The organism is Hydrogenobaculum acidophilum, from assembly GCF_054656715.1.
Genome location: NZ_BAAHXP010000004.1, coordinates 1 through 113,672 on the forward strand (window position 1 = coordinate 1; position 113,672 = coordinate 113,672).

Annotated in this window: 124 protein-coding genes, 1 tRNA gene and 1 other RNA gene (1 of these 126 running past the window's edge); 64 read left to right on the forward strand and 62 right to left on the reverse strand. The window is 35.0% G+C overall.

All coding sequences use genetic code 11. From position 1 onward, the window contains the following. The 4 genes from ACYQZV_RS03180 to ACYQZV_RS03195 all read right to left on the reverse strand — a co-directional run. Positions 1-383: AAA family ATPase (locus ACYQZV_RS03180; protein ID WP_459893117.1), on the reverse strand; the 383-nt coding region annotated here is incomplete at its 3' end. A 28-nt stretch (positions 384-411) separates the two neighbouring features. After that, entirely contained in the window at positions 412-771 is a 360-nt protein-coding gene (locus ACYQZV_RS03185; protein WP_459893119.1) for a hypothetical protein, read from the reverse strand. A 43-nt stretch (positions 772-814) separates the two neighbouring features. Next, positions 815-2,179, reverse strand: a complete 1,365-nt coding sequence (locus tag ACYQZV_RS03190) for a porin (protein ID WP_459893121.1) — start codon at positions 2,177-2,179, stop codon at positions 815-817. A 110-nt stretch (positions 2,180-2,289) separates the two neighbouring features. Further along, a complete protein-coding gene (locus tag ACYQZV_RS03195) occupies positions 2,290-2,730 on the reverse strand; it encodes a CCDC90 family protein (RefSeq protein ID WP_459893123.1) in 441 nt (146 codons plus the stop codon). 121 nt (positions 2,731-2,851) lie between these two features. On the opposite strand from ACYQZV_RS03195, the gene ACYQZV_RS03200 reads away from it, so the two are divergent. From ACYQZV_RS03200 to miaB, 15 genes are read left to right on the forward strand one after another with little or no spacing between them, the layout of a single operon-like run. Next, entirely contained in the window at positions 2,852-3,154 is a 303-nt protein-coding gene (locus ACYQZV_RS03200) for a hypothetical protein (RefSeq protein ID WP_459893125.1), read from the forward strand. A 47-nt stretch (positions 3,155-3,201) separates the two neighbouring features. Beyond that, on the forward strand, positions 3,202-5,556 hold the full coding sequence (locus tag ACYQZV_RS03205; RefSeq protein ID WP_459893127.1) for a TonB-dependent receptor: 2,355 nt from the start codon (positions 3,202-3,204) through the stop codon (positions 5,554-5,556). 12 nt (positions 5,557-5,568) lie between these two features. Next, positions 5,569-6,174, forward strand: coding sequence for a C40 family peptidase (locus ACYQZV_RS03210; protein ID WP_459893129.1), 606 nt, complete (start codon positions 5,569-5,571; stop codon positions 6,172-6,174). Between the two features lie 32 nt (positions 6,175-6,206). Further along, positions 6,207-6,821 (forward strand): MotA/TolQ/ExbB proton channel family protein, encoded by a 615-nt coding sequence (locus tag ACYQZV_RS03215; RefSeq protein ID WP_459893131.1) that lies wholly within the window; start codon positions 6,207-6,209, stop codon positions 6,819-6,821. Further along, complete coding sequence (locus ACYQZV_RS03220) at positions 6,818-7,219, forward strand: ExbD/TolR family protein (protein ID WP_459893133.1); 402 nt, start codon at positions 6,818-6,820, stop codon at positions 7,217-7,219. The genes ACYQZV_RS03215 and ACYQZV_RS03220 overlap by 4 nt, the downstream gene beginning before the upstream one ends. Then, positions 7,216-7,926, forward strand: coding sequence for an energy transducer TonB (locus tag ACYQZV_RS03225; protein ID WP_459893135.1), 711 nt, complete (start codon positions 7,216-7,218; stop codon positions 7,924-7,926). Before ACYQZV_RS03220 ends, ACYQZV_RS03225 begins: the two co-directional genes overlap by 4 nt. Positions 7,927-7,931: 5 nt before the next feature. Continuing rightward, positions 7,932-8,540, forward strand: a complete 609-nt coding sequence (rdgB, locus tag ACYQZV_RS03230; RefSeq protein ID WP_459893137.1) for an RdgB/HAM1 family non-canonical purine NTP pyrophosphatase — start codon at positions 7,932-7,934, stop codon at positions 8,538-8,540. A gap of 7 nt (positions 8,541-8,547) precedes the next feature. Then, a complete protein-coding gene (locus ACYQZV_RS03235) occupies positions 8,548-8,721 on the forward strand; it encodes a hypothetical protein (RefSeq protein WP_459893139.1) in 174 nt (57 codons plus the stop codon). Beyond that, complete coding sequence (locus ACYQZV_RS03240; protein ID WP_459893141.1) at positions 8,714-9,652, forward strand: NAD(P)/FAD-dependent oxidoreductase; 939 nt, start codon at positions 8,714-8,716, stop codon at positions 9,650-9,652. The genes ACYQZV_RS03235 and ACYQZV_RS03240 overlap by 8 nt, the downstream gene beginning before the upstream one ends. Beyond that, positions 9,649-10,920, forward strand: a complete 1,272-nt coding sequence (locus ACYQZV_RS03245) for a bifunctional diguanylate cyclase/phosphodiesterase (protein WP_459893143.1) — start codon at positions 9,649-9,651, stop codon at positions 10,918-10,920. Before ACYQZV_RS03240 ends, ACYQZV_RS03245 begins: the two co-directional genes overlap by 4 nt. Next, entirely contained in the window at positions 10,920-11,543 is a 624-nt protein-coding gene (locus tag ACYQZV_RS03250) for a riboflavin synthase (protein ID WP_459893145.1), read from the forward strand. Before ACYQZV_RS03245 ends, ACYQZV_RS03250 begins: the two co-directional genes overlap by 1 nt. A gap of 7 nt (positions 11,544-11,550) precedes the next feature. Then, positions 11,551-12,174, forward strand: coding sequence for a TetR/AcrR family transcriptional regulator (locus ACYQZV_RS03255; protein ID WP_459893147.1), 624 nt, complete (start codon positions 11,551-11,553; stop codon positions 12,172-12,174). Then, positions 12,171-13,424: a TolC family protein gene (locus tag ACYQZV_RS03260; RefSeq protein WP_459893149.1), complete on the forward strand. Its 1,254-nt coding sequence runs from the start codon at positions 12,171-12,173 to the stop codon at positions 13,422-13,424. The genes ACYQZV_RS03255 and ACYQZV_RS03260 overlap by 4 nt, the downstream gene beginning before the upstream one ends. After that, positions 13,411-14,550 (forward strand): HlyD family secretion protein, encoded by a 1,140-nt coding sequence (locus ACYQZV_RS03265; protein ID WP_459893150.1) that lies wholly within the window; start codon positions 13,411-13,413, stop codon positions 14,548-14,550. The genes ACYQZV_RS03260 and ACYQZV_RS03265 overlap by 14 nt, the downstream gene beginning before the upstream one ends. Positions 14,551-14,597: 47 nt before the next feature. Then, positions 14,598-15,905, forward strand: coding sequence for a tRNA (N6-isopentenyl adenosine(37)-C2)-methylthiotransferase MiaB (gene miaB, locus ACYQZV_RS03270; protein ID WP_459893152.1), 1,308 nt, complete (start codon positions 14,598-14,600; stop codon positions 15,903-15,905). Here the strand turns inward: miaB and ACYQZV_RS03275 are convergent. From ACYQZV_RS03275 to ACYQZV_RS03305, 7 genes are read right to left on the reverse strand one after another with little or no spacing between them, the layout of a single operon-like run. Further along, on the reverse strand, positions 15,876-16,709 hold the full coding sequence (locus ACYQZV_RS03275) for a CinA family protein (protein WP_459893154.1): 834 nt from the start codon (positions 16,707-16,709) through the stop codon (positions 15,876-15,878). The two genes, miaB and ACYQZV_RS03275, sit on opposite strands and share 30 nt — an antisense overlap. Then, positions 16,706-18,463, reverse strand: a complete 1,758-nt coding sequence (locus tag ACYQZV_RS03280; protein WP_459893156.1) for a peptidoglycan D,D-transpeptidase FtsI family protein — start codon at positions 18,461-18,463, stop codon at positions 16,706-16,708. The genes ACYQZV_RS03275 and ACYQZV_RS03280 overlap by 4 nt, the downstream gene beginning before the upstream one ends. Then, positions 18,460-18,702 carry a hypothetical protein gene (locus tag ACYQZV_RS03285; RefSeq protein WP_459893158.1) on the reverse strand — a complete coding sequence of 81 codons (243 nt, stop codon included), beginning with the start codon at positions 18,700-18,702 and terminating at the stop codon, positions 18,460-18,462. Before ACYQZV_RS03285 ends, ACYQZV_RS03280 begins: the two co-directional genes overlap by 4 nt. Then, on the reverse strand, positions 18,683-19,573 hold the full coding sequence (gene rsmH / locus ACYQZV_RS03290) for a 16S rRNA (cytosine(1402)-N(4))-methyltransferase RsmH (protein WP_459893160.1): 891 nt from the start codon (positions 19,571-19,573) through the stop codon (positions 18,683-18,685). The genes ACYQZV_RS03285 and rsmH overlap by 20 nt, the downstream gene beginning before the upstream one ends. Continuing rightward, entirely contained in the window at positions 19,566-20,495 is a 930-nt protein-coding gene (locus ACYQZV_RS03295; RefSeq protein WP_459893162.1) for a histone deacetylase family protein, read from the reverse strand. The genes rsmH and ACYQZV_RS03295 overlap by 8 nt, the downstream gene beginning before the upstream one ends. Next, on the reverse strand, positions 20,492-21,259 hold the full coding sequence (rph, locus tag ACYQZV_RS03300; RefSeq protein ID WP_459893164.1) for a ribonuclease PH: 768 nt from the start codon (positions 21,257-21,259) through the stop codon (positions 20,492-20,494). Before rph ends, ACYQZV_RS03295 begins: the two co-directional genes overlap by 4 nt. Positions 21,260-21,266: 7 nt before the next feature. Next, positions 21,267-21,869 (reverse strand): alpha/beta hydrolase, encoded by a 603-nt coding sequence (locus ACYQZV_RS03305; RefSeq protein WP_459893167.1) that lies wholly within the window; start codon positions 21,867-21,869, stop codon positions 21,267-21,269. Positions 21,870-22,041: 172 nt separating this feature from the next. Between ACYQZV_RS03305 and groES the strand changes: the two genes are divergently transcribed. Then, the gene (gene groES / locus ACYQZV_RS03310) at positions 22,042-22,332 is read left to right on the forward strand and encodes a co-chaperone GroES (protein WP_459893169.1); all 291 of its coding nucleotides are present in this window, start codon (positions 22,042-22,044) and stop codon (positions 22,330-22,332) included. 35 nt (positions 22,333-22,367) lie between these two features. Continuing rightward, the gene (gene groL / locus ACYQZV_RS03315) at positions 22,368-23,999 is read left to right on the forward strand and encodes a chaperonin GroEL (RefSeq protein ID WP_459893171.1); all 1,632 of its coding nucleotides are present in this window, start codon (positions 22,368-22,370) and stop codon (positions 23,997-23,999) included. Between the two features lie 8 nt (positions 24,000-24,007). On the opposite strand, the gene ACYQZV_RS03320 is transcribed toward groL, so the two are convergent. Both ACYQZV_RS03320 and ACYQZV_RS03325 read right to left on the reverse strand, forming a co-directional pair. Then, positions 24,008-25,360, reverse strand: coding sequence for an ArnT family glycosyltransferase (locus ACYQZV_RS03320; RefSeq protein ID WP_459893174.1), 1,353 nt, complete (start codon positions 25,358-25,360; stop codon positions 24,008-24,010). A 19-nt stretch (positions 25,361-25,379) separates the two neighbouring features. Then, positions 25,380-26,633, reverse strand: a complete 1,254-nt coding sequence (locus ACYQZV_RS03325; protein WP_459893177.1) for a deoxyguanosinetriphosphate triphosphohydrolase family protein — start codon at positions 26,631-26,633, stop codon at positions 25,380-25,382. A 49-nt stretch (positions 26,634-26,682) separates the two neighbouring features. On the opposite strand from ACYQZV_RS03325, the gene hisIE reads away from it, so the two are divergent. The 3 genes from hisIE (at position 26,683) to ACYQZV_RS03340 (ending at position 28,737) form a co-directional block, all read left to right on the forward strand. Beyond that, positions 26,683-27,312, forward strand: a complete 630-nt coding sequence (gene hisIE / locus ACYQZV_RS03330) for a bifunctional phosphoribosyl-AMP cyclohydrolase/phosphoribosyl-ATP diphosphatase HisIE (RefSeq protein WP_459893179.1) — start codon at positions 26,683-26,685, stop codon at positions 27,310-27,312. Between the two features lie 53 nt (positions 27,313-27,365). After that, positions 27,366-27,716 (forward strand): HesB/IscA family protein, encoded by a 351-nt coding sequence (locus tag ACYQZV_RS03335; RefSeq protein ID WP_459893181.1) that lies wholly within the window; start codon positions 27,366-27,368, stop codon positions 27,714-27,716. Between the two features lie 163 nt (positions 27,717-27,879). Continuing rightward, complete coding sequence (locus tag ACYQZV_RS03340) at positions 27,880-28,737, forward strand: hypothetical protein (RefSeq protein ID WP_459893183.1); 858 nt, start codon at positions 27,880-27,882, stop codon at positions 28,735-28,737. Here ACYQZV_RS03340 and ACYQZV_RS03345 read toward each other — a convergent pair. Further along, positions 28,734-29,642: an SAM-dependent methyltransferase gene (locus tag ACYQZV_RS03345; RefSeq protein ID WP_459893185.1), complete on the reverse strand. Its 909-nt coding sequence runs from the start codon at positions 29,640-29,642 to the stop codon at positions 28,734-28,736. The two genes, ACYQZV_RS03340 and ACYQZV_RS03345, sit on opposite strands and share 4 nt — an antisense overlap. Positions 29,643-29,658: 16 nt before the next feature. Here ACYQZV_RS03345 and rimI point away from each other — a divergent pair, with 16 nt between their 5' ends. Beyond that, a complete protein-coding gene (gene rimI / locus ACYQZV_RS03350; RefSeq protein ID WP_459893187.1) occupies positions 29,659-30,096 on the forward strand; it encodes a ribosomal protein S18-alanine N-acetyltransferase in 438 nt (145 codons plus the stop codon). On the opposite strand, the gene ACYQZV_RS03355 is transcribed toward rimI, so the two are convergent. The 5 genes from ACYQZV_RS03355 to ACYQZV_RS03375 are packed head-to-tail and all read right to left on the reverse strand — an operon-like array spanning position 30,088 to position 33,021. Next, positions 30,088-30,249, reverse strand: a complete 162-nt coding sequence (locus tag ACYQZV_RS03355) for a hypothetical protein (RefSeq protein ID WP_459893189.1) — start codon at positions 30,247-30,249, stop codon at positions 30,088-30,090. The two genes, rimI and ACYQZV_RS03355, sit on opposite strands and share 9 nt — an antisense overlap. Positions 30,250-30,292: 43 nt before the next feature. After that, positions 30,293-30,724 carry a flagellar export chaperone FliS gene (locus tag ACYQZV_RS03360; protein ID WP_459893191.1) on the reverse strand — a complete coding sequence of 144 codons (432 nt, stop codon included), beginning with the start codon at positions 30,722-30,724 and terminating at the stop codon, positions 30,293-30,295. Positions 30,725-30,736: 12 nt separating this feature from the next. After that, the gene (gene fliD, locus ACYQZV_RS03365; protein WP_459893193.1) at positions 30,737-32,122 is read right to left on the reverse strand and encodes a flagellar filament capping protein FliD; all 1,386 of its coding nucleotides are present in this window, start codon (positions 32,120-32,122) and stop codon (positions 30,737-30,739) included. A gap of 1 nt (position 32,123) precedes the next feature. After that, positions 32,124-32,525 (reverse strand): flagellar protein FlaG, encoded by a 402-nt coding sequence (locus ACYQZV_RS03370; RefSeq protein ID WP_459893195.1) that lies wholly within the window; start codon positions 32,523-32,525, stop codon positions 32,124-32,126. Positions 32,526-32,568: 43 nt separating this feature from the next. Then, on the reverse strand, positions 32,569-33,021 hold the full coding sequence (locus tag ACYQZV_RS03375; RefSeq protein ID WP_459893198.1) for a RusA family crossover junction endodeoxyribonuclease: 453 nt from the start codon (positions 33,019-33,021) through the stop codon (positions 32,569-32,571). Positions 33,022-33,037: 16 nt separating this feature from the next. Here ACYQZV_RS03375 and pheT point away from each other — a divergent pair, with 16 nt between their 5' ends. The 18 genes from pheT (at position 33,038) to ACYQZV_RS03465 (ending at position 49,756) form a co-directional block, all read left to right on the forward strand. After that, the gene (pheT, locus tag ACYQZV_RS03380) at positions 33,038-35,305 is read left to right on the forward strand and encodes a phenylalanine--tRNA ligase subunit beta (protein ID WP_459893200.1); all 2,268 of its coding nucleotides are present in this window, start codon (positions 33,038-33,040) and stop codon (positions 35,303-35,305) included. Positions 35,306-35,308: 3 nt separating this feature from the next. Continuing rightward, positions 35,309-35,475: non-coding RNA, 6S RNA (ssrS, locus tag ACYQZV_RS03385), on the forward strand. Positions 35,476-35,521: 46 nt separating this feature from the next. Next, positions 35,522-36,079: a 5-formyltetrahydrofolate cyclo-ligase gene (locus tag ACYQZV_RS03390; protein ID WP_459893202.1), complete on the forward strand. Its 558-nt coding sequence runs from the start codon at positions 35,522-35,524 to the stop codon at positions 36,077-36,079. Beyond that, complete coding sequence (gene rny / locus ACYQZV_RS03395; RefSeq protein ID WP_459893204.1) at positions 36,061-37,788, forward strand: ribonuclease Y; 1,728 nt, start codon at positions 36,061-36,063, stop codon at positions 37,786-37,788. The genes ACYQZV_RS03390 and rny overlap by 19 nt, the downstream gene beginning before the upstream one ends. 54 nt (positions 37,789-37,842) lie before the next feature. Next, complete coding sequence (gene hemN / locus ACYQZV_RS03400; RefSeq protein WP_459893206.1) at positions 37,843-39,216, forward strand: oxygen-independent coproporphyrinogen III oxidase; 1,374 nt, start codon at positions 37,843-37,845, stop codon at positions 39,214-39,216. 42 nt (positions 39,217-39,258) lie between these two features. Then, entirely contained in the window at positions 39,259-39,912 is a 654-nt protein-coding gene (gene atpB, locus ACYQZV_RS03405) for a F0F1 ATP synthase subunit A (RefSeq protein WP_459893208.1), read from the forward strand. Position 39,913: 1 nt separating this feature from the next. Beyond that, complete coding sequence (locus tag ACYQZV_RS03410) at positions 39,914-40,321, forward strand: hypothetical protein (protein ID WP_459893210.1); 408 nt, start codon at positions 39,914-39,916, stop codon at positions 40,319-40,321. Positions 40,322-40,330: 9 nt separating this feature from the next. After that, on the forward strand, positions 40,331-40,678 hold the full coding sequence (gene atpE, locus ACYQZV_RS03415; protein ID WP_459893212.1) for an ATP synthase F0 subunit C: 348 nt from the start codon (positions 40,331-40,333) through the stop codon (positions 40,676-40,678). A gap of 67 nt (positions 40,679-40,745) precedes the next feature. Beyond that, positions 40,746-40,886 (forward strand): 50S ribosomal protein L34, encoded by a 141-nt coding sequence (gene rpmH / locus ACYQZV_RS03420; RefSeq protein WP_459893214.1) that lies wholly within the window; start codon positions 40,746-40,748, stop codon positions 40,884-40,886. Then, complete coding sequence (gene yidD / locus ACYQZV_RS03425) at positions 40,883-41,089, forward strand: membrane protein insertion efficiency factor YidD (RefSeq protein WP_459893216.1); 207 nt, start codon at positions 40,883-40,885, stop codon at positions 41,087-41,089. The genes rpmH and yidD overlap by 4 nt, the downstream gene beginning before the upstream one ends. Beyond that, positions 41,089-42,636, forward strand: coding sequence for a membrane protein insertase YidC (gene yidC / locus ACYQZV_RS03430; RefSeq protein ID WP_459893218.1), 1,548 nt, complete (start codon positions 41,089-41,091; stop codon positions 42,634-42,636). Before yidD ends, yidC begins: the two co-directional genes overlap by 1 nt. 21 nt (positions 42,637-42,657) lie before the next feature. After that, positions 42,658-43,968: a peptidylprolyl isomerase gene (locus tag ACYQZV_RS03435; RefSeq protein WP_459893219.1), complete on the forward strand. Its 1,311-nt coding sequence runs from the start codon at positions 42,658-42,660 to the stop codon at positions 43,966-43,968. 17 nt (positions 43,969-43,985) lie between these two features. Further along, positions 43,986-44,954, forward strand: a complete 969-nt coding sequence (locus tag ACYQZV_RS03440; RefSeq protein ID WP_459893221.1) for a 3-dehydroquinate synthase II — start codon at positions 43,986-43,988, stop codon at positions 44,952-44,954. After that, entirely contained in the window at positions 44,951-45,607 is a 657-nt protein-coding gene (gene rpe, locus ACYQZV_RS03445) for a ribulose-phosphate 3-epimerase (protein WP_459893222.1), read from the forward strand. The genes ACYQZV_RS03440 and rpe overlap by 4 nt, the downstream gene beginning before the upstream one ends. Further along, the gene (locus ACYQZV_RS03450; protein WP_459893224.1) at positions 45,600-46,697 is read left to right on the forward strand and encodes a pyridoxal phosphate-dependent aminotransferase; all 1,098 of its coding nucleotides are present in this window, start codon (positions 45,600-45,602) and stop codon (positions 46,695-46,697) included. The genes rpe and ACYQZV_RS03450 overlap by 8 nt, the downstream gene beginning before the upstream one ends. A 35-nt stretch (positions 46,698-46,732) precedes the next feature. Next, positions 46,733-47,575: a polyamine aminopropyltransferase gene (gene speE, locus ACYQZV_RS03455; protein ID WP_459893226.1), complete on the forward strand. Its 843-nt coding sequence runs from the start codon at positions 46,733-46,735 to the stop codon at positions 47,573-47,575. A gap of 16 nt (positions 47,576-47,591) precedes the next feature. Next, positions 47,592-49,112, forward strand: a complete 1,521-nt coding sequence (locus tag ACYQZV_RS03460) for a glycosyltransferase family protein (RefSeq protein WP_459893228.1) — start codon at positions 47,592-47,594, stop codon at positions 49,110-49,112. Next, the gene (locus ACYQZV_RS03465) at positions 49,109-49,756 is read left to right on the forward strand and encodes an endonuclease III domain-containing protein (protein WP_459893230.1); all 648 of its coding nucleotides are present in this window, start codon (positions 49,109-49,111) and stop codon (positions 49,754-49,756) included. Before ACYQZV_RS03460 ends, ACYQZV_RS03465 begins: the two co-directional genes overlap by 4 nt. Here ACYQZV_RS03465 and ACYQZV_RS03470 read toward each other — a convergent pair. Together ACYQZV_RS03470 and ACYQZV_RS03475 are read right to left on the reverse strand one after the other, a co-directional pair. Next, entirely contained in the window at positions 49,719-51,197 is a 1,479-nt protein-coding gene (locus ACYQZV_RS03470) for a sodium:solute symporter family protein (RefSeq protein ID WP_459893232.1), read from the reverse strand. The two genes, ACYQZV_RS03465 and ACYQZV_RS03470, sit on opposite strands and share 38 nt — an antisense overlap. Then, on the reverse strand, positions 51,190-51,366 hold the full coding sequence (locus tag ACYQZV_RS03475; protein ID WP_459893234.1) for a DUF3311 domain-containing protein: 177 nt from the start codon (positions 51,364-51,366) through the stop codon (positions 51,190-51,192). Before ACYQZV_RS03475 ends, ACYQZV_RS03470 begins: the two co-directional genes overlap by 8 nt. Positions 51,367-51,445: 79 nt before the next feature. Between ACYQZV_RS03475 and hisD the strand changes: the two genes are divergently transcribed. From hisD to ACYQZV_RS03500, 5 genes are read left to right on the forward strand one after another with little or no spacing between them, the layout of a single operon-like run. Beyond that, positions 51,446-52,726, forward strand: coding sequence for a histidinol dehydrogenase (gene hisD / locus ACYQZV_RS03480; protein ID WP_459893236.1), 1,281 nt, complete (start codon positions 51,446-51,448; stop codon positions 52,724-52,726). Next, the gene (locus tag ACYQZV_RS03485) at positions 52,723-53,265 is read left to right on the forward strand and encodes a hypothetical protein (protein ID WP_459893238.1); all 543 of its coding nucleotides are present in this window, start codon (positions 52,723-52,725) and stop codon (positions 53,263-53,265) included. The genes hisD and ACYQZV_RS03485 overlap by 4 nt, the downstream gene beginning before the upstream one ends. Further along, the gene (locus ACYQZV_RS03490) at positions 53,262-54,098 is read left to right on the forward strand and encodes a bifunctional 5,10-methylenetetrahydrofolate dehydrogenase/5,10-methenyltetrahydrofolate cyclohydrolase (RefSeq protein WP_459893240.1); all 837 of its coding nucleotides are present in this window, start codon (positions 53,262-53,264) and stop codon (positions 54,096-54,098) included. The genes ACYQZV_RS03485 and ACYQZV_RS03490 overlap by 4 nt, the downstream gene beginning before the upstream one ends. Then, positions 54,095-56,197, forward strand: a complete 2,103-nt coding sequence (gene ligA, locus ACYQZV_RS03495) for an NAD-dependent DNA ligase LigA (RefSeq protein ID WP_459893242.1) — start codon at positions 54,095-54,097, stop codon at positions 56,195-56,197. The genes ACYQZV_RS03490 and ligA overlap by 4 nt, the downstream gene beginning before the upstream one ends. Before the next feature lie 12 nt (positions 56,198-56,209). After that, positions 56,210-56,872 (forward strand): hypothetical protein, encoded by a 663-nt coding sequence (locus tag ACYQZV_RS03500; protein WP_459893244.1) that lies wholly within the window; start codon positions 56,210-56,212, stop codon positions 56,870-56,872. Between the two features lie 2 nt (positions 56,873-56,874). Here the strand turns inward: ACYQZV_RS03500 and ACYQZV_RS03505 are convergent, their stop codons facing one another. The 4 genes from ACYQZV_RS03505 to ACYQZV_RS03520 all read right to left on the reverse strand — a co-directional run bounded on the left by ACYQZV_RS03505 (position 56,875) and on the right by ACYQZV_RS03520 (position 59,704). Then, positions 56,875-57,282, reverse strand: coding sequence for a DsrE family protein (locus ACYQZV_RS03505; protein ID WP_459893246.1), 408 nt, complete (start codon positions 57,280-57,282; stop codon positions 56,875-56,877). A 44-nt stretch (positions 57,283-57,326) separates the two neighbouring features. After that, positions 57,327-57,911 carry a DUF3501 family protein gene (locus ACYQZV_RS03510; RefSeq protein ID WP_459893248.1) on the reverse strand — a complete coding sequence of 195 codons (585 nt, stop codon included), beginning with the start codon at positions 57,909-57,911 and terminating at the stop codon, positions 57,327-57,329. Beyond that, a complete protein-coding gene (locus ACYQZV_RS03515) occupies positions 57,908-59,197 on the reverse strand; it encodes a heterodisulfide reductase-related iron-sulfur binding cluster (protein ID WP_459893250.1) in 1,290 nt (429 codons plus the stop codon). Before ACYQZV_RS03515 ends, ACYQZV_RS03510 begins: the two co-directional genes overlap by 4 nt. A 75-nt stretch (positions 59,198-59,272) precedes the next feature. Continuing rightward, the gene (locus tag ACYQZV_RS03520) at positions 59,273-59,704 is read right to left on the reverse strand and encodes a rubrerythrin family protein (protein WP_459893252.1); all 432 of its coding nucleotides are present in this window, start codon (positions 59,702-59,704) and stop codon (positions 59,273-59,275) included. 152 nt (positions 59,705-59,856) lie between these two features. Between ACYQZV_RS03520 and ACYQZV_RS03525 the strand changes: the two genes are divergently transcribed. The 6 genes from ACYQZV_RS03525 to ACYQZV_RS03550 are packed head-to-tail and all read left to right on the forward strand — an operon-like array spanning position 59,857 to position 62,970. After that, positions 59,857-60,255, forward strand: coding sequence for a nuclear transport factor 2 family protein (locus ACYQZV_RS03525; protein ID WP_459893254.1), 399 nt, complete (start codon positions 59,857-59,859; stop codon positions 60,253-60,255). Next, positions 60,256-61,062: a hypothetical protein gene (locus tag ACYQZV_RS03530; protein ID WP_459893256.1), complete on the forward strand. Its 807-nt coding sequence runs from the start codon at positions 60,256-60,258 to the stop codon at positions 61,060-61,062. Next, positions 61,049-61,474 carry a type II secretion system major pseudopilin GspG gene (gspG, locus tag ACYQZV_RS03535; protein WP_459893258.1) on the forward strand — a complete coding sequence of 142 codons (426 nt, stop codon included), beginning with the start codon at positions 61,049-61,051 and terminating at the stop codon, positions 61,472-61,474. The genes ACYQZV_RS03530 and gspG overlap by 14 nt, the downstream gene beginning before the upstream one ends. Continuing rightward, complete coding sequence (locus ACYQZV_RS03540; RefSeq protein WP_459893260.1) at positions 61,446-61,778, forward strand: PulJ/GspJ family protein; 333 nt, start codon at positions 61,446-61,448, stop codon at positions 61,776-61,778. The genes gspG and ACYQZV_RS03540 overlap by 29 nt, the downstream gene beginning before the upstream one ends. Next, positions 61,775-62,245 carry a prepilin-type N-terminal cleavage/methylation domain-containing protein gene (locus ACYQZV_RS03545; RefSeq protein WP_459893262.1) on the forward strand — a complete coding sequence of 157 codons (471 nt, stop codon included), beginning with the start codon at positions 61,775-61,777 and terminating at the stop codon, positions 62,243-62,245. The genes ACYQZV_RS03540 and ACYQZV_RS03545 overlap by 4 nt, the downstream gene beginning before the upstream one ends. Positions 62,246-62,280: 35 nt before the next feature. Next, a complete protein-coding gene (locus ACYQZV_RS03550) occupies positions 62,281-62,970 on the forward strand; it encodes a hypothetical protein (protein WP_459893264.1) in 690 nt (229 codons plus the stop codon). On the opposite strand, the gene ACYQZV_RS03555 is transcribed toward ACYQZV_RS03550, so the two are convergent. Then, on the reverse strand, positions 62,967-64,190 hold the full coding sequence (locus ACYQZV_RS03555; protein ID WP_459893266.1) for an N-acetylmuramoyl-L-alanine amidase family protein: 1,224 nt from the start codon (positions 64,188-64,190) through the stop codon (positions 62,967-62,969). The genes ACYQZV_RS03550 and ACYQZV_RS03555 overlap by 4 nt on opposite strands. After that, positions 64,141-65,850: an ATP-binding protein gene (locus ACYQZV_RS03560; RefSeq protein WP_459893268.1), complete on the reverse strand. Its 1,710-nt coding sequence runs from the start codon at positions 65,848-65,850 to the stop codon at positions 64,141-64,143. Before ACYQZV_RS03560 ends, ACYQZV_RS03555 begins: the two co-directional genes overlap by 50 nt. A 23-nt stretch (positions 65,851-65,873) precedes the next feature. On the opposite strand from ACYQZV_RS03560, the gene ACYQZV_RS03565 reads away from it, so the two are divergent. The 10 genes from ACYQZV_RS03565 to ACYQZV_RS03610 all read left to right on the forward strand — a co-directional run bounded on the left by ACYQZV_RS03565 (position 65,874) and on the right by ACYQZV_RS03610 (position 80,501). After that, complete coding sequence (locus tag ACYQZV_RS03565) at positions 65,874-67,580, forward strand: GspE/PulE family protein (RefSeq protein ID WP_459893271.1); 1,707 nt, start codon at positions 65,874-65,876, stop codon at positions 67,578-67,580. A 6-nt stretch (positions 67,581-67,586) separates the two neighbouring features. After that, positions 67,587-70,637 (forward strand): glycosyltransferase family 9 protein, encoded by a 3,051-nt coding sequence (locus tag ACYQZV_RS03570; protein WP_459893273.1) that lies wholly within the window; start codon positions 67,587-67,589, stop codon positions 70,635-70,637. 71 nt (positions 70,638-70,708) lie between these two features. Then, complete coding sequence (locus ACYQZV_RS03575) at positions 70,709-71,932, forward strand: hypothetical protein (RefSeq protein WP_459893275.1); 1,224 nt, start codon at positions 70,709-70,711, stop codon at positions 71,930-71,932. 63 nt (positions 71,933-71,995) lie between these two features. Beyond that, positions 71,996-72,733, forward strand: coding sequence for a hypothetical protein (locus tag ACYQZV_RS03580; protein WP_459893277.1), 738 nt, complete (start codon positions 71,996-71,998; stop codon positions 72,731-72,733). 71 nt (positions 72,734-72,804) lie between these two features. Beyond that, complete coding sequence (locus tag ACYQZV_RS03585; RefSeq protein WP_459893279.1) at positions 72,805-73,743, forward strand: polyprenyl synthetase family protein; 939 nt, start codon at positions 72,805-72,807, stop codon at positions 73,741-73,743. Then, complete coding sequence (locus ACYQZV_RS03590) at positions 73,743-74,969, forward strand: hemolysin family protein (protein ID WP_459893281.1); 1,227 nt, start codon at positions 73,743-73,745, stop codon at positions 74,967-74,969. The genes ACYQZV_RS03585 and ACYQZV_RS03590 overlap by 1 nt, the downstream gene beginning before the upstream one ends. A 54-nt stretch (positions 74,970-75,023) precedes the next feature. After that, positions 75,024-75,215: a YgaP family membrane protein gene (locus ACYQZV_RS03595; RefSeq protein ID WP_459893283.1), complete on the forward strand. Its 192-nt coding sequence runs from the start codon at positions 75,024-75,026 to the stop codon at positions 75,213-75,215. Positions 75,216-75,422: 207 nt separating this feature from the next. Then, complete coding sequence (gene dsrO, locus ACYQZV_RS03600; RefSeq protein WP_459893285.1) at positions 75,423-76,262, forward strand: sulfate reduction electron transfer complex DsrMKJOP subunit DsrO; 840 nt, start codon at positions 75,423-75,425, stop codon at positions 76,260-76,262. Then, positions 76,252-77,436 carry an NrfD/PsrC family molybdoenzyme membrane anchor subunit gene (gene nrfD, locus ACYQZV_RS03605; RefSeq protein ID WP_459893287.1) on the forward strand — a complete coding sequence of 395 codons (1,185 nt, stop codon included), beginning with the start codon at positions 76,252-76,254 and terminating at the stop codon, positions 77,434-77,436. The genes dsrO and nrfD overlap by 11 nt, the downstream gene beginning before the upstream one ends. Further along, positions 77,433-80,501, forward strand: a complete 3,069-nt coding sequence (locus tag ACYQZV_RS03610; protein WP_459893289.1) for a molybdopterin-dependent oxidoreductase — start codon at positions 77,433-77,435, stop codon at positions 80,499-80,501. The genes nrfD and ACYQZV_RS03610 overlap by 4 nt, the downstream gene beginning before the upstream one ends. A 37-nt stretch (positions 80,502-80,538) precedes the next feature. Here ACYQZV_RS03610 and ACYQZV_RS03615 read toward each other — a convergent pair whose 3' ends face one another. From ACYQZV_RS03615 to fabZ, 15 genes are all read right to left on the reverse strand, one after another. Beyond that, positions 80,539-81,225 carry a polysaccharide deacetylase family protein gene (locus ACYQZV_RS03615; protein ID WP_459893291.1) on the reverse strand — a complete coding sequence of 229 codons (687 nt, stop codon included), beginning with the start codon at positions 81,223-81,225 and terminating at the stop codon, positions 80,539-80,541. 14 nt (positions 81,226-81,239) lie between these two features. After that, positions 81,240-81,980, reverse strand: coding sequence for a sulfite exporter TauE/SafE family protein (locus ACYQZV_RS03620; protein WP_459893294.1), 741 nt, complete (start codon positions 81,978-81,980; stop codon positions 81,240-81,242). Then, positions 81,977-83,836 (reverse strand): APC family permease, encoded by a 1,860-nt coding sequence (locus ACYQZV_RS03625; RefSeq protein ID WP_459893298.1) that lies wholly within the window; start codon positions 83,834-83,836, stop codon positions 81,977-81,979. Before ACYQZV_RS03625 ends, ACYQZV_RS03620 begins: the two co-directional genes overlap by 4 nt. 14 nt (positions 83,837-83,850) lie before the next feature. Then, entirely contained in the window at positions 83,851-84,030 is a 180-nt protein-coding gene (locus tag ACYQZV_RS03630; RefSeq protein ID WP_459893300.1) for a polysaccharide biosynthesis protein, read from the reverse strand. Further along, positions 84,027-84,788, reverse strand: a complete 762-nt coding sequence (locus ACYQZV_RS03635) for an MBL fold metallo-hydrolase (RefSeq protein ID WP_459893378.1) — start codon at positions 84,786-84,788, stop codon at positions 84,027-84,029. Before ACYQZV_RS03635 ends, ACYQZV_RS03630 begins: the two co-directional genes overlap by 4 nt. 18 nt (positions 84,789-84,806) lie before the next feature. After that, positions 84,807-85,019 carry a ferredoxin gene (locus ACYQZV_RS03640; RefSeq protein WP_459893302.1) on the reverse strand — a complete coding sequence of 71 codons (213 nt, stop codon included), beginning with the start codon at positions 85,017-85,019 and terminating at the stop codon, positions 84,807-84,809. A gap of 69 nt (positions 85,020-85,088) precedes the next feature. Then, positions 85,089-85,964, reverse strand: coding sequence for a succinate--CoA ligase subunit alpha (gene sucD, locus ACYQZV_RS03645; protein ID WP_459893304.1), 876 nt, complete (start codon positions 85,962-85,964; stop codon positions 85,089-85,091). A gap of 15 nt (positions 85,965-85,979) precedes the next feature. Further along, positions 85,980-87,128, reverse strand: coding sequence for an ADP-forming succinate--CoA ligase subunit beta (sucC, locus tag ACYQZV_RS03650; protein ID WP_459893307.1), 1,149 nt, complete (start codon positions 87,126-87,128; stop codon positions 85,980-85,982). Between the two features lie 195 nt (positions 87,129-87,323). Next, entirely contained in the window at positions 87,324-87,539 is a 216-nt protein-coding gene (locus tag ACYQZV_RS03655) for a cold-shock protein (RefSeq protein ID WP_012513969.1), read from the reverse strand. A 122-nt stretch (positions 87,540-87,661) separates the two neighbouring features. Further along, positions 87,662-88,486 (reverse strand): tRNA pseudouridine(55) synthase TruB, encoded by an 825-nt coding sequence (gene truB, locus ACYQZV_RS03660; protein WP_459893309.1) that lies wholly within the window; start codon positions 88,484-88,486, stop codon positions 87,662-87,664. Continuing rightward, positions 88,487-89,422, reverse strand: a complete 936-nt coding sequence (locus ACYQZV_RS03665) for a sigma-70 family RNA polymerase sigma factor (RefSeq protein ID WP_459893311.1) — start codon at positions 89,420-89,422, stop codon at positions 88,487-88,489. A gap of 3 nt (positions 89,423-89,425) precedes the next feature. Continuing rightward, a complete protein-coding gene (locus ACYQZV_RS03670) occupies positions 89,426-90,853 on the reverse strand; it encodes a Do family serine endopeptidase (RefSeq protein ID WP_459893313.1) in 1,428 nt (475 codons plus the stop codon). A 4-nt stretch (positions 90,854-90,857) separates the two neighbouring features. Further along, the gene (locus ACYQZV_RS03675) at positions 90,858-91,466 is read right to left on the reverse strand and encodes a methyltransferase domain-containing protein (RefSeq protein ID WP_459893315.1); all 609 of its coding nucleotides are present in this window, start codon (positions 91,464-91,466) and stop codon (positions 90,858-90,860) included. Further along, the gene (locus tag ACYQZV_RS03680) at positions 91,459-92,448 is read right to left on the reverse strand and encodes a lipoate--protein ligase family protein (protein WP_459893317.1); all 990 of its coding nucleotides are present in this window, start codon (positions 92,446-92,448) and stop codon (positions 91,459-91,461) included. Before ACYQZV_RS03680 ends, ACYQZV_RS03675 begins: the two co-directional genes overlap by 8 nt. Before the next feature lie 38 nt (positions 92,449-92,486). Next, entirely contained in the window at positions 92,487-92,933 is a 447-nt protein-coding gene (gene fabZ, locus ACYQZV_RS03685) for a 3-hydroxyacyl-ACP dehydratase FabZ (protein ID WP_459893319.1), read from the reverse strand. Between the two features lie 142 nt (positions 92,934-93,075). Between fabZ and ACYQZV_RS03690 the strand changes: the two genes are divergently transcribed. Further along, complete coding sequence (locus ACYQZV_RS03690; protein WP_459893321.1) at positions 93,076-94,263, forward strand: phosphoglycerate kinase; 1,188 nt, start codon at positions 93,076-93,078, stop codon at positions 94,261-94,263. Next, positions 94,260-95,768, forward strand: a complete 1,509-nt coding sequence (locus tag ACYQZV_RS03695; RefSeq protein ID WP_459893323.1) for an NAD(P)H-hydrate dehydratase — start codon at positions 94,260-94,262, stop codon at positions 95,766-95,768. Before ACYQZV_RS03690 ends, ACYQZV_RS03695 begins: the two co-directional genes overlap by 4 nt. On the opposite strand, the gene ACYQZV_RS03700 is transcribed toward ACYQZV_RS03695, so the two are convergent. The 4 genes from ACYQZV_RS03700 to ACYQZV_RS03715 form a co-directional block, all read right to left on the reverse strand. Next, positions 95,722-96,201: a hypothetical protein gene (locus tag ACYQZV_RS03700; protein WP_459893325.1), complete on the reverse strand. Its 480-nt coding sequence runs from the start codon at positions 96,199-96,201 to the stop codon at positions 95,722-95,724. The two genes, ACYQZV_RS03695 and ACYQZV_RS03700, sit on opposite strands and share 47 nt — an antisense overlap. Then, positions 96,198-96,836: an NAD(P)H-dependent oxidoreductase gene (locus ACYQZV_RS03705; protein ID WP_459893327.1), complete on the reverse strand. Its 639-nt coding sequence runs from the start codon at positions 96,834-96,836 to the stop codon at positions 96,198-96,200. Before ACYQZV_RS03705 ends, ACYQZV_RS03700 begins: the two co-directional genes overlap by 4 nt. A gap of 32 nt (positions 96,837-96,868) precedes the next feature. Next, positions 96,869-96,952: transfer RNA gene (locus ACYQZV_RS03710), tRNA-Leu, on the reverse strand. 89 nt (positions 96,953-97,041) lie between these two features. Continuing rightward, on the reverse strand, positions 97,042-97,479 hold the full coding sequence (locus ACYQZV_RS03715) for an Hsp20/alpha crystallin family protein (protein ID WP_459893329.1): 438 nt from the start codon (positions 97,477-97,479) through the stop codon (positions 97,042-97,044). Positions 97,480-97,646: 167 nt separating this feature from the next. On the opposite strand from ACYQZV_RS03715, the gene ACYQZV_RS03720 reads away from it, so the two are divergent. Continuing rightward, positions 97,647-98,102 (forward strand): YqaA family protein, encoded by a 456-nt coding sequence (locus ACYQZV_RS03720; protein WP_459893331.1) that lies wholly within the window; start codon positions 97,647-97,649, stop codon positions 98,100-98,102. Here ACYQZV_RS03720 and ACYQZV_RS03725 read toward each other — a convergent pair. The 12 genes from ACYQZV_RS03725 to ACYQZV_RS03780 form a co-directional block, all read right to left on the reverse strand. Then, positions 98,099-98,344, reverse strand: coding sequence for a hypothetical protein (locus ACYQZV_RS03725; RefSeq protein ID WP_459893333.1), 246 nt, complete (start codon positions 98,342-98,344; stop codon positions 98,099-98,101). The genes ACYQZV_RS03720 and ACYQZV_RS03725 overlap by 4 nt on opposite strands. A gap of 3 nt (positions 98,345-98,347) precedes the next feature. Next, positions 98,348-99,412: an ATPase, T2SS/T4P/T4SS family gene (locus ACYQZV_RS03730; RefSeq protein ID WP_459893335.1), complete on the reverse strand. Its 1,065-nt coding sequence runs from the start codon at positions 99,410-99,412 to the stop codon at positions 98,348-98,350. 172 nt (positions 99,413-99,584) lie between these two features. Continuing rightward, positions 99,585-100,196, reverse strand: coding sequence for a hypothetical protein (locus ACYQZV_RS03735; protein WP_459893337.1), 612 nt, complete (start codon positions 100,194-100,196; stop codon positions 99,585-99,587). 9 nt (positions 100,197-100,205) lie between these two features. After that, on the reverse strand, positions 100,206-101,294 hold the full coding sequence (locus ACYQZV_RS03740; protein WP_459893339.1) for a hypothetical protein: 1,089 nt from the start codon (positions 101,292-101,294) through the stop codon (positions 100,206-100,208). Continuing rightward, complete coding sequence (locus tag ACYQZV_RS03745) at positions 101,294-102,091, reverse strand: hypothetical protein (protein WP_459893341.1); 798 nt, start codon at positions 102,089-102,091, stop codon at positions 101,294-101,296. The genes ACYQZV_RS03740 and ACYQZV_RS03745 overlap by 1 nt, the downstream gene beginning before the upstream one ends. Positions 102,092-102,136: 45 nt before the next feature. Further along, a complete protein-coding gene (locus tag ACYQZV_RS03750) occupies positions 102,137-103,117 on the reverse strand; it encodes a hypothetical protein (RefSeq protein WP_459893343.1) in 981 nt (326 codons plus the stop codon). Between the two features lie 6 nt (positions 103,118-103,123). Further along, the gene (locus tag ACYQZV_RS03755) at positions 103,124-104,197 is read right to left on the reverse strand and encodes a hypothetical protein (RefSeq protein ID WP_459893344.1); all 1,074 of its coding nucleotides are present in this window, start codon (positions 104,195-104,197) and stop codon (positions 103,124-103,126) included. Position 104,198: 1 nt separating this feature from the next. Beyond that, on the reverse strand, positions 104,199-104,942 hold the full coding sequence (locus ACYQZV_RS03760; protein WP_459893346.1) for a hypothetical protein: 744 nt from the start codon (positions 104,940-104,942) through the stop codon (positions 104,199-104,201). Further along, positions 104,939-106,405, reverse strand: coding sequence for a type II secretion system protein GspD (locus ACYQZV_RS03765; RefSeq protein ID WP_459893348.1), 1,467 nt, complete (start codon positions 106,403-106,405; stop codon positions 104,939-104,941). The genes ACYQZV_RS03760 and ACYQZV_RS03765 overlap by 4 nt, the downstream gene beginning before the upstream one ends. Next, entirely contained in the window at positions 106,402-107,028 is a 627-nt protein-coding gene (locus ACYQZV_RS03770) for a coiled-coil domain-containing protein (RefSeq protein WP_459893350.1), read from the reverse strand. The genes ACYQZV_RS03765 and ACYQZV_RS03770 overlap by 4 nt, the downstream gene beginning before the upstream one ends. Continuing rightward, positions 107,016-107,378: a hypothetical protein gene (locus ACYQZV_RS03775; protein WP_459893351.1), complete on the reverse strand. Its 363-nt coding sequence runs from the start codon at positions 107,376-107,378 to the stop codon at positions 107,016-107,018. The genes ACYQZV_RS03770 and ACYQZV_RS03775 overlap by 13 nt, the downstream gene beginning before the upstream one ends. After that, positions 107,366-108,019: a hypothetical protein gene (locus ACYQZV_RS03780; RefSeq protein WP_459893353.1), complete on the reverse strand. Its 654-nt coding sequence runs from the start codon at positions 108,017-108,019 to the stop codon at positions 107,366-107,368. The genes ACYQZV_RS03775 and ACYQZV_RS03780 overlap by 13 nt, the downstream gene beginning before the upstream one ends. A gap of 88 nt (positions 108,020-108,107) precedes the next feature. On the opposite strand from ACYQZV_RS03780, the gene ACYQZV_RS03785 reads away from it, so the two are divergent. After that, complete coding sequence (locus ACYQZV_RS03785) at positions 108,108-108,722, forward strand: type II secretion system protein (RefSeq protein ID WP_459893356.1); 615 nt, start codon at positions 108,108-108,110, stop codon at positions 108,720-108,722. Between the two features lie 4 nt (positions 108,723-108,726). Here the strand turns inward: ACYQZV_RS03785 and ACYQZV_RS03790 are convergent, their stop codons facing one another. The 4 genes in view from ACYQZV_RS03790 to kdpA are tightly spaced (each overlapping or abutting the next) and all read right to left on the reverse strand, a layout consistent with a single transcriptional unit that may run on beyond the window. Continuing rightward, positions 108,727-110,658 (reverse strand): DUF4118 domain-containing protein, encoded by a 1,932-nt coding sequence (locus tag ACYQZV_RS03790; protein ID WP_459893358.1) that lies wholly within the window; start codon positions 110,656-110,658, stop codon positions 108,727-108,729. Next, positions 110,622-111,218 (reverse strand): potassium-transporting ATPase subunit KdpC, encoded by a 597-nt coding sequence (gene kdpC, locus ACYQZV_RS03795; RefSeq protein WP_459893360.1) that lies wholly within the window; start codon positions 111,216-111,218, stop codon positions 110,622-110,624. The genes ACYQZV_RS03790 and kdpC overlap by 37 nt, the downstream gene beginning before the upstream one ends. Further along, positions 111,215-113,269: a potassium-transporting ATPase subunit KdpB gene (kdpB, locus tag ACYQZV_RS03800; protein WP_459893362.1), complete on the reverse strand. Its 2,055-nt coding sequence runs from the start codon at positions 113,267-113,269 to the stop codon at positions 111,215-111,217. The genes kdpC and kdpB overlap by 4 nt, the downstream gene beginning before the upstream one ends. Next, positions 113,266-113,672, reverse strand: partial view of a potassium-transporting ATPase subunit KdpA gene (gene kdpA / locus ACYQZV_RS03805; RefSeq protein ID WP_459893364.1) — the end only. It continues 1,324 nt past the right edge of the window; 407 of the gene's 1,731 nt are visible here — the last part of the coding sequence; the start codon falls outside the window, past its right edge; the stop codon is at positions 113,266-113,268. The genes kdpB and kdpA overlap by 4 nt, the downstream gene beginning before the upstream one ends.

Here is a 113,672-nt window from a genome sequence, read left to right on the forward strand (position 1 = left end):
AGTTCTTGGAATTTTAAACCTATTAGTTCTTCTTCTAGCTTTATGCCGTAGCTATCGGCTATTCTTTTTAAAAAAGAGTTGATAGATTTTATAAGATTTTCCTCTGTATCAGGATAAGCCTGACTTAAATCAAACTTTACAATAGGATACTTTTTATTCCAATCCCAATTGTCGTATAGATATAGACCTTTAAATAGCTCTTTTTTGCCAGAAAACGCTTCTTTTAGAGTGTCGAGAAAAAGAGATTTACCAAAACGCCTTGGACGAGATAAAAAATAGTATTTACTAGTTAGTTTTGGTATAAAATGCGTTTTATCCACATAATAAAAACCACCTTCTATAATGTCTCTGAATGTTTGTATACCTATAGGCAAAAGTTTCATATTATTGATTATAACACTTAGTTTGATATTAGAATGCGCTTAACAATAATTTGTTTGCTTCAAGATAAGAATCTATGAAATCCCTATGCTTTTTAAATACGTATTTTACAAGCCTGTAATTTTCTATATAATCAAAAAAAGGAATCTTGCTACGAGATATAGTTATATAACAAAGGACTTTTGCCATATCTTTCAAAGCTTCTTCATCTGTGGTATTTATATATTTGGTAGATACAAGTATTTTATAAAATAAATCAGCATAATAATAGAGATTTTTAACGCTTTCTGTAGTAATTATGATTTTAGATTTTCTAAAATTACTGTATTTTAATATAGCTTCATCTTTTGTACAATATGCATCTTCTAATTTCTTTTCAAACTTGTTCATATTGATAAAACCCCGCCAAAAGCGGGGCATGACTTATAATCTCTTAGAACTCGGTTTGAAGAGCAAGTGTCCAGTCGGTGAAGTCTTTGAGTTGATTGCTACCAGTATATAGATTCTTTAAAGTGCTGTTTGGATCTACAATATCAGCACCAAGGGACATTTTAGCAGCTTCACCAGCTATGTAGTAGTTTACAAATATGCTATATCTGTTGATTTTGCCATCACCTAGATAGGTATTGCCATTGTAAAGCAAGTTCTTCACACTTGATTCTTCCCATCTGAAAGCCAATTCTGGTTTACCAAGACCTACCACTTGGTCGTAGAGAGCTGCAAGTTGTACATAGTAGCCATCAGATTTTACTTTAGCAGCGGAATTTACTTGCTCTAAATCTTTCTTTTCAGCCCAGCCAAGTTGAACTTCCGGTACAAAATCACCAAACTTTTGTTGCCAGTTTGCATCTATAGTGTAGTATTTCGGTGTGAGAGAGGAGTTTGTGCCACAAAGAGAGTTGTCAGCTGGAACGCCATTAGTTGTAGTATTAGTAGTAGTATTAGTATAAGATGTACAATCTAACTTTTGTTGCTCATAACCAAGACCTATGGTGAGGTTGTTTAGAGCACCTAAGAATGTATCTTGGTCCACGAAACCAGAAGAGTTTTTGTATCCAAGCATTGTAGGAGTAAATTCAAGTCTTATACCGTATTTGAGATTACCTTTTGCGTTCATGCCAGCTTGATAGTCGTATGCACCGTTTGCTGCAAAGAGGTAATATTTTAACATAGTATCTGCTACATTACCCCATATGGCTATGCCAGCATCTCTATTGGCATCAGCTATATCGCCACCTAGAGTTATTGGCTGGAATGGATCAAGAAGGTTTGCAAATGTATAGTTGTTATTGGTAGTTCCTACACCTGTACCTACTATATTACCCCAAACTGTATTAAACCCATATCCATAACCTGTAGGTATTACATAGGTATACTCATCGGTGTTGGAAAGTCTTGATACTGGGTCTCTAAATAGACCAGCCATGAGTTGAAGTTCTGGCATAAATTTGAAGTTGATAAAAGCATCAGATACCCTAGTGTAATTTGTCCCTTCATGTCCTCTAGCAGTGCCATCTACACTAACACCAGAAACATTATGGTCTGCGAAATCCAAATCTGCGCCAAATTGAACTATTGGATTGATTTGACCGGAGAAGTATACACGAGCGTTGTTTACGGAAAAGTTATTGGAAGAGTGTTGACCTTCTGTTACTTTTCCATCGTTTTGAGCCCAGATTTGAAGCTCGAGACCTACGTTTGCAAACTCATTGTCGTTTGCTTTTAATACTATAGCATTGGCTCCTTGCCACGCAGCAGCTCCTAAGACTGCCATTGCCAGCAAAAGTTTCTTTTTCATAGCTTTGTCCTCCTTTTAAAGGTTTCTTAAAATAATTTAAGCACATTATCGTCTTTTTGTCAAGTCTTTTTAATCTTAAAACATAAGTTTTGATATGTTTCATATCATATTTATTTAAAAATAGAGAGTATTATCTTTCCTATAAAAGCCAAAGTGTTTTGATTTAAAAACACTATAAGCACCCCCAAAAAGAATATCCACATTTTCATAACCTTTATCTCACCTTTTATCTCCTGTCTTAAAGAGTTTATCTCACCTTTTAGTTCTTCTCTAACCGAGTTTATCTCTCCCTTTAACTCTTGTCTTACCGTCTCTATTTCTTGTCTTACCGTCTCTATCTCTTGTCTTACCAACAATACATCTTCTTTTGTGGCAAGCTCTTTTCTAAGCTCATCTCTTAGCTCTAGCTTTCTTTTTTTAGTTTCTTCTAACACTCTATCTTCCAAATACTCTGTGGTATCTTCTAAGACTTCTACAATCTCTAAAGCTGTTTCTTTTCCAAACTTTTCTGTAAGCTTTTCATATAAAGATACCGGAATATTTGTGCTCATGTTTTACTCTCCATAAAAATAATATAACTCATTTGGTCAAAAAGACTTATGCTTTTTTCGCTTTAAAATGTTTTATGATTTTAACGAAAAATTAAAATCCATATTATAATATTTGTTTGAGATGATTTTGTTTTCCAAGGTAGCTGATTATATAAGAAGGAAAAGACTTATCGTTGCTTTGGTATGTGCTTTTTCTTTTTTGTTTGCTTCAAATGTAGCTATAGTCCACGAGCATAAAGATGATAAAATTCACGATGATTGTCCTATATGCATATTTAAAATATCTAACAACATAGAAAGTTCAGGTAAGCCTCTTCCAAGTATTCCAAAGGCTCAGTTGCCAAAGCCTATATACGTAAAACCCTTTTTCAAAACTTTTGTAATATCTGTAAAACCTCGCTCTCGCTCACCTCCTTTGGTTTAGGATATTTGGCTTTTAACAAACCTAAACTTTTAAAAAGGAGGTAATTTATGAAAAAAGTTATTTTTGCGTTAGGATGTTTGATAGCCCAAGCTTACGCTTTTAATTATCAAGGGGTAGTGAAGGATACTCTTGGAAAACCTGTAGAAGGTGTTGTTTTAGAGCTTTTAAACAGCAACGGCAAAGTCCTTTATAAGACTAAATCCGATAAAAACGGCATTTTTCATATAAATACAAATCTCAAAGTTTTTGCTTTAAAAGCTATAAAAAAGGGTTATAAACCAAGTGTGAAGATAGTATCCTCAAAGTCTCCAATAGATATATCTATAGCACCCAAAAAGTTAAGTATAGAGTATGTGTATAAAAAATCCTACGAAGCCCCCACCATCAAAAACGGGGCTCTAAGCCAAAAGCTTACCAGCAATTTTATAAAAACGCTTCCTCTTAGCGCTTATCAAAGTGTAAACAGCGTGGTCCTTTATACATCTCCTGGTGTCGTTCAAGATACTTCTGGACAAATTCACGTAAGAGGAGACCATGCCAACATCCAATACAGGATAAACGGCTCTTATCTTCCGATAGATTTGGCTGGGTTTTCTTCTGTGGTACCCACAAGGGCCATAGAGTCTATGAACTTTATTACTGGTGTAGTCCCGCCAGAGTATGGTCTTCACACTGCTGGTATATTAAATATTATCACCAAACAAGGTTTTCAAAAGGGAGGTTCAGTGGGTGCTATATTTGGCACAGATGCCACTGCTGGAGCTCATTTTGACGATGAAGATACTTTAGGCAAATTTAGTTATTTTGTATCGGCTCAGTATCTTCAAAACCATGACGGACTTCAAGCTCCCACAAAGCATCCAATACATGATAGATCTCAAACCCAAGATTACTTTGCATACTTTTCATACCTTTTAAATCCTGAAAACAGGCTTTCCTTGGTGTTAGGCTCTGTGTATGCTCAATATCAAATTCCAGACCAAGACAACGCAGATGCTCTTTGTAATTATGCATCGCCAACAGGAAACTGTTATAACGTAGCTTTAAATGGTACTATCTATACCCCTTCAAACTATCCCCCTACAATAGTAAACGACAACCAACATGAGGATTACAACTTTATCATAGGCGCTTTGGATGGAAACTATGGGCAAAATACAAAATACCACTTTGATGTATTTGGTACTTATTCAAAGATTCACTACATACCAGACCTAATAGGAGACCTTATTTACACAGGTCAGGCTACCGATTCAAAGTATCAAGATACCTCTGGCGGTATGCAAGCTGATATATCTCATAAGATGGTAAATCACGAGATAAAAACCGGTATATTCTTTCAAGACGAGAGGTCTATAGGAAACTTTATTACATATGCATTTCCAGCAGATTCACAACTAAATCAAACCTCTACTATGCCAAATGTGTACCCTTACTCAAACGCAAAAACGGGCTATACGTTTAGCTATTACATACAAGACAATTGGCACATAATAAAAAAGCTTAACTTTATATATGGGCTTAGGTTTGACTACATAGACCAGTTTGTAAAAACAGACCAGCTTAGTCCAAGAGCGTCGCTTATTTATCACTATTCAAAGTCTACGGCTTTTCATGTAAGCTATGGAAGATTTTTCACGCCAGCCCCAATGCTTTTGGTAACAAAAACAAACGCTTCAGTACTTCAAGGTACTACAGCAGACAGTATAGCAGCCAGCGGATTATCACCAGACCAAATAGGATATTTTGTGCTTCCTCAAAGAAGTAGCTATTACGATGTGGGGGCATCTCATAGGTTTGAGGATGGAACTTCTTTGATGTTGGATGCTTACTTTGAAGAAATTCACGACGTGCTTGACGACGGGCAGTTTGGAAACGCAAGGGTGTTAACGCCCTTTAACTACAAGCACGGCAAAGAATACGGTATAAACCTAAATATATCTAAAATGAAAAAACGCTACGGGGCTTATCTAAACTTTGCTTACTCTGTAGCAAGGGCAGAGGATGCTATAGACCAGCAGTACAATTTTACAGCACAGCAACTTCAATATCTTCAAAACAACTATATATATATGGACCACGACCAAACTTACACGGCATCTTTTGGTGGGTACTATAAACCTTTTAAAGACATAACTGTTTATGCCGATAATATATATGGGTCTGGACTTGCCAGCGGTGATTATCCGCCAAACACTACTCATAGACCCTCTTACTTCCAGACCAACGTTGGAATTACGAAAGATTTTTATACTAAAGCATTCGGTCATACCAATGTTAACGTTTATGTGGTAAACTTATTTAACAACGTTTACGAGCTTAGGGACGAAGGTATAGGGGTTTTTGGACCTCAATATGCCCAAAGGCGTACTTTTTATGTAAGTATAGATAAGACATTTTAAAGGAGGCAGCTTATGAGAAAGATTTTGATAGCTCTTGGTATGTTGGCTTTTGGTATGAGTGTAAGCTTGGGAGACCCTATAAAACGTATAATAAACGAATACAACAATCCTTATGTGTCAAAAAGAGGCGATATAATAGGTGAGTACATAAGACAAAATATAGCTTATGCTGATGCGGGGGTCAGCCCCGTTTCCTACACTTACAAACCTTATAGCCATTCGTACTCCTACGAAGGGGTAAACAGAAATTTTGTGGAAAGGTTGAAAGAGGTGGCGTTTCAATATCTAGGTATACCTTATAGGTTTGGTGGCAATTCAAGGGAGGGTATGGATTGTTCGGCTTTTACACAAGATGTATTTAGACAACTTGGTATAGATTTGCCAAGGACTGCCAGAGAACAAGCTAGACTTGGGAAACTTGTAAGACATCATCTGAAACCCGGTGATTTGCTGTTTTTCTCTACATATGCTCCTTACCCATCCCATGTTGGTATATATATTGGAAATGGAAAGATGATAGAAGCATCTTCTGTTTATGGAAGGGTCGTCGTGGACGATGTAGCCAACGACCCGTATCTAATAAAGCATTTTTTGTATGCTAAAAGGATATTGCCCTAAGTCTGTTTTGTTTTAGCTTTTAAGGAGAAAATATGTTTAGTTTTGGTATAGCGGTAGTTGTATTGTTTTTTCTTGGTGTGTTAGCGCTTTCTATCATAATAGAAAGATTTATGAATCTTTTAAAGAATGCCAGCATTCCCAAAGATGTTCACGATGCTATTGAGTCTTATGACTTTGATCTTGATGGTTTTTCTAAGCTTTTAGAATCAAAACCGGATTCAAACGTATATATAAAATTTTTCAAAACGATACTAAAAGCCTCAGGCAAAGTAAAAGATACACCTATTTGGTGGATAGAATCCATAGCTCAGGATGAGGCGATGCATCTATCCTCTAAGCTATCACGGGGTATGTGGCTTTTGGACACGTCTATAACGGCTGCCCCTTTGATAGGGCTTCTTGGGACTGTGGTGGGTATGATAAAGGCTTTTGGTATTATAGGCTCAAGCGGATTGGTGGCTCCAAAGGAAGTGACTGGGGGCGTAGCAGAAGCTCTTTTTTCTACAGCGATGGGGCTTTTGGTGGCGATAGTGGCTCTTTTCGGATACAACTATCTTTCTAAAGCTATAACCTTTACTTTAGATGAAATGGAACGCCTTGGTACCAAGCTTATAGCTCACATCAAAATGGCAAAAGGTGAAGCATGAAACTAAAAAGACCAAGAGAACCTAAGAAAGCAAGGATAGTTATAATACCGCTTATAGACGTGATGTTTTTTCTTTTGGTTACCTTTATGCTTGCTTCTTTATCGATGGTTAATATAAACTCTATAAAGGTAAACCTTCCAAAAGGTCGCGCCTCTTCTTTTCCACAAAACAACAAACTCATCACCATAAGCATATCAAAAGACCAAACCATATATGTAGACAAAGCACCAGTTAGCTTAGATGATTTGGGAGCTTATCTTAAAACCCATTTTAACAAAAATCAATACGTTATGATAGCCTCAGATAAAGAAGCCCCAAGCGGTATTATGGTAAAGGCTATGTTAAAAGCCCAAAATGCAGGCTTTTTTCATCTTCTTATAGCGGTTAAATCAAAATGAGTCTTTATAAGGATTATGTATTTTCTTTTTTCTTATCTTTGGCTTTTTGGTTAATCCTTATCTTTGTTTTTAGCTTATCTTTAAAAACTCCTAAACCTCATTATTCTACGATACTTATATTAAAAGCCCCAAAAGTTGTTGAAAATGAAAAAACTCAAATACCAAAACCTATTAAACAAACTATGCCAAAACCAAAAACCACAACGCCTTCTAAACCCTCTAGAAAACCTTTGCAACAATATGCTAAGTCAATTTCTAAGCCACAAAATCAGGCACATCCCACGCCAAATACAACTCTTCAAAACACTAAAAATGTTGAAAATAAACCTATCGTAAGCCAAAACTCTCTAAGTTTACCTTCAAAAGCTCCTTCCAATGTGCCGTCTTTACCTTCTAAACCACAAAAAGGCAACGGCTCTTCTGATTATTTTAAAAATGCTTATACACCCCCAAGGGCTATTTATAAACCTAAACCACATATTCCTCAAAGCCTTCTTCCAGATGTGAGAGAAATCCTTCTAAGAGTTAGATTTTATATAAAAAAAGACGGGTCTGCCAAAGCTGTTTTGTTAAACCCTACGCCAAACCCAAGCTTAAACGCTATTCTTCAAAAAGAACTCTCAAGTTGGAAATTTTTCCCAGCCACCAAAGATCAAAAACCAGTGAATTCAACCCTTGATATGGAGATAAAAATTAGAATAGAATAAAAGCTATGGAACTGATGATTTGCACTTCCAACAAAAAGAAGTTTGAAGAGATATCTTCTATGTTAAAAGCCTTAAACATAGAGTTTGTAAAACCTCCTTACGAGCTTCATGTAGAAGAGACCGCCAACACGTTTTTATCAAACGCATATTTAAAGGCAAAGGCTTACTTTGAGACGTTTGGAATACCAGCTTTGGCTGATGATTCCGGTCTTGTGGTAGAGGCTCTTGGTGGTAGACCCGGTGTTTATTCTGCAAGGTTTTACAAAGAGGAGTTTGGTTCTTATGTCTTAAAAGAAGAAGATTACAATCTTCCAAAAGATGACTTAAACAACCTAAAAGTTTTAAGGCTTTTAGAAAACGAAGAAAATAGAAGGGCAAAGTTTGTAAGCGCTATGGTGGTGATGATGTCAGATTCTCAGGGTATATTTGGAGAGGGAGAATTAAAGGGTTATATAGCAAAAGAGCCTTCAGGAAGCTTAGGCTTTGGATACGACCCGATCTTTATACCAGAAGGGTATAATGTTAGTCTTGCTAGCATAGAGCATAAAAACGAGATATCCCATAGAAAAAAAGCTTTGAATGCTTTGTTTGATATGTTAAAAAGGGTGTTATAATATAGATGTGAATACATTTTTTTTAGGTGTTATAGCTATATGTATGGTGGTGATTACTATATTTTGGATAGTAATAGCAAGTTCTGTACTTCTTCTTTTAAAAAGGTTAAAAGATATGACTTATCTTGCTAGCTTGTTGGTAAGCCTTGCGAATTATATAAGGAGAGATAAAGATGGATAGAAAGCTTGTTATATTAGGGGGTGGTCCAGCTGGAGTAGCAGCTTCTATATACGCTGCTAGAAAAAAGATGGATTTTGTCCTTGTTACAAAGGATGTAGGCGGTCAAATACTAACCTCAGGGGATATAGAAAACTACATGGGGTTTAAAAATATAGATGGTATTAGCTTTGTTCAAAGGCTTGTAGAGCAACTTGAATACCTAGAGGTATTGCCTTTGTATGCTGAAGCCGTAGATTTTAGAGTTATAAAAGAGCGTGAATTTTCTATATCCCTTTCAAATGGCACGACGATAAAAACAGAAAACATCTTGATATGTACGGGAGCAGATCACAAAAAACTAGGTGTAAAGGGAGAGGAAGAGGGTATAGGCAAGGGTGTATCTTATTGCTATACATGTGATGCACCTTTTTATAAAGGTAAAAAAGTGATAGTGGTAGGCGGTGGAAACTCTGGTTTTGAAGCGGCAGAGCAACTCACAAACTATGCCTCTTCTATAACTATAGTAGAATACACTGATAGATTTAGAGCGGATGAGTCTTTACAAGCCAAAGTTTTAAAAAATGAAAAGGTTAAAGCTCTCACAAACCATAGAGTATTGGAAATTCATGTGGATAAAAAAATAGGTGTAGTGGGCGTTAGGTTAGAGGATATGAAAAATCAAAAAATCTATGATATGGAGATAGACGGCGTTTTTGTAGAAATAGGCACAAAACCAAACACTGAACTTTTTATAAACAGCGGTATCAAGCTAAACAAATGGGGCGAGATAGTTATAGACCAAAACAACAGGACATCGTTGCTTGGGGCTTATGCGGCTGGAGATTGCACCAACATCTTTGCCAAGCAGATAATAACGGCTGCTGGAGAGGGTGCCAAAGCCCTTCTTGGCATATATCATGATATCATATACGGGGTGAGCTCTTTGGTATGAAAAAAGATAGGATGCCACTTAGCTTACTGGCGCTTTATAAAGAAACTTTTATAAGCTCTATTGGGTGCTTGGAGGAGATAGGAAGGAAGCTTGTAGCTTATAGCGAACGAGAAAATAAACATCTTTCTCTACTTATCTTGGATATTGATAATCTAAGAGGTATAAATAGAAAATTTGGTTATGAAAAGGGCAACGAAGTACTTATAACGCTAGCAGATAGTATGGAAGAAAGTTTGAGAAAAAGTGATGTGGCAGGTAAATATGAAGGTGGTAGTTTTCTCGTTATATTGCCAAACACCGACATATCTGGTGCTCTTAAGGTAGAAGAACGTATACGTAAGACTTTTGAAGATAAGATAAAAGAAAAAGATTTTAAAGATGAGAATATTACTTTTAGCGTATCTATAGCATCTTTTCCAGAGCATGGTGATACGTTTGACGATTTATTAAACAACGCTTTTGCATGCCTAAAAAAAGATTTTACAACTAACTTACAACCAAATTTTCATAGTTCTAACAAAGTTGTTATATGTAATCTAATTAAGAAAAACAAATTCACCATAGGAATATCAGATTTGGTAAAAGCGATGGAAGAGAGAAGACTTTTCCCAGTTTTCCAAAAAGTTCTAGATTTTAAAGCAAAAAACGTATACGGCTATGAGGTTCTTATGAGGATGATATCAGAATCTGGAGAGATAATACCCGCTTATGTATTTATAGACCTTGTTTACTCTTCTAACATTATATACGCTTTTGAGGAGTATGTTATAGATATGGCCATAAAAAAAATAAAAAATTTAGATATAACTCCACGACCAAAGCTTTTTATAAATATGCCGCTTAGAATTGTAAATATTTTTAAGAAAAACAAAAAACGTATGAAGCATCTTTTAGAAGACATGGTAAATTCTCAAGATGTGGTGTTTGAAATATCGGAGAGAAAAGAGAAAGAACCTTTAGAATCAATAGGATATTTGGTAAATGAGCTTAAATCTCTTGGTTTTGGTATAGCCTTAGATGATTTTGGTACAGAAAACTCGTCTTTCCAAAAGCTAAACGTAATAAGACCAGATATTGTAAAGTTGGATAGGTTTTTCCTAAGAGAGGGTAAAGATATGCTCTCTTGGCTTGTAGAGGGGTTGAAAAGCTCTGGTTATAAAATCCTTGTAGAGGGCGTAGAAACAGAGGAAGATGCAAAGTATATGGAAAAAATCCAGCCAGATTTTGTTCAAGGTTTTTATTACGGAAGACCTGCGGAAGGTTTTTAATGTTTACTGGTCTTATAGAAGAGGTTGGTTTTGTAAGCTCTATATCAAAATCTCAAAATAATACTAGGTTGTGTGTTAAATCTTCTTTAGAAGTAAAAATAGGGGATAGCGTAGCTATAAACGGCGCTTGCCTTACTGTAGTAAAAAAAGAAAAAGATGGGTTTTGCTTTGATGTATCAAAAGAGACTATGGCAAGAACAAATTTTCAGTATTTAAAAGCTAAAGACCCAGTAAATCTTGAAAGGTCTATGTTGGCTGGTGTTTCTAGGCTTGATGGTCATATTGTGTTGGGTCATGTGGATTTTGTTTCTACTGTCAAAAGCATAAAAACCTTGGGAGAGCATAGAGAGTTAGATATATATATACCATCTTCTTACAAGCTTATGGTAGTTCCTAAAGGCTCCGTAGCGATAGACGGTATAAGCCTTACTATAAACTATGTGTTTGAGGATTTTATAAGAATAAATATTATCCCTCATACGTGGGAGCATACAAACTTATACGCTAAAAATGTGGGAGACTACGTAAACGTTGAAACAGATATCATTGGAAAGTATGTGGCTAGGTATATGTCAAACTATGACAAATCAGCTCTTGACAAATTCTTAGAAGGTTTGTTATAATTAAATTATGGTTGACGAGTCAGTAAGTAAAATTGGAAAAGAAGCTATATTTGAGCAAAATAATCAAGCTAGGCAAAAGAAGAAAAGAAAGGCTTTAGAGACAAAGCTTTCTATAATAGAAGCTGGTATAAAGCTTTTCTATGAAAAAGGTTTTACCAAGACAAAAATATCCGATATTACAGAAAAGGCCAACGTAGCTCACGGGACTTTTTACGTTTACTTCAAATCAAAAGAGGATTTTTTTATAAGCATATTAACCATGTCAAGAAAAGAGCTTTTAGAAAATGCAGAAGAATCTATAAAGCTTGCTAAAGCAGGCAAGATAAAAGAGGCAAAGAAAAAGTTTTTTATAGATGGCTTTTCTAAAATGCTTGAAAAGAGTAAGCTTTTTGGAGTGCTTCTTTTTGAAGGCATGTGTACCGATGATAGATTTAAACAGTTTTATAAAGAGGGTAGATTGATATTTCTTAACAAGACAAAAGAAGTTTTAAGTCTTTGTGGTATAAATGAGGATTACAAAGCCCATATGCTCTTAGGGTTGTCAAAGCATCTTCTTGAGATATTTATATTTACCGAAGAAAATCCAAAACCTATTTGGGAAAAGGCTTTAAAAGAACTAGGAGTTTTATGAGAAGATACTTTTTGGGAGTTTTGGCTTTTGCTCAAATATCTTTTGGCATAAGTTTGAAAGAAGCTATAAACTCCGCTGTAAAGTATAATACAGATATACTTTATCAAAAACTAAATACCAAGATAGCTTCTGAAAAACGAAAAGAAGCTTTTGGAAACTTTTTACCTTCCATAGGTTTTAACGCCACCTCAAATGTTGGTAGAGAGCTTGCTATACCAGAAGGACCTACTAGTTTTGTCTTTCAAAAAGGCCATTTTACTCAGTGGACTTTTGGCTTAAAGCAGCCGCTTTTTAATATGCCTAGTTTTTATAAGTATAAAATCTCAAAAGACGATTTAAAAGCTCAAAAATACATGCTTACAGCCATTAAGACGGATATCAAAATAGATGTCATGGATACTTATATAAATGCTTTAGTAAGAAGAAAACTTATCGATGTTGACAAGAAAGAGGTAAAAGACTACCAAAGACATCTTTACAACGTGGAAAAGATGTACGAGCAGGGTCTAGTGGCTTTTAAAGATATACTTCAGACGAAGGTAAAATTAAATCAAGCAAAGCAAAAATTGGCTCAAGACCAAGGCAAATACAAAGTTTATCTTCAAAAGCTTTCAAACCTCATAGGAAGACCAGTTCATCATTTAGAAGATATAGGTTCTATATCAAACCCACTTAGTAAATATGATTTAAATCAACTTGTAGGTATAGCTTTAAGAAATAGAGTCATACTAAAATACGGCAAAGCCCTTATAAAAAAAGCAAAGGATTATCAATCTCTTACAAAATCTACATATCTTCCGCAAGCTTATATCGAGGCAAGGTACGGTTATTCTGACCAAATTCCAGGGCTTCCATACTATCAAGACCTTTTAAGCGCTGGGATTTCTTGGAAACTATTTAACGGTCTTAAAAGATTTCATGAAGTTCATCAGGCATTTTTGGCTTATAAACAAGCAAAAGTAAATTATCAAAAGCTAGAAAACGATATAAAGCTTCAGGTGACGGCTTCTTATGAGGCTTTAAAAACCGCCGAAAAAGATATAGTTTTGGCAAGGTCTGAGCTAAAAGATGCGAAAGAACACTATAAGATAGCTTCAGAAAAATACAAGGTAGGTCTTGGTACCAACACGGATGTGATAGACGCAGAAGATTATCTTACAAAAGCAAGAACCGATGTAGTAAGAAGTAGATATCTTTATGCTTTGGCAGTTTATAAACTTATAGAGGTAGTAGCTTATGGACAGAAATAAGAAGATTGGCATAGCTGTATTGATAATTCTTATAGTGATATTCTCGGTAGTGGCTTTCAGATGGATATACTATCGTATTACCCATGCGGTTTCTGATGCCGTGTTTGTGGAAGCAAATACCTTTACCGATGTGGCTTATAGAAGAGATGGTGGTAGGATTGTAAAGCTATTTAAAAAAGAAGGTGATAAAGTCGTAAAGGGCGAGCCTTTGGCAAAGATTGATGATACAGATTATAAGTTGGAGTATAAAGCTTTGAAATATCAAATAAAAGAACTTGAAAGTGAAGTAAATCTATATAAAATTCAAAGAGATAGGCTTTTGGTTGGTACAGATTTAGAAGCACAGGCCAATCTTTATAAAACTATGGAAGCTACTCAAAATATGCAGTCTATAATGAATAAGGTAAAAGCTTTAGATGCCAAAATATCTTTGGTACACAAAGATTATATGAGATTTCATAAGCTTTACAAAGACGGTGTTATATCAAGGCATGCTTTTGAAGAAAAAGAAACAGAGCTTAAAAATCTTTTAAACGAAAAAAATGCCCTATTAAATCAAGCAAACGCTTTGGCTTCTTTATCAAAAGCCCAAAACATAGGGGTAGCCATAGCCAAAAACAATCAGAAAGAAGTAAGAGAGCTTACTCAAAAAATAGATGCTACAAAAAATCAAATAAAGTCTTTGAAGGCAAAGCTTCAAAATATAAGTGATATGATAGCAGAAACAGAACTTACAAGCCCAATATCTGGATATATCGTTAAAAAGTTTGTTAGCGTTGGAGATGTGGTAAGACCAGGTCAACCTATATACGCTGTATATGACCCAAAATCTGTTTATATACTTGATATTATAGACGAAACAAAACTTCACGGTATAAAGAAAGGTTGTTTGGTGCATATACACATAGATGCTTTACCAAACGAACATTATGAAGGCGTAGTATCTCATATTTTAAGAGCTTCCGCTGCAAAATTTGCCCTTATACCAAGAGATATTACCGCTGGTGAATTTACAAAGGTGGCTCAGAGAATACCTGTTAAGATAAAAATCATCAAAGGCAATATAAACCTTTTAAGAGTTGGGTACAGCGGCGAAGTGGCCATAGATAGGTGCGCAAGTCATTGATTTTTTTCATTTTAGTTATGAGTTTTTGGGCTTATAATTAAAAGACTATGAAATATTTTATTAAAACTTATGGCTGTCAAATGAATATAAATGATTCAGAGAAGATAAAAGGTATATTACAAACTCAAGGCTATGAACCCGCTACAAAAGAAGAAGAGGCCGATTTGGTGATATTAAATACATGCACCATAAGGGAAAAACCAGACCAAAAAGTATGGTCTCATCTTGGTGAGATAAAAAGATTAAAATCTAAAAACCCGAACGTTAAAATAGGTGTGTGCGGATGTATGGCCCAAAGGGCAGGTTATGAGATAGCCTCTAAAATGCCTTTTGTGGATATGGTATTTGGCACTAAAAATATACATCGCATCCCAAATCTTTTGGAGGAGCTAAGACTTGGCAATAGAGCTATAGAAATACTAGAACAAGAAGACCCCCTTGAAGAGATGCTAGATTCCTACCCTACAATAAGAGACAACAGTTACTGTGCATATGTAACTATTATGAGGGGTTGCGATAAAGAGTGCACATACTGTGTAGTACCCTTTACGAGGGGAAAAGAAAGAAGCAGAGCTCCTCAAAGCATAATAAATGAGGTAAAATCCCTGGTAGATAGCGGGGTGATGGAGATACACCTTATAGGTCAAAACGTGACAGCATATGGTAAAGATATAGGTTATCCCTTTTACAAGCTTTTAGAAGACATATCGAAGATAGAAGGTGTAAAAAGGATAAGGTTTACCACGGGACATCCAAAAGATTTGACGGATGAAATCATAGATGCTATGGCGGAGCTTCCAAATATGGTAAATCATATACATCTTCCTTTTCAAGCTGGCTCTGATAGGATACTTGAGCTTATGAAAAGAAACTACACAAAGGCTTACTACCTAAACAGGATAGAGCGCTTAAAAGCTAAGATGAAAGATATGAGCTTTTCTACAGATATAATAATAGGCTTTCCTACAGAAACCGAAGAAGACTTTGAGCACACCTTAGATGTAATAAAAACTGTAGAGTTTGAACAGGTGTTTTCTTTTAAATATTCAAAACGTCCAAATACTCCAGCTTATTATATGGAAGATGAGCTAACTGACGAGGTAAAAACCGATAGAATGAAAAGGCTTTTAGAAATACAAAAAGCCATAACGTCTAAGCTTATGAAAAGATACGAAAACACTATTCAAAAAGTCCTCATAGAGGATAGAAAGGACAATATCTATCTTGGAAGGACCACTTCAAACGTATGGTGCAACGTGATATCGGACCAAGATATAATGGGAAAAGAAGTGGAAGTGTTTATAACAAAATCTGGTTTTCAAAGTTTAGAAGGAGTGCTTAAGAACGTCCTTTAAAAGCTTAAATAGTATAAAGGCTGTGGTTTGCCTTCTGTTGGTGTTTCTATCGTATTTAAAGGTGTAGTTGTATATCAAAACATCTTCGTCAGTACCTATACCCATATATGTAAAGCCTTGAGGCTTATGCTCACTGCCACCGGGACCTGCTATACCGCTTACAGCTATTGAGATATCGGCATCACTATATTCTAAAGCACCCAACGCCATAGCCCTTACCACTTCGGCTGATACTGCTCCGTGCTGTTCTATGAGGCTTTTATCAACATTTAAAAAGTTTACCTTGAAATCGTTTGAATATACTACAAACCCTCCTAAAAATACTTCCGATGAGCCGGCTACGTTCACAAGGCTTGAGCTTATCATCCCAGCCGTACAACTTTCGGCACATACCAAAGTTTTGGCTTTTTCCTTTAAGGTTTTTATAACTATTTTTTCTAAACTTTCATAGTTTGTGGCGTATATAAAATCTTTATACTTTTCTTTCAAAAGCTCAAAAACATCTTCTTTTTCTGTGAATATATCAAACCCAAAAGGCGTTTGTTTTATATAGCACTCTTTTAAAACACCACCTTCTAAATCTATATCTTTATCAAGATAAAATATTCTTAACACATAGGGTTTAGGAAGGGCTTCTAAATTTATGTTCCAATTTAAAGGGTTGTAAGTTTTTTTGCTTATAACAATATATTTTTCGGCTTTTGACGAGATTATATAACCTTTTTCAAATAAAAGATTTTGAAGTCTTTCTAAATAATCATCGTAGCAAAAAGTATCTTCAAACAAGACATTTATAAAGTTCATTGGTTATTACCTGAAGATACTGGGTTTGTAGGTGTTTTATCTGGTTTTAGCGCATAATAAAAGCTTATTCTATCCACTAGCTCTTTGAAGTAAGGAGCAGAGACGCTTCCACCCCAAGCCAAGGCACCATTTTTCGGGTGAGGGTCATAAGCTACTATTACAGCAGAAAACCTTGGGTTTGATACTGGGAAAAATCCTGCGAAAACAGCCACAACCTTTCTCCAAGAGTAATGACCTGTTTTGAAGTTAAATATTTGGGAGGTTCCTGTTTTACCAGCTATAGTAAAGTGATTTGACTTTGCATATATACCCGTACCTTTTTCTACCACTTGCTCCAAAGCATAGTGGAGCCAGTCTATGGTGCTTTTGGGATATATATTTTTGTGTATGATGTCTACTTTTTCGTGATAAATCACCTTACCAAGAGGATTTACTATTTTTCTTACAATATGAGGTTTTACAAGATTATCAGTGGCAATGGCAGCATAGGCGTTTGCCAAATTTAGAGCGTTTACAGCTATGCCTTGTCCTATAGTAGCAAACATACGGTTTATAGGATAGTAAAAGTTTGGCAGTATACCAGCTTGCTCTCCGGGGATTATTCCGTACGGTTTTACTAGGTGAAACAAGTTTACCACATTCTCTGCATCTTCCCTTGTAAGATGTGATGCCACTTTCATGGCGCATACGTTGCTTGATACTATGAGTATTTGAGACATCGTTAGTATTCCGTTGTGTTCTACGTCTGTTACTATGTGTCCGTAAAAATCTCCTCTGCCACCATGAGCGTTGCAGGTTTCTCCTCTATGTATGTATCCTTTTGCCATAGCGTATCCTAAAAAGAAAGGTTTCATAACAGAGCCTGGCTCAAAAACATCTGTGACTGCCGAGTTTCTCCAATCTCTTTGTGGATAATTGTAATAGTCGTTTGGGTCAAAATCCGGATATGTAGCCATGCCAAGGATATTACCGTTTCTCACATCCTCTACTACTATTGCTACTCTTCTTGGGTTAAACTCTTTTACTATTTTGTTTTTTATGTCTTCTACTATAGATTGAACACCCATATCGATGGTTAGATACACATCGTTTTGAGTACCAGCGTCTTGGATGGAAAGCGGTCTTAATACCATCTTACCTTCTTTTGGGGCGAAAATTGTCATCACTTCTATGGGCTTGCCACCTAGATATTTATTTAAAGCATATTCCATACCATCCAAACCTTTTCCGTCCCACCCTACAAACCCTATAAGATTTGAAGCTACGTTGTGGTTTGGATAAAATCTTTTAAAGTCGTTTTGTATTCCTACGCCTTTTGAATTATCGGTGTCTAAAATAGCTTGTTCTGCTAAGCCTTTATCAGATTGTGGGGCATGCCTTACTATCCAGACAAATCTATCTTTTGAATTTAACGTGCTTAATATCTGATATTTTGGTATGTTTAGCATTTTTGATAGCTTATCAGATAATTTATTCTTATGTTGTACAAGTTTTGGAAAAGCGTATATAGAGATTGTGGGTAGGCTTATGGCTAAAGGTTGGCCATTTTTATCCAATATGGAACCTCTGTAGGATGTTATTTTTATAATACGCCCTTTTGGGAAATCTGCCAATACTCTTTTAACGTAGTCCTCACCGGCTATCACTTGTATATAGAAGGCTCTTGCAAGTATTACCGAATAAAGGACAAATATTGCAAATATAACGAACTTTAGTTTCCTTGTAGATTTTATTGTAAGGCTTTGTTTTCTCATTGGGTTAAAAAGGTGATATCGTTCCACGACACCGGTTGATAATCTTTGCCTTTGGCAAAATCTTTTACAGAATAATAATTTATCTTGTTTGTTATATAGGCTTCTAGCTCTAAGTTTTTAGTTTTTAAATCTTTTATCTTTATTATCATTTTAGCTTGTTTATAATGTTCGTATTTTACATAACTAGAATAAAGTATATTTACTATTAAAAGCAAAAAACTAACTGTTAAAAGCTTCATCCTCTTTTTCATTATAACATAACTTTGCGCAACGTAATTTTGCGGATCTTGCCCTTCTGTTGTAAAGTAACTCCTCATCAGATGGTATTATCGGCTTTTTAGAGCAAAGTTTGAGTTTGTCTATGTTATGCTTGATAAACTCTTTTATTAGCCTGTCTTCTAAAGAGTGAAAAGATATAAAGGCAAACCTTGAGCCTTCCTTTGCAAAATCAAGAAGTTTTGAAAGAGCTATCTTTATGTCTTCAAGCTCGTCGTTTACCTCTATTCTTAAAGCTTGAAACACTCTTGTAGCTGGATGTATTTTGCTGTATTTGCGATGATAGCAATGAGATACTATATCTGCTAGTTCTTTTGTAGTTTCTATAGGTTTTTTCTTTCTATATTCTACTATAGCTTTTGCTATTTTTTTAGAAAGTTTTTCCTCGCCGTATTTGTAAAATATATCTGCTAATTCTTTTTCTTTGTAAGTGTTTACAACAGTGTAAGCCGTTTTTGGTTCTCTTTTGTCCATTCTCATATCAAGAAAATCTTCTCTTTGAAAAGAAAAACCCTCCTCTTGATCAAGTTGCAAAGAAGATACCCCAAAGTCAAAAAGTATTGAATCAAAGTATTGAAATCCCTCTTCTTTTAATATAACATCAAAGTCTTTGAAAGAACCCTGATAAAGAGCCGTATTAAATCCTTTAAGATTTTCCTTTGCTATTTCAAGAGCCTTTTCATCCTTATCTATGCCTATTAAAAACGTATCTTTGCATACTTCTAAGAGAGCTTTGGCATGACCTCCCAATCCGAGTGTAGCGTCTATGTGTATTTTGGGACAAGGGTTTGATAAAAACTCAACTACCTCTTTTAAAAGTACGCTTTTATGCATTTACCATATTTGTAATAGTGTCCAATATACCTTTCGCTGTGGCATCGTAATTGTACCCTCCCTCTAATGTAGCTATGGCTGGTATGTTTAACTCTTTTGCGGCTTTTATAATAATGTCCGTAATCTCTTTTATGCCAAGAGAACTTACTCTCATAGGGCCAAGAGGGTCATCTTCGTGAAGGTCATATCCTGCGCTTATAAGAAGTATATCTGGTTTAAAAGCTCTAAAACTTTCTAAAAACTTTGTATTGTAAACTTCTATATAGATATCATCTTTAGTGCCTGCTTTTAAAGGGACATTTAAAGTGGTACCTAGTCCTTCTTTGAAACCTATTTCATCCTCTTTACCAGTGCCAGGGTAATAAGGATAGCAGTGGGTAGAAAACAAAAACACAGAACCATCTTCGTAAAAGGTGTGCTGGGTGCCGTTTGGATGGTGTACATCAAAATCTGCTATATAGACTTTTTTGTATCCAAGACTTTGGGCTTTTCTTGCTCCTATTGCCACATTGTTAAATATACAAAAGCCCATGGCTTTAGCGTATTCGGCATGATGTCCTGGCGGTCTTACCAGGCAAAAAGCCGCTTCAAACTTACCGTTTTTTATGTCTTCTAAAGCACTTATCATAGCACCGGCTGCAAACATAGCAACATCGTAGCTATGCTCATTTGAGTAGGTATCTGGGTCTAGATAACCACCACCTTTTTTACAAAATTCGTATATTTCTTGAATATAGTATATATCGTGGATTTTGGATACATCTTCCACAGATGCTTTTTGAGGCTTTTCAAAGGATATCAAATTTCTTATGTTAGAATCGTTTATATACTTTAAAGCGATTTTTAATCTATTGGCGTTTTCTGGATGTTTTGGCTCGTCGTGTAACAAGTAAATGTCATCGTAATATACGGCGGTCTTCATAGCCTTGCCTCTTTGACATTTTTTCTTTTCCACAGATTTATAGATGGCATATTTTCGTAGAAGGCTTTTTGAAGTTCTGAGATTTGTTTTAGACTTTCTAAGCCTAAATCTAGCATAGCGTTAAATTCTTTTCTAGTGTAAGTGGCTTCTTCTCCCAAAGAATGAATTTCCACTATTTCACCATTTCCAGTAGCCACTATTGTCATGTCTACGGCGGCGTTAGAATCTTCGTCGAAATCAAGGTCTAACATAATGTTTCCATTTACAATTCCAACAGACACTGCTCCAACCGTATCTTTTATTGGTACTGAGTTTATGAGTTTTTGCTCGTTTAACTTTATAATAGCGTCTGTCATGGCTATAAAAGCACCTACTATAGATGCGGTTCTTGTGCCACCATCTGCTTGTATCACATCACAGTCTATCCAGATAGTTCTTTCGCCTATTTTTGTAAGGTCTATGATAGCTCTCATAGCTCTTCCTATCATTCTTTGAATTTCGTGGGTCCTTCCACCTATTTTGCCAGTCACAGATTCTCTTATATTTCTTGTGGCGGTAGCTCTTGGTAGCATTGAATACTCCGCTGTTATCCAACCTTGGTTTTTGCCTTTTAAAAATGGAGGTACGCTTTCTGCGATAGAGGCCGTGCATATCACTCTTGTATTGCCAAATTCCACTAAGCAAGAGCCTTCAGCATGAATGTTAAAATCTCTTTGAATTTTTATAGGCCTTAGCTCGTCCAATTTTCTATTATCCTTTCTCATAGTTATATTATAACTCGTAGATGATATTTTCTGTGCTTGGAAAATGCCCACCATTATATGTAATGAGGTCTATATTTTTATTTAGTTCTTTTGTTTTGTAGGCTTCTTTTATAGGCACTATCTTGTCCTCTTCTCCGTGTATTAATTTTGTAGGTATTTTTAGGTTTTTAACTACATCTTTTAAATCTAACTCTATGTATTCTTCAAGGATTTTTAAGGCTATATCTTTATCTGGATAATCTTTTTTAAATTCGAAAGGATAGGCGTTTTTTCTAAACTCTTCTAAACCTCTGTAAAAGTCTTTTTTCATTGTTCTTATAAAAGCCAAAAACGTGATTTTATCGTAAGCTTCTTTAAAGTGGGGGCTAAAGCCTACTATTGTTATACTTCTTATGTTGTTGAGGTATTCTGTTAACATAATTCCTAAAGATGCGCCCATAGACCAGCCTATTATATCTATGTTTTCATATTGATTTAGCATATTTTTATAAACTTGAACAGCTTCTTTTAAAGAGCCTAAGCAATTTCCATGGCCAGGTAGCTTAAGCTTTAAGCCATTTTCTTTGAATACGCTTTCGTCAAATCCCCAACCGTGAATAAAAACTTTCATTTTTTTATTATATCAAATTATTTTAGATTTTACAATAACTTACGCTAATTTAATATGTTTATGCTAATTAAAGTTGAGTATGTTGTTATCAGAAAGTATTATAAAACACTTGACAAATTATAAAAAAGTTAATATAATTTCTTCTAGAAAAACTGGAAAGGAGGTAAGAAGCATGAAGCTAAAACCAATTTATGACAAAATTGTCGTAAAGCGTATGGAAGAAAAAGAGCAAAAAACACCATCTGGTATAATCATACCAGATACGGCTAAAGAAAAGCCCCAAGTAGGTGAAGTTGTGGCTGTGGGAAGCGGCAAAGTGTTGAACAATGGAGAAATGAGACCCCTAACCGTCAAGGTAGGTGACAAGGTGCTTTTCAACAAGTACGCCGGTACGGAAGTTGAGTTAGACGGTGAAAAATATCTTGTAATGGCTGAAGATGAAGTTTTGGCTATTATTGAATAATTTTAAAAACTTAAAAATTTAAAGGAGGTAGAAGTATGGCAGCAAAACATGTTATTTATGGAGAAGAAGCAAGAGCAAAATTAAAAGCAGGTGTTGATAAGCTTGCAAATGCGGTTAAAGTGACTCTTGGCCCTAAAGGTAGGGAAGTCATTATTGAAAAGAAATGGGGTGTTCCAGTGGTGACAAAAGATGGTGTCACCGTTGCTAAGGAGATAGAGCTAAAAGACCAATTTGAAAACATAGGTGCTCAACTTGTAAAGGAAGTAGCTTCTAAAACTGCCGATGTGGCAGGAGATGGTACCACTACAGCCACAGTTTTAGCTCAAGCTATATTCACTGAGGGTCTAAAGGCTATAGCCTCGGGTGCCAATCCAATGGATCTAAAAAGAGGTATAGATGAAGCTGTAGAAATGGTTATAGCTGAAGTGAAGAAAGCCTCTATACCAGTAACCAGCAACAAAGAGATAGAGCAAGTAGCTACTATATCTGCCAACAACGACCCAGTAATAGGAAAGTTGCTTGCTGAAGCTATGGAAAAAGTAGGTAAAGATGGTGTTATAACGGTAGAGGAGTCTAAATCTTCTGAAACTACGTTAGAAACTGTACAAGGAATGCAGTTTGACAGAGGATACTTATCTCCATACTTTATAACAGATGCCGATAAGATGCAAGCTGTTTTAGAAAATCCATATATACTGATATTTGAAAAGAAGATAAGCAACATAAAAGAACTCTTACCAGTGCTTGAAAATGTTGTAAGAGTTGGTAGGTCGTTACTTATAATAGCTGAAGACGTAGAAGCTGAAGCTTTGGCTACTTTGGTGGTAAATACTCTAAAAGGTGTAATTAGGGCTGTGGCTGTAAAAGCTCCTGGTTTTGGCCAAAGAAGAAAAGATTATTTAGAGGATATAGCAATACTTACCGGTGGGCAAGCTATCACAGAAGACCTTGGTATAAAGTTGGAGTCTGTAACCCTTGATATGTTGGGTCAAGCTGAAAAGGTGATAGTAGACAAAGAAAACACTACAATAGTAGGTGGTAAAGGTGATAAAAAGAAGATAGAGGCTCGTATAGAGCAAATAAAGAAGCAAATAAAAGAAACCACCTCTGATTACGACAGAGAAAAACTTCAAGAAAGACTTGCAAAACTCTCTGGTGGTGTAGCTATAATAAGGGTTGGAGCCGCCACCGAGTCCGAGCTAAAAGAAAAGAAGGCTAGAGTGGAAGATGCTGTGCATGCTACAAAGGCTGCTGCTGAAGAAGGTATAGTGGCTGGTGGTGGTACAGCTTTGGCAAAGGCTTCAAGGGTTTTGGAAAACTATACGAACCCTAACAAGGATAGAGAGCTTGGTGTAAAGATTATATACAACGCTTGCAAATATCCTCTAAAACAAATAGCCTACAACGCTGGTTATGAAGGCTCTTTGGTGCTTGAAAAAGTATACGAAAGCCAAGACAAGAATTACGGTTTTGATGCTGCCAACGGTGAATACAAAGATATGGTAAAAGCCGGTATCATAGATCCAACTAAAGTGGTGAGAACCGCTCTTCAAAATGCAGCATCAGCAGCAGGTACTATGCTAACGGCTGAAGCTCTCATAGCTGAATTACCAGAAAAGAAAGAAAAGACTCCAACCCCAACGGATATGCCACCAGATTTTGATTAATAAATCCTTCAAGGCCCCGTCTTGGGGCTTTTATAATTGCATATATAAAATTTTTCAAACTTTGAGTTTTTTATATCACCTCTTTTAAACTTTTCAATATCTCTTAAAAACACCAAAAACCTTGACTCTGAATCTGTGTAAATATAGCCTTTCCAAAGGGGATTTTGGCAAGGGTTCTGAGTTATTAGGATTCCTGATTTTGAATTTTTGCTAAAGGGTTTTATATCTGTTTCAGCGTAAAAAGGAAGCTGATGGATGAAGTATCCTTCGTAGTAAACTGGTCTTTTACCTTTGTATAATTTTATAATCTCTCCCATTTGTTTGTAAGGTCTAAAGGGTTCTATAGATGGTAGTATAAATATTACAATCCCATAGTATATTAAAAGCCCTATACTAAAAAGCACCCAGAAGATGTATCTAAAATATTTTTTTGCTATGGCATTTGCGCTCACAATAAACCCCATTGCTGGATAAGCAGGTATTAGATATGTAGGTATTTTCATCTTTATCAGAGAAAACACTATAAAAAGAGAGAAAAACCATATGCTTGCTAATTTTACAGTTTTAAAGCTTTTGGGATTTAGAAAAGATAGATAGAGTATTAAAGAAAATGGTGCAAAGGATACAATAGTATCTTTTATGTAAAAGTACCAGGGGTCAGATTCTAAATCGCTTATCCTTTTTATGTTTTCTACGTAAAATTTATGAATGAGAAGGTCTTTGTAAGGAGAGTTTAAAACCTCTACATACCAGATGCTTCCTACAAGAAGGGCTATCAAAAACGCCACATAAAGCTTGATATCTTTTAGCTTGTTTGCATCATCAAACACTATATACCAAAAGCCTACAAAACCAACTATCAAAACCCCAACTGGTCCTTTTGTTAGCATTGCCAAAGAAGAGGATATTGTGGCTGTAAATAGATAGATATTTTTTGAGCTTTTAAGATAAAAATACAAAAGATATATAGAAGTACTTATAAAAAAGCAAAAAAGTACCTCTGGCGAAGCATATCTAGCGTTTGAAACAAACTCCAAAGCCATTCCAGTAGCTATAGCTCCGTATAAACCAAGATTTTTTTGTAGTTTTTCACCAAAGCGATAAGTAAATATCACACAAAAAGCTCCTGCCAGAGCAGATGGTAATCTCAGCGAAAAACTAGACACTCCAAACATTTTAAAGGATAGGACTATAAGCCAGTATAAAAGAGGTGGTTTTGCAAGTCTTATATGGTCGTTGTAGATAGGAATTAGATAATTACCAGTTTTTATCATATTTAAAGCTGCATCTGCGTAAAAAGATTCGTTTGGTGAAAAGACTTGGTTGGTTCCAAGGTTTATGAAAAAAAGACCTATAACCAATAAAATCAATAGATAGTTTTTATGCGATATCAAATAATCCATCGTTGGTAGGGCTAAAAAGCCTTCTATGAAGCTTTAGGGCGAAGTTGTCGGTCATCCCTGCTATATAATCACAGGCTAGTCTGAAGCGCTTTTGTTCGTCGTTTTTGCAATCTTCTACATCCCACATGTATCTAAAATCATCTGGATAGTATTTTCTGGCGTCTTTTTGAGATAACACTTCAAAGAGTTCTTTTATAACAAAGCTAAGCTTGTGTCTTAATTGCTCTAACCTATAGTCGTTTATAAAAAGCTCTTTGCTTATGCTTTTTAAAATATGCACTTCCCATTTTGCGCTGTCTTCTATCTTTAGTTTATAGTCGTATCTTCTGGTGTTTGGTCTTTTCTTACTATTTTCTACTATGCTTGTAGCGTTTATAAATTTATGTATCCTAAAAGATGTGAAGGTTTTTAAAAGCCTTTTTCGTTCAAAGGGATTTGCTTTTTGGATTTTATAAAGTTCCTCTTGGAATTCTTTTAGTATTTGTTCTGCAAAGGTTTTATCTATATTTTGGCTTTTGGCATCGTTTAAAATACATTCTCCTATTTTGTCTATCACAATGGAATTTATTAAGGATAGCCTTACCCCATCTTCTATATCATGTACTGAGTAGGCTATGTCGTCTGCCCAGTCCATTATTTGGGACTCTAAGGGTGTTTGGCCGTCTTGATAGTGAGGGTCTATAAATTCAAGCTCTTCCTTGTGTTCTTTATATATACCTTTTTTATTATCTTTTGATAAAAATCTCTTATACTTTATCACCCCATCCAATACAGCTCTTGTTAGGTTTAATCCATAACTTTTATCGTTTTTTAAAGCTTTTATCTCAAGATATGTGAGAATCCTTATATTTTGAGCGTTTGATTCAAAGAAACCATATTTTGCCATTAGATTTCTTAAAGTTTCCTCGCCAGAATGTCCTAAAGGTGGATGTCCTATATCGTGAGCTAACGATATAGCTTCTAAGATAGCACTGTCCAATCCATGTTTTATAGCTATCCCTTTTGAAATCTGTGCTACTTCTAAGCTATGGGTTAGCCTTGTCCTGTAAAAATCCAAATACCCAGGGCTCATTATTTGGGTTTTACCTTGTAGTCTTCTAAAAGCTGAAGAATGTATTATTCTAGCCCTATCTCTTTCAAAATCATCTCTTATGTCTGTGCTTTTCTTTTTTTCTATGAAATCATCATCTTTAAACAGTCTCTCTTTGTCAAAATCGTTGTAAGTTATCATTAAAATATATTAGCATATTAGATTTTGGTAAATTGTATATAATTTTATTATGCAAATAGAGGATATAGCTTTTGACGAGAAGGGATTGGTGCCAGTGGTGGCTCAGGATGCTTTCACTGGTGAGATTAGGATGTTAGCCTATGCCAACAAAGAGGCCATAGAAAAAACGCTTCAAACTGGATATGCCCACTACTTTTCACGCTCTAGGAATGCTCTTTGGAAAAAGGGCGAAACTTCTGGAGAGCTTCAAGAGGTTTTGGATATAAGGCTAGACTGTGATAACGATGCTATTATATACATGGTAAAACAGCATAAAGATATAGCTTGTCATACTGGTAATAGAAATTGTTTTTTTAAGGCTTTTAACAAAAAAGACGGAAAGCCTTCTTTGATGCCTTTTGAGATATTGCCATTTTTAGAAAGGCTTATAAAAGATAGAATATCAAATCCACAGGAAAATTCCTATACTTCTAAGCTTATAAAAGAAGGTCTTGATAGGATAGTTCAAAAGATAGGTGAAGAAGCCATAGAAAGTGTTATAGCCTTCAAAAATCAAAATAAAAATGAGATTGTCTACGAGCTTGCAGATTTGATGTACCATATTTTGGTAGGACTTAGCTATCTTGATATATCTTTTGAGGATGTAGAAAAAGAGCTTGTTAGAAGACATAAATCATAGCCACTGTGTTATTTTAGCTTTAGATTATGATTATCAATTTTAAGGAGGCTTTTATGGAAGCAACTACTTTAGTTTTTACAGTTTCAGAATTGGCTTCTCAGGAAATAGCTAAGATAGCTGCTGAGAATAGCATCGAGAACCCTATGCTTAGAATAAGGGTTGTGCCAGGTGGATGCTCTGGCTTTCAATATGCTATGGGCTTTGACGACACCGTTGAAGAAACCGATATAGTTTTAGAATCTAATGGCACCAAAATCATAATAGACCAATTTTCTGTTCCATATATCAACGGTGCAGAGCTTGATTATGTTCAAGATTTTATGGGTGGTGGATTCACCATCAAAAATCCAAACACCTTTGGTGGTGGTTGCAGCTGCGGTTCTGGTGGTTGCGGTTCACATTAATTATGCAATTTTCCCGCCAGTTGGCGGGTTTTATTTTTTGGTGATTTTATAGTTAGTTAAAGTTTACTACGTTTATATAAAATATTTCTGAGATTTTAAAATATTCATAAATTTTTCATAATTCTTTCACTTATATTACACTCACATAGGGTATTATTCTTTAATGAAAAAATTAATACTAGCTTTTGGGATAGTGAATGGGTTGGTTTTTGCTAAAAGCCTAAGAAACGAGGTTTATGTAAACCTTTTTTCCGGGAGGCTTCCTGGTATAAGAAGTGTCACATTAAGACCAGAGTTAAACGTAGGATATAAGCTTCATTTAGGGATAAAAAGATTTGATATAGATTTTAGAGCAGATGGATATTATGGTTCTGCTAACACTGGTGCTGGTACCCAAAGAAATAAGCTTTTACAACTAAACTTAAAAGCTTTGGGCCTTTACAACTTTTATGAAGATAAGTATTCTAAAATAGGTGTTGGGCTTTTTGCTAAAGATTATCAACCTTTAACCTCTTTCAAACCATCCATTACCCCCTCTCAGATTATCCAATACGGTACTGAGGAAAAGGAAATACCCACCAACGATACGTACAATTTTGGTTCTAGGCTAAGGGCTTCTTATTATTACAAGAAGATAGTGTCTTCTGTTTTTACAGATATATATTTTTATGGCAATAGAGTGGCTCCAAACTTAGTTCCTTATGCTCCTTTGCTTAGTATAGGCACTAAAGATAAGTTATTTTTGATAGGCGATATAGAAAACCCTAAACTTGCTTTAAACCTCGACATGAGATTTTATTTTGAAAGAAAATATGGCAACAAAATATTTACCTCTCATGACGGACTTGCGGGGACTAAAAGAGAGTTTGATTTGACGGTAGGCTTTATGTACTATATTACAAAAAAGTTTGATTTTCACGTAGAAACTTATGGTTTTAACAATCTAAACAGGGGAAGCTCTTCTACGCTGCCAAGTGGGTTTAAAGATGGTGTATATGCTGGTTTTGGGTATAGATTTTAAAGCTTTTGTTGAAAAAGTACGTAAAAGCTATCTCCCATGCTAAGTATAAGATTTTTAAGCCTTGAGCATCTTTCGATGGAGTATGCATCCTCCTCCTGGCATACTTCTTCTAAGATGGCTACAAAGTAAGGGATTTCTATCAGGAAGTCCCTTTGCTTTTTTAAAAACATATTTTTAAGACCAAAATACTCACCTATTCTTTGAAGCATAGAAAAATCCACCATATATGTGATGTCAAACGTATCTTCTGTATAGATATTTTTAACAATTTTAGAGTCTTTATAACCTATTATAGTGTTTTTGTGTGGCGATGTTTTGTATCCGTAATCTATAGTAAGCATATAACCTTTTTTCAATATTTTAGATAATTTTTCATATATATAAAAAGTGTCTAAAGGAAGTTCGTAATAGTTATCATCTATGTTGAATATGTTTATAAACTTTTTGGTATCATTACAAGGTTCTTGCCATACCTCTTTTAAACCATCTATGTAAAGTTCTTTTTTATCTTTTACAGGAGCTATGCCTAAAGCATCGAAAAATTCGTTTGATAGTATTATACCTTCAAAAGGCTCTAATTCTTCCAAGGAGCTTGTCCAGATTACGTTTTTATTGTTTAAAAGGTTTTTTTGTACATTTGTTAGATATGGGCTTACCTCATATATAATGTAAGGTATGTCTAACATTTCTAATATATCTTTTGCCATTATACCGTTTCCGGCTCCAAGCTCTAATATCTTTGGGTTATCGAATATTTCTAGGTAATCTTGTAGAAAATGGCCTATGCTTTTACCAAAAGCTTCGTCTAGCTCTGGGGATGTAAAAAAATCTCCTCTTCCTATCTTAGGATTTTCGCTGTAGTATTTTTGGGCTTTTTGTATAAAAAAATCGTAAAAACGTTTCATGCTAAAATTATACATCATGACAATAACAGAAATGACAAAAGAGCATCTGGACGAGGTTATAGAGATAAACAACATATCGTTTACCACGGATGCTTGGAATGAGCAAGGTTTTTATAGGGAGTTTAGCCTAGATTATTCAAAAAAATGGGTAGGAATAGAGGACGGAAAAGTGGTGGTATATGCTATATTTTGGTGTCATGGCGCCGAGGCTTTTATGATGACATTTGCTGTACATCCTGATTATAGGTCAAAAGGTGTAGCTTCTTATTTTCTGACAGAAGTTTTTAAGCTTTTAAAAGAAGAAAATATAGACTATGTAGAGCTTGATGTGAGAAAATCAAACTTACCCGCCATAAACTTATATAAAAAACTCGGTTTTAAAATTGAAAGGGAGCGCCCCAGCTTCTACTCGGACGGCGAAAACGCTTTCGTAATGTCAAAAGAGTTAGTATAGGTAATTCTTAAACTTATTGAAGTTGGCTATAGCCTGAGCTAAATTCAGCCTTTTATTTGTTGCTATCTCTATAATATAGTCTAAAATCTTTATAGATTCTTCTATATCTTCCTTTGACTCTTTGGATATATCTACTGTCGCTAGCTCTTCCAAACACTTTTGAGCTTTATCGTATTCTTCGGTTTGTACGAAGATCTCACACTGAAGGAGCAGCTTTTTCAGTGGCGACTGATTTTGGTCCATATTCTCTTCTCTCTAACTCTTCCCAAGCTTTTTTAACGCCTGATAGCATCATTATCATATTTTGTAGAAGTTCTTTGTCGTTTTTCTGATTTGCTATGAGAAGCCCCTCTAATATAACCCTATAGAAGTTTGAAAGGTCTACAGCAACTTGGCCACCTTTTTCAAAGTTGAGGGAGTCGTGTAGTATAGCTACAGCTTCCGTGGCCTTTGTAATATACTCGCATTTCTTTATAAGATTGTCAATATTGTCAAGGCCAGCATCTATAGCCTCTATAGCGAGTTCCATAAACTCAATAGCCTTATCGTAGGCTATAACAATGAGTTGTAAAGGGTTTGCACTGAAAAGCATGTTTTCCACATAGCTATCCTTTAGATTTTGATACATATTTTACCTCCTTTATCCTAACAATGTTTGTAGCTTTGTTATTTCTGCGCTAGAGCTTGCCATGATGGCTTCTACCTGAGAAAATTGCAGTTGCAGTTGTTGTTGTTGTAATATCAACGATTGTTGCATTTGATATATCTGATTTTCTGTGTATGTGTAGTTTGAAGATATGTTGTTTTCCTCCGTCATAAGTGCTCCGTTTGGCGATATTATATTCATGATAGCTTGGCTTAGGCTACTTACAAACGCTGTGACAGAGCTAAGTGCTGTTTGGGAGCTAGTGCTTAGTATATTTTGAAAGCTGTTTGAGTCAAACTGTAGTTGTCCTGTCTGATAGTTGTAATTTACTACCCCAAGGTTTTCCAAAGGTTGTACTACGCTTAAAAGCTGACTTTTTATATTGGTTAGTATATAGTTGCCCATAAAATCGCCTGGCAATATGAAAGGGTTTGCTGATGTTAAAGAGTTTTGAGAAGGATAAGTGCCTGGTTTTTCTGTTAGAACGTTTATAGGCGTCAATATGTTGTTTATTTCATTTATGAGGTTTGAGACATTGTTTGCCACTTGTGAGGTATCTTGGGATATGCTTAATACCACAGAACCTGTACCAGATAAGTTTAGCGTCACTCCGCTTAGGACATTTTGTATTTGGTTTACGTTTGATGTTACGCTTGCTCCTCCAAAGTTTATGATAGCATCTTGTGCATTTTGTATATAGTTTTGTGTGAAGATGCCTGAGCTGTCTCTAGCTACTACAACATGTTGGGTTGTGGAGGGTGATGTTACGAAAGTAGATGCACCTTGCTTTTCAGCAACCATGAGGCTGTATGCACTGCCGTTATAAAATATTGAAGCTGTCACATCTGAACCGGCGGTATTGTTTATTTCGTTTACTATATCTTGTAACGTATTTGTACCGTTGTAAGTTATATTAAACTCTTGGACTCCTGGAGTAGCATTGGTTAGGTTGTTGTCTGTAACACCAGAAGAAGATGTGTTTGATCTAAAAAATAAGCTTATAGTCCCACTTTGTCCTAGTTGTGTATTCAAAGAGGAAAAGCTTCCTAGTAAAGATATCTCTGGTTGTGCTAGCTGTTGAACCGTTATATTGTATGTGCCTGGTGATGTGCCTGGAGAAGCGATAGCGGTTAATACGTTTGGGTTTGAACTCATGGCTGTCATAGAGCCCGTAATAGGGTTTAGCACAAAACCCATCATAGTAGAAAATACTGACATTGATTGATTGTAAATGTAGTTTACCTCTTGCATCTGATTCTGCATATAGGCAGCTTGCTGACTAAGCGATATAAGCGGTAAACTACTGGACGACATCACTGCAGCCAATATGCTACCGCTGTTGAATAGGTTTGAAAATCCGGACAAAGCTATACCTGCCATATTACACCTTCTTGTTCACTATAATACCTACTAAATTGTTTATAGCCTCAGCTATCCGTAGCATATATTCTGGTGGTATCTCCTTTATTACCTGGTTTGTTTTATTATCTATAATTTTTATTACCACGCTATCGGCTTTTTTGTCTACGGTAATGTTTAAATGGGTATTTAAGTAGGATAGATTTGTTGTAAGTTGTTCTATGGCTTTTTGGATTTGCTTTTCTAAATTACCTGTAATACCTTGTTGTCCATCCTTATTTTCATTTTGGATATTTTGATTGTTTGTAATATTTTCTGATTGTAGTGCGGTGTTTGATTGGTCTGCTTGAGGGTTTTGTATAGCTTGATTGTTTAACTGATTTACCAAAGCACTATCTAAACCTCCAAGTTTAAGCGGCGTCATATTAAATACCTCCAAACTTTCTTATAAATAACATATTACCCATTTAGCCTTTTTCAATGATATTTTTATCGGCTTTTTTGAGAAAATTTTTAGCTTCTTCTATTTTAAACATTTTCTCTTCATACGGTCTTATCTTTAGGAAGATGCCTTGTAGGTTTTTTTCAACATGTTTTATGGTGTTTATTTCGTATATGAGGTTATCGTTTCTTATAACTTCTGTTTTTTCTAATACATCCCACAGCGTTTTAAGCATATTGTCTATATCTCTTCTTCTTTTGTCTGGAAGGAATATTACCGCTTCTATAGATACTTTGCAAGAGAAGGGCTCTTTAAAACCTGCATTTTTTAGTTGTAAGCTTATTTCCCAGGAGGCTTTTGTTTCCCACGAGGAGATGTTCCATGGTTTAAATACTCCACCTCCTTTTTGCCTTATATATCTGTTGGCTTTTCCTTTTGGGGGTTCTGAAATAAATAAATACAACGTATTTTCTTCCATGATAAAATAGTATACTATGTTTGTACCTATATCTATATTAAACGAATTTGTGGAAGTAAAAGACCCTCAGTATGTTGCTGAGAGATTATCTATCTCGGGTACAGAAACGTCTTTGAAAACCTTTGGTATAGATATAAAGGGTGTAAGAGTAGGTGAAATTTTATCTGTACAAAAAGTCCAAAATTTGAATTTATGCAAAGTGTTTGTCGGAGATTCTACCGTTGATATAATTACAAGCGCCTCAAACATTTATGTAGGTGCGAAAGTGCCAGTAGCTTTAAAAGGAGCATCTTTAAATGGTAAATCTATAGAGGAAAAATCTTTCAAAGGTATATTATCTCAGGGTATGATGCTTTCGGCGTCAGAGCTTGGACTAGACGATGTTGAGAATGGTATTCTTATACTTGACGACGATATAGAAGTTGGTACTGATGTTGGTAATCTCTTTGATTTTGGCGAAACTATTTTAGAGTGTGATATTACGCCAAACCGCGGTGATTTACTTTCTATACTTGGAGTTGCTAGAGAAATTAGTGCTATAACGGATAAGTATTTGGCTTTTAATATAGATTTAAAAGAAGCTCCTAAAATAGATTTAGATATAGCCATAGAATCAGATGGCTGTTATAAGTATGTAGGTGCTTTGATAGAAAACACTTTTGTTAAAAGCTCAAAACTATGGCTTAAAAAGGCTCTTTGGAAGATGGGACTTAAAACCATATCTAATATAGTGGATATCACAAATTATACAATGATGCTACTAGGTCAGCCCCTTCACGCTTTTGATAAAGATAAAATTGGCGATAAAATCTTGGTAAGACAATCAAAAAAAGGTGAAAAATTAACAGCTTTGGATAAAAAAGATTACGAGCTCGATGAGACTATCATGGTTATAGCTGACGATAAAAATCCTATAGCGTTGGCGGGTATAATAGGCGGGCTTCATAGCGCTATATCTTCCGATACAAAAAATATTTTTTTGGAATCGGCCCTTTTTGACCCTGTTTTTATAAGAAAAGCTTCAAAAACGTTGAAGATATCAACAGATGCCTCTTATAGATTTGAAAGGGGTGTAGATATAAGTATGGCTTTAAAGGCTTCTTTTTTTGCTTTAAATCTTATAGAAAAAGAGACCGGGGGTAGAGTAGTTGGTTGTAAGGAAGTTGTAAGAGAAGAGCTACCTCAAAAAAAATTCTTCTTACCCATGAACGATTATGTAAGATATACGGCTACTTCTTTCGATAAAGAAAGAATATCTTATATAGCCAGCAAGCTTGGTATATCAAATAAGCCTATGAGATGTGGTATAGAGTTTGAAACTCCGTCCCACAGATATTACGACATAGACTCTCATATTGATTTGATAGAAGAGATAGTAAGGGTTATGGATTTTAACAACTTTGAGCCACAGCCGCTTTCTTTGATACCAAAACCTACAGATGTCAAAAATACTTTATTTGAGCTTAAGAAAAAGTTGACCGCCATTGGCCTAAAAGAGGTTATAAATCTAAGCTTTGACAGAATAGAAGACTATGAAGTTTTGGGATTGGAAGCCCCTAGGATTGAGGTGAAAAATCCTATACTGCCTTCTTTTAGGTTTTTAAGAAGATATATAACCCCATCTATGATAAGGATAGCAGAGCAAAATATCAAAAAGCATATATACGATTTCGCAATTTTTGAGATATCAGATGTCTTTAAAGAGGATGCTTTGACTACTCACATATGTATATTGCTTAGAGGTTTCAAAAGGATATATCCAAAAACCAAGTGGACTTTACATCATATGAAAGAAATTGTAAAAACCATAAACAAAGAAATATCTTTTGGCTTTTCTGATTATAAGTTTCTTCATCATTATCAGCAGGGAAGTATAAAGTTTGACGATAAGGTTATAGGTTTTTTCGGTCTTTTGAGAAGCGATATACTTCAAGATGCTATAGTTTGTGAGTTTGAGATTCCTAATCGTGATGTTGAGCAAAAATTAAAGGATGTGTCAAAGTATCCACCAGTAGTTAGAGATGTCTCACTGATAATGGACATTGATTTTGACGTTCAAAAGCTTATTCTTATCATAAGAGAGTTTTTTGGAAGTATGCTGGAAGATGTTGTGTTGTTTGATTTTTATAAAGGAGAGCAAATAGAAGAAGATAAGAAGAGTATTGGTATTAGACTTAGCTTGAGAGCCCTTGATAGAAGTTTGGAGGATGAAGAAGTAAACGTTCTAATGGAAAAGTTGTTAGAACGTTTAAAAGATGTGGGTGTAAAGCTTAGGGTAGTTTAACATAAAGGCCTGCCCTATTCGTTAGTGTAAAGATATTTTTGGGGCCTACATGTGAGCTAATAGGGAGCTCGGTAGTTCAGGAGCGTCTCATTGTAGACCTCTTGACAGGGCACCCACCTAGAAATAGGAGGCCCGCATGTATGTTTGCACGACGGTAGGGTGGGTTTTCAAAATGCTTCTTGTCTTTCTTCTCTTTGCCTCCTAAGATGGAGGTATATGTCAAAAAAGGACTTAAGAAATGTTTTTTTAAAAAGGCGAGATATGTTGTCAGAGGAAGAGGTAAAAAACTCTTCCTTGGAGATAGCAAAAAATCTGTCAAAGGATGACGATTTTAAAAGGGCTAACTCTGTTATGGCTTATATACCGATAAGAAAAGAGGTAAATCCACTTATAGATATGAGTATATACAAAGGAAAAACGCTATCTGTGCCTAAGATATTTGGTGATGAGCTTGTGCCTTGTCTTTATAAAGAACCTTTTGTGAAATCAGCTTATGGAACTTTAGAGCCTAAAGAATGCGAAGAAGTGGATATAGACCTTTGCTTGGTGCCAGGTGTATGTTTTGATAGGCATCTTTATCGTGTAGGTTTTGGTAAAGGTTTTTATGATAGATTTTTAGCTAAAAATAAGCATATTTTTTCTATAGGGGTTTGTTATGATTTTCAAATAGTTGATTCTATAGAGAAAGACCCTTTTGATGTAAAACTTAACAAAGTTATTTCTGAAAATTATGTAATAGAAGGAGGTAATTACCAATGGAAACTGTTGTTATAGGTATTTTGTCTATTTTGGTATTGGGACTTGCTGGGCTTGGTTTTATGGCTTTTAAGAAGCTAAATGAGAAACAGACAACAAGTATGCCAAGTACATCGGAAGAATCTAAGCTTCTTTTAGAAGAAGCCAAAAGACAAGCGGACGCCATATTAGAGGAAGCTAAGAAACAGCTTGAATACTCTAAAGAGCTTGCAGAAAGAGAAGCTTCTAAATATATGGAGTTTATAAAAGCTGAAAACGAAAAATTGGAAAGGGAAAAAGAGGCTATAAAAAGAGAATTAGAGCTAAAGAAAGAGGAGCTAGAAAAAGATTATGCAAGAAAGAAAGAGGAATTGTCATCTAAAGAGCAAGCTCTAATTCAAAAGGAGAAGAATCTTGAGGCAAAAGAAACAAACATAGAGAGAAAGCTTCAAAGTCTTGAAAAAAAAGAGGAAGAGCTTTATTCAAAGGAAAGAGAGCTAAAAGAGTTAGAGAAAGCTTTGCAGCGAAAAGAGAAGGAGATAGAGGCTCAATATAAAAGTATAGAGGCTATGAAACACGATGTAGAAGAGTTGAAAAACAAGGAGTTGTTAGAGCTTCAAAGGATAGCTTCTTTGACAAAAGAGGAGGCTTACCAAGAGATATTAAAGAAAGTAGAAGAAGAGGCGAAGATAGAAAGTATAAAGATAGCCAAAGCTATAGAGGAAAAAGCCAGAGAAGAAGCTGAAAGAGAGGCGAAAAGAATTATCACTACCTCTATACAAAGACTATCTCCAGAGATTGCTATAAATTATAGCACTTCTACTATAGAGTTGCCAAGCAACGAATTTAAAGGGCGTATCATAGGTAGAGAAGGTAGAAATATAAGGGCTTTTGAGATACTGACAGGTGTCGATATTATAATAGACGATACTCCAGATACTGTTACGCTTTCTTCTTTTGATCCTATGAGAAGAGAGATAGCAAAGCAAGCTCTTGAAAGGCTTATAATAGATGGTAGGATACATCCAGCACGTATAGAAGAAGTGGTGGAGGAGGTTAAGAAAGATATGGATAATAATATAAGAAAGTTGGGAGAAGAGACAGTGATGGAGCTTGGCATACACGATATGAACCCAGGACTTTACTACTACATAGGAAAACTTTATTATAGGACTTCTTATTCTCAAAATGTATTGTTGCATTCTAAAGAGGTGGCTACAATAGCTGGTCTTATGGCTGCTGAACTAGGTCTAAACGAAAAAGCTGCCAAAAGGGCTGGGCTTTTACACGACATAGGCAAAGCTATATCAAATGAGATGGGCGGTTCTCACACCGATATAGGCATAGAGCTTTGCAAGAAATACAAAGAGCCAGATTACGTACTAAACGCTATAAAAGCTCACCACGAAGAAGAACCTGTCAAGTATCCAGAAGTGGCTTTGGTATGCGCAGCGGATGCTCTTTCTGCGGCAAGACCAGGGGCTAGAAGAGAATCCTTGGAAGCTTACATTAAAAGGTTAGAAAAATTTGAAGAAATAGGCAAAAGTTTTCCTGGCGTTTCCAATGTTTATGCTGTGCAAGCAGGTAGAGAGATAAGAGTTATAGTGTCTCCATCTGAGCTAACCGATGAGCAAGCTTACGAACTTTCTAAGAAAATAGCTAAGAGAATTGAAGAGGAGATGGATTATCCTGGCAACATAAAAGTTGTGGTTATAAGGGAAAATAGGTTTGTGGAATACGCAAGATGATATTTGTTTCATAGCTTTTGGGAAAAAAGCTTATATTTATATTGGAGAGGTTTTATGTATGAAAATACAAAGATAGATTTGGAGCTTATAAGAAAATATGATAAGCCTGGGCCAAGGTATACTAGCTATCCCACAGCGGTAGAGTTTAAACCAGTATCTCCTGAGGTTTATAGACGAGAGTTAGAGGGTATATTGAAAGATAACCATCCTCTTTCTTTATATATACATATCCCTTTTTGTGAAAATGCATGTTGGTTTTGCGGCTGCAACGTTATAATTTCCCATCGGACAGATGTGGCTAAGCCTTATTTAAACTATCTTTTTAAAGAAATATCTATGCTCAAAGATGTGTTAGGAGATTATAAGGTAATTGATCAATTTCATATAGGTGGTGGCACACCAAACTTTCTGGAAAACGATGATTTTAAAAGCATGATGGAATTTATTAGAAGTAGATTTAAGTTCACTGAAGAAGCTGAGGTGTCTTTAGAAATAGATCCTCGCCACATAGATTATAACAAGCTTAAACTTTATAAAGAGCTTGGGTTTAATAGAATTAGTATGGGTATACAAGATTTTGATAAAGATGTACAAGAGCGAATAAACAGAGTACAAGACGAGGAGCTTCTTAAAAGGGTAGTGTACGATGTGCGGGATTTAGGGTATAAAAGTTTAAACATAGACCTTATGTATGGTCTTCCAGGGCAAACTGTTGATACGTTTAGAAGAACTATAGAGAAAACTATAGAGCTTTCTCCGGATAGAGTAGCCGTTTTCAACTTCGCCTATGTGCCATGGCTAAAGCCTCTTCAGCGTAAAATAGATGCCACTATGCTGCCAGAAGCTCCAACCAAGATAGATATGTTAAAGTTAGCTATAGAGCTTTTTGAATCCAGCGATTACGCTTTTATAGGCATGGATCATTTCGCCAAAAAAACCGATGAACTTTACTTAGCTCAAAAGCATAGAAAACTATGGAGAAATTTTCAGGGCTATACCACTAGAAAAGGTGTGCATCTTATAGGGATTGGGGCCACTTCTATAGGTATGCTGGATAAAGCATATTTTCAAAACCATAAAACTTTAAGAGATTATTACAAGGCTTTGGACCAAGATGTTTTTCCCGTGATGAGGGGGTATATATTAACAGAAGACGATATAATAAGAAGAGAAGTGATTATGGATATAATGTGTAATCTTTACGTGGATAAAAAAGACATATCTTCAATATTTAATATAGATTTTGATACATATTTTGAAAAGGAGCTTTTAGAATTAGAAGAGCTAGAAAGAGATGGTCTTATAAATATAAACGATGGTAAAATAGAAGTTAATCCAGAAGGTAGGCTTCTTGTAAGAAATATAGCTATAGTGTTTGATGTCTATTCAAAAGCAAAGGAAAAACCAACTTTTTCTAAAACTATATAAATTTTTGAAGAAATTTTTATATTCTTATGCTATAATATTGGTATGGAACATTATGAGCACATTATAACCAGCATAGTGGCTATGGTAGTGGCTTTAGGCGTTGTTCTGGCTGCTGGCAAACCAAAAATTATGCCATCAAAGTTGCAGTTTGTGATAGAGACTTATGTAAATTTCTGTAAATCAATGGTGGTAGAAAATATAGGAGAGCAGGGGCTTAGGTATCTGCCTCTTATAGCTTCTATAGGTCTTTTTGTATTTTTTGGAAACGTAATGGAGCTTTTGCCTTTTGTAGATGCCCCTACTGGCAACATAAATACTACGCTGGCTTTGACCTTAATAGTATTTTTCTTATATCATTTTGAAGGTTTTAGGGTAAACGGTCTCGGATATATAAAGCATTTTATGGGACCTATTAAAGTTTTAGCGCCTTTTTTCTTTGTTATAGAAATTATGTCTCATTTAGGAAGAGTTGTATCGTTGTCCTTGCGTCTTTTCGCCAATATGAAAGGTGGTGCAATACTTCTTATTTCTATAATAGGTGTTTTGATAGGCAATCCATTTACGTTGGCGGTTTCTCCAGTGGTTCTTGTATTCTTGATAACAATAAAGGTTTTGGCTATAGTTTTACAAACTTTTATATTTATGATATTAAGCACTATATATATAGCTGGTGCAGTTGTACACGAGGAACATTGATATGGATATAAGTAAAATACTTCTTATAATGGATATGGAAAACGGTGATTGTACTAAGCTTATAGGTAAAATATTAGATGTCGTGAATAATTTTAAAGCTAGTTTAGATGTTCTTGTGGTGTTAGAGTCTGTAAAAAAGGCAGAAGATATAGCAATCTCCTTTGGTATGCCCTTTGACCCTTATATGAAGGAAAATAGCATAAAACAAGTTACAAATAGACTTAGCCATCTTTTCCCAAAAGATATGAACGTAAACTTTCATGTAAAAGTAGGTGATTTTGATGAGGAGGCTGAGGCGGTATATAAAGAAGTGAATCCAGACATGATTTTATTAGCTTGTAACAATTTTAGTAAAGATATATCTAAATTCTCTAAATCCACAGGTAAACCCATTTTATTAATAAATTAGGAGGAACTTATGAAGCTTAAGACTCTCATGCTTTTAACGCTTGCTAGTAGCATAGCAATGGCTGATACTGCTAGTGCGGGTAGCTCTGATGCTCATGCTAGAGCACTTTTCTATGGTTTGATGGCGGTGGCCGCTGGCGTAGCCATAGCTGGTGGTACCTTGGGTGCTGGTGTAGGTGCTGGTGCTGCTATAAGAGGTGCCGAAGAAGGTATGGCTAGGAATCCAAATATGGCAGGTAAGCTTCAGACTATCATGTTCATAGGTCTTGCCTTCATTGAAACGTTTGCCTTGTACGCCATGCTTTTCTCTATTATTTTCGTATTTACCGGTATATTCTCAGGAAAGGCAGGTTTTTAAGTTCTTAAGCATCGCCTTGGGTAGAGGCGATTATAAATATCTACCCTTTTAAGAAGAGGTTTTTATTATGACAAATGCTTTGAAACCACATATATCAAATAGAAAGAGAAAGCGTGTAAGCGGCTTTTTGGCTCGTATGTCTTCTAAATCTGGTAGAAACGTAATAAAAAGAAGAAGGCAAAAGGGAAGGAAGAGATTAGCTCCTTGAAACGCTTGTTGATAAAGCTTGTAAAACTTTGGCAGATTTTTATATCGCCACTGTATCCAAGTTCCTGTAGATTTTATCCAACTTGCTCTAACTATGCTATTTTATCCATTGAAAAGTATGGTGCTTTTAAGGGAAGCTTAAAAGCTATTTGGCGTATATTAAGGTGTAACCCCTGGAACAGGGGCGGTGTAGATTATCCCTGATGGAACAGGTTGATTTAAAGAGGCTGATAGTTGTATTTTTTGCTGTATCTATTACTATAGTGGCTTATCAATATATATCTGAATATTTTTTTAAAAGCCCAAAGCCAACACAGATAAACAAGACATCAAATGTTGAAGCTAAAGAAAAACCTACCAATATAACTTACAATTATCAAGGTGGCATAAACCTTCTTTTGAATGGTCAAAGAGGGAGTTTGAATGTTAACAACGGTGTGCTGTTGCACTTAAAAGATGCTGATGTTAAGTTTTCGTATAGCGGCGGTAGGATAGTTTATTACTACATAAAAAATTTTAAACAAAACCTTATAACACCACAAGAGTATGCTTTGAAGATATTTCCTTTAGAGATATACACAGGGGACTCTTCTCTTGACCAGGCGATAAACTTTGATAATTATAATATTTCCGTAGATAAAGATGATGTAAGGATGACACTAAGTTTACCAAATATAAAAGTCGAGAAGGATGTTCATTTTGATAAAGAAGGGTTTATATCTTATATTAATATAAGTTTATCTGGGTATGATAAGCCTTATTTCGTAATGATTGGCAACAACCTCAACGAAGAAGATTTGCACACCCATCAAGGACCTGTTTTTAATATAAACGGAAATGTTAAAAGGTTAGATAACGACGATATAAAAACCTACAAGGTAATTACTGGAAATATATCCTTTGCTGGTGAAGAAAGCAGGTTTTTCTTTCAAGGTATAAAGGGTCATATAAACTCTATCCAAATATATAAAGAGAGGTTAGGAAAAGAAGATTTTACGCTTATGCTTGCGTCTTTCGACGGTAAAGCTTTGATGTTTTTTGGACCAAAAGAATACGATTGGCTTAAAAAAGCTGGTCTTACCGACGTTCTTGATTTTGGTGATTTTAGGATAGTGGTAGAGCCTTTGTTTAAATTTTTATATTTTATCTACATAAAAACTGGAAACTGGATAATATCTATCTTTGTTTTAACGCTTATAATAAGAATACTATTTTTCCCGTTAAATTATAAATCAACGTTATCAATGTCAAAATTGTCTGAAGTAGCTCCAAAAATGGAAAAAATCAAAGAAAAGTATAAAGACGACCCAGTGAAGATGCAGGAAGAAATTATGAAGCTCTACAAAGAGGTAGGCTTTAACCCAGCCTCTGGGTGTTTGCCTATACTTGTTCAAATACCTATATTTTTCTCCCTTTACAAGGTTATCGTCATAACTGCTGATTTAAAGTTAGCTCACTTCTTGTGGATTCACGATTTAACCCAGAAAGACCCATATTATATTTTGCCTATTTTGATGGGTATAACGATGATTATGTCTTTGAGGCTTACACCAAATCCGGACCCTAGGCAAAACTCGGTTATGTATATAAGCTCCATATTTTTTGTGTTTTTGTTTGCTTCGTTTCCAGCGGCTTTAGTTATATATTGGACTATAAACAACATACTCAGTTTCTTGCAAACTTATCTTATTAGAAAAGTACTTTTAAAAGATAAGTTGAGTGCTCCGACAAAAAGCCCTAAAACAAAATAAAAATGGTAGTATAATGTTAGTATGTTTGAGTTTATAAGAAAACACAAGGAAACGTTCGCTATTTTATCAGGTATAGTTACTGCAGCATTTTTCCTTTGGAATTTCGCCGCTGGCAATATAACGTCTTTGTTTCACAAATCTGCAGACTGTGTAGCCACCGTAGACGGTAGTTGTATAAGTATAGTAGATTTTAGAAGGGTGGCGATAAGAACAAACAAGCAGATGACTCCACTTTTAAAACAAGAAATTTTAAACTCCTTAATAGACGATGAGCTTCTTTATAAAGAGGCAAAGAAGGAGGGGTTTGTGGTATCCGATAAAGAAGTAGCAGATATAATATCACAAGATCCATCTTTTCAGGTTAATGGTAAGTTTAACTTTGAAAGGTATAAGGCTGTATTGGCAGAGGCTGGTTATACTCCAGAGACTTACGAGTCTTATATAAAAAAGCAGCTTACCATACAAAAATATACGCTTTTTATAACCAACGCTTCTTATGTTAGCGATATGGAGCTTGACGAAGCTAATATGATAAACAATACATTGTTGTCTGGGAAAGCTTACATAGTGGACCCGAACTCTGTAAATATAAATTATAAACCTACGGAGCAAGAGATAGAAAATTATTACAACTCTCATAAAGAGGAGTTTAAAGCTATAAATCCCTCTTCTATAATATATTGGGAGACAACTGATAAAAATAAAGCAAGAGAAATTTATATGACTCTTAAATCTGGCAAAATACCACCGGGATTTAAACCATTTGACGAAAAAACGATGTCAAAATCTTTTGCTGCTGTGGTGAAGGCTCTTAATCCGCAAAATCCTGTTTTGGTGGGTAACGTTGGTAATCAAATCTATATATTTACTTATCAAAATACCAAAACTTCTTCTATCTTACCCTTAGCTGAAGTGAAAAATCAAGTTATTCAGGATCTTGTAATGGAGAAAAAAATAATGGCTTTAAAAGATTTTGCGAAAAAGATTTATGAGGATTTAAAAGCTAAAAAACCTGTAAATATAAAACCTGTCGCTTTTAACAACCTATCTTTATCTAAGATATCCACCATGGTTGACATCAAATCTTCAGATATAGTACCTATTATAACTGCTAAAACCCCAGCATTTTTTGGCCCTTATGTTTCTTCAAATGGAACTGCATACGTTATAATGGAGATAGACTCAAGAACTCAAGGTAAAAACGCTAACTCTCAAGAAACCTTTTCACAACTTATAAGCGTAAAAGCGAATATTTCGATGAATTACCTTATAAAGGATTTAAGGGAGCATGCTAAGATAGATATAAACAAAAACTTATACAACAACCTTTGATATGTTAAAATAATCCTATGAAAGAGAAAGAATTTTTGCTTTGGTCCAAAGACAAAAACGCTATTACTACGGCTTTAGAATCAGGTGTTAAAGCTATAATAGTGGATAATCCTGAAGAAGCTCAAAATGTGTCAAGGCTTGGGAAGGTAGATACGTTGTTGTTGGGAAAAGACATAGAGTATATAAAGATTTTAAATAAAGACGATGAGATAAGAGCCGCAAAATCCCCAAAGAAAGTGTTAGTAGAAACCACGGACTGGACTATAATTCCTTTGGAGAACATCATAGCTCAAAAAGAAGATGTATATGTGATAGTAAAATCTGAAGAAGAGGCTAAAACTGCTATAAATATATTGGAAAAAGGAGTTAAAGGCGTCGTTTTAAAGAATCCGGATTTAAACCTTATAAAAAAGATATCCAATGTAGTAGAGCCAAAAGAGAAGTTAAATCTTGTAGAAGCTGAAATTTTAAGAGTGTTGCCAGTAGGCATGGGAGATAGGGTATGTGTGGATACCACTTCTATATTAAAAAAGGGAGAAGGTATGCTGGTGGGCAACTCTTCTGGTGGTATGCTTTTGGTAGCTGCTGAAACCGAAGAAAACCCTTACGTGGCTTCAAGACCATTTAGAGTAAATGCTGGTGCGGTCCATATGTATATAAGAACCCCAAGCAACAAGACTATATATTTATGTGAAGCAGAAGCTGGGAAACCTGTAATGGCTTATGATAAAGATGGCAATGGCAGAGTTGTTTATGTAGGAAGAGCAAAAATAGAAAGAAGGCCTATGCTTTTAGTAGAAGCCATTTCAAACGGTAAAAAAATATCAGCAGTGCTTCAAAACGCAGAGACTATAAGACTTGTGACACCCTCAGGAGAACTTATATCTGTGGTGGATTTGAAAAAAGGTGATAAGATATTGGGATATATAGAGCAAGAAGGAAGACATTTTGGTATGAAGGTGGATGAAACCATCACAGAAAAATGAAATATCTTGCCCCCTCTATACTTTCTGCTGATTTTTGGAATCTTGGAAAAGACATAGAGGCCACTTTGAAAGGTGGTGCTGATATAATCCACTTTGATGTAATGGATGGTGCGTTTGTACCAAATATCACAGTTGGACCTTATGTTTTAGAATGTTTAAAAGAAAAGCTTCCAGATGTTATTTTTGATGCTCACCTTATGATAAACAACCCAGACGCTTATATAAAAGATTTTGTGGAATCCGGCGCCTCTATGGTATCTGTTCATATAGAAAATGTCCCTCATATACATAGAACTATTGAGCTTATAAAACATTTAGATGCCAAGGCTGGTGTTGCGATAAATCCCGGTACTTCTTTAGATGCTATTGATGAGATAATCTATTATGCTGATTATATCCTTGTTATGTCTGTAAATCCAGGTTTTGGAGGGCAGAGTTTTATAGAGCGCTCAGTTATTCGTGCTAAAAGCCTAAAGCAAAAGATTTTAGAAAAGGGTTTAAACTGTCTTATAGAGATGGATGGCGGCTTGAAGCTTCAAAATCTCCATCTTGTGAAGGATTATGTGGATATTTTTGTAATAGGCTCTGGTATTTTTAAAGAAAAAGATATTACAGCTATTACCAAGCAGATAAAAGATTATTTAAATGTTTAAGAATATAAAACCATTCATCGTAATGGATATACTTAAAAAAGCATCATCTTTTGAGAATGCTATACATCTTGAGATTGGTGAGCCAGATTTAGCTCCTTCTCCAAAAGTTTTAGAGGCTATAAATAGCACTTTGGAAAAAGGATATTTTGGGTATACCGAAGCAAAGGGGCTAAGTGCTTTAAGAGAAGCTATTGCAAAGCATTATAAATATTTTTACAACGTAGATATATCGCCCGAAAGAATAATAATTACTACTGGTTCTTCAGGTGGGTTTTCTTTGGTGTTTGGGCTTTTAGAAGGAAAAAAAGTTGCTTTGCAAGACCCAGGATATCCATGTTATGAAAACATAGCTTACGCTTTTGATAAAAGCGTTGTAAAAATACCAGTTTTTAAGGATACGAGCTTTCAAGTAACGAAAGAACATTTGGAAGGTTTAGACTTTGATCTACTTTTAATATCATCTGTTTCAAATCCAACGGGCGTTGTTTACGATGAATCTAATTTAAAAGATGTCGTTGAATTTTGCCGTAAAAATAACAAGGTGTTTGTATGTGATGAGATATACCATGGTCTTGTTTATGACAAAAGCATCAAGACAGCTCTTTCTTTTGATGATAACGTGTTTGTTGTAAACAGCTTCTCTAAGTTTTTTTGTATGCCAGGGTTTAGAATAGGCTGGATGATAGTCCCAGAAAAATATGTAGAGAGCTTTGAAAGGCTTTCTCAAAATATGTTTATAAGTGCTCCTACATTATCTCAATACGCTGCCTTAGAGGCTTTTGATTATGATTATCTTAGCTTTGTAGTGAATACTTTCAAACAAAGAAGGGATTTTTTATACAACGAACTAAAAAATATCTTTGATATCCCAGTGAAACCAGAGGGAGCTTTTTACATATGGGCAAATATATCGAAATACGGTATGAAATCAAAAGAGTTTTGCGATTTTATCTTTGATAAAACAAAAGTTGCCATCACACCAGGGATAGATTTTGGTACCAATCAAACGGATAACTTTGTAAGGTTTTCTTTTGCAAAAGACATAAACCAGTTAAAAGAAGCTATAGTTAGGATAAAAAACATGCTATAATTTGAATAAAACTTGTTTAGAGAGGAGAAGAAACTATGAAAGATGTGTATTTTATGGAGAGAGACCCATATGCACCTATAAGACATTGTTATGGCATTAGTAAAATCCTCTATGAGGGTAAATCTAAATATCAAGAAATTCAAGTGGTAGAATCTCACTATTTTGGAAAAATGCTAATATTAGACGGTGTTGTGCAGTTTACAGAAAAAAATGAGTTTTTTTATCATGAGATGCTTACCCATCCTGTGATGTTTGCCCATAAAAACCCAGAAAATGTACTTATAATAGGTGGAGGAGATGGTGGTATTCTAAGAGAGGTGTTAAAGCATAAATCTGTGAAAAAAGCTGTGCTTGTTGATATTGATAAAGATGTGGTAGAAGTGTCTAAAAAGTTTTTTCCAACCGTGGCTTGTTCAATGGATGACCCAAGGGCTATTATTCTAAACGAAGATGGATTTAAATATATTCAAGATTATAAAAATGAGTTTGATATCATTATAGTAGATTCGACGGACCCTGTTGGCTTTGCGCACGTTTTAACTACTGAAGAATTTTTTAAATACGTGTTTGAGGCTTTGAAAGAAGATGGTATATACGTTGGTCAATCAGAATCTTTGCATTATCATCTTGATATAGTGGTTCGTTTTCAAAAAGCCCTAAAAAAGAGCTTTCCAATAGTAGACCTTTATACTACCGTTATACCAGTTTATGCTGGTTATTGGTGGACCTTTTCGGTAGGTTCTAAGGTTTATAATCCAAGAGAAATATCAAGGGACGTGGATGTAGAAACAAGGTTTTATTCCGACGAGATTCACAAAAACGCCTTCTTGCCACCTAACTTTTATCAAAAGGTTTTAAATGGTACTTTTAAATACTAAACAATAAGGAGAGCTTATGAGAGTTTTATTGGTAGGTTGGGCTCCACCTTCTGAACCACAAAGTGGTGAAGATAAACACATATATATACTTGCCAAAAATCTGAAAACTTTAGGACATCATGTAGAGGTTTTTACAATATTACCACCTTTTATGATAGGTAAGCAAAACGAGTTTGATCTTTTAAACGCCCAGTACGATGGTATAACCTACAACATTTTTACCAGAAAGGATTGGTTTTTATATCAACATGGTTACTCACCTATGACAGAGGTTTATGAAGAGCCTACCACTCAGATTTGGTTTAAATTCCTAGCCATGAAACCAGATTGGGATTTTATACATTTTCAATCTATTATGCCCCTTTCTATAATAGAAAAAACAAAACAACTGGGATACAACGTTTTAAGCACTATGCATTCTATGTATATCTTAGAGCCCTCTTGGCACATGTTTTCCACTTACAAGTACGAGCAAAATCATTTTCAATGTATAGCTCAAGATGAGTTTACACCGGAAAGATTTGTGGAAGAATACAACGTTATGATGGGTCTAAACCTTACAGAATCTCAGAAAAAAGTAGTGGCTGTGGAGATGAAAAGAAGACTTGATTACGGCAAATACCTTATGGAAGATATAATAGACTTAAACATATCAAACGGAGTTTACGGAACTTTTGCTGTTTTAGATTTTGGAGTAAAACCAGACAATATAATGAACTTGGTTTTGCCAGAGCAAGGTTTTGCTACAAACCAAAGAGATGAGAAAAAAACAAAAGAAATAATAGAAAAAGCAAGGTTAAAATACTCAAAACCAAGAGAGAAAACAATTTTTGCCTTCTTATCAAATTGGCAAGTAACAAAGGGTCATCATATTATATTAAAAGCTTTGGATTATTTGAGAGATTTAGAAGGTAAATTTGAAGTAAGACTATACGGAAATCCAGAGATAAACCCAAACTATAAATATTTTATGCTAAGCCTTTTTAAAGATAAATTTATAAAATCTCATGTTAGAGTGATGGGTATATATACACATGCTCAATTAGATAGTATATGCGACGAGATACATATACACATAAACCCACACATCTGGGCGGCTGGTCCTACCACGGCTTTTGGTGAAACTTCACAAAGAGGGGTAATGCAGATGTGGACTAAGGGTAGGCATTCTGATATTTTTGAAAAGTTTAACGAAGAGATGATGTTTAATAGAAAGCTCCTTAACGAAGATATAAGTCAAAAGTTAAAGCATATAAATAGATATTACTTGTCAGAAGATAGTTTAAATTATATGAAAAATAAGTTTAAGGTTTTTAATATAAACAGCTATAAAGACCAAGATGAAAAGCTTAAAAACTACATATTGGAGTGCGGGGACCCAGAGGACTTAGCGAAAAAGATGAGATTTTTTATAGAAAATAAAGATCACAACATATTTGATGATTGGTATTACCTTATAGGGTACGACATGGAAAATCCACCACCGCTGCCAGAAATATCTGATACTAAAAAATACGTAGAGCTTATTTATAAGTGAAAAAAGGGGATTTGTCAAAAGTATTTAGGCTTTTAAAAAAAGATTACGAAGAAAACCATGCTCCTGTCGTAACGCTTGTAGCTCAAACCACAAAAGACCCCTTTAGAGTGCTTGTGTGTGCTCTTTTATCCACTAGAACAAAGGATGAAACTACTTCAAAAGTCTGTGAGAGATTTTTCTCTAAAATAAAATCTATAAAGGATTTGTACAATACAGATGAGGAAGTGTTAAAACAACTTATATACGGTGTTGGTTTTTACAATACAAAAGCCAAAAACTTAAAAATATTGGCAGATATTGTATTGAAAAAATACGACGGTGCTATACCCAATACCCAAGAAGAGCTTATGAAATTGCCTGGCGTTGGCCTTAAAGTGGCAAATTTGGTGCTAGCAGAAGGCTTTGGTCTACCAGCTATATGTGTGGATATTCATGTGCACCGTATTACCAACAGATGGTGTCTTATAAAAACTAAAACTCCAGAGCAAACCGAAAAAATATTAAGGGAAATATTACCTAAGAAATACTGGATTGAAATAAATAGATATTTGGTATCGCTTGGTCAGCGTATTTGTAAACCCCAAAAACCTCTTTGTAATATATGCCCTATTGAGAGCTTTTGCGGAAAATGTATTGATAAATAGAGCCAAGGGCTACTATAGAAAGATTTACCCCTAAGGCTACTACTCCTATAAAGATAGGACCTAAGCTTGTGGGCATTAAAACATTCTGTATAAGACCAAAATGATTTACCGCTTCTAACTCGTATATACCTACTGCTATGCCGGCTAAAAGACCTATGAGCAAGCTTTCTTTGTTTAAGTTTTTTATGAAAAGCCCAAGAAAGATAGAAGGAAGCGTCTGAAGTACGATAATGCCTCCTATTAGCTGTAGAGCTATTGCAAAAGTGGGCGGTACTAAAAACACAAATACAAGGGGTATAAGTTTAAATAAGAAAGAGAACCATTTTGCAAGTTTTGTTTCATTAGAAGAATTTGAAAGCTTTAGCTCTCTCAAGATGTTTACCATAAGGTTTGAACTAGCTATGGCCATTATAGAAGCTGGTACTAAACCACCTATAAATATACCAAGAAGCGCTACACCGCTAAACCACTGAGGCATTGTTGATATTATTAAAACCGGTACCACAAAAGAACCCCTTGCAGTGGGCGGTATATGGTTTAGCATATCCATAGCAGGTTTTACTTCATATATCAAAACACCAAAAAGTGCCAGCACCGCAAGGCCTATACCGTATATAGGTAAAAATGCTATGGATTTTTTTAACACCTTTACATCGCTAGAACTAAGACATCCTGTAATGGCGTGTGGATACAAAAATAGCGCCAATGCACTCATCACGGATAAGCTTATGTACGCACTTATGAGCTTTGGATTTAAGCTTGTGTACTCTTTTTTTATATGAAAAGCTTGATAAAACCCATGATAATGAAGTGGTATGTAAACAATCAAAACAACCACTGTCCCAAGTATCAAAAAATCTTTTAAAACCGCTGTTAAAGTAGCTCCTCTAAGTCCTGATTTGTAAGTAAACCAAGATAGTATTAAAAATGCTATACTAAGGGAAATCTCATTTAGAAGGTTTTGATTTATGTCTTTAAACTGCATCAAAAGAGTAGCTAGTACCACCTTCATTCCGACTATTTGAAGTGCTATGTATGGAAGCTCAGCCAATATGCCTACCAACGCTATTGTGATAGCTAGAGCTTTAGAATTGTATCTATCTTTTACGAAATCTACGGCTGTTATATGGCATTTTTCCTTTGAAACTGTGAAAAATTTTGGCATTACTGCCAATGCTACTCCAAATCCCATTGCTACATAAGGTACTGCGAAGAAAAATACGGGTCCTTTTGCGAAAAGCCCAGATGGTACAGCTATAAATGTGTAAGCGGTAAAAAGATCAGCTCCTATCAAAAACCATAAGAGCCATGCCCCAAACTTTTGTCCACCCAAAGCCCACTCGTGAAGCAAATCTAAATCTCCTGCCCTAAAATCTTTTCCCTTTAAACCAAGATATGAAAATACTATAAAAAGTGTTACAAAAACTGTTATACTAACCATCGTCTTTGCTCCAAAACACTGCCAAGGCGTAAAACAATGATGTTATTATAAGCATAAGTATTTGAAACCAGTAAAAAAACGGCAACCCTAACAATTCTGGGCTTTTATGGTTGTAAAAAAATACAAGTATATATACTATAGTTGGTATGAGCAGCAATATATAGTACATAGTTAATTATTATACCAATTTTATAAATTTTATAATTTTATTTTTATGCTTTTAGGAAAAATTTGATAGAATATATGTTATGATAGCTATTGAAGATTTTACAAACAAAGATTTTAAAAGCTCCAAAACCCTTGAAAATATTTTAAATAGAGCCAAGGTTTTTGAACAAAACTATTTGGATAAAGTAAGAGACATTATAGACAATGTCATCAAATATAAAGATGAAGCACTTTACAGATACGCTTTAGAGTTTGACAACATAGATCTTAGGCAAGATGGTATAGAAATACCTAAAGCGGCTTTGAAAGAAGCTTACGATACCATAGATGATAAAACAAGAGAAGCTATTGAGATTGCCTACGAAAGAGTTTATAAATTTCACGAAAATCAAAAAGAAAAATCTTTTATCGTAGAAGAAGAAGGCATCATTTTAGGGCAGAGGGTTTTGCCTGTAGAAAGTGCTGGGCTTTATGTGCCAGGTGGTAAAGCCGCTTATCCTTCGTCGGTTATCATGAATGCAGTTCCGGCTAAGGTGGCTGGTGTACCACATATATATATGGTATGTCCAAAGCCCACTAAAGAGGTTTTAGCAGCAGCTTATATTTGTGGTATAGATAGGGTTTTTAGAATAGGTGGGGCTCAAAGTATAGCTGCTTTAGCCTATGGTACTGAGACAGTGCCACCCGTAGAGAAGATAGTAGGGCCTGGTAATATTTATGTAGCCACTGCTAAAAGGTTAGTATACGGAATAGTAGGTATAGACATGATAGCGGGTCCATCTGAAGTCCTTATAATAGCTGATGCTAGTGCAGACCCTACCTTCGTAGCTATGGATATGCTTTCTCAAGCTGAACATGATGAGCTTGCAAGCGCTGTTTTGGTGACAAACTGCGAAGATTTAGCTTACAGTGTAGCAAAAGAAATAGAGAATTTTTTAACTCACTTAGAAAGAAAAGATATCGCTTCAAAATCAATAGAAAATTACGGAGCTATTTTTATAGTCAAAAATTTAGAAAAAGCCTGTGAGTTAGCTAATGTAATAGCTCCAGAACACCTTGAAATAAACACGGAAAATCCTTTTGAGCTTTTAGGGTTTATAAAAAACGCCGGAGCTATATTCTTAGGTGAATATACTGTAGAAGCGTTGGGAGATTACTGCCTTGGGCCAAACCACACACTACCAACAGGCAGAAGTGCCAGATTTTCTTCTGCTCTTGGAGTTTATGATTTCGTAAAGCGCTCATCTATACTTTTTGTATCTAAAAAAGGTTTTGATAAAGTAAAACATCATGCTTACAATTTAGCAAAGTCAGAGGGTCTTCATGCTCACGCTTCTTCTATAGAGTTAAGAGGTTTATGAAAAAGCTATTTTTTCTACTATGTATTGGGCTTTTAACATACTCTTGCGCTCCTATTACAAAATGCAAACCTTATCAGAAAGAAAGCATTTCTATACCACAAAATTTTAGAGCTAAGATTTATGTTTCTTACGGTATTTTAAAATATCCTATTTCTTTGGTAAAAGCTAAAAACGATTATACGTTAGAGACTTTTATAGGAAATCTTAATTTTAAAAACAATCTATGCTTTGGCGGTGGTTGTGTAAACATTCCAATAGACTTGTCTAAACTTATTTACGGAGATGTAATAGATAAAGAAGATGAAATATCTTGTAAAGATGGTTATACAGTATACAAAGGTGGAAATAGCGTTTATAAAAAAATGGTTTACGTGAAAGATGGTAAACTTTATAAAATGGATATTTTAAAACCAGATGGCACAAAAGAGATTAGCGTATACTTCAAAGACAGATCAAAGGACGGTTATTATAAAAAATTAGAAATAAAAAATGATAATTTAGATTTAAATATAGATATAGAGGAAGTCAAAAGCATATGAACATATTGGATGGAAAAGCTTTAGCAAAAAAGATAAAACATAGTATAAAAGAAGAGGTGAAACACTTTGGTAGAAAGCCAAAGCTTGTGGTGGTATTGGTTGGAGATGACCCAGCTAGCCTAGTTTATGTGAAAAATAAGGTGCAGGCTTGTGCAGATGTTGGTTTTAGCTCACAGCTTGATATGTTTGAAAAAGATGTTGATGAAAGCATGTTGTTAGACCATATAAAGCGATTAAATGAGCAAGAGGATGTAGATGGTATTTTGGTACAGCTACCGCTACCTTCTCATATATCCATGCATAAAGTGATTGATGCTATAGATCCTTTAAAGGATGTGGACGGTTTTCATCCCAACAACATGGGTAAACTCTTTTCTGGAGATATAGAAAAGGCTTTTATTCCTTGCACACCTCTTGGTATTAAGCTTTTATTGGATGAATACAATATAGATGTAAAAGGTAAAAACGTGTGTATAGTGGGAGCTGGGTTCATAGTGGGAAAACCTCTTTCTATGCTTATGCTTTCTTACGATGCAACGGTGAGCGTTTGTCATAAATATACAAAAGATATTTTAGAATACACTAAAAACGCCGATATATTGGTATCGGCTACAGGAGTGCCTTTTCTTATAAAGGATTTTATGGTGAAAGAGGGTGCTGTGGTGATAGATGTTGGCATCTCAAAGGTAAACGGCAAGATAGTAGGAGATGTGGATTTTGAGAGCGTGTCTCAAAAAGCTTCTTTTATAACACCAGTCCCGGGTGGTGTTGGACCTATGACAGTGGCTACCCTTCTTTTAAATACGTTAAAAGCTTACAAACAGCATCTATGAACGACAAGTTTTTTATAGACAAAACAAAGGAGATATTAAAAACTTATAACCTTTCCCCAGACAAACATCCCCCTAAACTTTCAAAAGAAGAAGCCACAAAGATAGTTGATACGCTAAAAGAGCTTATAAACTACCACGATTATAGATATTATGTCTTGAACCAACCTGTCATATCTGACTCAGAATACGACGCTTTGTACAAATTTCTCAAAAGTATAGAAGAGGCTTATCCTGATTTGATAACTCCAGACTCTCCGACCCAAAGAGTATCTTCTGATATATCAAGCACGTTTCCTCAGGTAAAGCATTTAGCTCCGATGCTTTCTTTAGACAACACTTACAACGAAGATGATTTGAAAGATTTTGACAGAAGGGTAAAAGAATTAAGCGGGAAAGACCATATCGAGTACTGTGTTGAACCAAAATATGACGGTGCTGGAATATCGCTTTTATATGAAAATGATCTTTTTGTACGAGGAGCTACCAGAGGAGATGGCGAAGTAGGTGAAGATATTACTAAAAACTTAAAAACTATAAAAACCATTCCTCTTAGGGCATCTTTTTCAAAACAAGGTATAAGGCTTTTAGAAATAAGAGGAGAAGTGATAATAAACAAGGAAGATTTTAAAAAGATAAACGAAGAGAGAATCTCAGACAACCTTCCACCCTATGCAAATCCAAGAAATTTAGCAGCTGGTTCTATAAGGCTTCAAGACCCTCAGGAAGTGGCTAAAAGGCCTCTAACTGCTTTAGTTTATCAGATTACTTACGTAGAGCCAAGTACTGCCATGCCAAAAACTCATTACGAAGCCATTAAGATGCTTCACGAACTTGGTTTTAAAACACCATTTTTGGATATGAAGCTTTGTAAAAATATTGAAGAGGTTATTGATTACTGTAAATATTTTGAAGCCAAAAGAGATGCTCTTCCTTATGAAATAGATGGCATGGTTATAAAAGTAAACGATATATCGCTTTACGATGAGTTAGGCTTTACATCCCATGCACCAAGATGGGCTACGGCTTTTAAATTTAAGGCAAAACAAGCTACCACCGTTATCTTAGATGTGATATTTAGCGTTGGAAGGGTAGGCAATATAACTCCTGTGGCAAAGTTAGAACCAGTATCTTTGGGTGGTGTCACGATATCTAGCGTTTCTTTGTTTAACGAGGATTTTATAAGAGAAAAAGATATTCATATAAAGGATACGGTGATTATAGAAAGAGCTGGTGAGGTGATACCGTATGTGGTAAGTGTTGTAAAAGAGGCAAGACCAAAAGACGCTAAGCCAATAGTTTTTCCAGAGTATTGCCCTTCTTGTGGTTCTAAGCTAGTAAAAACACCAGGGGAAGTGGCTTGGCGTTGTGTAAATATATCATGTCCAGCTCAAGTGGTTTTAAGGATTAGGCATTTTGCATCAAAAGATGCTATGGACATAAAAGGTCTTGGTGAGGCCGTAGCTCAACTTTTATACGATGCGAAGCTTGTTAGGAATATAGCTGATCTTTATTATCTAAAATTTTCCGACCTTGTAAGACTTCCAAGGTTTGCCAAAAAATCTGCTCAAAATCTCATAGATGCCATAGAAGCTTCTAAAAGAAGAGGTCTTGCGAGGGTGCTTTACGGTCTTGGAATAAGGTATGTGGGTCTTACCACTGCTAAAAAACTAGCTTCTTACTATAAAGATATATGGAATATTGTAAAAGCTTCAGAAGACGATTTAAGAAATATAGAAGATATAGGTGATATAGTGGCAAGAAGCATAAAAGAGTTTTTTAGCTTAGAGCAAAATATAAACATAGTAAAAAGACTAGAAGAGGCCGGCGTGCTATTGAAAGAGATTTCTGAGGCAAAGTCTAATAAGCTAGCCGGTTTTCAATTTGTTTTTACAGGCACCCTTTCTTGTTGTACCAGAGAGGCGGCTAAACAAATGGTAGAGTCTTTGGGAGCTAGCACTTCTGATAGCGTAACTCATCACACTTCTTACCTTGTGGTGGGACAAGACCCAGGCAGTACCAAACTACGGAAGGCAACTATGCTTGGTGTTAAAACCATGAACGAAGAGGAGTTTTTAAAGCTTTTAGAAGAGAGTAAGTAAAGGAGGAGGGTTATGACAGACTTTGATATTGATTTATTGCTTATAAAATTAATAAAGCAAAGTTCACATATAACTTTGTTTGATTTGATAAAGGTTGTTAAAGAAGCTAGTGCTTTGTTTAATGAGAAAGTAACTGCTCAACTCAAAGATATAGATATTTTTGACAACATATTAAAACTAGATGACGATATTCCAGTTTTAGAGTTAAAAAAGGTACTTATAGGAATTAAAGAGAATTTGTACGGTTCTTACATTAGGGCCTCTAGTATTATGATGATAGACTCTATCAAAGAGCAATTTATTGATGCTGAACATGTATCTGAGGAGGAATTGAAGTATATAAACGATCTGTTTGATAGCCTTTTGGAGATGCAGAGACTTTACAATTTTATCAAGCATTTTACAAAGGCTTTGAAAGTTCCTAACTTAGCGGATGAGATTAACCAAAATATTACTCAAGAGAAGATAAGAAAAATGATGGAGGAAAAGTCTAATAAAAGGCTTAACATACTAAAAGAAATAGAGGATACCCAGATAAAAATAATAGATTTAAAACGAGAAAGAGATAAAATTATCAACAGAATTACTGGTAAGAGTAAAGATATAGAATTTCACATAAAAGCCCTAGAAGAAAAACTAGGGCTACTTAGAAAACAATTTAAAGACTTAGTTTAATATTATGGTTTTATATAGATAAAGCCTTCTTTCTCAAGTTTGTTTATATCTACAAGGGCGCCTTTAACAGGTTTTGCAAAGCTTCCCATCATGTTTTTTGTGATGTGAAATTTTTTCATGGTGTTCTCACATACGTGAAACGTAATACGTCCTTTGCTATTCTTTACAAAACGCTCAAAAGCTTTCTCTTCTTTTGAGTTTTTAAGCATATACTTGATAGTAGGGCCCCAAATTTCTACTACCACATGAGCTTCCTTGTTTTTTGAGGTATGCTCTAAAATATTGTTTACCATTTTTAGGCTTTTGGGATTATGAAAATCCAATACAACATTTAGAGGCTCTCCAAAGCCTGACAAAGAAAAGACCAATCCAAACACCAAAGTTAGTATGTATAAACTAATTCCTTTCATGCTATAAATCTATAGCTAGTTAACCTAAAATACAATGATAACCATCATTCGCTGTATAGGTCTTTTACAAGCTCTTCTTTTATTTCTTGTGTTATCTCTTGCTTTATCTTAATATCTTTGTGCTCTATTTCTATGAAAGCCTTTTCATTTTTGAAAAGCTCTTTTTGAAGATTATCAAAATCGAATTTTATAAAATGTATTGTGGCAGCTTTACCAAATTTGTAATCCATATCGCTTTGTTCGTTTGCTTTTGCTTTTATCTTATGGTCTTTAAAAGATATGAAAATACTATCATGGATACCGACCAGTTCTTTTAGCATGAGTTTTCTTTTTTCATCGTCTGGTATTTCTATAAAAAATGTGGCGCTAAGCTGATTTTGCTCTGGTATTAAATCGTTGTAAACTTCTATCTCAAAGTTTATATCCTCATCCTTTACCATGCGCTCAGCCCTAATCATCTCTTGTATTTGAAACCATACGCTAAATGTATTTTCAAAAAATATATGAAACATATCTTGTAAAAATATACTTCTTTTTTTCTTTAGATCCAAAAGCTCTTTTACTTTTTCTGGTCTTACCTTTTCGTATTCGTATAAGTTTAGTATATCTTCAAAAGCTACTTTTTTCATACACTATCTCCATAGGCCATAGATAATACTTCTATTGGGCTTTTAACTGCTCTTGATGTGTTAAGCTCTATAAAGTTTCCAGCCAAGGGACAATCTGATACTACCAAATCTGCTTTTTGGTTTAAAATATTTTCAAAAAGAGGCTTTCCTACGTTTATCGCCATATCAAAGGTATCTTTTTTAACGCCAAAGGTCCCGTCGTGTCCAGAGCATATCTCTACTATCCTTACTTTTGTATTTGGTATCATTCTCATTAGGGCCGCCGATTTATAGCCAACACCTAGAGATTTTAGATGACAGGCTATGTGATAATCTATTTTACCCATAGGATTTTTAAAGTCTTTGTTGAAGAGGTTTTCTTGGCTTAGAGAAAATAGATAGTCACCTATCTCATAGGTTTTTTCTGATATCTCTTTTGCTTCATCGGTTCTTAAAAGTAGAGGATACTCATGCTTTATTTGCAAGGCGCAAGTGGGTACTGGTACTATCACATCGTATCCATTTCTAACATAATCTATCATCATGTCTACGTTGTATTTGGCTTTTTTGATAGAGCTATCTAAATCTCCTATATCAAAAAATGGTATACCACAGCAATTTTGTTCTGGCACTTCTATATGAATGTTGTTTTTGTAAAGTACGTGAAGCAAAGCTTTTCCTTTTTCCAAAAAGTTATAATTTAATAAACACGTGTAAAATAAAACCGCTTTTCTTACTGGATTTTTGACTGGTAGCAAGTTATCCTTCAAAAAACTTGTAAAAGTTTTATCATTTATGTGGGGTAGCTTTGCCCTTTGGTCAATGCCTGCAGTTTTTTCCATTATAAGTCTTACAGGTTTTATATTCATTGTTTCGTTCGCTATTTTTGAAAAAGGTACGGATATTTTTCCAACTAAATCGGTATCAAGCATTAATTTATCAGTGATCCTTGCACCTTTCTTTTTAAATTTTATAGCTTTATATCTTAAAGATAGGTGAGGGAAATCAAGTTTCCACTCGTGAGGTGGTGTGTATGGGCATTTAAAATAACATTGCTTGCAGTGAAAACAAAGCTCTAATGGTTTTTCTAACTCTTCTTTTGTAAGAGCTTCTATGCTATCGTTTTTTTTGTCTACCGCATCAAAAAGTGCTGGAAACGACGGACAAAAATTTACGCACATTCTGCAGTCTTTGCATTTTGAATAAACCCTTTTGGCTTCCTCATAAAGGGCTTCTTCGTCGTAAAATTTAGGATCATCTAAGTTGAAGTTAAACTCCTTTAATCCACCTATTGATAACTCAGACATATATACTCCTTGTTATATTAAAATCTTACAAAATTGGTTTATAGAAGCTGGGCAAAAAGCCCAGCTTTTTGTTTATTAACCTTTTACGCTTTCCAATACTTTTTGGAATCTTCCTGCATGGGATTTTTCAGCTTTTGCCAAGGTTTCAAACCAAGCGGCTATATCGTCAAAACCTTCTTCCCTTGCTGTTTTGGCAAAGCCAGGATACATTTCGCTATACTCATAGACTTCACCTGCTACTGCCGACTCTAGCATCTCTTCTAGGGTTGACATTGGCTTGTCTGTAGCTGGGTCTACGCCGTTGTACTTTCTGAGATAGTCAAGGTGCCCAAAAGCATGTCCTGTTTCGCCTTCTGCCGTTTCTCTAAAGTTGTTGGCTACATCAGGATATCCTTGAATATCTGCCTCTCTTGCAAAATATAGATATCTTCTGTTTGCCTGGGATTCCCCAGCAAATGCATGTTTGAGACACTCTAGTGTCTTTGTGCCTTTTAAGTCCTTGCTCATAGGCCTTACCTCCTTTAAAATAAATTTTAATTTAGAATCATTATTAATAATAACCTTTAAAATCCAAAAAAACAATGACTATATGTCATAAATCTTTAATGTTTTGATAAAATTATATGAAATTTTTATATTCTAATGTTAAGATATATCTTATGAGAAATAGATTTTTTTATATATCTGGAATGGTGGTGTTAGTTTTTGTTTTCTCTAGCTGTTCTCCGCAAACCATAAACAACAATACTCCAGAAATGGTTTTAAAACATTTTATTAAGGATGTTGAAAACAATGATTTTAAGAATGCTATAAAATTTTTGAATCCAGATACCGTATCTTCTAGAGGTAAAATTTGGGCTAGAAGATGGGTTAAGCTAAACTCCTACAATATAAAAAGTATAAAAGTAGAAGATATAAGAGTGTTAGGTGGCACAGCCCACGCTAGAGTAGAGGTACTTTACAAAGACGGCAAAACAAAAGACACTGCTATAGATCTCATAAAAAACAACGGTACTTGGTATATAAGTCCATCTTTTAGTTTTAAGGAGGGAAAATAGATGAACAACTTAAGCATTTGGGAGATTTTTAAAAATTTGTTTGATTACACTCAAGCTTTCCTTGTAAAAAAACCAGGACCTATTGTAGTATATATAACGCTTGTACTTCTTTTTTCTTTGATAGACAATTTTATTCCCAAGGATTTGGTGCTCATAAACGTTTCGTTTTCTATATTTTGGACTATAATTTCAAACGCTTTTCTAATAAATATAGGTCATGTTGTAAGAGACAACAAAGATGTTATATCTTTTGAAAAAGCCATAAAACAAAAACAAACTTTAGGGTTTTTTACAGAATACCTTAAAGAGTCTTTAGGTATGCTTTTTGGCAATGCTATAGTATTTCTTATAATTTTTATAGGCGAAGCTTTGGTGTTAAACTTTAGTGGGCTTTTGAAGGCACTTTATGCTACCAAAAATCATTACGATTTTTTTGCTGTAAGCTACAATCTATCGATGGGGCTTGCTTTAGCGTTTGTGGTAATTACACTTTCTATGATATCTTATGTGGCCCCATATGTTTATGCTGGTGTTTACGCTTCTGATAGTTTTATAGAAGCTTTTACTAGAGTGTTTGATTTAATATCTTTTGGCATTTGGAAAAGAACCTTAAACCTTCAATATTTTTTTGATGTAAGCATGTGGTTTGTCTATTCTACAATGGTTATTGTTATGATATTGCCCCTAATGTTTTACGCTATTGTTGCTCCTATAGGTCTTATCATTTTGGCCATTTACATCATACAATTTCCTATGTTTAGTGTTATGATAAGATATTGGAGAAGTGATAAGCATGACACAATATAACAATATATCGTTTTATAAAAAGGGTTTTACCCTTATAGAGCTTTTAGTAGTAATAGTAATAATCGGTATACTATCTGCTATTATAATCCCTCGTATCACAAATAGAATTGGCGAGGCAAAGCTAAAAGCTACAAAAGTCCAGCTTAAAAACCTCCAAGGAGCTTTAGAACAGTATTATGTTGATACCGGCATGTATCCTACCACTGCTCAAGGGCTTCAAGCCTTGGTAGAAAAGCCTACAATACCACCAATTCCAGACAATTGGCATCAAGAACTTGACAAAGTGCCCACCGATGGTTGGGGGCATAAGTTTTACTATATATCTCCAGCTCCAGACCATCCTTACGATCTTTTTGCGAAAACTCCAGATGGTAAAAAAATAGATGTATGGACGATGCACCTTAAAAGATAATTCAAACGCAAGTATGCCACGCCCTACAAGTATGCCACGCAATACAAGTATACCAGGGTATAAGGGTTTTACGCTTTTAGAAGCTTTAGCAGCTTTCATAGTGTTTGCTGTTATGATATCTGGTGCTTATTCTCTATTGATTGAGGCTATAAAACTTCACCAAAGACAACAGAAGCTTGTGAAAGATTCTTTTTTCCTTTTTAACGATAAACAAAACAAGGGCGCTTCCATAAATCACCTTGGAGGCTTTAAATATCAGGTGCTTAAATACCACAACCTAAAAGTGCTGAGATTTTTGCCTTGAAAGTAAAAGGTTTTACGCTTTTAGAAGTGCTTGTAGTTATTATCATCATATCGTTGTTTTTTAGCATGCTTTTTGGAGCTTATTTTTTTGTTGTTAGTAAAAGCCTAAAAACTATGAAAAATTCTAAAAAATTGTATGATTATGCAAATGCTTTATATAGTATGAAAAAAGCTATAGAATGTGCTAAAATTATAAAGATAGATAACTCTAAGCGTTTTTCAAAAGTTTATTTATACACTTACTGTGGTATGTATAGAGGATTTTCTAAGGAAGTATTTTTTGTAAAAAACAACATCCTTTATGTGTACTCTTATCCATACGCTTTCGGAGATATATTTTTTTACGACCCTAGACTTGCCATCAAGTTAATACCTGTTGAAAAGTTTAGAGCAAAGTTTACAGTAAACAATTTTATAACCCTTAACATAAACAATAACCATTTTAATATACCAACTTTGATAAAGTAAGTAAAGTATCCAAGAAACTAAATATAATTATTTATATGCTTAATACAAAAAATGCGATAACGATACTTTTAATAGTGTTGGGACTTACGCTATTCTACCTTTGGTATAGCACTTGGCATAGAAATATATCCACCAACAACTTAAATAAACAGCTTATCCAAGAAAATGTAAAGCATGAAAAACCGTTGCAAACCCCTACGCTCACTCCCGCTAGCGCCAAACCAACTCCTACCAACGCTCAGAATGCTGTCAACGTAGATAATTCAAATAGCGCTAGCAACACCTCAGCCCAAATGTCAAACGTTAAAAGCAAACCAAACCACCAAAGCGCTGATACAAACTCCAAAAAGGCTTTCACAAACAATATAAAAACCACCAAAATTAAGAAAGTACAACTAGTAAAGAGATCAGCCAATAAAAACTTTACAAGATATAGAAAACCAACAATACCAATTACCTCAAAGCCAATTGTAAAACAACCTTTTATTAGAAAGCCGACTATACCTTATCCAGCAAAAAACAAAGGGAATTCTAGTATAACGCTTAAATTGCAAAAAAATGCCCAAAAACCCAATAAATTTATTTATTTGAAAAATGGCACTTATCAAGCTGGAGCTTTCAAGTATTTTTCTGATGCTTTGAGTTTCAGCTTAGAACTAAAAGCCCAAGGAAAACGTACGAAAATAATACATCAAGATGGTCTTTACAAGGTAATTGTTTATTAGCTACCTTTTAAGGCTATGTTGTTTTGGGGTTCTTCATTTTTGTTTGAACCAAAGAAGTAATCTACTATAGCCTCATACATGGCTTTTGCAAAAGCCCATTGGTAAGATGGGTTTGTAAGCTCTTTTACATCGTGGGGGTTGCTTATAAATCCAGTTTCTACCAAAACAGATGGTATGCCTGGTGTTCTTAATACCACAAAATTTCTTCTGTGTATATTATGTATATCTACATGCTTATGAAGATCTTTATCCAACGTATAAGCTAAATCTTTGGCGAAAACAAAGCTTTGATTTTTGGTTATATCTAAAGCAAGCCTTGCCAACACCTTTCTTGCACTTATGCTGGGTTCATATACGGCGTTGCCAAATACAAGATGAGCAAAGGCTTCGTTGTTTACTAGTTCGTTGTATTTCATATCTATACCGGGATTTGATAAAAAGTATATATTTGTACCATGCGGCCATGTTATATGACCAGGTGCCATATTGCAGTGTATACTGATAAACAAATCAGCTCTGTTTTCTATAGCTATTCTAGCTCTTTGTTGAAGTGGTATAAATACATCTTTGTCTCTAGTCATGATTACTTTAAATCTAGGGTCATGTTTTAGGAAGAAATCCAACTTTTTGCCTATTGCCAACACGATATTTTTTTCTTCTACACCACCTATACCTATAGCACCGGAGTCTTTTCCTCCGTGCCCAGGGTCTATAACCACTACCTTTACTCCTTTTGGATGTGGTATATATTTGTATGGCTTGGTGGATTTTGGATAACTTTCTATAGCCTCTAAGTATTTTTTGTCCACTACGCTAAGGGGGTCTTGGTCTTCATTGTAAGCTGTATTTTTTGATATTGGACGGTCTTTTAGGAGGTAAGCGTATTTTGGAGATATTATATTCAATATACTATCTTTTTGTGTTTTTATAGGCTTGTAGATATCTATAACTATTCTTTCTGGGTTTTGAAGCATAAAGCTTTTTACTGAGGAAGGGATATATGGCATCGTATATATAAATTTTCTATCGCCTATTTCTATAATAATGTTCCTACCTTCTTGATGAACTTTGTAAGTGCTTACATCTTTTACATCAAATACGTATCTAACTTTATCTTGATATATACCTTTTCTTACATCTATTATGGATGCCAAAGAAAAACTTATAAAGCTAATTAAAAGCGTTATCAATATCAGCACATATTTTTTCGGACATTTCATCTTTTGCCTCCTCTTTTCTGGTAGCCCATGGTGGCATAGGTACATTTACCATCGTTGGGGTTGGTATATCTGGTTGGTAAAGTATCATAGAGCCTTTCTTCAACATGCTTACCCTTTGTTTTAGGCTTTTAGAAAGAAACCCGTATTCTTCACCAGATAATTCTGCTGTATCAAGCCTTCCTACCACCTTTATGGCACTGTTTGCTATAATGCGTTTTTCCACCTCACTGGCTGTTTGCTGCGCACCTATTAGTATCACGCCTAAACTTCTTCCTCTTTCTGCTATATCAAGCAACGTATCTTTTATAGGACTCCAACCTTCTTTTGGAGCGTATTTATTTAATTCGTCTAAAAGCACAAAAATTTTAGGTTCTGATATACCGCTTTCTTCTCGTTGTCTAAATATCTTATCAAGCATAGTTCCTACTACAAACATCTTGCCTACACTATGAAGGTCACTTATGTCTATTACATTTATTGTACGCATGTTGTCTATTATATCTTTGATAATATTTTTTATATGCTTAGATGCTTCTTGTTTGATGAGAAGCTTTATATGTCTTATGCCAAAGGCAAATCTCCTTAAAAAAGCTTCTATGCTTTGAGAGCTTGTATTTCTACCAAACCATGCATAGTACCGTTCTTTTTCGTCTTTTTGGTTGTCGTAAATTTCTTGTAAAAGCTCGTATAAATCTTCCAAATCCTTTATTTCTCTACCCGCTTTATCATCTATTAGGGCATCTTTTGAATCTTTCGAAAGTTCATAAAGTTTATTTGAAATCTTATCTATTATAAAATTTAGGTTTGATATTTCTTGCTCGTTTTCTGCAAACATATATTTTAAAAGTCTTTCTGAAGCAAAATCCCTCATGCTAAATCCATATAGGTTTACATCGTATCTCGCTCCACCCATCGCTACTTCGCCGTCTTTTTTTTCTGGTGGACAATAAAAGGCTACATCTTTAAAGGGCATTGGTTCTAAGCCCATTAGTTCAAACTTTTTTGCATCTTCTTCTTTAAATCTTATATTTTCTTTGTCTAAAAACAGTAGGTCTTTACCTTTTACGTTGAATATCACAAATCTAGGTTTGCCTTCAGCTTTTTGGATGATAGAGTTTATTAAAAATAACGAATAAGAAGTTTTTGTAGCTACCCCAGACATCCCGCTTATAGATATGTGGGCTCCGTCTTTTCCATTTATGAAATTATAATTTATATATATGGGTAATCCATCCTGTGATACTCCTGCGGGTATTCTTGTTTCCATAGCATCAAAGAAAAGACCTTTGTCTCTATCTTCACCAAAAGCTTTAAAAACTTCATCCCCTGGTTTTGGTGGAATATAATACTGAGGCTCTATACGGTTTACATTGACCTTTGCTAAATATGTTGGATGTACTGGTACTATACCTTCTTTTGCCTTTATTTCTTGATAAAGGGTATCTACTCCTTCAAGACTTTTTGTTAGCTCTACCACAACTCCGTAAAATGTTATCTCTAAATCCTCATCGTCTTTCTTAGTTTTTGATTTACAAACCAACACGTCGTCTAACTGCACAAAAGCGTTTTCTTGTAAAAGCACATCAAAAGATAGCGGTGATGTAGTTTTTACTACAATTCCGACATAAGGAGCTTTTACATGGCTTTTAACGTTTTCCATTTAAAAATATTATAATAGATTTTATGAAATATAAAGAGTATTTAGTAGTAAAAGGTTTACCAGATACGGAAGAATCAAAAGCTAAGTATTTCGAAGAGTATGGCTCTCAACTTCACAAGTTTGTATACAGAGATTTTTTAGAGAGGGTAAAGGGCATTTTAAAAGAAAAGTATGAAATATTTTTGCAAAAAAGAAGGGAGCTTGGAGAGCACGACTTAAAGGTTTTGAATATACTTGGATTTGTAACGTTTCCAGAGCAAGTAAAACTATTTATAGATATAGCTAAGGATTATGCCTTGGAGCCAGAGGATGGATACAACGTAAATTTTACTATAAAAAGCATAGAAACTGATAGAATAATAGCCGATGAGGGTATAATAACCTATATCCCCATTTATACAAAAGATAAGAAAAACTATCTTGTTTCTATATCTAAATTTGAGGCTATAAAAAGAGATTATGCAGCTATATCACAAGAAGCTCAAACGATAACAGATTTTAAAGATATAGTGAAGGCTGCTCTTGCAAGAAATGCTTCTGACCTTCACATAAAGCCAAAGGATAATTTCTATTACGTATTTTTTAGAATAAACAAAGATTTTGCAATGATGCCAAATATGACTATGCCAAAAACCCAAGGCATTCAACTTATAAGAAGTTTGAAAACTCAAGCTTCAAGGTATACAAAAGGCTCTTTCAATCCATCTATATCATCTCAAGTCCAAGACGCAAGAATATCTTACGAGGATTTATCTACGGACGTGAGGCTTGTGTTTGCTCCAATGCCAAACTTAGAAGATGAGATGGTGGTAGGGAGACTTTTAAGAAAAAGGGGTATACAGGGCAATCTATCAAGGCTTGGGTATTTGGAAGAGGATATAAAAATTTTACAGGATGCCATAAGTAGAAAAGGCGGTCTTATAGTGATAAGCGGTATAACAAACTCTGGTAAAAGTATGGCTATAGCAAGCATGCTTTCGACCATACAGGATAAAAACGTTTTAACGGTAGAAGATCCTGTAGAATATCAGATTATAAACAAAAATATAACACAGTTTCAAATATTTGAAGCTCAAGTGGAAGAACTTAAATCAACGTTTGTAGATTTTACAAAAGCCTTCAAAAGAGCGGACCCAGATATAGTATTTGTAGGTGAGTGGAGAAATGAAATAGAGCTATCAAAGGCTATAGAAGAGCTTGCCTTTGCAGGTCAGCTTGTTTTTACCACGCTTCATATAAATTCCGCTTTTGTATTTTACGATGCGGTTAGTTCAATATTTCACGTAGATTATGAAAGCTCTGTTAGAATGCTAATACTTAGCCTTAATCAAGTTTTGGTAAAAAGCGTATGCCCTTATTGTTCTATAGATATGCCTATAAAAGACGCCTCTAGGAATATAACTGATATTACTTTAAGGACGTTGCCTTATATAAACAAAGATGAATTTAGAGATTTTATAAACCAAGATTTCCCTATAAAAGTAAGAAACGAGACTGGTTGTCAGAAATGTAATTTTACAGGATACGCTGGCCTTACACCAATATACGAATACATGTATCCCGACGTAAGTACAAAAGAGTGGATTAGAAAAGATAAACCATCCTCTTATGAGATAGAAGACCATATAAGAAGGGAAGGGCTTGGCAAAAATAAGTTGGATGTATATATGGAAAAACTAAAAGCTGGCATAGTGGATTTAAGCCCATCGGTTTTAAACGCTTTGAGATAATAAATAATGAGTGTTATAGTAAAAGTATCAAGAGAAGTCTATATAGAAGATTTGAAAAAAACAATGCTACCAAACAAGCTATACGTTTTACCAAAAGATGTTTACGAATCTTACGTTAAAACCGGTGTTAGTATAGAGTATGTGGATAGTCTAAAGATGGCGTTTGATAAAACCAACGATTTTAACAACAAAAAAATCTTGATACTTTCTATGCAAGCTCTTGGAGATGGGTTGATGCTTACGCCTTTTTTAAGGTTTTTAAAAGAAAATTTTCAAAATATACATATTACCCTTGAAACTAAAGAGCATTTTAACCTTTTAAAAGATTGTCCTTATGTGGATGAGTTTGCTTATTCTCCTTTGGAACTCTCTTTTGTAAAATCCTTTGATACTATTTTAGACCTTTATATGCTAGTGGGCTCGCCCATGTTTGATTTAAATTTAGTGTCCTCTTACTATTTTAAGCTCTTTGGCTTTGGTATTCCAGAAGATAAAAACGCTTTGATACCATATGTTTACATAGACAAAGAAAAAGACGATGAAATAAAACATCTTTTTGATGAGTATAGGAAAATTTACAAAAAACCTATTCTTGGTTTTCATTTTTCAGCTTCTTCCCCTCATCGCATGCCGCCGGTTGATATATTTTGTAATGCTATAGCACCTCTGCAAAAGTTTTTTACCATAGTCTATTCTTATCCTTCTCAACATAAAGATTATGCAAGAGAAATACCAAATTATTTACCAAAAGCCATAGATATATCAACCTATATAAAAAGCGTACAGCATTTACCCTCTTATGTAAAAAACCTTGATTTTCTTATATCTGTGGAAACAGTTTTGCCTCATATAGCTGTTGCTGTAAAAACACCTACCCTTGTTGTTCTTGGACCAGGAAGCTTTAAAAACATATATGATTATGGATTAGATTATATAAAAGCCTTGGAAATGAATTACAAAGGCCAAGTGTGTGCAAGCCCTTGCCATCTTCATGTATCTACTAGGTGTCCAGAAGCTGTTGTAAAACAAACAAATCTCTCTCCTTGTTTTTCAAATCTAAATCCTTATTCTTTGGTGGAATCTTTTTTTGAGCTTTTAAAAGCTATAAACAAAGAAAATAATTATGCAAATCTTTTAAAGAGCTTAGAATCAGAGATTGCGCTAGAATATAAAGCAACAAAAGCTATTTCTAGCAGGCTTTCTACCATACCCATCAGCTTTTACTACGAATCTGGTTTAAATTCCCTAGCTGTTGTACCTCATATAAAAACTATAATGAGTTTTATCTTAAATGCCCTTTTTGAAAAATCTATATCCTATAAAGATTTAACACCCATTCTAATAGTAAGAGGTTATGAAACCTTGATAGCTTCCATGTTTTTAAACGCTTTATCACCATCTTTTATATATGTAGAAAACGAACACTTTAAAAAGCTTTTATATTATCTTGGTATCAAGTCAAATATTATAGATTACGATATTTTAAACATACGAGAACATGCTTTAGTGATAGATATATCTTTATCTTCTGAAGAGCCTTTTGACTATAAAGAGCATATTAGAAAGCTTTCCAAAAAACTAAAAAAAGATTCTTTATTTTTTTCTTTTGTATTTAATAAAGATAGGATGAAAAAAGCTTTAAACAAAGGACAGGATATTTATCAGCCGCCTTTTGATAGGTTTATAAATGAATATTCTTATGAAGAACTTTTAGAATTTAAAAACTTTTATATAAACACCTTATCTTCTAACCCTGTTGATTTTACAAACACCTTTGGAGAATATTCTCTTTTTAAAGAGATATCGCCTCACAACCAAGCTTTTAGGCTTTTGATAAAAGAAAATAAATACCCTTACATATATGCTCTTTCAAACTTAGAATGTACTGACGATTATGAAAATATAACGAGATTTTACTCATTTATAGAAAAGACCTATATAAGGCCAGATTTTTCGGTTTTCTCAAATATATCAGGTGGTTCAGATGTGAAATCCCTTTGTTTTGTAAATAAAAATATCAGCGGATATCTTAAAGATTATGTTAAGAATTCTTTTGAAGAAGCTACTTTTTTAGAGTTTCCAGCTTTTGATAAAAATATATTTGATAAGTACTTAGCATCGTTAAATTTAGAAGAAAAGCAAATAGACTTAGAAAATATTTGGTTTATAGGAGATGAATTTATAGACTATTTTAAACAAGATGCTAATTTTCTAAAGAATATCCTTTTTGGACCCAAGATAAATGTTTTACTAGACAAAAATCCTTTTTCTGATAATGATTATTTAAATACTTTTAAAGGCTTTTTAAGAGATTATCCCGATATAGATTTTTACACTACCCAAAAGGGTGTATTTGATATACTTTCTAAAAAGCACCAAAACTTAAAATATTTTGATATAGACTTTAGCCGTTTAGAATTGTCGCTAAATAGTGAAGAAAAAACCGTAGACCTTCTTATAATATCCTCTTCTGCTTATTTCCCCACCAAAAAAACAGAGCTTGATGTAGAAGAATTTTATAGCTCTTATATAAACGGCTTTTCTAAAAATATTCAAAAGCTTGTGCTTGATTTTATAAAAGATAAAACGGGTAAAAAAGATATTTATTATGAAGATTTAGGATTTTTGGATTTTTACAAAGATATCATAAATCACAGTGCTAGTTTAAATTACTTTATAGCACAAGAGATTAGAAATATAGCTTTAAAATTTACAAAAAATATATTGCATGTAGGTGTGTTAAATTTCAAAGAACCAAGGTTTTTAAAAGAGCTTGCAGTAGAACATGTATCAAACAGCAGATATATACCAGATATTCTTATTACAAAAGAAGAGTATCTTGATGATATTATGGCAAGGTCTAAGCTTGTTTTGTATCTTGATGGTTTAGATAATTTTCAGCGCTTACCTCTTACTTGTTTAAAAGCCTCAAAACAAAATATACCATGTATTACAAAGTATCAAAAATCCTTAGAAAACATTCCGAACCTTTTGCTTGTTAAAAATATAGAAGAACTAATAGGAACTACTGGGCTTTTATTGAAATCTAAAATCTAACTTATCATTGAAATTTAAAATTTTTATTTTATACTTATGATGTAAAGTAGCTATTTACAAAGGGGTATTTTATGAAAAAAATTATCCTTAAAGAGTTGCTGGCTGATTTAATAAGCTTCGGTGCTAGTATGATGGTTTTTTCAGGTATAACTATAAATATGTCAAATGCCGCCGTTTTTAGTAACACTGGTACCACGCCTACTCCTGTAATATCAAACACTCCTCCTTCAGGGGCTCAACCTGTAACTATCTGGGGTGGTCCATTGGGTGGACTTGGTGGAGGAGGAGGTAGTGGTGGAGGAGGAGGTAATCCATGTCCTGGCTTTTCGTCTACTACTTTGATTTATGATACTTCTCCCCACTCAAATAGTAAAAAATATAACTTGAAACAAATTTTAAGCAGTTGTTCAAGCGCTACTATTGTAGTTATAGCTGCTGGGGGACAAGGTGGTAGCGCATCTTCTTACAGTGGTGGTTTGGGGGGTAGTACTACTTTAGAGATGTCTTTATCTTCAGTTGTTCAGACTTTTGGCAACAACATTACTTTCTTTTATGTGGTAGGTGGTTCTGGTAGTAGTAATGGAAATGCTGGTGGTGGAGGTGGAGCTTCTATGGTAGCAATTGAAAATAATCCATCTGGTTATAGTGGTCCGTTTACACATCAAGGCTATGTACCACTTGTTATAGCAGGTGGTGGAGGAGGAGGTTCTAACGGTGGTGGTGCTGGCTATGCTGGTCCAGGTGGTAATGGTGGAGGTAATAACGACTGTGGTGCGGCTGCTGTGCCAAATGCATTTTATTCTTTGTATGGTGGTAAAGGCGGTTGTAATGGTATCGGCGGTGGCAGCGGATTGTCTACTGGTGGTTCTGCAAATCCTAATATAGTAGATATATCTGGTGGTGGTGGGGGAGGTGACGGCTGGTATGCGTTTGGCGGGGGAGGTGGAGGAACTGGCAGTTCTGGTCAGGGTGGTATTGGTAACAACCGTTCAGGTTATGGTGGAGATGGATGGTATGGCGGTGGTAACGGTGCTGGTGGTAATGCAGGCAATAGTGATTATAATGGTGGTAGCAATCCTTGTAATCAATCTGGTGGTGGGTATGGCGGAGGAGGTGGGGAGAGCTGTGATGCAGATGGTGGCGGAGGAGGTGGATATGGTGGAGGCGGAGGTGGTGGTAGTGGAGCACCTGGTGGCGGAGGAGGTGGATATTGCAATTATCTATTAGGTAGTTGTAACGGTCAAGATGGTTCTCAATCAGGAAACGGATATATAGAGGTTTACATAAGTCCATAGGTGATAATTATCTTTATACAAGATTATTGTTGACATATCGCTTTAGGATTTTATATTTAACATATGGAAACTTTAGAAAATAAGATAGAAGAAATTAGGGATATATTAAAAGATTTTGCTATTGGGCTTTTAAGGTTAGAGCATACCACAGAAAGATTAGAGCGAGAGATAGAAAGAATAGGACATGAAATAGATAAGCTAAAAGTTAGTATAGATGAGGTAAATAGGCAAAGAGAAGAAGATAGGAAATATTGGAATGAGCAATGGGAGAAGGCTAAGAAAGAAAGAGAAGAAGATAGGAAATATTGGAATGAGCAATGGGAGAAAGCTAAGAAAGAAAGAGAAGAAGATAGGAAACGCTTTAATAAAGAATGGGGGGCTTTATCAAACAAGCTGGGAACCATAGTAGAAGATATCATATTTCCAGCCACAAGACCTGTTTTAGAAAGCTATTTTAAATGCAAAATAACAGACTTATCTTTGAACAGAGAAAGAATAAAAGATGATTTACAAGATGAGTTTGATGTGATAGCAGTAAGCGATGAATGTAAAACTGTATTCCTTATAGAGGTAAAATCAACACCAAAGACAGATTATATAGATGATTTTAAAAATGACAAGATAGAAAGGTTTAGAAAGCTTTTTGACGAGTATAAAGACTACAAACTTATACCCATATTTGCGTCTTTGAGACTTCAAAAGAACATCATAAACTATCTTACTAAGCACAAGATATACGCAATGGCTTTTAGGGAGTGGGAATATATGGATCTGTTAAATTTTGATAGTATAAAAAACTAAAAATATAAGAATTGTTTATAGGATTTTAACTTGAGTAATATTTTATAAAAATATGATAAACTAATAACAGTATGATGAGGCAAAGTGGTTTAGATAGTGTTAGAAATAGGATAGAGACTGCTCTTAGTGAAAATTTGGATAGTACCGTAGATACCATACTAAAAGCTGGAAACTCTATTATAGAAGCTGGGGGCAAGAGGATTAGACCGCTGTTGCTGATTTATTTGGTGGAGAGTCTTGGAGGCGATATTGATAAAGCTATAACCCTTGGATGTGGTATAGAGTATATACATATAGCTTCTTTGCTTCACGATGATGTGGTAGATAAAGCTGATTCAAGAAGGGGAAAACCTTCAGTAAACAAGGTTTTTGGTACCGAAGTAGCAGTGCTTACCGGTGATTATCTTTATGCTAAAGCTCTTTATCTGTATGCTAACTATGGTAACCAAAAAATGATAGATATCTTGTCAAAAGCTGTTATGAGAATGGCGGAGGGTCAACTTCTGGAGCTTAAAAGCATAGGCTCTATAATAGAAGAAAAAACTTATTTTGACATAATAGACGGCAAGACTGCTTACCTTATAGGAGCTTGTTTTGGAGTGGGTGCTTTAATAGCAAATTACCAAGAATATGAAAAATTTTTTGATGTTGGTTTAAAGCTTGGTAGGGCTTTCCAACTTATAGATGACGCTCTTGATTATGAAGTAGATAGTCAAAAACTAGGAAAGCCTTCAAGGAGCGATTTGAAAGAAGGTAAAGTAACGTACCCAGTTATATCTGTGATAGATAAAATAGATAAGGAGCTTCTTCGTAAAGTGCTCGTATCTCAAAATCCATCCCAAGAAGAGCTTGATAAAATCATAGATATGGTCATTGAAAAAGGTGGAGTAGAGCGTGCTAAGGAGCTTGCTTTTGGGCTTTTAGAAGAAGTGAAGAAGGAGCTTTCTTTATATCCTATCACAGATAAATTAATGGAGCTTATAGAGAAAACCGTCAAAAGAGATTTTTGATGGAGCTTATAGGCTATATACTTGGAATAATATTTTTTATTCTACTTGAAGGTTTTTTCTCTGGCTCTGAGATGGCTATATTGTCTTCCAACAAATCAAGGCTTGATGCTATTACAAAAAAGACAAACAGTCCTTATAAAGATATTGTATCTAGGTTTTTAAGAAATCAAGAGGAATTTTTAACCTTTACGCTTTTTGGATATACTGTAAGTATAGTTTTTGCTGCGAGTCTTTACACTTTGATGCTTTTTGACATTTCGCATGATATTCCCATTTTAAGACATACTTATGTGCTTTTTTCTGAAAGTCTTGTGATTTTAACTATAGTATTTGGTGAGATAATACCAAAGATAATATTTCAAAAATATGCAGATAAAGTAATATTACCTGTTATATTTATATTGTATAAGCTTAGATTTTTATTTGGGTTTTCTTCTTATTTATCAAAAGCCATAAAACACATATTTTTTAAGTATATGTCCAAACCACATGCACACGTTAGTAGAAGCACCATCTTGAAAATTATATCAAAGGAGCTAGATGTAGACAAGTTTGAATCTCTTATTTTGTCAAATATAGTTTCTTTTAAGGAAAGAAGGGCTGGTGAAATAGTAAGGCCTATATACGAAGTAGCGATGATAGAAGAAGGAGCGCTGGTGGAACAAGCTATTTATCAAATGAAATCAAGCGGTTATTCCAGATTACCTGTTTTTAGAAATACTGTAAACGATATACTTGGTTATATTAGGGCTTTTGACATAATAGATAAAGACCCAAATACACCAATAGGAATATCTATAAGACCGATACAGCTTTTCTCGGAGTTTTCCTTTTTAAAAGATGTTTTGCAAGAGTTTAAAAGAAAAAAGGAGCATATAGGAGCTGTAGTGGATGAAAGGGGGGTAATACTAGGGATTATCACATTAGAAGATGTTTTAAAAGAAATTGTTGGTCAAATGTCTGATGATGTTAGAAAAGAAGACCAGCTTTTAAGAGAGATAGCAAAAGATAAATGGCTTGTAGACGGAAAGCTAGAAATAAATGAATTTTCTAGGGTTGTAGGTGTAGATTTGCCACCTGGTCCTTATACTACGGTATCTGGTTACATTACTTACTATCTTGGTAGAATACCACAAAGAAATGAAGTCGTTAATGTAGATAAGCTGAAGTTTAAAATTATAGATAGTGATAGAAGACGTATATTGAAGGTTATCGTAGAATTATAAAGTCATTGACTTTTTTTAAATATTTTTTATATTTGCTGTGAAAGGAGGTGTAAGATGCAAAAGAATATGGCCATGTGGGATAGAATAGGTAGGGTTGTGCTTGGATTAGTTTTTATACTTTTGGCTATTAAGCATGGTGGAATTATATTTGATTTACTTGGTTTGATAGGTCTTGTGTTTTTAATAACAGCTGCAATAGGCTTTTGTCCTCTTTATACTGTGCTTGGCTTTAAAACCGGCGAATAACGATAATTAACTATTAGCTGCTTTAAGTTAACATGAAAAAATAGCGAATGTTTGTTAGGTTTTTTGTTTTTTATCATATTTTTATAAATTTTATTTATATAAAATATAAAAGTTTTTTATAATAGCTTAAATATTTATTATAGATTTGCTCTATCCATATGTTATTATTTTAGATAATGGCTTTAAATTGTTTTGGAGGTTTAACATATGGATAGAAGAGGTTTTTTTAAGGCTATAGGTGCTGCTATCGGTATAGTAGCATCTGAAAAGGCCGCCGAGGCTATGGAAATACCTCCTATGCTAACAATTCCTGGAAGAGAAGAAAACAATCCGCAGTGGATTGGGCAAAAGGGCAAAAAATTTGCGATGGTAATGGACTTAAGAAAATGCATAGGTTGTCAAGCATGTACTTCCGCTTGCGTTATAGAAAATGACGTACCCACTGACCAATATAGGACCTATGTGCCAGAGTATGAAGTTGGAACATTCCCCAACGTGAGGAAGGTATTTTTGCCACAACTTTGTAACCACTGCGAAAATCCCCCTTGTGTACCAGTGTGTCCTACTGGAGCTACTTACAAAAGGCAAGATGGTATAGTGGTTGTTGATAACACTATATGCTGGGGATGTGGGTACTGTGTGAATGCATGTCCTTACGATAAAAGATTTATGAATGATAGATATCATGTAGCAGATAAGTGCACCTTTTGCGCTCATAGAGTAGACAATGGAATGCTGCCAGCTTGCGTAGAATCTTGTGTAGGCGGAGCTAGAATATTTGGAGATTTAAACGATCCAAACAGTGAAGTTTCGAGGCTAATAAGAACATATCCAGTAAATGTTTTAAGACCAGAGCAGGGTACTATACCGAATGTGTTTTACATAAATCTCTACGGGGAACTCCAAGATACTCCACCCACAAACTTTGAAAGTTTAGATGATTTGGCGAGGGAGTACTATAAAATAAAGTCTGAGGAATCTGAGTGGATGATTTTGAAGCCACTTCAAGATATAGTAAATGTGGAGGATTACAAAGATGATGCTTGATACTTATCATAAGATTTTGGTGTTTGCTTCTTCTATTACCCCTTCTAGACCATGGGGGGTTAACATACCTAATTATTTTTGGACAGGTGGTATAAGTGTAGGGGCTTTCTTTATATATAGCCTTTACGCTGTATTTGGTATAGAGAGGTTTAAGAGGCTTTCAAGTATGTGTCTTCTCATAGCGTTTTCTTTTATTGCAATAGCCCCTTTAAACTTGGTAGATGATTTGAAACAACCTGGTAGAATGATTCACGTATTTTTGTATGGATGGTCTCATTTTCCTACTTCTCCTATGAAATGGGGAGTTATACTTTTAACTTCTTATACTATATTTTCTTTGCTAAGTCTTATAGCCTACTATAGACCATTTTTTGCCAAGCTATACAACACCATTAGTGATAACAAGTTAAAGACGGTCTTTAAGCTTTTAACGCTAAATAGACTGGACTTAACAGAAGAATCTTTTAAAAAAGATAGAAAAATATTGTTTTATCTTGGAGCCATAGGTCTTTTGTTTGGTATTGGTGTTGAGTTTTATACGGGTTACATAGTGGGTATATTGGCTTCGTTCCCTCTTGTTCATTTTCCAGCTCTCCCCCTTGTGATGTTAACTTCTGCTTTAGTATCTGGTTCTGGGTTTGTGTTATTCTTCTACCCCATATATCAAAAGCTTATGGGTAAGGATATAGATAGAGATGATATATCTGCTGTTGCCAACATAATGGCATGGGCTATAGTTGGTGAATTGATATTAGATCTTTTCTGGTATTCCTTTAGCCTTGCTTTTAGCGGTATCACAAAGTACTATATGAGAGCTTACTTTAGAGATGATCTTGTCGGAATATTGGTCTTTGATTTGGGATTATTCTTATTTGTACCTATGATAATGGCTTTTAGTAAGCTTAAAAAATCAGCTTTCTTTATGTTTATAGCTGGTGCTTTAGCAGCCTTTGGAGCCTGGTATTTTAAATATAGCCTTGTGATAGGTGGACAAAGTTTTCCTAAAATGATAGGTGGTTTTCTTACTTACACTATGCCTATATTTGGACATAATAGTTTACAATCTTTAATAGCTAACTGGAGCGGTATTATAGGGCTTTTAGCGGCTACTATAGCTTTGTTGCCCCACTCAGATGATTTGTACAAAGGCTTTAGTAAGGAGGTAAAAGGATGAACACTACTCGTAGAAAGTTTCTTTTAGGCGTATCAGCCGCCGGCCTTGGTACGATGGCTTTAGGATATTTGAAAACATTTAAATATCTTTTTACCTTTGGTAGAAGAGGTCCTAAACCAAGGTTTCCTATATATGGAAATGTCCACTTGCCTGAGCTATTAAAGACTAAAGCTCCCACCAACGAAAATGGTAATTATGTTGTAAATAAAGATTATTATTATGCTAATACAGTTTGTATAGGTTGTACTACCCAATGTGGTGTGCGTATTAAGGTTGATAAAAAAACTGGAAAGGTTGTGAGAGTTTTTGGCAATCCTTACAATTTGCTTTCTTCAGACCCGTGGTTACCCTACGATAAGCCTGTAAAAGAAAGTATCTTTTGGGTGTCTGGTATAGATGAGTCTGGTCTTAAGAATCGTTCTACAGTTTGTGCTAGGGGAAACGTTGTATTTGATAAACTTTACACCAGATATAGAGTCACAAAACCTTTGAAAAGAGTGGGTCCAAGGGGTTCTCATAGATGGGTGGAGATAGAGCCTGAGCAACTAATCCAAGAGATTGTAAACGGAGGTAATTTGTTTGGAGAAGGATTTGTAGAAGGTCTCAAAAGCATAAGAGACATTAATACACCTATAGACCCCAACAACCCAGAGTATGGTCCAAAATCAAATCAGCTTGGCATACTTGGTACCAATGACGATGGTAGAAAAACTTTCATAGTACATAGATTCGTCAAAGCTTTTGGCACAGTAAACTTCTCTGGACATACTTCTATGTGTGGTCTTGCAATGAGGATAGGCCAAGCAGCTTATTTTGGTGATTTTAAGAAGCTCCCTCATGCTAAACCAGATTTTGATAATACAGAATATATATTGTCCATAGGAACGGCACCGGCCCAAGCTGGAAATCCGTTTAAACGTCAGGGAAAGTTATTGGCAAGGGCTAGGACGGAAGGGCCTTTAAAAAAGATAGTAGTTGTTACGCCTACTGCTGTAAATACTGACAATATGTCTATAGGTGCAAAGTACGAATGGGTTCCTATCTATCCTGGTCAAGATTTAGCTTTTGTGATGGGGCTTTTCAGATATATTATAGAAAACAACCTCTACAACGCTCCTTATCTTTCTATACCTAGCGAAGAAGCTATGAAAGCTGCAAATGAAGTAAGCTACACAAACGCCACTCATCTCGTTATACAAGACCAAGGAGATGATTACGGTAAAATATTAAAAGACGCCAACGGTAACCCATATGTCATAGATGCAGCCACTAATTCTCTCCAAAATGCCAAAAATGTGAGGACTGCTGTTTTGTTTGTAGATCAAGAAGTAAGTCTTAATGGCAAAACGTATCATGTAAAAAGTGCTTTTCAGCTTTTAAAAGAAGCAGCTTTTGAATATTCGTTAGATGAATATTCTCAAATGTGCGGTGTGCCAAAAGAGACTATAGTGAGGATAGCTAAGGAATTCACTTCTTACGGTAGAAAGGCTACCACAGATGTGCATGGTGGAGCTATGAACACCGTAGGCATGTATGCTGCTTACGCTGTGGCTATGCTTGGTGCTATGGTGGGTAATATGAACTATAAAGGTGGTATGGCTATAAAAGGTGGTGCTTACGATGCCTACAAAGGACCAGTTTATGACCTTCTTGATTACGATGGGAAGGTGAAAACTCATGGGGTTCGCATAGATAGGGCGGGATTTAAATATCAAGATACTACGGAATATAAGAATAAAAAAGCACAGGGCTTAAATCCATATCCTGCGAAAGATAAATGGTATCCTTTTTCAAATGCTATTGAGTCTGATTGGATAGCCTCTTCTGCCCATGGATATCCTTATTCTTTAAAAGCACTTATAACGGTAAATTCAAATCCAGCTTATGCCCAATCAGGTTTTTCAAATGTTATAGAATATTTAAAAGATCCTAAGAAAATACCTCTTTTTATTGCTATAGACCCATTTATAAACGAGACGAGCACATACGCAGATTATATAATTCCAGATAACGTTTTATATGAAGAGTGGGGTGCTATGGCTCCTTGGGGAGCTTACCTCACAAAGATAACCACTATAAGATATCCTGCTATAGAAAGCCCCAACGCTAAGTTTAAAAACGGCGAAACTATTTATGCGGAAAGCTTTTTTATAGAGCTTGGTAAAGCTCTAAACTTGCCAGGATTTGGGGACAATGCTATAAAGGGTCATGATGGTAAAATGTATCCTTTACATAGACCCCACGATTTTTATTTAAGGGCTTTTGAAAACTTGGCTATGCAGGAAACCCCAGTGCCAGATGCCACGGACGAGGACATAGAATTGGCAGGCCTTACTAATTGGATACCGCTTTTAAAATCTATAAACGGCAACAATTGGCGTAAAGTGGCTACTATCATGAGTAGAGGTGGTAGATACGCACCTTACGATACGGCTTACGATGGCATATATGTAAATCATAAGTATAAAAAAATGCTAAATATATACAATGAAGAACTTGGGACTACTAAAGACGCTATAACTGGTGAATATTACCATGGAGTACCAAAATACATAGAAGGACCTATATGTGCTGATGGTTCTAGTCTTTGGACAAAGATAGATAGAAATCAGTACTCTCTCATAGCCTTCGGCTATAAATCAAACGTATTATCATCGCCAAACGCTTCTTCAGACAAGCTAAGAGATATAAAGCTTTCTACCTACATAGATATAAACTCTAAAACTGCCAAAGAGTTTGGTATAAAGTATGGGGATTTGGTAAAAGTATCAAATCCTTTTGGACAATACATAATAGGCATTGTTAGGGTTAAAGAAGGTATAATGCCTGGGACTATAGGCATAGAGCATGGGCTTGGAAGATTGGCGGAGGGTGCAGATACTATATACATAAACAATAAAAAGTTACCAGCCATGCCGCTTCGTCAAACCGGTGTAAATATAAATATGCTTGGTATTCAAGACCCGGTGCGTCCAAAAGGACACGTGCTTACCGATTTTGTGACAGGCGCCACTGCGAGGAACACTATACCTGTTAAGATTGAGAAAATAAGAAGTCTAGCCTAGGATTATATTTGGATGTTGAATGGGAAGGAGGGAGAGTTTATCTATATAAGGTAGATAATTTTAGTAAAAGCCTAAAAACGTTTGTATTGTGTCTCATGTGAAGTCTTTTTAATATATAAGGGTTATCACCTTTTTTTATATGCCCTGGGTCTACACTAAAAGCCAACTTATATCCAGCTTCTTTTACAGCATTCACTACCCTTTCGTTGTAATCTCCATAAGGATAGCAAAATGTTGTTATTTCTATCCCAAGTTTGTCTTCTAATGTTTTTTTTGATATCTCTAACTCTTGTTTTAGGCTTTTGTTATCAAGTTTAGTTAAAGCTTGATGCGTCATAGTGTGAGAGCCTACTTCAAAGCCCTCTTTCAAGGCTTGTATTATATCTTCCCAGCAGGCTATTGGCTTTTTTACCTTTACCCTCTCAAAATCCCAGATGTTGTAATCTCCCACAAGAGAAGTGGGTACAAATATAATTGCTTTAAAATTGTATTTTTTTAATATTGGTAGCGCATTTTCAAATATATCTTTGTAAGCATCGTCGAAGGTTATGCATACTCTTTTTTCAAAGTCTTTACCGTTTAGGAAATCTAATATTTCATTTGAAGTTATACTTTTAAATCCTAAAAGTTTTAAGGTTTTTATTTGCCTTTCAAAAAGCTTAGGGTTTGTATACAGGCTTTTTAAATTAGCTTCTTTTGGTGGTTTTCCTATATTATGATACATTAATGCTTTTATACTCATATTATATAAACTTTTATAAAATAATACACAGTTAAAAGATAACCTATTATATTTATCAAAAGCCTAATATACTTTCTGTCTATTCTTTGAGAAACTAAAGATGAGGATAACCCTCCTATAGCAAATCCTATCATCATAAAGATTGCATAACGCCATTCTACTTTGCCGTACAGAGAAAACAGTATAGCTGCACTTAAGTTTATCAAAAATGCTAAAGTATTTTTTACAGCGTTTGCTATATGTATGTCGTTTATTCCTATTGCTGTGATACTTCCAAGCATCACTATACCCATGCCTGCTCCAAAGTATCCACCGTAAATTGCTGTTAAAAGCTGTATTAAAAATACGTATTTAGGTTTTATGTGATATGTTAACTTTGATATTTTTGGCCCAGAGCTAAATAGTATTGTGGCAAAAAGTATTAAGAAAGGTACTATAAAGTTGAAAACTTTTTGAGATGTATAAAGAAGTAAATATCCACCCAACACACCTCCTATTAAGGAGGGTATCAATAGTTTTTTTATAGTGGGTAAAGCTTCTTTTATATAGTTTTTATAGCCTATTGCTCCCAACAAAGAACCAGTCCATAAAGCTACCGTATTAGTGGTGTTTGAAATCTTTGGAGGTACACCAAGTTCTACGAGGGTTGGAAAACTGATAAGGGTACCCCCTCCAGCCACAGCATTTATGCCACCAGCAACAACCGACGATAAAAAACCCAAAGTATAATCTATCATTTTTTAGGCTTATAAGTGCCTGCTCTATACTCTATAAAGAAGTTCCAATTAGAAAACTGTTTTGGTAATTGAAGTATATTGTATACCATAACACCGGTAAATATGCGCTCAAACCATGAAGACAACGGCCAACCAAAATGTATATTGAAGCTTTTATTTGGATACTGCTCGTTTATGGCTTCCAATAGCTTTTTTGAACTATATCCTATACCCCAGAAAGCGTTTACTGGTAATATAAAATGACTTTTAAAAAGTTTTTTTGGTGGTCTTTTTTGTCTTAAAAAGAAAAATGTTATATATATCATATTTTCACCTATCTCTTGTACATTTTCTGAAGGTCTTCTGAAATATATATGAATTGGCTTATCTTCTGGTAATGTCCCTATGTAATCAACAACATCTGCATATTTGTCTATCTGAGCTATTTTTTCTTCTTCTTCGGTGGTTTTTATTCTAGTTACAATATTTCCAGCTATGATAAAGAATGCCACTACAAATACCCACATCATAGTACCATAAGGTTTATGGATAACTACGTATATAAAAGTTGACAAGAACACTATGAACAGTATTATGTTTCTTAGTATACCGGTTCTATATTCTTTAGTTTGTGCACTCCCTCTTACTATCTTATAAAGTATTATAGTACCAGTGTTTATTACAAATGTTGCAATAAGCCCTATGGCGTACATGTCTGCAACTATATCTTGACTTCCTTGAGTTATGAGTACTATGAAGGAGAAAAATACACTCATAAATATGATTATACGGTAGTGCGCGTTGAATCTATTTGTGGCAGATATCCAGTAAGCCTTGTGATTGTCTGCCATCGTGGATATTAGTTCTGTGGCACCTACAAGCGCGGTATTCACCGCAAAAGCAAGGGTTAAAGACGCCAAAATAACTACTGCTATGGCCATTATATTTGTGCCTACAAGTTTAGAATAGTAGGTAATAAGGTCATCGACATGATCTATCGGGTTTTCTACTTTTGCAAGAGCTAATGTGCCTATCAGCGGTGTAAATATACCCACTGTCAAACCAAGCATTATATAGGCTTTGTATATAGTTTTCCAGTTTTCTACAAGTTTATGTGTTTGCAATACAGATTCTATGCCTGAATACGCCAGGATTGTTGAGCCAAAGCCTATAGATATAAGTTCTATGGTTTTTATCGGATCAAGGGTAAGAAAATCTTGGGATAGTGTAGTTTTATAAGACGCCACCACTTTATTTATCTGTGCATGATCTAGTTCAGATATGCCCAAAAATGCTAAGATTGTAAGTATATAGGCTGTTATTGCAAACAAAGTATACGTGACCTTTGCGTTTTCTCTAGCCCCTATGAGATTTAAGCCGGCTATAAGCCATATTATTAAAAGCTCTAAACTAAGTTTAAATACAAGAGGCCAATGGAAAAAGAAGTTTAAATTTTCCACAGCGCTTATAGAAGAGATAACCGCCGTGTTTACGTAATCTACTATTATAGAGCCAGCTGCTATAAAAGATGCGGTGGCTCCAAATACAAAATAGGCAAAGCTATATACTCCTCCGCCTTTTATCTTGTTGTTTTCTAATATCTCTGCTATCTCTGTCATTGTTAGAGAATATAAAAATATCAATAGTGATGTAAGAGAAAGATATGTAATAGCCTTGTAACCTATAAATCTGAATGCTTCGCCAGGTGCATAAAATATACTGGTAAGTTCGTCCATCATAGTTATGACGGCAACCCCAGCAAATCCTAACCATAGCTTTCCTTTTTTGGTGTAATAAAGATATTCTCTTTTTCTGGTGAGAAAATACAATACTATACTTACTAAAATAACGGCAGATATAAAAGCTATGGCTCTCATAAATCACCCCCTTTTTATTTCTTGAATAAGTCTAGAAATATAATAACACCTATTAATATTGTTTCTGTTATAACACCAAAGATAAACTGGGAGTGGGATGTGTAGGGTTTCAATATTACTACTAAAAGCCCGTAAACTATTGCTATAACAGTTAGTATTTTCTGGTTTGACAGCTTTTTAAATAAATCATTCATAATACTATTTTAGCACCATCAAAAGCAGCTGTGGTTTGTATGTATGTTTTTTCTTCTATTTCTTTTGCTACATTTTCTGGACCAACTTCAAGCATATCCAAAGCAAAATGTGTGATGATGGCTCTCTTTGGTTTTACTATATTGAGTATTTCTATTACATCGTCTTTGCAAAGATGGTCTATGTTTTCTCTTTTTCTATAGAATGTTGTATTTAATATAAGTAAATCTATATTTTTAGGATAATGTTTTACTATATCTGGTTCAAATTTTGCGCAAGGATGATAGGCTATTTTTTCGTTGAACACCAGACCATAAGTAATGGCTCCATGGTGGGTATGCTTTCTAAGTATATCTATTTTAATATCTTTCCATATATAACTTGAGTTTTCCTTAAATATAAAGTGCTTTTCTGTTTTTTTTAGTATAAAATCTAACAAAACCTTGGAGCTTCCGTGGAAGGCGTCTTCTGGAGCACCTATGGCTATCTCCTTATTTTTTTCTTTTGAACCAACTTTTGCTGATTCTATCATTGTGTTTATGTCTGCTGAATGATCCAAATGTATATGAGACAATATAAATATGTCTATATCCCATGGTTTAAAACCAAGCGGTATTATATTTAAAAAGGCTCCAGGCCCTGGATCTATGTGTGCTATTGTGTTTTTAGCTTTTATTATGAAACCCCCTGATTTTCTTATATATTTAAAAGTAGAAACACGGCCTCCAGCCGTGCCTACAAAGTATATGTCTATGTTAATAACTCTCCGTAGGGTAAATTATTCTTCTATTACTTCTGTGCTGATGGCACCGCTTGGGCACTCATCGGTTACTTCCAAAACCGCGTCTTGAAGCTCTTGAGGTACATCCGATTGTATTACCTCGGCTATACCATCTCCGCGGTTTTTATATATTTCTGGAACCCTGTCATAGCACACCTCGCAAGCTGTGCATAAATCAGGGTCAACTATCGTTTTAACGATTTTTGCCATAGCAAAATACCTCCTTTGAAATAGTCATATTATAATATACCAAAATGTTAATTTCTGCTATCTTTTTTGTCATGATATAGCATCAGCTATAACTTTACCTATGAAAGCCGGATTTTCTATTACGGTTACACCAGCTTCTTTTAAAGCTTTCATCTTTGACTCTGCAGTACCTTTACCACCGCTTATAATAGCTCCAGCGTGCCCCATTCTTTTACCTGGCGGAGCTGTAATACCAGCTATATAGGCAAATACTGGTTTTTTAACGTTTGAAGCTATGTATTCTGCTGCTTCTTCTTCAGAGGTTCCTCCTATTTCACCTATCATAAGAATAGCTTTTGTCTCTTGGTCTTCGTTAAAAAGAGCTATAACATCTTTATGAGATAAACCATGTACAGGATCGCCACCTATTCCTATAGCGCTAGATTGACCTATACCTAAATTTGATAGCTGAAAAGCTGCTTCATATGTTAAAGTACCACTCCTTGAGACTATACCTACGTTTCCTTTTTTAAATATATGTCCTGGCATTATTCCAACCTTTGCTTCTCCTGGTGTTATAGCGCCCGGACAGTTTGGACCTATTAGCTTGGTGTTTGGATAGTTTTTTTTAAGATAGTACTTCACGGGTATCATGTCTTTTACCGGTATTCCTTCTGTTATACAGATAATAAGCTCAATACCAGCGTCTGCTGCCTCTACTATGGCATCTGCCGCAAAAGGAGGTGGTACAAATATCAATGAGCAATTCGCTTTTGTATTTTTTACTGCGTTTTCTACTGTGTTAAACACTGGTATACCCTCTACATCTATACCCTCTTTCCCTGGTGTGACCCCGGCTACTACTTTTGTGCCGTAATTTTTACATTGTATGGCATGGAAAGATCCTTCTTTACCTGTTATGCCTTGAACCACTACTTTTGTATCTTTGTTTACCAATATAGACATGTCTATAAACCTCCTTTACTGTGCAAGTTTTATCGCTTTTTGAGCACCGTCCCACATATCTAATGCACTTTCAAAGTTTAAACCAGATTCTTTTAGAAGTTTTCTTCCCTCTTCTACGTTTGTGCCCTCTAATCTCACAACCACCGGTATTTTAACATTTACTATCTTTGCAGCCTCTATAAGTCCTTGAGCAAGCCTATCACATCTTAGTATTCCACCAAATATATTTATAAAAACAGCCTTAACATTTTCGTCAGAAGTTAAAATTCTAAAAGCGTTTGATATTTGTTCAACGGATGCCCCGCCGCCTACGTCCAAAAAGTTTGCTGGTGCCCCGCCTGCAAGTTTTATTATATCCATGGTGGTCATGGCAAGGCCGGCACCATTAACCATGCACCCTATGTTGCCATCCAATTTTATATAGTTTAGGCCATATTTCTTGGCTTCTACTTCAAGAGGGTCTATCTGTGTTATATCTTCTAATTCTTCTATATCTTTGTGTCTGAAAGCTGCGTTGTCATCTATCTCTACCTTGGCATCTAAAAGTACTATATTACCGTCTTTTGTAAGCACCAAAGGATTTATTTCTACCAAAGATGCATCCAAATCCATGTAAGCTTGATATAGTTTTGTAACTATTTTACCAAATAAAGATGGATTCAAACCAAGTTCAAAAGAAAGTTTTCTAGCTTGATAAGGCATGATACCAAGACTTGGGTCTACGTATTCTTTTATTATGGCATCTGGTTTTTCTTTGGATAGCTCTTCTATTTCCATACCGCCTTCTTTGGAGGCCATTATGAGTATTTTTGAGTTTGACCTATCCAGCGTTATACTAAGGTAAAACTCTTTTTCTATGGGCGTTGCTTTTTCTATTAAAAGCCTTGAGACTACCTTACCACTTGGACATTGAACGGTTTTTAGCACTTTACCAAGTATGGATTCTGAAAATACCTCTAGTTCCTCGTCTGATTTAACTATTTTTACACCACCAGCCTTGCCTCTTGCTCCGCAATGAATCTGGGCTTTTACTACAAGTGGATAACCGCCCAAAGCTTGTGCTGCTTCTTTGGCCTCTTTTATGTTGAAAGCTGCGTAGCCTTCTGGTATCGGTAGGCCATATTTTTTTAGTAGCTCCTTGGACTGATGTTCATGCAACTTCATAGAAAACCTCCAGATAAAATTAGACTAATATTATATCAAAAGTTATATTTCAATATTTATTTAGTTTGATTTAGAAGGGTTTAGTAAATCTATATTTTTAATTTTCTGTTATTTTTATAGTTTTGATTTTTACTTTAGATTTGTAAAGGACCAGATAGCCCTCTATATACAAGGACTATCTGGATTTATTATCACTTAAGATAAAACGCGAACGTTTTTTGCTCTTGGACCTTTAGAATCTTGGTCTACTTCAAACTCCACCCTTTGACCTTGGACTAAAGTCTTGAAACCTTGCCTATTTGGGTCAATTGCTGAGAAGTGAACGAAAACGTCGCCTTGGTTATCATCCCTTGTAAGGAATCCATAACCTTTTTCTTTGCTGAACCACTTAACTGTGCCTGTGATGCCCATGGAACTAAAACCTCCTAAATTTTGAGACGCTGGGATATTTGAATTTTTGTTATCCAAATATTCCTTAATCTCTTGGATTTAATAATATCATATTTTTATATTTTGTCAATATGATTTTTATCTTACTCACTCTGCATTCTTAAAGCTTTTAAGGTACCGTTTTTTAATTCTACGATACCGTGAAACTTCTCATCTTCTGATAAAAGTTTGTAAACGCCATTTTGAGCTTCATATTTTAACGTTTTCCCGTGTTTTAGGCTTTTTATAGCGTTATAGTTTAATATCAAGGATGGCAGAAAATAAAGACCATCTTTTATATCGTATATTGTGCCTACGCTTTCTTTGCCAAAATTTCCAATAGCAGTTCTTTTTATAAGCTCTGCGGTAGCTCCCACTTTCAATGCATCCCCTATATCGTTTATAAGAGTTCTTATGTAGGTTCCGGTTGATACTTTTGCTTTTATAGAAAAATATGGTATATCGCATTCTAAAAGCTCAATACTGTAAATATTAATTGTTATGGGCCTTAGCTCAAGTGCCTCTATTTGATTTTTTCTTGCCAACATGTAAGCTTTTTTGCCGTTTACTTTTTTAGCGGAATAGACAGGTGGTATTTGGGTTATTTTTCCTATAAACTTATTTAATACGTTTTTTAAATCTTTACAGCTTATATTTATGTCCTCAATTTTTTGAATAATATTTCCTGTAATATCTTGAGTATCGGTTTTTATACCAAGTATAGCCTTTGCTTCATAAGTTTTTTCAAGTACGTTGAAATACTGTGTATATTTTGTGGCCTGACCAAGGGCTATTATCATAATGCCTTCTGCTTCTAAATCGAGGGTGCCAGTATGTCCAGCTTTTGTTTTTAGGCTTTTAGAAACTTCTAATACAAACTTTGAAGAAGATATACCCACTGGCTTATAGCCTATATAAAAGCCTTCCATTTAGCTTAGAAAGTCTTTTAGGTGTCTTTTTAATGCGAAGCTTCTTAGTTTTTTTATAGCCCTTGTTTCTAGTTGCCTCACTCTTTCTCTTGATATACCTAAAGTATCGCCAATCTCTCTCAAAGTGAGTGGCTCATTGCCATTTAAACCATACCTTAACTCTAATACTTTTCTCTCCTTTTCTGGAAGCTTATTTATAATATCATGCAATTCTTTTTCTAAAACATCTTTTATTACACCCTCTTCTATCTCATCGGTATCTGATATGCTCAAAAGGTCTACAAAAAGAGTATCCGGATTATCGCCTACTGGTGTATCTAAAGAAAGCGGTGTTTTGCATATTTGGAGACATTTTTTAACGTCCTCTTCTGTTATAGTGTATTTGTGCTCTTGATTCATTGAGTGTTCAAGCTCTTCCTCCGTAGGTTCAAATCCAGTCTCTTTTTTAAATTCTCTTATTATATTCTTTTTGTTTATATAATCTGCTATTTCTTGATAAGTGGGTTCTCTCTCAAGTTCTTTTAGAAGCTCGTTGTAAGCAAGACCCACTGCGCTTATAAGATGAGAATGTTTTACAGGTATTCTTACTGCTCCTGTCTGCTGTGATAAAGCTTGCATAATAGCTTGCCTTATCCACCAAACGGCATAAGATATGAACTTTACATTTTTATCTGGATCAAACCTAGCAGCCGCTTCTAAAAGCCCTAAGTTTCCAGCTGCTATAAGCTCAGACAAAGGTATGCCATATCCCATGTATTGCTTTGCTACGCTTACCACAAATCTTAAATTTGCTTCTACCAAAGCTCTAAGAGCTTCTTTATCTCCTTCTTTAGCCCTTTTGGCAAGCTCTTTTTCTTCTTGAGGTGTTAGAAGCTTTACACTAGAAACCCGTTTTAAATATTGGTTTATAATATCTTGTTCACTATCTGAATACATAAATCACCTTGTCTGTACACTTACATAAAATCTTTGTGGTCCCCTTGCCACTAGAAATAAAACATTACCAGTCTTAGAATATTGAGAAACAAGATTTTTAAAATCGGAAACAGAATTTACTGGATGATTGTTTACCATAAGTATTATATCCCCTGGTTCTATAGAGTTTGCTGCAGGACTGTTAGGGTTTACGTTTACTACATATACACCGCTACCATACATTTGCATTTGGTTTGGACTTAAGTTCGCTACCGATATCCCAAGATCTGTTGCTGTAGCGTTTTGACTTTCGCTTAGGGCTGTGGGATTTGAAGGCATTTTTTCTACAGTTACTTTTAAGTCCATTGGTTTTCCATCTCTTACTATATGAAACGTAAGCGTAGTACCCGGTTTTGTCTCCATTACCTTAAATTGAAGCTGTTGAACTGTGTTTATGTTTTCATTGTTTATACCAACGATTACGTCTCCTACCTTTATACCAGCTTTGTCTGCTGGGCCATTTGGCATGACCTGAACTACCACGGCGCCGTTTTGCACTTTTAAAGCTTTCGCTAAACTAGGAGTTATCTGTTGTATCATTACTCCTATCCATCCTCTTGTCACGGAACCATGTTTTATAATTTGCGAAGATACCCACTTAGCTAAGTTTATGGGTATAGCAAAGCCAAGTCCTTGACCACCTTCAACCATTGCCGAGTTTATACCTATTACTTGACCTTGAATATTTACAAGTGGACCACCGCTGTTGCCTGGATTTATGGCGGCATCGGTTTGTATATAGTTTTCGTATTGAGTGAGTCCTATGCTTCTATGTAAAGCTGATATTACCCCCATTGTAACAGTTCTATCTAACCCGTAAGGGTTCCCTATAGCCAATACGATTTGTCCTACTTGCAACGTATCTGAGTTTCCCAACGTGGCTACTTTAGAGGCTGGGTCTTTTATACCTTTTGCACTGACTTTTAGTACTGCCAAATCTGTTTTTGGATCAGCCCCTACTATTGTAGCTTTATGTTGTTCGTTGTTGCCAAAATTTACTACCACGCTTTTACTATGTGCTATAACGTGATTGTTGGTTAGTATGAAAAATGTATCATCTTTTTGATTGTATTCAAATATGACACCAGAGCCAAGGGCTTTTGTTTCTTGTGGTATAGATGGTGTGGGAAGATCAAAGCCGGGTATTTGTGGAAACAGCGGTACATTTACCTCTTGAGTAGAAAATATTGTGACTACAGAGGGAGATACCTTTCTTACAATTTGAACAAGCTCATCTTGCATTTGAGCAAGCACTGGTACGTTTAGATTAAGCTGGTATTGGTTTGATGGTTGATTTGATGAAGAGGTCTCTTCTATCCTGCTTTTTTTTACGCAGGAGTTCACAAAAAACAAAAGGGCAAACACAGACAGTATCGCAAAAAATTTTTTCATGTCTTCACACCTCTAATAAAAATGATAACACAATAAAGCAAGGATTTTCTATTTTTACTAATATATCTTTTATTTGTGATTTACTAATGAAATTCTTTGCATATACTCTTTTTGGTTTCCCAGTGTTGTTTATAAATTTAAGTAGTTCTAGATTTGTAAATTTTATAGGGTGTAAAGTTTTTTCTAGCACTTTTATGTTTTTTGATTTTAAAAGCTCCAAAACTGTATTTTCTTCTGGAAAATCGTATATCCATCCTTCTAAGCTTCCTTTTATTGGGAAAGAGCAAGCCACATATCGCTTTGATACCCTTATCATTTCTTTTATAGATAACTCTACATTACAAAGATGTATTGCGAAATTGCTAATTGTCAAATCAAAGCTTCTATCCTTAAATGGTAAGCGTTCTGCTTCTCCTACTATAAAATGTTTATGGTAAGTTTTTAGATTTTTATCTATATCAATACTTATGCAGTCATAAAAATATTTACTTAGAAAACCAGTGCCTGCCCCCACATCTAACACTGATTCATACTTTAAGTTTTTAACAATATTAAAAAGGTACTCGGCATTATGTTTTTGGATTACTGCGTATTTTTCATAATTTTTATTCATTTAGGGCTTTTAAAATAAGGTTAGTTAAATCTTCATAAGTCATAAAAGATATATTGACGTTGTTTTTACTAAAAAACTCCCTTATTCTTTGAGGTATTTCATCGATGTATGAAAATTTCAGATAGCTTTCTAAGTCTTTTATAGCGCTTGGTGGAGTGGCGAAAAAATCACCGTTTATCACAATATACTCTAAAAGTTTTTTTGTCTTGTCTATTTTAAAACCTATCTTAAAAGTACCTGCTTTTGTCCTTATTGTTTTTATATCTATCAATTTATCTACATTGTCGTTGGCAAATACCCATTCTTTGGAGTTTAATTCTTTTGAGACTTTTTCTAACATAAGCTCTTCTTCTTCTGTAAGACTACCATCTTCTAAGCCAAATTCTTTAAAGACATCTTTTATAGCTTTTGCAATTTCTTCAAAAGTTGGTGTAAAGTTAAGTTCTTGTTTTAAAGATGTTACCCTTTCTTTTGCAGAGGATATATTTTTGTCTTTAAGTTTTTCGTAAGGTATCTTTAATAGTGATGCCATCTTATCTGGGTCAAAATCTATAAGTATAGTACCTTGGTATAAAAATGCTCCTTCTTGTAAGACACCACCAGTACCAGATATCTTTTTCCCGTTTATCTCAATATCGTTTCTCGGTCTATACTTTGCATCTACTCCAAATTTAGATAAAGCTTTAGCAACTTTTTCACACATATACTGGGAAAGCTCTTCGTAGTTTTTTATGTTAAAATCCTTTAAAGAGGCTACTATTTCCCATCCTATCTGTTCTTTGTTAAAGTATATCGTGCCTCCACCGGTTCTTCTTCTTCCTATCTCTATACCTAAGGACTTTGCAAGCTCTAAATTTACTTCTTGATTAGGGTTTTGATGATAGCCTATTAGTATACATTCTGGATTAAAGCTTAAAAATCTTAAAGTGTTTGGTATTTTGTTTTGGGCTTTTAAAGATAGTAAAACAGAATCAAGGGCCATATGGTAATGCCAAGGTTTGTTAAAAGTGTATAAAACTCTCATTTTTTGATGGATTCAAGCTCTCTAGCGGCTGCCATAAGTATGGCTTCGGCTACTATTTGGTCGTTTACCTTTGCCACTCCTTTCATCTTTGATATAGTTTTTTTAAGAGATATAGTTTCTAGCTCCATTATAAGCTGGTCTCCGGGATAAACTGGCCTTTTAAACCTTGCTTCGTCTATGCCTGCAAATACCACTGCATACTTTCCTATTTCAAGCCCAAGACTTTTTATCATAAGAATCCCCCCTACCTGTGCCATCGCTTCAAGCATATATACTCCTGGCATAAGAGGATAGCCTGGAAAATGCCCTTGGAAAAACGGCTCGTTCATACTTACATTTTTCAGACCTACTATGCGTTTTCCAAGCTCCATCTCAAGTATTTTATCCACTAACAAAAGTGGGTACCTATGTGGTATTATTTTCATAATTTCTAAAACGTCCATATCTTGCCTCCAGCTTAGTTGGATATTTTATTATACCTTACTTTGTAGTTCTGAAGCCATTTAAAATGCCATATTGTTAGTTCTTTTCACAAAAAGCAAAGGTTGAGGTTATAATTAGTATAAATATTATTAGGAGGTGTTTATGCCAAGCAAGAAAACCATAAGAGATGTAGACTTAAAAGGTAAAAGGGTGTTAGTAAGGGTAGATTTTAACGTACCCATAGACAATCAGGGTAATATAGAAGATGATGCTAGGATAAGAGCGGCTATACCCACAATAGAATATTTGTTAGACGCCCAAGCTATAGTTATACTAATGTCTCATCTTGGAAGACCAAAGGGTTTTGATGAAAAATATTCTTTAAAACCTGTGGCAAAGCGCCTTTCAAGGTACATACACAAAGACGTTGTAATGGCTCCAGACTGTGTAGGTAAAGAAGTAGAGAATATCGTTAAAAATGCAAAACCAGAAGATGTGATAATGTTAGAAAACCTAAGATTTCATAAAGAAGAGGAAGAGTGTGATGAGGAGTTTTCTAAAAAGTTGGCTTCTTTGGGAGAGGTTTATGTATCGGATGCTTTTGGTACCTGTCATAGAAAACATGCATCCGTTTACTGTGTACCCCAAATGTTAAAACCAGCTTGTATGGGGTTTTTGTTAGAAAAGGAACTTCTTTACTTTGAAAAGGCTATGATAAATCCTCAAAGGCCTGTGGTAGCGTTTTTAGGGGGAGCAAAGGTATCATCAAAATTAAACGTTATAAAAAATCTCTTAAAAAGAGTTGATAAGATGTTTATAGGCGGTGCTATGGCTTTTACATTTATAAAAGCTATGGGTTATGACACTGGTAAATCCCTTGTGGAGAACGACCTTATAGATGTTGCAGAAGACATCATAGACATATCAAAGAAACTTGGTGTAAAGTTTTACCTTCCTGTAGATTTTGTAGTAGGAAAAGAGCTATCAGACAAAACGCCTATAAAAACGGTGCTTTGGCAAGAGATACCACAAGATTATATGGGATTAGATATAGGACCCGTTTCTATAAATTTGGCAAAAGAACTAATTGGTACTGCTCAAACAATAGTATGGAATGGTCCCATGGGTGCTTTTGAATACGAGAGGTTTAAAGACGGTACATTAGAAGTAGCTAGGGCTATAGCTCATTCTCAGGCCCTTTCTATAGCAGGTGGTGGGGATACTGACCATGCTATCATAAGAGCGGGTGTTATAAATGCCATAGATTTTGTTTCCACTGGTGGCGGGGCATTTTTAGAGCTTTTAGAAGGAAAAGAGCTTCCTTGCATATCTGTTTTGGATGACAAATGATATACATACTAACACCTCAGGAGATGGCTCTTGCAGACAGATGTACCATAGAAAAGGTTGGTATACCTTCTTTAGTGCTTATGGAAAATGCCTCAAGGGCTATAGCAGATTTCGTTTATAGTTTAAGACCAAGAAATGTGCTTGCGGTGGTGGGTTCTGGTAACAATGGTGCCGATGCTTTGGGGGCCTTAAGATGGCTTTCTCAAAAGGGTATAGATTGCGATTTTATAACTATTAAAAGCCAAAAACAAACAGAGGAGTTTAAAATACAGTCTTCTATTTTAGAACATCTAAATATAAAACCCCTTGAGGGCTTCCCTGAAAAACGATACGATGTAATAATAGATGGTATTTTTGGCACCGGTTTTAACCCCCCTTTAAAAGATGAGCTTATCCCTTATATAGATTTTATAAATAACTCTGATTCTACAATAGTAGCGGTGGATATTCCATCTGGTATTCCTTCTGATAAGTTTGTAAAAGCCCATTACACTGTTACTTTTGCTTATCCTAAAACTTATCATATACTGTATCCATATTCAAAGTATGCAGGAGAGATACGTGTAAAAGATATATCTATACCGGAAAATTGTGTGCCAAATAAATCAAGAATACTCTTAAGTATAAAAGATGTAAAACCACTTTTGCCAAAAAGAGAATTGGATACTCACAAAGGAAATGAAGGCAAGATTCTTTTGATAGGAGGCAATGGCCCTTATATAGGAGCTATAAGCATGAGCGCAAAGGCGGCTACAATGGCTGGGGCTTCGCTTGTCTACGCTGGCATACCAAAAGAGCTTATGTTAAGTGTTTCAAATTATTTGATAGAGCAGATAAAAATCCCACTTCCATCAAAGGATTTTTATATAGAGTCTTTAGACGGTGTAGATTTAAGTCAATTTGATGCGCTAGCTATGGGTATGGGTTTTGGTGTTTATGAAAAAGGACTTAACATAATAGAGTATATTTTGACTAATTTTAACAAACCTATACTTTTAGATGCGGATGCTTTAAATACGATATCTTATTACAAAGTTTTTGAGCTTTTAAAAAAAGAAAATATAGTAATAACACCCCATATAGGAGAGTTTTCAAGGCTTACTGGTATATCTAAAGAAGATGTTATAAAAAATCAGATAGATTTATCTTACGAGTTTCATAGAGATTACGGTTGTTCGGTGGTTTTGAAGGGAGCCATAACCACTGTTGCCACAGAAGGGAAGGTATATGTATCTACAAGGGGTATGCCTGCTATGGCAAAAGGGGGTACTGGTGATGTGTTAAGCGGTATATTGAGTGCTTTCTTATCCAAGATGTCTATATCAAAAGCTTTGAAACTGGGTGTATTTTTACACGGTATAGCCGGAGAGATAACGGCTAAAAAAGGACATGTGGAATCTTTTAGCACACTTGATATGATATCTAACATAAAATATGCCTTTAGATATATAGAACAAGCTAAAGATAACGAGGTATCTTCTCGTTTACATATTGAAAATACATAAGATGCCTTAGGAGCTTATCCAAAGAATCCAATATAAAATCTCTTGAAAAGCTTTCTTCCAATATGGCTTTTTCTATATAGCTTGCTAAGCTACCAACAAACTCTTGGACAGATAAATTGTCTATATAAGTATCTTCTATAAAAAACGGGACGCCTGCTTCTAAATAAGGTATAGATAAATTAAACATAGACAACACTTCAGATGATATGAGAAATATATGCTCTTTTGTGTATTTATCTATGTTTTCATCCATCATACCTATTAGAGTATAGGATAGCCCTAAAGTATCCATGAAAAGGTCGTAAACGGCGTTTAGGAAATCATAAGTTATTCTATTTTCGCTTATAAGTAATACACTCAAAGCTTTTTGTTGTTCTTTTAGGTTTTGTTCTAAGCGCTCCATTATAAGGAATACCGGGAATCTATTTATCATCTGTATTCCACAAGTTGTTCTATTGGAAGTCTATATTTTTTAGAAGGTGGGTTTACTCTGTAGCCAAAAGCCACAAACATGGATATCTCATAATCTTTTGTATCAAGACCCAATATTTCTTCTACCTTATCCTTTTCAAACCCTTCTATAGGGCACGAGTCTATGCCTATCATCGCAGCTACACTCATCATATTTGTAGCAGCTATATAACACTGTTTTGCACTCCAACAAGCTAATGCTTTATCGTCAAGCTGGTTTACGAAGTTTTCGTAGCGTTTTATGGCCTTCTCTCTTAGCTCTTTATCTGGAAAAATATCGCTTTTCCTTTCATACATAGGCCTATAATAATCTGGATTTTTTAGAAAAGATTTTTTGGCAAGATAAGCAACAAGATGGCTACACGTAGTAATCTGTGGTTGATTCCAGCAAACAGGCTTTAACTTTTCCTTTAAATCTTGGGATGTTATAACTAAAAATTTCCAATGCTCCATTCCAAAAGAAGATGGTGACAACCTTCCTATCTCTAATAGAAAATCAAAATCTTCCTTTGAAATTTTCTTTTTATCGTCGAAAAGCTTACAGGCGTGCCTTTCGTAAAAAGCCTTTAGTATATCATCTTTAGAAAAATTCATCATAAGCACCTCAAGCAAAATAAATAAAAACTATATGCCGGAGGCGGGACTCGAACCCGCACCCTCTTGCGAGGACTACCCCCTCAAGATAGCGTGTCTGCCAATTTCACCACTCCGGCTATCCATATATATTATATACCAAAATCCTTAAAAATGAATAAAATAAAAAAGGGCCGATACGGCCCTTTTTCTATATGCTTGCTGAGTGTTAAGCTATATCTATCTTTGTGCTTTGAGATTCTTCTTTCTTAGGAAATCTTATTTCTAGTACACCATCTTTGTACTCAGCTTTTGCTTCTTGAGTCTTTATATTTTGAGGAAGTGTTATCATTCTTTCAAATTTACCGTATACGCGTTCTACTTTGTGGACAGCTTCGGTGTTTTCTTCTTTTTCTTCCTTCTTTTCGCCTTTTATGTAGAGAACGTTGTCTTTTACGCTCACTTCTATATCCTCTTTTTTAACGCCGGGTACCTCAGCTTTTACTACCACCTCTTTGTCAGTTTCATAAATATCTATGGCTGGTACCACAGCCATATCTGTACCGCTGTAAACGGTAGGCAACAAATTTTGGAAAAGGTTGTCAAACTCTGCCTTTACCTTTTCCAATTCACTAAATGGATTCCAAACTGCCAAACCTTTTCTCATAGCTCTTACCTCCTTTCAAAGTTTTCTAAATATAAATATAATTCTTTTGGAAAATTTGTCAAGTATTTTGATAGATTATTTGATAGAAATATACTAATATTATTGATAACGTCTTACTCAAGCTATTTAAAAGTTTTAGGATTTTAAAAGTAGTATAATGAGACTTTGTGAGTATTCAAAGTTATATATTTGAGTTTGTTAAGCATTATGGTTATGTTGGGGTATTTGTTGTAGGTTTTACCCAAAGCATCATACAGCCCGTTCCAGTCTTACCTTTTATGCTTGTAAGTCAAAAATTAGACTTAAACCCTTGGATGATAGGCGTAGTAGGGGTTATTTCAAACGTGTTGGGAGCTATAGTATCTTACTGGCTTGGATTTTTTGCTGGCGATAGATTTGTAAAAATGTTTTTATCCCAAAAACAGTATATAAAAGCAGAAGCTTTGTTTAATAAATATGGAATATTTGCAATACTTATAGGAGAACCCTACAAAGCTATATGCTGGATGTCTGGCATTTTAAAGTTTCCTTTTTACCGATTTATAATAGCTACCTTTATATCAAGGGTATTGCATACATTGATATATATATTTATAGGACACGTTGTTCAAAAAATCTTTTAAACTTGTTTATAAAGTTCTTCTATATTTATTGGTTCCTTAAAAGCCCCACTAAGTTCAAGTACGTATATGTCTCTTAATACTTTAAATTTATCTAAATCAGGAAAATCTTGCATAATCTCAAAAGCTTCCAGCAAATCTAACCCTTTTGTTCTTTCTTTTAACTCTTTTAAAAGCCTAAAAAGCTCGTCTTTTGACATTTCTATGGTAGTATACTTTCCTTTCACAAATATTTTGTCTTCCATAGCTTACTCCATAGCTCTTAATCTTATATAGTTGAATTCTTCTTCGTCTATTTCTCTATTTTGAAGGTATAATTTAGCGGTTTGAGTGAAAGTTATTGAAAATCCTCCTTGAATCTTTCCTTCTTGCCTAATTCTTTCTATATCGTTGAAGTTTCCATCCGCTATCATAGTTCTTATGGGTTTGTTGGGGACTAGTATATCATATATAGGTAAAAACTTTTTAGCTTTTGAGCGATATAAAAATTGAGATATTATAGCTACTATCTGAGAGCTAAAAAGACCTAAGAGCTCTTTTGAGCCAAATTGGTTTAGCAATGAAAAAGTAGCGCTCACGCTCTTTGTGTGTAAAGTGGAAAATACCAAGTGACCACGGGCAGCCATATCAAGAAGAGATATTATTTCATCTTCTGACCTTACCTCACCAAACAGTATAATAGAAGGGTCGCTTCTTAGGGCTATCTTAAGAGCATGCTGAAAGTTTTTAACCTGTGTTGGTATGTTAAATTGTCTTACAGTGGCTTTTCTATATAAAAATCTATATTCAACAGGATTTTCAAAGGTTAATATAACAACGTTGTGAATATCCGATAAGAAACCTATTTCGGCGGCTATAGATGTAGATTTACCAGAAGTTGTACCACCAGTATGCACTACTACACCACTCCTTGCATCTTTCATAAAATTAACAACTTCTTTTGGAAGTCTAACCATTTCAATGGAAGGAAGCTCATAAGACAGTATTCTAATAGCCATCCCAAGGCCTTCAAGAGATTCTGCCACCGATACCCTATAAAGACCGTAGTTTTTTATGGCAAAAGAATATTCAAACGTAGAATACTCAGCCATTATATCACGCCAGTTCTTTTCATCTGATGTTAGCTCTATGATTTCTATGACATCGTCAGTGTTAAGCCTATGCATGCCAGGTATAATGGCGTATCTTTTGGCTATACCGTATCTTGGGATGTAGTTTGCTATAAGCTGGAAATCGGTGGCACCAAGCTCCTTTCCTTTTTCAAATATATCCACAAGTTTTGACGGTATATCTTTTATTTCCAATGTTTTCATATTTTTAGTATAACATAAGACATACTTGTCATGAGCTTGTCAATTGCGCATATTTTGAATAAATTATAAAAGACCTATTTAAAAATATCTAACCACATACGCAAGTATAACTGATAAAACTACCAATGGTGCAGTGGCCTCGCAAGAGGCCTATTGGAATGCATGTTATCTTCTAACCACAGATAAAAGTACAACTGATGAAACTACCGATAGCACAGGGGTCTCCCATACTGCTAACAGAGTGAGCGGTATTAGTACCATAAGGCGAGTTATATTTGTATGGTAAAGGCGATGAATATGGTATGGCGCCGTTGTTTGTGAGGTTGTAATAACATTGCACACATGTGTTTGATTGCAATCCTGATATAGAGCTATAAAGTATATATTCACCAAAAGAGCTTGAAGATTGGCAAGAAAATGGAGTAGAGTAACCTTTTATTAAAGATACCGACCCTGTTAATGAGGGTAAAAAACTCCAAGCTTGATTAAAATCGTTTGGATTTGGACAGTTGTTTTGAATGCTAAGCCATCTTACGTTTTCGCAGGCGTTTATAAAAGCTTGCTCGTAGGAATCTTTGTAAAAGCTTACAATACTTTGTATAGAGTTTGTAGTGCTCACATTGCTTAATGTTTTGTTTGGTAAACTTGAGATTATATGGTAAGTAGAAGTGTGTGGGTTAGGAGGTGTGTTTACAGCATGATAAAGTGGAACTGTGCTTGAAACCAGATATAGTACATAACTCATTATGGCTATTATTAGAAACGCCACCGTTATAAAAAGCATGAAAACCTCTTACGGATATGTAAATTGAAGATAACAGTAAGGATACCCTGATTGTACACAAGAGGCATTTGTATTGCTTAATGTGATTACCCCTGCAAAGGGAGGGCAATTTGTACCGCTTTGGCATTCGTTCATGTAAGAGAAAGACGGGTGTATATCCGCCAGATTGCCTTGTAAATTTGCATAAGGTATTATAGTTAAGGAATTTCCAAAACCATCCACGTAATAGTAGTATGCGATACTTGTAGAGCTTGCTAAACCTATATTTGTAAGAAGCGTAGTTATGCTGCAATTTTGAGATAAGCTGATGTTTGTACAAGAGTTAGAACAAACGCTTGGGTTTGGCGTGCTTTGGCATAGCAGATTAGGAGAGTTTGAGCAAGCTTGTAAAATCCAAGGTACGTAAAAATCGTAGCTGGATTCCATACCACCGGTCCATTCTGAGCCATTCCATGTGCAAGAGTTGGCTATTTCTGAGGTTCTTCTTTGTAAAACATAGTTTTTCATAGCTGAAGCAATTTGTTCAAATTTTGATATAGATTGGTTTTGATAATACTGATAGATAGGTGTATAATCTACTATATAAGGGGCTGATATAGGGCTTGCAGGGTTGTTTGCTTGTAATATTGTATAAAATGTGATGCTTGGTATTGATGGTGGTGAAGGATTAAGAAATGTGTAAGATTCGTAATTTGGATTTGAGCAAAAGTCTATGTTAGAAGCCGTAATACTTGGACAGAATATAGATATTGTTGTGCTGTATATGCTTACAGAGCATCCTGCTTGATTAAAAGCGCTTTGTATTGTTTGAGCTATGTTAAGATTTTGGCTTACTACGTAACTAAAACTAATGCCCCCATTTGTATAAGAGATGTTGCACGGTAGTGGTGTAGCTGGGCATGATGTATAACCACAGCTTTGTTCTGCTTGAGCTATGTCCATATATACGTTTAATAAAGCGTTTTTTAGGTTTATGGATTTTATTTGTGATTTTGCAACATCTGTACTTCTGTTAAAAGCTGGGATAAGGTAGTAAATACCTGTGAGCACGGTAGATAAAATAGATAAAGCCAATAGTATTTCTATTATAAACCACATCAGGATTCACTCCAGGTGGGGCAAAAGCTAAGAACTGGCATGTTGATATAGTAAAGCCCATTTGCTGTGCTAGAGTTTGTGCTAGACCCAAAAAAACAAGATGCACTTATAGTATAGCAAGTACTAGCGCTATCACCTGTGGGACACGTAGCCCTTCCGCCTACTACGTTGTTAGAAGAACCTGGATTTGAAAAATCGTAAGAGCAAGAAGTGGGTGCAAATACTATAAATTCAGCTTGTAAAGATTGATTGCCCTTATGATAGGTACAAGAAGGCATCCATACCGTTCCGGAAGAGCCGCTAACAAATTGACCATTTTGATAACTTGCAGATACTAGCACAGTTTGGTATTGCATGGTGGTATAATCTTCTACACTAAAACACGTAGAGGAATTGCCTATTGGAAAGCAGTAAGTGCTAGAACCCATCACAGAGTTTGTTATAGATGAAAAAGCTATGGTAGATGATATTATGTTGGCATTTCCTATGGTGGTAGATATGTTATTTATATTTGGATTTGCCAATGGTATAAAGCTGTAAGAGGCTGCAGAATTTGTATAAGAAGATAAAGATTTAAAACAATCTTTTATAATACCTTGACCGTTGTTGCCAGCACCACAAAGGTTATCTATAAGGGTTTTATAAACATCATTTGTTTGATGCATATACATATCTATGTCTGGAGGCACTACATATACCACAGGATAAGCATTTTTATTTAAAAAGAATATTATACCAATGCCTGACAAAAATGTACCTAACTTTATAACCTTTTTAGGCTTTTCATAAAATGCCATATAAATAAAAATATAACATGTAAACAATCAATTTATTATGTTTATTTATCCACCGGCATTCATAATAAAGGAAGACACTTTGTTTATAAGTTCAAAGGCCATTTGGAAATATGGTATTATGAGAAGCATAAGGGGTATTACTATAAGCCCTAAAGCTGCTACGTTTGCTGTAGCTGCTACACCTTCTACAAATACACCCAAATCTCTTAGCTTTTTTTCTGCCAAAGAAAAAAGTGTTTCTCTAAACTTTCCTGTATAAAAAGCACTTTCCAAAGAGGCTATTTCTGTTAGTCTAAGTATAGATGTTAAAGCCTCTAAAAATCCTTCTAAGTTTGGGTCTACAGAAGAAAACGCTCTCTTTATGTTGCCCTTTGAAGTATCTTCCACATAATAGATGATGTCTTCTATTGGTATATTGGCCATATAAAAAAGCCTTGTAGTGTTTAATATCCTAACGCCCTCAAGCTCTTTAAAGATATTCTTCACAATGGGGGTATAATCTGGTTTTACAACTACAAAAAATATGAAAAGTCCCAAGATGAAAAAGTTTATAGGTATAAAAAACTTCATGAGAAAAGGAAGATAGAAAGGAGCTTTGATGAGTTTTGTAGCAAGAAGTGTGGTAGCTATTCTATGAAGCACATAGTCTGACAGGATAACCGTTGCAACAAATGTAAAAATTGGCATAAGTATCATCTGGACCAGTTTTGACTTGGCTTTTTCTATAGCCTCGCTTATATTTTTTAGTTCTTCTAAAATCCTATAAACTGGCAAAGACTTATCTTCTGCGTTTTTTATGATAGTAATAGCTTCGTAAGAAAGGTATGGTTCGTAAACCTCCGATTTTTTCATACCAGAGCTTATGCCATCTATTATATCTTCTAGCTCTGGCCAATTTAAATATTTGTTTACCCTTTGGTATATTTCTTCTACAGATATGTTGGCATACCCAGATTGTACCTCTGCATCGTAAATAATCTTTTCTATCTCTTTTTTTCTTCCTATTTTTTTCAAAAAATCAAACATAACCAGCTATTTTATCAAATATAAATCTATACTTGCATCTAAATCACTAAATTTTTTAGGTTTGTGGTTATTGTTGATTTGCTTTTGAGCCAATATGTCGTTTGGGTTTGTAAGCTTTAAAGATGCTATATAACCGTTGCAATAAAACATTGTCTGTATAAAATTATAAAATGCTTTGTAGCTTTTAATAGTACCTTTAAACTCCAGTTTATCTACGTCGTATAAATTTAAGCCATCTTTTAAAAGCCTTATACCACAGGTCTCTTCGTCTAACGGTGTGATGGTTACTTTGAAATCTGGTTTTAGTTTCATGTTTGACGTTTTAGAGTAGATAGGTACTGGTTTTATTGCTATTAACTTTGAGCCTTTGGCAGGGTATGCAAACCTAAATGTTATATCAAGATTACCTTCTAAGTTTTCATTTTTACCGGGGGCAGCTTTCTCGTCTTTTATAGAGTAATCAATGTTTGAAATATAAGCTGGATAACCGATAGATGAGGTTTGTTCTATGGCATATGCTATCTGATAAAGGGCGTCCTTGGTAAAAGATTTCATGATAGAAGTTCTTTGTTCAGGAGTGAGAGTTTTACCCATTGGTGGTGGAGGGGGTTTGCCAACAACGGCTGGTAATTCTTTAGTTTTGTGGCTTTTAATGTAAAAATATACAATACCACTAAAAATTATAATACCCCACATTATGATGATAGCTATAATTTGTTTATTCTGATACCAAGGAGGGCCGTATAATTTTTTTATTTTTTTTAGAGGCTCTTTTATTATAACAACTGGTTCTCCTAAGTATTCGGTGGCTATATAACTTTCCGGGTCTTGATCTGTAATAAGTTCTTTTTCATTGATTTGAATTCTATCTCCGGCTATTACGTATTCATAATATTTTTTCTTTTCTGGGACTATTCTTACGGCAAGGTTTATGCTATTTTCTTGCATGTATACAATATCATATAAATAATCTTTTAGTTCTTTAATATCTATACAATAGTATCTAACTCTTCTGCCATCTTGTCTTTGTATACAAGCTTTGTTTTTTTCGGGTTTTCTTGAAATGCTTACGTTTGGCATATTACTTTGTTTTTTCCCAATAAACTTGATTTTGAGTTACTACAAGCTTATAGTTTCCTTGGGTAAAACCATTTGTATAGACCTGGCCACTCGGAGAAATGGCATAGCACCCATTTGAACATATTATCATAGAAACTTCAGGTAAAGGCGGTGGTACAAGAGCAGAGCCCAGTGGTAAATTTGTACTATTTTCATTTTTACCTATAAGAGTTTTAAGCGGTGGTAAAGGAGTCGGAGGGGGGTTTTGTGAGGATTTTTTAAAAGCTAACTTTTGCTCTTCTTTTATTTTAGCTTCGTTTAACTTGTTTATATAAAAGCTTGCAAAAGCGTTTGAAGGTGGTAAGTTGTTTATTACATTTAAAACTTGGGCTTGGAAATCTTGGTTTTGGCTATTTTGATTGTTTGGTTTGTTTGCCTGATAGGTTTTGACCCTTGAAGATAAAATTTGAAGTCTTATCTTGGTTTTTTGGTACTCTTTTTCAATTTTTCTTATTTTAAAATAAAGCATTACACTACTCATAAAAGCACCAAAAACAAAACCTGCACTTATGCCGACAAGTACACCACGTAGCGATAATTGATTAGGTGGAGTGTTATCTTGTAAGTTTTCTGAAACTTTTTGCTTATTGGACGTTAGCAAGGATTTAAAGTCTTTTGTCTTAAGCTTTTTGAAAAAAATTTTTACTTGTTCTAAGTATTTTTCATAAAATTTCTTATCTGGAGTGGGTGGTTGCTCTGTGTTCATTTTTCACCCAAACCCTCGTAAGTGATGGTAATTATAAATTGCACTTTGTTGGAATATTTGTCTGTGTTGCCAAACAAATACTTTACAAAGGGTATCCTTACTAAAAACGGTATACCAGATTCTTGGTTTTTCTTAAGGTCATAGACAGAACTTATAAGAGCTATCGTTTGACCAGTTTTTAAAACAGATGTTAAAACAGAGTTTTGGGATGAAATTTCTGGAAACTGAATAGGTAGGCTTGTGCCTGGGGTTATGCTTATGTTTTGGGTGGTGATATTTTGAGGTGTGTTTTGAGAGTAATAAACATCCACCATAAGCCTCTTTTTATTCGTAAGTCTTGGTAATATGGTAATGCTTGTGCCGGTGTTGAGATATGATACTATCGGTATATATGCTGGACTAGAGACTACGCCGACTACTGTTGGTGGTATATATATGTTGTATGAGCTTATGTAAGACTGCGTATTAGTAGGTGCATATACTATAGGCTGATTTGGTAATACTGTATAGGTTTCACTGTCGATACTTCTTGTTTTACCGTATTGTTCTAAAGCGTTCAGTAGAGTACTATAGGTACTTCCGCTAATACTTGCCTTAAAAAGAGTATTTGAGGAGTTTATAGTTGTCATAGGTGCATTTAAAGAAATGTTTAAATTTTTTAAGCTGTTAAACAGCGCTTGGATATTTATACCGGTAGAATATTCGTTTAAAAGATTTATAGCTATTATGTCTATCCTTATTTTTATAGGCAGAGATAGTTCTTCGTTTAACTTTTTTACTATAGATTTTACTGTTTTATAATCATTTATAGAGCCAAAAAATGTAAGAAGACCCGTATTTGGATCGTAAGATATCTTTGAGTGTTTATCTTGTAGAAGAGGTGTTATGAGGTTTACAATATTCTGGGCTAAGTTTTCATTGAAGTTAAAGGTTGAACTAGATGTATTTGTGCCTGTGTTTTGTATAGGATTTGTAGAGGTACCACCTAGCATACTGCCACCAGATGAGCTATTGGTGACGCTTTGCCCAAATGTCATGTTGTAGTTGTAAGCTTTTGTGGTGGTCATAGGTATGTTTATTTGAAATACAGCGCTTATGTACCTTCTAACTATTATTTTCCCATTCTTAACTTTGTAGTATAAATTGTTGTAAGCGCAGAAAGTATCTAATATGCTTTTTAAAGTACCTTGCCCATAAAAGCTAACTCTGTCTTGTACGTTGTCTTTTAACTCTATGGGTACTTGGGTGATACCAGACAGATAAGAAAGTACTTGTGGTATAGGGACATCTTTTACATTTAACGTTACAGGTTTTAGTAAAAAAGCGTTTTGGCTGTTTATCATAAAACCTGGTGGTGCGCTGATTTTATTTTTGGTTGTAGCTTTGTAGTTTCCGATAAGATGATAAGAATAAGAGATTGATATAAAAAGCAATATGTTTATAAAAGCTAAAAACCTTTTCATTTACATTTACCTTCTTTTATAGAGCCATTCAGTATACTATAGCCTTTATAACCTGTCCGAAGATTTAATATATGAAGCCAATAAAACCTATGCCCTTCAAGGCCACAAGGCGTAAGACACTGCAACGTATCGCCTTTGTAAGAAGCCCCTATAGCGACAGATTTGATAGAAGGGTATTTGCGAATGTATGACATTGATTTTACGCAAAAATACACATTTTCAGGACCGTTTTTTATAATCTCTTTGGCTGTTTTCCTTTTGTAGGGTTTGCCAAAACCTATGGACTTCTTGGAACTTTCACTTTCTACCACAAGACCTTTTACAGAATGTTCGAGTTTTATACCATTTACTTCTTCTTCTAGTTTTTTTAGCTTTTTAGAAAAAACTTGTTGCTGTTGTTGTAATTTTGTAACGTTTTGCTCTAGATTTTCTACCTTTTCCTTCTCTTTCTGAAAGTTGTTGCTAAGCTCTTTAGTTTTTTTGTTTAAATCCACCACCTTTTTTATAACGCCCACTTGAGACTCCACTATATCTTTAAAAGTAACTTTTGGTTGATAGACGTTTTCCGCGCTTGCTACGCAAGTAAATATAAATATGAAAAGCAAAAATACTATTTTGCCCATAATTTTGCTTGGTTTATAAGATTTTGATAGGATGATGGTACTGAAACGGTATTTTTGGGTGTTTTAGAATTTGTGGTTTTAGTTTTTTGTTTTAGCTCTTGTTCTATGCTTGAGAGTTTAGCGTAGGTTTTCTCTTGTTGCTCTTGTAGTTTTGCCAATGCAGTTTTTAACTCGCTTACTTCTTTGTTTAAATCCATTACCTTCTTTACAACCCCCACTTGAGACTCCACTATATCCTTAAAGGATATTTTTGGAGCATACTCGTTTTGATCATTTGAAGCATGGCAGATTTGTGCGCTTTCTAAAACGCCAAATACCATCAAAACCATAACAAACCTTACCTTGCCCATAACTTAGACCTCTCTATAAGATTTTCGTAATTATACGGTACTTTTATAGTGTTTATACTTTCTTTTTTGTAAATATCTTGCGCTTGCGTTTTAGCACCTACTTGTTGCAATCCAAAAATTACAGTGCTTATATCATGTATTAACGCTTTTTTATTTACAGAGGGATTTACTATTTTTTTGGCTTCTGATAGAGCCATTTCCATAAAATAAAGCGTTTTGTCAAGGTGCGTTTTGCCAATATTTAAGTTAAAGTTTACGCAAGGATTTATAACAGCTTCAGCGGTTTTGTATTCTACCCATATCACACCTTTTACACCTTCTTTTTGGAGAAGCTCTTTTGTATGATTGGCATCGGCTTGGCTATCAAAAACCCCAAACACTACGTCGCCTATGCCATCAAGGGGTGTAAGCCCATTTCTCATAGCTAAAAACTTATAATAGCCTATTTTGTATGAGCTTAAATCCGATGAGTCTATATAAACCCACCACCCAGAAGGAATTACGTAAGACCCGCAAATATTTTCTCTTTTTCTCATCTGCCAACCCAAGAAAAAGCCTTTTTTAAAAATATCCCTACTAACACTATCAAGAGCGTTTATATCAAGAGAATAAGATATAGAGCAAGCAATTATCAAGCACATTAAAGCAATATAGTATCTCCCAAATTTCATATAGATATATTATCGCATACAATATATCTTTTTTCAGGTTTATAATAATTATTACGGTATGAAAAACTTAAAACCAAAAAGTATGCATACTAATAAGCCTCTTGCGAGGCCACTTTTACCGTCAAAAAATGTGCATACTAATAAGCCTTTCAGGCCACTAGCCTTTTCTATCATAGAGCTTTTGTTGGTGCTTACTATAGTTAGTATATTTTTGGGGGCGGTGTTTATAGGGTATAGGACTATACACGCTACTACCAATGAGCAGGAGTATGCTTACAAAGCTAGGACGTTTGTTTTGGGTTTAAAAGATTATTATGATGTATTGGGAGCGTATCCTCAAATATCTTGTACTGACGGAAGTTCGTGGTCTAGTTTAAATGGTGCTCAAGGGACTTGCGATTGGAACTCTCATCCTCCATCAAATCCTGCTAATTGCTGTGCCTTGCTTCATTTTATAGGTCCTTGGGCTATTACATGGTCTTATCTTTCTACTAGCACTTCTTTTGGAATAGTCACTCAAAATATACCAAATGAGTATGTAAGAGCCGTGGCAAACGAGTTTAACTCTTTAGGGCTTTTATGTACTATATCAAGCGCTACAACTTCAGACTATAGCTATCTTAGTTGTACTGCTAACAATGTCCCTACTACACTAACAGCTTTAAACCAATAGTATATCAAGCATATTTTACTATACTAGCTGCAAATAAATCTGCTATAGCTTCCAACATGGCCACAAGCTCATAATTTGTTTCTTTGCTTTTAGTCATATCAAAAATCATTACACCGTAAACATCGTCCTTATAAATGATAGGTATATAAAGATATGGGTCTTCTGAAAAAGTCTCAGTAGAAAACCCAGCTGGTTTTTTATTTTTTATACACCACTGGACTATGGTTTTTACCCTATCGTTTATATTTATATTTTTTGTTATCGCCTGAAGATGAACACCGTCTTTATCTTTTAAAAAGATAGCTACATCATCTATAAACACTTTTATATATCTTATAGTAATAGATATACACTCCTCTTTTGAATTTATCCTAAGCAACTTTCTGCTTAATTCAAAAAGAACGTTGCTTTTTTCTTCACTTTTTTGAAGCTGTTTTAGATTTCTTTTTAGTCTTACTGAAAGAAGATTTATAAACACTATCATTACAGCGAAAACAGTATAAGATAGGAAATAGTTTATATCAGAAATAGCAAAACTATAATAGGGCGGAATAAAGAAATAATCAAATATAATTATGCTAACTAGCGTAGCAAAAATTGTGGAGTATGTGTCTAGCATAACTGCGGCTAGACTAAGTGCTAACAAAAATAAGAATACAAGGTTAAGTTGATTTAAGAAATTTCTAAACTGAAGTCCTATAAATGTGGCGAGAAATACAAGAAATAAACCAACAAAGATATTGTAAAGTTTAGGAAGATATAGCTTGGGTAGGCGTATAGCTTTTTTTGAAGACATAAAAACCTCTGCCTCTGCTATTGGTGGGTCCAATATGTATATATCAACATACTTTGTGTTTTGAGCTATCTTTCTAAATATAGAACCTCTAAGTATTGGAAATTTTTTAGGTTTGCCTATTATTATCTTGTTTATATTGTGGCTTTTAATATATCTTATGATAGCACTTGGTACGTCGTCATCTTTTATCCAGGCTATCTCTGCTCCTAAGCTTTTCGCAAGCTCTAAAGCTTTTTGTAACCACTCTAGCTCTTTATCCGTAAGATACGCGTGCTTTTCCGTCTCAACGTAAATAGCTATCCAATCGGCATCTATTTCAGTGGCAACTCTGTAAGCTGCTCTTACCAAATGCTCTGCAAAAGGACTTGCATATATACCTACTACTATCCTTTCTTTTATAGCCCAAGGACCAGCTATAGCATGCTCTTTCATGTAGGTGTTTAACTTTTTGTTTAGTTTGTCAGCGGCAACCCTCATGGATAGTTCTCTTAAAGCTATTATATTGCCTGGTCTGAAATATTTTTTTATGGCTTCTTGGGCTAAATCAGGTACATAAACTTTTCCGTCTTTTAGTCGTTGGATAAGCTCTTCTGGTGGTAAATCTATTAGTTTTATCTCGTCGGCGTTTTTTACAAACTCATCTGGGACTGTTTCTCTTACTTTTATGCCAGTTATTTGATATACTATATCGCTTATACTTTCTATGTGTTGCACGTTCATAGCTGTCCATACATCTATCCCGGCGTTTAATACTTCTTCTACGTCTTGATAGCGTTTTTTGTTTCTAAAATTGGGCGGATTGGAGTGAGGAAGCTCATCTATGATACAAATCTGGGGTTTTGTTTTAAGTATTTCATCTAAATTTAACTCTTTTAGTTTTATGCCGTTGTATTCTATTTCTAATGGAGGTATTATATCTAAACCTTCCAAAAGTTTTTCTGTTTCTTTTCTTCCGTGTGTTTCTACGAATCCTATCTTTATATCTGCGCCATCTTGTTTTTTTATATGAGCATCACTTAGCATAGCATAGGTTTTACCAACTCCCGGCATGGCACCAAGGTATATAGTGAGCTTACCACGTTTTTTCTTTTCTTCTGCTATTTCTAATAGACTTTCTGGAATTGGTCTTTCTTCTTCCATCTTAAAAGCTCCATGTTAAGCTTAACGACGTTTACTCTTTTTTCCCCAAATATACCAAAAGTCTTTCCGTCAGCGTTTTTATATATCATTTTTAAAAGTTTTTCATAAGGCACATTTGCGTATTTAGATACTCTTTTGGCTTGCATAACAGCGTTTTCTAAAGATATATAAGGCTCTAGACCACTTCCGGAACCCATTACCATATCGGAAGGAAAAGGGGCTTTAAGTCCATAGGAGTTTAAAACTTTTATTCTAGATTCTATGTTTTCTACCAATTGTTTGTTTGTAGGTCCTATATTTGAACCACCGGAACTAAGTGGATTGCAAGGATAAGAAGCTGTAGAAGATGGTCTTGGCCAGAAAAGAGCAGGGTCAGATACAGGCTGGCATATAAGTTTAGATGCCACTATCTTGCCATTTAACTCGTATAAACTTCCGGAAGCTTGATATGGAAAGAGCAATGTTGCTATACCAGTGACGGATATGGGATAAATTATTCCAAGCAATATAAAAAATATTGCAAAAAGTAAAAATACGTTTTTCAGGCTTTTAGCATTCATAATACACTCCAAATTGCTTCACAAAGCCAATATATAACCCAAATTCCAAAGAATGGAAACAATACACCACCTATACCGTATATGCTTAGATTTCTAACCAAAAGTGTCTGGGCATCTATAGGTCTATACTTTACGCCCTTTAAGGCTAAAGGTATGAGCATTGGAATTACTACAGCATTAAATATAACTGCTGATAAGATTGCTATATAAGGATTTTCAAGGTGTAATATGTTTAATATGTTTAGCTCAGGATAACTTTTACTAACAGCCGCCGGTATTATGACAAAGTATTTTGAAATGTCGTTTGCTATGCTAAACGTTGTGATAGCCCCTCTTGTTATAAGAATCTCTTTCCCTACTTCTACAACTTCTATAAGTTTCGATGGGTCGTTGTCAAGGTCTATAATATTGGCAGCGTCTTTTGCCGCTTGGGTCCCAGAGTTCATAGCTACAGCCACATCCGCTTGAGCTAAAGCTGGTGCGTCGTTGGTACCATCCCCTGTCATAGCCACCATATAACCCTCTTCTTGATATTTTTTTATGAGCTTTAATTTATCTTCAGGTTTTGCTTGGGCCAAAAAATCATCTACTCCAGCTTCGGCTGCTATGGTAGCTGCTGTAAGAGGATTATCCCCTGTTATCATAACGGTTTTTATACCAGCTTTTCTTAGTTCTTTGAATTTATCTTTTATACCAGGTTTTATTATATCTTTTAGATAAACTACACCGTAGATTTTATCGTTTTTAGCCACCACCAAAGGGGTGCCTCCTTCTTTTGCTACTTCTTCAACTATTCTATCCAAATTTTTTGGTATAACCCCGCCTAAGCTCGATACATACTTTTCTATGGCATCGCTTGAGCCTTTTCTATAATGCTCATCTTTCATATCAACACCGCTTATTCTTGTAGAAGCATCAAATTCTACGATTTTGTAATCTTTTATATCCACTGATATATTGTATTTTTCTTTTGTAAAAGCAAAAATACTTTTACCTTCGGCTGTGTTGTCTTTAAAAGAAGCTATATAGGCTACTTTAGCTAGCTCTTCTTCAGAAACACTTTCCACTGGGATAAGCTTGTAAGCTTGTCTATCTCCGTAGGTGATAGTTCCTGTTTTATCTAAAAACAGCACATTTGCATCTCCGGCAGCTTCTATAGCTCTACCAGAAAGAGCTATTATTTTTTTCCTAAAAAGCCTATCCATACCAGCGATACCTATTGCAGGTAAAAGAGCTGCTATTGTAGTTGGAGCTAAGCATACAAACAACGCTACAAGCACTACCAAAGATACTATACTTCCCTTATGAGTAGAATATACGCTATAATAAGAAAGAGCTCTAAAATTGATTACCACCGCTAGAAATACTACTGTAAGAGATATTATTAGAATATCGAGGGCGACTTCGTTTGGCGTTTTTCTTCTTTTGGCTCCTTCTACTAAGGATATCATTTTATCTATAAAGGTCTCGCCTGGGTTTACGCTTGCTATAGCCGCTCCAGTACCAGATACTATTTTAGTTCCTGCTGTTACAGAAGATTTATCTGTACCAAACTCTCTTATCACCGGTGCTGATTCGCCTGTTACCGCAGACTCGTTTACGAGCAATACCCCTTCTATCAACTCACCATCTATGGGGATAATATCATCCTTTTCAAGTAAGAATAAATCTCCTTTTTTAAGAGAAGATGCTGGTACACTCTCATAGGTTTTGTCATCTTTGTTTTTTAGTTTTTTGGCAAAAAGGTTTGATTTCGCTTCTCTAAGAGATTGGGCCCTTGCTTTGCCACGGGATTCTGCTATGGATTCTGCAAAATTAGAAAAAAGCACTGTAAGCCAAAGCCAGATGCTCACATTTCCACTAAACCAAGCATATGGGTTATGAGATACTAAATCGTATATAAAATCAACTGTTGTTATAGTGCTACCTATTTCTACTGAAAGCATTACAGGATTTCTTAAAAGCTCAATAGGGTTTAGTTTTTTTATAGAGTTTACAGATGCCTCTTTTAGTATCTCTTTGTCAAAGATGCTTAACTCTTTCTTTTTCATAGGGCAACCCCTTTTAGCATAAGCATCTGCTCAAGTATAGGTCCTAAAGAAAAAGCTGGTAAAAATGTCAAAGCACCTACTACTATGATAATGAATATAAGCCATACACCGAAGACTACGGTATGAGTGGGAAGTGTGCCAGGGCTTGGAGGTATGTGTTTTTTAAGCGCCAGAGATGACGCCATGTAGAATACAGCTATTATAGGTACAAATCTGCCTATTAGCATCGCTAAACCTGTAGTTATGTTGTAAAAAACTGTATTGGCATTTAATCCAGCAAAAGCACTTCCGTTGTTGTTAGAAGCTGATATATAAGCATACAACACTTCGCTAAGCCCATGCGGTCCGGGATTTGAAATAGATGATAGGCCAAATTTCGTATAAAGAGCCAACGTAGTAAGAA

Excerpts from the sequence above, each read along its gene's own strand:
- ACYQZV_RS03750 (WP_459893343.1), bottom strand. The coding sequence starts at position 103,117 with ATGTTTGATTTTTTGAAAAAAATAGGAAGAAAAAAAGAGATAGAAAAG.
- ACYQZV_RS03285 (WP_459893158.1), bottom strand. The coding sequence starts at position 18,702 with ATGAAGCTTTTAACAGTTAGTTTTTTGCTTTTAATAGTAAATATACTT.
- nrfD (WP_459893287.1), top strand. The coding sequence starts at position 76,252 with ATGATGCTTGATACTTATCATAAGATTTTGGTGTTTGCTTCTTCTATT.
- ACYQZV_RS03790 (WP_459893358.1), bottom strand. The coding sequence starts at position 110,658 with ATGGAAGAAGAAAGACCAATTCCAGAAAGTCTATTAGAAATAGCAGAA.
- rsmH (WP_459893160.1), bottom strand. The coding sequence starts at position 19,573 with ATGCATAAAAGCGTACTTTTAAAAGAGGTAGTTGAGTTTTTATCAAAC.
- miaB (WP_459893152.1), top strand. The coding sequence starts at position 14,598 with ATGAAATATTTTATTAAAACTTATGGCTGTCAAATGAATATAAATGAT.
- ACYQZV_RS03585 (WP_459893279.1), top strand. The coding sequence starts at position 72,805 with ATGATGAGGCAAAGTGGTTTAGATAGTGTTAGAAATAGGATAGAGACT.
- ACYQZV_RS03565 (WP_459893271.1), top strand. The coding sequence starts at position 65,874 with ATGAAATATAAAGAGTATTTAGTAGTAAAAGGTTTACCAGATACGGAA.
- ACYQZV_RS03670 (WP_459893313.1), bottom strand. The coding sequence starts at position 90,853 with ATGAAAAAATTTTTTGCGATACTGTCTGTGTTTGCCCTTTTGTTTTTT.
- ACYQZV_RS03550 (WP_459893264.1), top strand. The coding sequence starts at position 62,281 with ATGCTTAATACAAAAAATGCGATAACGATACTTTTAATAGTGTTGGGA.
- ACYQZV_RS03370 (WP_459893195.1), bottom strand. The coding sequence starts at position 32,525 with ATGACGCCGCTTAAACTTGGAGGTTTAGATAGTGCTTTGGTAAATCAG.
- ACYQZV_RS03655 (WP_012513969.1), bottom strand. The coding sequence starts at position 87,539 with ATGGGCATCACAGGCACAGTTAAGTGGTTCAGCAAAGAAAAAGGTTAT.
- yidC (WP_459893218.1), top strand. The coding sequence starts at position 41,089 with ATGGAACAGGTTGATTTAAAGAGGCTGATAGTTGTATTTTTTGCTGTA.
- ACYQZV_RS03755 (WP_459893344.1), bottom strand. The coding sequence starts at position 104,197 with ATGCCAAACGTAAGCATTTCAAGAAAACCCGAAAAAAACAAAGCTTGT.
- ACYQZV_RS03665 (WP_459893311.1), bottom strand. The coding sequence starts at position 89,422 with ATGTATTCAGATAGTGAACAAGATATTATAAACCAATATTTAAAACGG.
- ACYQZV_RS03220 (WP_459893133.1), top strand. The coding sequence starts at position 6,818 with ATGAAACTAAAAAGACCAAGAGAACCTAAGAAAGCAAGGATAGTTATA.
- groES (WP_459893169.1), top strand. The coding sequence starts at position 22,042 with ATGAAGCTAAAACCAATTTATGACAAAATTGTCGTAAAGCGTATGGAA.
- ACYQZV_RS03705 (WP_459893327.1), bottom strand. The coding sequence starts at position 96,836 with ATGATGAATTTTTCTAAAGATGATATACTAAAGGCTTTTTACGAAAGG.
- ACYQZV_RS03340 (WP_459893183.1), top strand. The coding sequence starts at position 27,880 with ATGAAAAAATTAATACTAGCTTTTGGGATAGTGAATGGGTTGGTTTTT.
- ACYQZV_RS03410 (WP_459893210.1), top strand. The coding sequence starts at position 39,914 with ATGGATATAAGTAAAATACTTCTTATAATGGATATGGAAAACGGTGAT.
- fabZ (WP_459893319.1), bottom strand. The coding sequence starts at position 92,933 with ATGGACGTTTTAGAAATTATGAAAATAATACCACATAGGTACCCACTT.
- rph (WP_459893164.1), bottom strand. The coding sequence starts at position 21,259 with ATGAGAAAGGATAATAGAAAATTGGACGAGCTAAGGCCTATAAAAATT.
- ACYQZV_RS03615 (WP_459893291.1), bottom strand. The coding sequence starts at position 81,225 with ATGTATCATAATATAGGAAAACCACCAAAAGAAGCTAATTTAAAAAGC.
- ACYQZV_RS03740 (WP_459893339.1), bottom strand. The coding sequence starts at position 101,294 with ATGTGGTTTATAATAGAAATACTATTGGCTTTATCTATTTTATCTACC.
- ACYQZV_RS03505 (WP_459893246.1), bottom strand. The coding sequence starts at position 57,282 with ATGAAAGGAATTAGTTTATACATACTAACTTTGGTGTTTGGATTGGTC.
- hemN (WP_459893206.1), top strand. The coding sequence starts at position 37,843 with ATGTATGAAAATACAAAGATAGATTTGGAGCTTATAAGAAAATATGAT.
- ACYQZV_RS03730 (WP_459893335.1), bottom strand. The coding sequence starts at position 99,412 with ATGAAAACATTGGAAATAAAAGATATACCGTCAAAACTTGTGGATATA.
- truB (WP_459893309.1), bottom strand. The coding sequence starts at position 88,486 with ATGGAAGGCTTTTATATAGGCTATAAGCCAGTGGGTATATCTTCTTCA.
- ACYQZV_RS03780 (WP_459893353.1), bottom strand. The coding sequence starts at position 108,019 with ATGTGCTTGATAATTGCTTGCTCTATATCTTATTCTCTTGATATAAAC.
- hisIE (WP_459893179.1), top strand. The coding sequence starts at position 26,683 with ATGCAAATAGAGGATATAGCTTTTGACGAGAAGGGATTGGTGCCAGTG.
- ACYQZV_RS03690 (WP_459893321.1), top strand. The coding sequence starts at position 93,076 with ATGCCAAGCAAGAAAACCATAAGAGATGTAGACTTAAAAGGTAAAAGG.
- ACYQZV_RS03560 (WP_459893268.1), bottom strand. The coding sequence starts at position 65,850 with ATGGAAAACGTTAAAAGCCATGTAAAAGCTCCTTATGTCGGAATTGTA.
- pheT (WP_459893200.1), top strand. The coding sequence starts at position 33,038 with ATGTTTGTACCTATATCTATATTAAACGAATTTGTGGAAGTAAAAGAC.
- ACYQZV_RS03245 (WP_459893143.1), top strand. The coding sequence starts at position 9,649 with ATGAAAAAAGATAGGATGCCACTTAGCTTACTGGCGCTTTATAAAGAA.
- ACYQZV_RS03630 (WP_459893300.1), bottom strand. The coding sequence starts at position 84,030 with ATGAATGATTTATTTAAAAAGCTGTCAAACCAGAAAATACTAACTGTT.
- kdpC (WP_459893360.1), bottom strand. The coding sequence starts at position 111,218 with ATGAATGCTAAAAGCCTGAAAAACGTATTTTTACTTTTTGCAATATTT.
- ACYQZV_RS03335 (WP_459893181.1), top strand. The coding sequence starts at position 27,366 with ATGGAAGCAACTACTTTAGTTTTTACAGTTTCAGAATTGGCTTCTCAG.
- ACYQZV_RS03580 (WP_459893277.1), top strand. The coding sequence starts at position 71,996 with ATGGAAACTTTAGAAAATAAGATAGAAGAAATTAGGGATATATTAAAA.
- ACYQZV_RS03540 (WP_459893260.1), top strand. The coding sequence starts at position 61,446 with ATGTATGGACGATGCACCTTAAAAGATAATTCAAACGCAAGTATGCCA.
- ACYQZV_RS03240 (WP_459893141.1), top strand. The coding sequence starts at position 8,714 with ATGGATAGAAAGCTTGTTATATTAGGGGGTGGTCCAGCTGGAGTAGCA.
- ACYQZV_RS03760 (WP_459893346.1), bottom strand. The coding sequence starts at position 104,942 with ATGAACACAGAGCAACCACCCACTCCAGATAAGAAATTTTATGAAAAA.
- ACYQZV_RS03440 (WP_459893221.1), top strand. The coding sequence starts at position 43,986 with ATGAAAGAGAAAGAATTTTTGCTTTGGTCCAAAGACAAAAACGCTATT.
- ACYQZV_RS03640 (WP_459893302.1), bottom strand. The coding sequence starts at position 85,019 with ATGGCAAAAATCGTTAAAACGATAGTTGACCCTGATTTATGCACAGCT.
- rpe (WP_459893222.1), top strand. The coding sequence starts at position 44,951 with ATGAAATATCTTGCCCCCTCTATACTTTCTGCTGATTTTTGGAATCTT.
- ACYQZV_RS03460 (WP_459893228.1), top strand. The coding sequence starts at position 47,592 with ATGAGAGTTTTATTGGTAGGTTGGGCTCCACCTTCTGAACCACAAAGT.
- ACYQZV_RS03450 (WP_459893224.1), top strand. The coding sequence starts at position 45,600 with ATGTTTAAGAATATAAAACCATTCATCGTAATGGATATACTTAAAAAA.
- dsrO (WP_459893285.1), top strand. The coding sequence starts at position 75,423 with ATGGATAGAAGAGGTTTTTTTAAGGCTATAGGTGCTGCTATCGGTATA.
- fliD (WP_459893193.1), bottom strand. The coding sequence starts at position 32,122 with ATGGCAGGTATAGCTTTGTCCGGATTTTCAAACCTATTCAACAGCGGT.
- ACYQZV_RS03375 (WP_459893198.1), bottom strand. The coding sequence starts at position 33,021 with ATGGAAGAAAATACGTTGTATTTATTTATTTCAGAACCCCCAAAAGGA.
- hisD (WP_459893236.1), top strand. The coding sequence starts at position 51,446 with ATGATAGCTATTGAAGATTTTACAAACAAAGATTTTAAAAGCTCCAAA.
- atpB (WP_459893208.1), top strand. The coding sequence starts at position 39,259 with ATGGAACATTATGAGCACATTATAACCAGCATAGTGGCTATGGTAGTG.
- ACYQZV_RS03225 (WP_459893135.1), top strand. The coding sequence starts at position 7,216 with ATGAGTCTTTATAAGGATTATGTATTTTCTTTTTTCTTATCTTTGGCT.
- sucD (WP_459893304.1), bottom strand. The coding sequence starts at position 85,964 with ATGTCTATATTGGTAAACAAAGATACAAAAGTAGTGGTTCAAGGCATA.
- ACYQZV_RS03520 (WP_459893252.1), bottom strand. The coding sequence starts at position 59,704 with ATGAGCAAGGACTTAAAAGGCACAAAGACACTAGAGTGTCTCAAACAT.
- ACYQZV_RS03190 (WP_459893121.1), bottom strand. The coding sequence starts at position 2,179 with ATGAAAAAGAAACTTTTGCTGGCAATGGCAGTCTTAGGAGCTGCTGCG.
- ACYQZV_RS03765 (WP_459893348.1), bottom strand. The coding sequence starts at position 106,405 with ATGAAAAGGTTTTTAGCTTTTATAAACATATTGCTTTTTATATCAATC.
- ACYQZV_RS03185 (WP_459893119.1), bottom strand. The coding sequence starts at position 771 with ATGAACAAGTTTGAAAAGAAATTAGAAGATGCATATTGTACAAAAGAT.
- ACYQZV_RS03570 (WP_459893273.1), top strand. The coding sequence starts at position 67,587 with ATGAGTGTTATAGTAAAAGTATCAAGAGAAGTCTATATAGAAGATTTG.
- ACYQZV_RS03695 (WP_459893323.1), top strand. The coding sequence starts at position 94,260 with ATGATATACATACTAACACCTCAGGAGATGGCTCTTGCAGACAGATGT.
- ACYQZV_RS03715 (WP_459893329.1), bottom strand. The coding sequence starts at position 97,479 with ATGAGAAAAGGTTTGGCAGTTTGGAATCCATTTAGTGAATTGGAAAAG.
- ACYQZV_RS03360 (WP_459893191.1), bottom strand. The coding sequence starts at position 30,724 with ATGTATCAAAATCTAAAGGATAGCTATGTGGAAAACATGCTTTTCAGT.
- ACYQZV_RS03500 (WP_459893244.1), top strand. The coding sequence starts at position 56,210 with ATGACAGACTTTGATATTGATTTATTGCTTATAAAATTAATAAAGCAA.
- rdgB (WP_459893137.1), top strand. The coding sequence starts at position 7,932 with ATGGAACTGATGATTTGCACTTCCAACAAAAAGAAGTTTGAAGAGATA.
- ACYQZV_RS03435 (WP_459893219.1), top strand. The coding sequence starts at position 42,658 with ATGTTTGAGTTTATAAGAAAACACAAGGAAACGTTCGCTATTTTATCA.
- ACYQZV_RS03525 (WP_459893254.1), top strand. The coding sequence starts at position 59,857 with ATGAGAAATAGATTTTTTTATATATCTGGAATGGTGGTGTTAGTTTTT.
- ACYQZV_RS03675 (WP_459893315.1), bottom strand. The coding sequence starts at position 91,466 with ATGAATAAAAATTATGAAAAATACGCAGTAATCCAAAAACATAATGCC.
- ACYQZV_RS03680 (WP_459893317.1), bottom strand. The coding sequence starts at position 92,448 with ATGGCCCTTGATTCTGTTTTACTATCTTTAAAAGCCCAAAACAAAATA.
- ACYQZV_RS03510 (WP_459893248.1), bottom strand. The coding sequence starts at position 57,911 with ATGAAAAAAGTAGCTTTTGAAGATATACTAAACTTATACGAATACGAA.
- ACYQZV_RS03595 (WP_459893283.1), top strand. The coding sequence starts at position 75,024 with ATGCAAAAGAATATGGCCATGTGGGATAGAATAGGTAGGGTTGTGCTT.
- rpmH (WP_459893214.1), top strand. The coding sequence starts at position 40,746 with ATGACAAATGCTTTGAAACCACATATATCAAATAGAAAGAGAAAGCGT.
- ACYQZV_RS03745 (WP_459893341.1), bottom strand. The coding sequence starts at position 102,091 with ATGGCATTTTATGAAAAGCCTAAAAAGGTTATAAAGTTAGGTACATTT.
- ACYQZV_RS03475 (WP_459893234.1), bottom strand. The coding sequence starts at position 51,366 with ATGTACTATATATTGCTGCTCATACCAACTATAGTATATATACTTGTA.
- ACYQZV_RS03590 (WP_459893281.1), top strand. The coding sequence starts at position 73,743 with ATGGAGCTTATAGGCTATATACTTGGAATAATATTTTTTATTCTACTT.
- ACYQZV_RS03390 (WP_459893202.1), top strand. The coding sequence starts at position 35,522 with ATGTCAAAAAAGGACTTAAGAAATGTTTTTTTAAAAAGGCGAGATATG.
- ACYQZV_RS03205 (WP_459893127.1), top strand. The coding sequence starts at position 3,202 with ATGAAAAAAGTTATTTTTGCGTTAGGATGTTTGATAGCCCAAGCTTAC.
- ACYQZV_RS03345 (WP_459893185.1), bottom strand. The coding sequence starts at position 29,642 with ATGAAACGTTTTTACGATTTTTTTATACAAAAAGCCCAAAAATACTAC.
- rimI (WP_459893187.1), top strand. The coding sequence starts at position 29,659 with ATGACAATAACAGAAATGACAAAAGAGCATCTGGACGAGGTTATAGAG.
- ACYQZV_RS03725 (WP_459893333.1), bottom strand. The coding sequence starts at position 98,344 with ATGGAAGACAAAATATTTGTGAAAGGAAAGTATACTACCATAGAAATG.
- ligA (WP_459893242.1), top strand. The coding sequence starts at position 54,095 with ATGAACGACAAGTTTTTTATAGACAAAACAAAGGAGATATTAAAAACT.
- ACYQZV_RS03265 (WP_459893150.1), top strand. The coding sequence starts at position 13,411 with ATGGACAGAAATAAGAAGATTGGCATAGCTGTATTGATAATTCTTATA.
- rny (WP_459893204.1), top strand. The coding sequence starts at position 36,061 with ATGGAAACTGTTGTTATAGGTATTTTGTCTATTTTGGTATTGGGACTT.
- gspG (WP_459893258.1), top strand. The coding sequence starts at position 61,049 with ATGACACAATATAACAATATATCGTTTTATAAAAAGGGTTTTACCCTT.
- kdpB (WP_459893362.1), bottom strand. The coding sequence starts at position 113,269 with ATGAAAAAGAAAGAGTTAAGCATCTTTGACAAAGAGATACTAAAAGAG.
- ACYQZV_RS03770 (WP_459893350.1), bottom strand. The coding sequence starts at position 107,028 with ATGGGCAAAATAGTATTTTTGCTTTTCATATTTATATTTACTTGCGTA.
- ACYQZV_RS03470 (WP_459893232.1), bottom strand. The coding sequence starts at position 51,197 with ATGGTTAGTATAACAGTTTTTGTAACACTTTTTATAGTATTTTCATAT.
- ACYQZV_RS03490 (WP_459893240.1), top strand. The coding sequence starts at position 53,262 with ATGAACATATTGGATGGAAAAGCTTTAGCAAAAAAGATAAAACATAGT.
- ACYQZV_RS03255 (WP_459893147.1), top strand. The coding sequence starts at position 11,551 with ATGGTTGACGAGTCAGTAAGTAAAATTGGAAAAGAAGCTATATTTGAG.
- ACYQZV_RS03625 (WP_459893298.1), bottom strand. The coding sequence starts at position 83,836 with ATGAGAGCCATAGCTTTTATATCTGCCGTTATTTTAGTAAGTATAGTA.
- ACYQZV_RS03610 (WP_459893289.1), top strand. The coding sequence starts at position 77,433 with ATGAACACTACTCGTAGAAAGTTTCTTTTAGGCGTATCAGCCGCCGGC.
- ACYQZV_RS03775 (WP_459893351.1), bottom strand. The coding sequence starts at position 107,378 with ATGGGCAAGGTAAGGTTTGTTATGGTTTTGATGGTATTTGGCGTTTTA.
- ACYQZV_RS03700 (WP_459893325.1), bottom strand. The coding sequence starts at position 96,201 with ATGATAAATAGATTCCCGGTATTCCTTATAATGGAGCGCTTAGAACAA.
- ACYQZV_RS03195 (WP_459893123.1), bottom strand. The coding sequence starts at position 2,730 with ATGAGCACAAATATTCCGGTATCTTTATATGAAAAGCTTACAGAAAAG.
- ACYQZV_RS03275 (WP_459893154.1), bottom strand. The coding sequence starts at position 16,709 with ATGAACTTTATAAATGTCTTGTTTGAAGATACTTTTTGCTACGATGAT.
- ACYQZV_RS03200 (WP_459893125.1), top strand. The coding sequence starts at position 2,852 with ATGATTTTGTTTTCCAAGGTAGCTGATTATATAAGAAGGAAAAGACTT.
- ACYQZV_RS03785 (WP_459893356.1), top strand. The coding sequence starts at position 108,108 with ATGAAAAACTTAAAACCAAAAAGTATGCATACTAATAAGCCTCTTGCG.
- sucC (WP_459893307.1), bottom strand. The coding sequence starts at position 87,128 with ATGAAGTTGCATGAACATCAGTCCAAGGAGCTACTAAAAAAATATGGC.
- ACYQZV_RS03575 (WP_459893275.1), top strand. The coding sequence starts at position 70,709 with ATGAAAAAAATTATCCTTAAAGAGTTGCTGGCTGATTTAATAAGCTTC.
- ACYQZV_RS03295 (WP_459893162.1), bottom strand. The coding sequence starts at position 20,495 with ATGAAGACCGCCGTATATTACGATGACATTTACTTGTTACACGACGAG.
- ACYQZV_RS03735 (WP_459893337.1), bottom strand. The coding sequence starts at position 100,196 with ATGCTTTTTATAACGGTGGCGTTTCTAATAATAGCCATAATGAGTTAT.
- groL (WP_459893171.1), top strand. The coding sequence starts at position 22,368 with ATGGCAGCAAAACATGTTATTTATGGAGAAGAAGCAAGAGCAAAATTA.
- ACYQZV_RS03485 (WP_459893238.1), top strand. The coding sequence starts at position 52,723 with ATGAAAAAGCTATTTTTTCTACTATGTATTGGGCTTTTAACATACTCT.
- ACYQZV_RS03280 (WP_459893156.1), bottom strand. The coding sequence starts at position 18,463 with ATGAGAAAACAAAGCCTTACAATAAAATCTACAAGGAAACTAAAGTTC.
- ACYQZV_RS03620 (WP_459893294.1), bottom strand. The coding sequence starts at position 81,980 with ATGATAGATTATACTTTGGGTTTTTTATCGTCGGTTGTTGCTGGTGGC.
- ACYQZV_RS03215 (WP_459893131.1), top strand. The coding sequence starts at position 6,207 with ATGTTTAGTTTTGGTATAGCGGTAGTTGTATTGTTTTTTCTTGGTGTG.
- ACYQZV_RS03260 (WP_459893149.1), top strand. The coding sequence starts at position 12,171 with ATGAGAAGATACTTTTTGGGAGTTTTGGCTTTTGCTCAAATATCTTTT.
- ACYQZV_RS03555 (WP_459893266.1), bottom strand. The coding sequence starts at position 64,190 with ATGAAATGTCCGAAAAAATATGTGCTGATATTGATAACGCTTTTAATT.
- ACYQZV_RS03530 (WP_459893256.1), top strand. The coding sequence starts at position 60,256 with ATGAACAACTTAAGCATTTGGGAGATTTTTAAAAATTTGTTTGATTAC.
- atpE (WP_459893212.1), top strand. The coding sequence starts at position 40,331 with ATGAAGCTTAAGACTCTCATGCTTTTAACGCTTGCTAGTAGCATAGCA.
- ACYQZV_RS03250 (WP_459893145.1), top strand. The coding sequence starts at position 10,920 with ATGTTTACTGGTCTTATAGAAGAGGTTGGTTTTGTAAGCTCTATATCA.
- ACYQZV_RS03305 (WP_459893167.1), bottom strand. The coding sequence starts at position 21,869 with ATGAAAGTTTTTATTCACGGTTGGGGATTTGACGAAAGCGTATTCAAA.
- speE (WP_459893226.1), top strand. The coding sequence starts at position 46,733 with ATGAAAGATGTGTATTTTATGGAGAGAGACCCATATGCACCTATAAGA.
- ACYQZV_RS03325 (WP_459893177.1), bottom strand. The coding sequence starts at position 26,633 with ATGATAACTTACAACGATTTTGACAAAGAGAGACTGTTTAAAGATGAT.
- ACYQZV_RS03515 (WP_459893250.1), bottom strand. The coding sequence starts at position 59,197 with ATGTCTGAGTTATCAATAGGTGGATTAAAGGAGTTTAACTTCAACTTA.
- ACYQZV_RS03210 (WP_459893129.1), top strand. The coding sequence starts at position 5,569 with ATGAGAAAGATTTTGATAGCTCTTGGTATGTTGGCTTTTGGTATGAGT.